This window comes from Paraglaciecola polaris LMG 21857 (genome assembly GCF_000315055.1).
In the GTDB taxonomy this organism is placed as follows: Bacteria; Pseudomonadota; Gammaproteobacteria; order Enterobacterales; family Alteromonadaceae; genus Paraglaciecola; species Paraglaciecola polaris.
Map to the genome: position 1 here is coordinate 1 of NZ_BAER01000074.1, position 89,818 is coordinate 89,818.

The window sequence follows — 89,818 nt, forward strand, 5'->3', positions numbered from 1 at the left end:
AACTAAAGGTTTGTTAACTGAAAAAGGCTTCGAGGTTGAAGGCAGTTTGTTAGAGGGACAAATCTTTGATGCTTTAATGAAGTACAAAGAAAACAGTGGTGTTGATATGCTCGTGATGGGCGCTTTTTCCCACTCTAAATTAGCGAGTGTATTTTTGGGCAGTAACACGCTTAAAATGATTGAGCATACTGCAATTCCCATGATTGTTTTGCGCTAAGTAACTCATCCCTAGCGGCCGAGCTTATTGTTTCGGCTGCTTTTTCATCTCATACATACGATTATCCGCTACATGCAAGAGAGATTTCAGTGTATCGCCATCGTCTGGGTATTTTGCCAGTCCATAACTGTAATCTAATTCTACGGGACAACCATTTTTTTCAAGCTGAAATAATAAATTCTCTCCAAGTCGCTTAAAAAAGTCGTCGCTATCGAACGACTGTTCCTGTTGTTCCAGTAATAAAACAAACTCATCACCACTAATTCTAGAGGCGGTATCTTCTTCCCTTATTGATTCATGTAGTGCTTTAGCAAACGATATCAGAGTCTTATCACCAAAAGCATGGCCATATGTATCATTTATGCTCTTAAAATTGTTCAAGTCAAAAAATAGTATGTTGAATGTGTTTTGTTGATTGTGTTTGTTGCGATTTAGCTGACGTTTTAATTGCTCAAACCTATCTTCCAAAAGCATTCTATTTGGCAGTGCAGTTAAATAGTCGTGATATGCAAGAAAGCGTACTTTCTCAATTTCATCAATGTGAGTACTGATGTCAGAGAATATGGTGATATATCCCTGTATTGTATCGTTTCGCTTAATTGCAGATGTCGAATGCCAAGTATGAATGATTTCACCTGAGGCTTTTCTAACGGCAACCTCCCCGCTCCAATGCCCTTTGTTGTTTACTTTATTAAAACCTTTTTTGATTATCGCGTCTTGGTTTAAACCATCACGAAGGAAAGATGGGTTTTTCATTAAAATATCAGATTCCGAATAGCCAAAAACAGTGTTGAAAGATGTATTTACCTTGACTATATCGTCATCCTTATCCGTAAGCATCATGGCTTCGCCACTGTGATCGAAGACGATATTGTCGATTGGAGCATCTTGGAGTGATTCAAAAACATGAACACAGAATACAACAGTCTGGGATTTATCAGTGTCTTTTATTTGGTTAAAATAAATTTTACCCTGAAGAGATTCATTCTTAAAATCGATGATTTTATTGAGTATTTTGCTATTTCTAAGAAAGTTACTAGCCAATTCCCCAAAGTGGTTTTGAGTTTCGCTGGGAAAGCTAGCAAGTAGAGCGTTCTTAAAAAGAGTTCCATCGCGAACCAAACCACATGGTAAGGGTATTTCATCAATTTTAAGTTCATTATCCTTAGTCACGTTTTTGTCCTGTTTTTCTTGTCTCTAATACTTAGTAGCATGAGTCGAGCCAGTTTTAGCGCCAATAAACTGACTTATGCGCGATATAAATAGCGATGCTAAGTAAATTTGTCTTTCTCAGACATTTCTGAGCAAATTATAACCACGTTGGAATCTGATATCACTTACTTTAAACAGTCTCCTGCTATGTATTTATCTAATGGGCATTTCAATTCGCATTAGCTACCAATATCCTTGAATTTATATATGCTTAAAACAGCCTGAAAGGGAAAAATATAATAGTATCAAGATCGTTAAGTGAACTAGCAAAAAACAAGGCGGCAAAGCTAATTTAGATGGCCTTTTAGTTGATACTTATTTATACTGATACAATAGAATTTGAGGAAATTTGTTATGTTTGTTATGAGTGCAAGAAATAACAGGGTCACAATCGACCCACCCACTCAGTGATACTAAAAATCACACGACATAATAAAATATAAGTGTTTCAGAGCCCTTTTGTGCACAACAAAAGGGCAAATTCAATTCAAAACGGCCATCTAGCATCCATGAAATACACTACCTTTAATCAAAAAAATAACGATCCTTTGCTGGAACCTATGTTCTTTGGCAATCCGGTCAACGTCGCCCGTTATGATCAACAAAAGCACAATATTTTTGAAAAATTGATCGAAAAGCAAATTAGCTTTTTTTGGCGACCTGAAGAGGTCGATGTAAGTAAGGATCGGGTTGATTTTCAAAAACTGAGTGAATCTGAAAAACACATTTTCATCTCCAATTTGAAATACCAAACCTTGTTAGATTCAATACAAGGCCGTAGTCCAAATATTGCATTTTTGCCGATTATTTCAATCCCTGAGCTTGAGACATGGACTGAGACGTGGTCATTCTTTGAAACCATTCATTCACGTTCTTACACCCATATTTTGCGTAACCTATTTGGTGATCCAAGTAGCATTTTTTCTGACATTGTAGAAAACGAGCAAATTAAAAAGCGTGCGGCAGATATCTCAAAATACTACGATGATTTGATTTTTTACACCCAACTTTGGCAGACCTTAGGGGAAGGCACACACACCATAAACGGTGAAGAACATGTGGTAACCATGCGTACCCTGAAAATTAAACTTTTCTTATGTATGAACTCAGTTAACGCATTAGAAGCCATTCGTTTTTATGTGTCATTTGCCTGTACGTTTGCGTTCGCAGAGCGAGAGTTGATGGAAGGTAATTCAAAAATAATTCGCTTAATTTCACGTGATGAAAACCTACATTTAACCTCAACCCAGCATATTCTGAATTTGTGGGCTAAAGGTAAAGATGATCCAGAAATGGCTGAAATTGCACTCGAATTTAAAGACCAAGCACGGGATATTTTCCTTGATGCCGTCGCCCAAGAAAAAGAATGGGCTGAGTATTTGTTCCAAAATGGTTCAATGATTGGCTTGAACAAAGATATCTTATGTCAGTACGTAGAGTTCATCGCTAACCATAGAATGTCTGCTATTGGTTTAGGACAACCGTTTGATATTAAAAACAACCCTCTACCTTGGATGAATAATTATTTAAATTCAGACAATGTACAGGTTGCGCCACAAGAATCTGAGATCAGCTCTTATCTTGTGGGGCAAATTGACTCTGAGGTGGGCAGCAACGACTTCGACGAGTTCGAGCTATAGTGTGCAAAAAAGTCACGGTTGTTGAACACAACTCAGACACCCCCAGTGAGCAAACGATATCGTTTGCTCACAACAATCTCCTCGATTGTCTACTGACAAATAACATCCCTAAAGAATATCACTGCAAAGAAGGTTTCTGTGGCGCGTGTCGTACCGAGCTTATTGCCGGCGATGTGGAGTATTTACTTGATCCCCTCGCCTACATCGATGACGGTGAAATTCTGGCTTGCTGCTGTAAGCCGGTAGGCGACATAAAAATAAAAGCCTAACCACGCCCGTTTTATTGGCTCTGATACCAAGATTGAAACATCAACATATTCCATAGCTGAGTGTGATATTTTTTCTTTTTATATTTAAAGTCATGCCATAAGGTAGAGACCTTTTCGCTGTCAAAAATCCCCTGTTGCTCAAGCTTGTCTTTCGCTAATAAATCTTCTGCCCAATCATTCAACGGACCATTTAACCAGTCACGTACCGGTGCACCAAAACCGTGTTTAGGATGATTCGTCAATGAGTTGGGAATATGCGCATCTAAAACCTGCCTAAGGATATGTTTTCCTTTATTGTTTTGAAATTTCATAGACATGGGTAACGACCAGGCAAACTCGGTAATACGATAATCCAATAACGGACTTCTCAATTCCAAACTGTTAGCCATACTCGCGCGATCGGTCTTAACTAAAATGTCATCACATAGATAAGTAAGGTAGTCATATAACATTAGGTATTGCTCCGGATGAGGCAAAGATAATGCACTCACCTGTTGCAGTTTATGCTGAATCGGTACATGGGGGTTAAGCATTAAGCTTTCAGGCGCGACCCATTTGCAAATACGGCTCATATACATATCGAGTACAGTCATAGCGCCAATTTCGTTCGCATATTTATTCGCCGTTAATCCGAGCTTCTGCTTGCCGGCCAACTTATACAGTTGTCTAGATACTGCCTGCTTTAGCGCAGCTGGTATTTTTTGGCTAGTCTGCCAATTTTTCACGTTTCTGAAATAGCGATTATAGCCATAAAATAATTCATCACCGCCATCTCCACTAAGGGCGACGGTTACTTTACTGCGTGCTAATTTAGACACAATAAAAGTCGGTATTTGCGACGAATCAGCAAAAGGCTCGTCGTAATATTGGGCAATATCCGGCACTAAATCCAGTGCATCTTGACCATTGACATAGAGCTCATTATGAGAGGTACCAAGGTACCCAGCGATATCTTTTGCTATATGTGCTTCATCTTTATCGCTGTTACTAAAACCGATAGAAAAGCTATTCACGGGACGTGAGGACTGCTTTTGCATCATAGCGGCGACTATACTCGAATCAACGCCCCCGGAGAGCAATACACCAAATGGCACATCCGATATCATTCGTAATCGAGTGGAGTCTTCTAATAGGCCCGTTAAATGTAACTGGGCATCGCCCAACGACCCTTCAAAGGGATGATTAAAATTATGTGCTGCCACGTCCAGTGCAGACCAATACTTCTGACACTGATCAAGCAAATCTGATTGATTATTTAGTCCATCAACCCCTAAGGTAATAAAACTACCAGGTTCCAGTTTGTATATACCCTTGTATATTGAATAAGGTGCAGGAATATAATTAAAGCGCATGTATTGACCTAACGCTTGCATATCTAATTCAGGGGTAAAATCGGGAATGGCTTTTAGGGCTTTGAGCTCAGATGAAAAACAAAAGTATCCACTATTTCGACCGAAATAAAGCGGCTTTTTACCCACACGATCACGCGCCAATGAAAGCGTCTTTTCATGCTTATCCCACAAAGCTAACGCAAACATGCCATTAAATTTACGTAGCGCTTCAGCTAAACCGAATTCAGCTATAGCGCACAGCACCACTTCAGTATCAGAGTGCCCTCTAAAACGCGTTTGCGTTAATGCTTTACGTATTTCTTCAAAGTTGTACACCTCACCATTAAACACTATGACATAACGTCCACAGGCAGAGTCCATTGGTTGATGGCCATCGTGACTTAAATCTTGTATCGCCAATCGTGTATGACCAAGTGCAATACCAGGTTCATTTGTCCACACGCCATGATCATCAGGTCCTCGATGGGTCAGAGTGGCATTCATTTTTTTGATGATGTCAGAAAGTGTAGAAGATGCATTTAAGCGAAAAAGACCGGTGATACCGCACATAGATGAAGGCTCGTTATTGTAAAAGTAAAATTCGAGATATAGATTTTGAGCGCAGAAAACTAGCACATCTGTAACAAAATGACACCCTTGTTAGACGCCATAGCTCTCTAGGAGTCAATATATCATTATGCAACTTCTAGTAGACCTATCGGACATAAAAAAGCCAGCAAGAGCGCTGGCTTTTGGAAAAGTGAATTGAGTCGAGAAAAAACTAATCAATAAGCTGGTAATGGCTGCGTAATACTTCGATCACTTCTGCTTTCGGATTATCACTGAGCACAATTTTCTGACCGGTAATTTTTTCCGCTATTTGTGTATAGGTTTTCGATATATCCATCAAAACATCCACGGGCAAGGCATTCATTTTTGCTAATGCAGTGCGTTCATCCATACGTTCTTTATTAAGCAAAATATCAGCATCAGGAAAACGATTGAGTAATAACTGTCTAAAGCCTTCTTTTGAGTTTTCGACAATTTTACCCTGTTGATACTGGGCTCCATCCCATATACGTGACGAGTCAGGTGTCCCGACTTCATCCATGTATATCAGCTTATCGTCACCGTTTGTGTCTTTTACATAACCAAATTCAAATTTAGTGTCGACAAAAATCTGACCGATATCCGCTAACGCTTTACTGATGACGCCAAAACCATCACTTAACAATTTTTCATATAAATCGATGTCGGCGATTGAATTGAAGTTAAAAGCGGCATAGTTATTTTGAATGTCATTGCGCGATACATTAACATCATCCGCTTCTGGCACACCGTCAATTCCCTTAAGTACGCCTTTGGTCGATGGCGTGATCAGTACCTTGGCTAATTTACTGTCTTTGCCTAAGCCGTCTTCTAGTCGAATACCACAGAATTCACGCTCGCCTTTTTCATAGGCGCGCCACATTGAACCCGTTATGTATTGGCGGCAGATCGCTTCAATCATTATCGGACGTGCTTTTTGCACTATCCACACCAACGGATGAGGAATATCTAAAATATGGCTATCCGCTAACCCTTGTTCTTTAAATAGGCCAAACCAGTGATTAGATATCGCATTTAACGCCGCGCCTTTACCCGGCACACCTTGCATCCCCTCTTCACCGTGCCAAATACAATCGAATGCTGAAATACGATCACTGATCAGCATAATCGCCAATGGCGTATCTTTTGGCACCGGATAGCTATGTTGCTCGATTAGGCGACGGCTGTCTTCTTCCGTTAACCAATATACAGAGCGCACTTTGCCACTGTGTACCGGTAAGTTGGTTCGAATAGGAAGGTCGTCATTCACAGCAAGCACTTTGTCAGCGAAGCTCATACAAGATTGTCCTTAAAAAAGGGTTGTCTAGAAAATGAAAGAGCACCCTTGCGGTGCTCTTACAAAACAGTCTATTTAGGTTAAATATCTAAGTTATCGTCTGCCATCACTCGGGCAAAAACATCATACAAGCCAGATAATTGTTCTTGAGTAAATGGCTTACTTTCGTTATCGAGCACCGTTAACGAGGTTTTTTCACCGACCTCTTCAACTCTAAATCGATATTCTTGTTTATCCAGTGGCAAAGCATTGACATCACTGGACCACAACGAATCCCACCAACCACTTTCTGTTCCATTGTATTTTACGAACAATAAGCCGTTGGATTTGTCGTAATCTTTCACGTCGAAACCAAGCTTACGTAAGACCAGTAAAACGCGTGGCCAAGCAGTGTCATAGTTACTATCTATGATAAACGCTGGGGCGTCTTCTTCATCTAAACCAATTGAAAGCTGCATTCCTCGGCGAATTTCGCGTAAGCGCTTAGCGTCAGCAACACGAATTTGATATTCGTAATGACCGATGACTTTATTCAGAATATCGACTTCTTTGGCGCGGGCATCAACATCGGTTTTAACCGCGACGACTTTTTGTCCCTGCTTTTCTTGATAATCCACCAGGTGCACGTTCAATGTCGCTGTGCGGCCATGGGCTTTCATTTCCAAATCGAACTCAAAACGTTGGCTAGTATCACGCTCAACACTTGTCCAACTATACCAATGGTCGTCTAATATCTCTTTCACGACAACCCAATCAGTTACAAGGCGTTGTTTGTCTTTATCAAACAACTCAATACCAATTCCCTGTTCTTCCAAGTAACTTAATAATGAATTCCAAACTGTGGTGTCCAGAGGTTGGCTGTCATCTACTTGATCAAAGAACACTTTGGCATCTTTACTGCCATCATCTACATGCGAACCCGTGACTAATGGCAACACCAAAGCGGGTGATACCACCTTAAGTTTCTTGCCAATAAAACTACGTGGCGCCTCGTCATCTAATGCAGGAAGCTTATAAGCTTGGCTAAAATTAGGGCGGTCAACATCGGTGGGTACTTGAATATCCTTACCGGGTTGCTGCTTGGTATATTCAAAATTACCGCTGGCGATTTGTCGCTCTTCTAAAGAACTACAAGCGCTTAAAACGCTAATCGCGATAGCCCCGCCAATGAAAAACTTAGTTGTCATGCAATCTCCTTTAAGATAATACGCCCGAATTGCGCATGACTTGTTCGATATGAATTTGGCTATCAAGTTCCGATTCAATTAGCGGTAATCGCAAAAATGCAGATTGAATGAGCCCCATTTTATATAAAGCCCATTTGGGCAATACTGGATTTGGTTCAATAAATAGTGCGCTATGCAGTGCCGCTATCTGTTTATCGATCTCTTTGGCTTTAGCAAAATCACCTGCCTGCGCGGCTTCACACATTTGAGCCATTTGCTTAGGCACTACGTTAGCCGTAACAGAAATAACGCCATGACCGCCAGCAGTTAAGAATTCGCACCCCGTGGCATCATCACCACTTAAGAACAAAAAGTCTTTATCTACTAGAGCTTGAGTTTGTTTTAGACGCGCAATATCCCCTGTCGCATCTTTCAAACCAACGATTTTAGGGTGGGTGGCAAGCTCAGCGACGGTATCAGGTAGCATGTCCGCTACCGTTCGACTCGGTACGTTATATAACAGCACAGGTAAATCAGTCGCGTCCGCCACGGCTTTAAAATGCGCCACCATGCCTTTTTGTTGCGGTTTGTTGTAGTAAGGCACCACGCTCAGAAAGCCGTCTATGCCTGTACTTGACATTTGTTCACTTAAGAAAATAGCTTCAGCCGTCGAGTTAGCGCCACTTCCAGCAATAACCGGAATTTTTTTATCGGCAAATTCAACCATGCGTCTTACCACTTCAATATGCTCATCAAAGGGTAAGGTGGCAGATTCACCCGTAGTACCCACTGCTATCAAGCCGTGACTACCATTAGCAATATGAAAATCGACCAATCTTTTTAACGACGGATAATCTATCTCGCCAGATTGGTTCATGGGGGTGATTAATGCAACGTAACTACCAGTAAACATGCCTACTCCAGAAAAAATTCGCGCCTAATGGTAAAGAGCCTGTGTTGTAAAAACAAGTATTGAATGCGTAGAATGCAAAACCACATGTGAAACTGGAAATCCAAGGGGGAATTCAGGTATGTTAGTCATGTCAGAATTTTCCAAATAAGCTTATTATTTTCATGAAACAACAATTAATTATTACCATTTTAGGCGCGAATAAACCCGCGATGCTCAGCACCCTCGCCGATGCGGTAAGTGAAGCAGGCTGCAATATTTTAGACAGCAGGCAAGCCGTGTATGGCCAGGATTTTTCGTTAACGATGATTGTGGAAGGTACACAAAGTGCCATTGTAAGAGTTGAAATGGCTATACCGGTTGCTTGTCAACAACTCGATTTATTGTCTATGTTGAAGCGCACTAAACGCCATGCAAAACAAAACCTTGAGCATTTAGCTGATGTGGAATTTTCAGGTGCGGATGCTGTAGGTGTCATCAAGGAAGTCACTCAATTTTTCTCAACATTCTGCGTTACCGTCAGTGCACTGCGCTTAAAAACCTTACAAACTTCGCTAGATGACGATGCCCAGGTAAAATGTAAGATGGTGGTCAGTATGCCTCACAATGTTGACCTAGTCGATTTTGAATGCCAATTTCATTCATTACTCTCTACCTTGCACTTGAATGGCGCTATCAAGCAAAAAAATTGATTTTCACCTTGATTACATACTCACTTCATTACACATAAAGGACATATATCCATGAACAGACTTGTCGCAGGTGCCAACGCACCAGCATTTTCACTGCCTAACGAAAACGGCGAGACCGTTAATTTAAGCGATTTTGCAGGTAGAAAAATATTGCTCTATTTTTATCCGAAAGCCATGACTCCAGGATGTACAGTGCAGGCACAGAATTTACGAGACAGTAAGAGCGAACTCGATAAATTGAATGTGGTCGTGTTAGGCGTTAGTCCCGATGCGGTAAAGCGATTGCCTAAGTTTATTGACAAAGAGCAGCTCAATTTTAGCCTGCTATCTGATGAGGATCATGTGGTAGCTGAACAGTTTGGTGTATGGGGTTTAAAGAAATTTATGGGCAAGGAATACGATGGTATTCACCGTATAAGTTTCTTGATAAATGAAAAGGGTGTCATTGAACATGTCTTTGATAAGTTCAAAACCAAAGATCATCATCAAGTTGTATTAGATTACCTCGCCCAGTAAATCGTATTTAACCACCTATTTGTATACTCTGCACGCAAATGCAGAGTATACAAACGGAACATTACTCAAATGACTTGTCTGGCAGTTGCTCTTGCAAGGGCGCTTTCCAAGCGGTACTCACGGCTTTTACGAGCGTGGCCAAAGGTATGGCAAAAAACACCCCCCAAAAACCCCATAAACCGCCAAAGAACAACACCGCGATGATGATATAAACGGGGTGTAAACTAACCGCTTCAGAAAAGAGTACTGGTACTAATATATTACCGTCGAGGGCTTGAATCACGCCATAAGCAATCATTAAATACCAAAAATCTGGGGTAATTCCCCACTGAAACAATGCGACCACTGCAACTGGGATCGTTACCACAGCTGCCCCAATATAAGGTATGAGGACGGAGAAACCGACCAATACCCCGAGTAATAACGCATAGCGCAAGTCCATCAAGGCAAACGTAACCGCTGAGATAGTACCGACTATCACTATTTCAATGACCTTGCCGCGGATATAATTAGCTATTTGGGTATTCATTTCACTGCCCACCTGCTTAATTAAACGACGTTGAGAAGGCAAAAGTGGTGAGAGATTCGCTAACAATTGGTCTTTGTCTTTCAACATGAAGAACACCATCAAGGGCACAAGCACTAAATAAATTAATAAAGACGCCAGACTGCCCAACGAACTGACTGAAGCAGAAAGAAGTTGCTCCCCCATGCTGACCACACGCTCATTGACGCCATCAAGCATATCTTGCACGTCCCCAAGATGCACAAAATCTGGATACTGTTCAGGAAGATGTAATAACCATACCTGAGCTTGTCCCCAAATTTGTGGCATTTCACGGATCAAATTAATACTCTGTTGAGAAACCACAGGCACAATGCCAATGAAAGTCGCAATACATAAAGTTAAAAAACCGAATATAACTAGGCTACAGGCAAAGCCTCTGCGCATGCCAAGCCGAGATAACTGACTTACCGGCCAATCCAATAAGTAAGCAATAACAGCTGCCACCAGTACTGGCATTAAAATCGTCCCCAGTACAGCCAATAAAAGGGACACGACTATAAGCATTATCAATAACATTACAGAATCGGGATCGGAGAACTTGCGCTTATACCACCTTTCAAACACACTTATCATATGACTGCTGTACCTCGTAAAACTCTATTAGTATCGTTATTAACGGATTTATTCTGGATGCATATTAATCAATAATGGGAAGAAATAGACTGTCCATTGCATCGCGCAACATATTATATTGTGCCACTAAAGAAAGATAAGATTTTAGTTAACTTAGCTGTACTTTTAACGCCTTACGCAAAATTATCCATTACATTTTGAACAAAGCACACATTTGATGTCATTAGCACGGCATAATAGAAGAATACGTCACGGATAAAACACTTGATGTCCGACGTTATCAACACAATATAATGAGATATCATCAGTTTTTCGGAACTAAATCAGGCAATTGCCTTTCTTACTAACGAAGCCGTAATTGATTACATAGGTGAAATGATTAAAACAACTCAGGTTTGTAGAAAAGCATTGATCGCCCTAGGCGTATCACTCGCAGTATTTGCCAGCGCCTCAATAGATGCTGCCAATCAAAAGAACGATTTACCTGAAATTGGTGTTGTCGCCTCGGGCGCCATCAGTTTAGATAAAGAAATGCAAATTGGTGATGTGTTGATGCGCCAATTACGCGGCCAAGCGCCGATTATTAACGATCCCTTGTTGGATGAGTATATTCAGGACTTGGGTAATCGTTTAGTCGCACAAGCTGACAATGTTAAATTTCCGTTTGAATTTTTTCTACTCAACAACCCTGCAATCAACGCATTTGCCTTTTTCGGTGGCCACGTTGGTGTTCACACCGGTCTTATTTACAATGCCAAAAACGAAAGCGAGCTGGCATCTGTACTTGCCCATGAAGTCAGTCACGTAACCCAAAGACACATTGCAAGAAGTATAGAAGCAAGGCAAAAATCATCACCACTACAATTGGCCTCAGCCTTAGGTGGTATATTACTTGCGCTTGCCAGTCCTGAGGCTGGTATTGCAGCGATTAGCGCCGGTTCAGCGGCATCCGCCCAAGCATCAATAAACTACACTCGTCAAAACGAAAAGGAAGCAGATAGCATTGGTATCCGTATTTTGGCCCAGTCCGGATTCGACCCTAACGCTGCAGGCGAGTTTTTTGGCACACTGGTAGAGAAATATCGCCTGACATCGAGACCTCCTGCATTCTTGTTGACTCATCCATTGCCCGAATCAAGGGTGGCGGATGCACGTACCCGTGCCGCCAGTTACCAACGTAATCAAGTGCCAGAAAGTCTGAGCTTTCATTTAGCAAAAAGCCGCATACTTGCACGCTATTATGCTACCCCTGAATATAACATCAATTATTTCGAAACCAGTCTTGAACGTGGTAGTTATGCATTTAAAGCGGCCTCTGAATACGGTTTGGCTCTAGCCTATTTAGCCAACGAAGAAAATCAAAAAGCGCAGAAATTGATCGACAATTTACTGGTAAATGACCCACGTAATTTATTCTATTTAGACACCTATACTGATATTGCATTGGCGACTGGGCGCACTGAAGATGCGATTGAAAAGCTCACGGCCCAAGCCACACTAACTCCGCGCAATAGGGTTATTACGTTAAATTTGGCTAATGCGCTGGTCAAAAATAAACAATATGATTTGGCTGTGCGTATTTTAAAAGACTATTTATTGATTGCACCAGACAATATGTTAGCCCATCAAATACTAACTGACGCGTACACAGAAAGTAAAAATAAGCTAGAAATGCATCAAACTAAAGCGGAAGTGTATGCATTAGCAGCATCTTATCCAAGAGCTATCGATGAACTGCACCATGCCTATAATTACGCGGGGGCACAGAACATTGAGAAACAGCGGATCAGAGCCCGTATAGAGCAATTTCGTGAATATCAGACTCGTTTAGAGAGTCTTTAATATATCAATAGCTCGGCGCAACGATGCTGCGCTTTGCTCCCCTAACAACTGTTTTTTCACTGTCCCGTCCGGGCCAATGATAAAGGTAGCGGGTAAACTATTTGGTCTTGTCATGGGCAGAGGTTGTTCAAGCTGTGCGATCAGCGGAAATTTAATAGCAAATTCTCGTTTTAATTGTGCTAATTTTTCCTCACTTACATCATCAAAACTAATGGCAAACATCGGCACTTCAGGCGTATTTTTCTGATAGAAATCATTTAGCTCAGGAATTTCTCGTAAACATGGGGCACACCATTCAGCAAAATAATTCACGACTACCCATTGGCCTTCGTATTCTCGCCATTGATGTGATGCACCGTCATCGGTTGTAAAATCAGCCCGAGTAACAGAATAACCGAACACACCAGCCAGCAGTCCTGCCACAATCAGCACCAAATACAAAAATTTACGCAACATTGTCCTACCTTCCCTTTTACCTGTGAGAGCTAAACGATAGAATATCGCTATTCACTATGGATCACAGTAGAAACTAATCATGTCACAATTGACGATATTACATAACCCGCGTTGTTCTAAGAGCCGGGAAACACTGCAACTTTTGCATGACAACCACCAACAGCCCACCGTTATCGAATATTTGAAAAATCCCCCTAGCGAGCAGGAACTACAGGCAATCTTGTTGATGTTAGGTATGGCGGATCCACGCTCATTGATGCGTAAAAAAGAAGCTGAATACAAAGCACTGAATATTGATAACGATAATATTTCCCCAGACGAATTGATTAAAGTGATGCGTTTAACCCCAAAACTAATCGAACGTCCTATCGTCATAAAAGGTTCTTTGGATAATGCTGACAGTTTGGCCGTCATCGGGCGCCCGCCAGAAAATGTATTAAAGCTGCTATGAGCAATCATATTTTAATTTTGTATTACAGCCGCAATGGGGCAACCAAAGCGATGGCTAACCGTATTGCTCAAGGAGTAGAGTCAATGGGTATGCAAGCAAAATTGCGCACCGTGCCTGAAGTGTCAACCGGCATTGACCACACTCAACCCAGTGTGCCGACAAGTGGCGATCCTTTTGTGCAAAAAAGTGATTTAAAAGCTTGTTCTGGTTTGGCTTTGGGCAGCCCGACACGCTTTGGTAACATGGCCTGCGCCCTCAAATTTTTTATTGATACTACCAGCGGAGAATGGTTAGCCGGCGCTTTAGTGAATAAACCTGCTGGTGTTTTCACCTCTACAGGCAGCATGCATGGCGGCCAAGAAAGTACCTTATTGAGCATGATGCTACCCTTATTACATCACGGGATGGTGATTGCGGGGTTACCCTATACACATCCAGAACTACACAGCACCAAGACAGGCGGTAGTCCCTACGGTGCAACGCATTACGCTCACGGCGATAAAAGTGAAAAGCTCAGCGATGACGAACGTGCATTGTGTTTTGCCCAAGGCCAACGTCTCGCCTCACTCGCACAAAAACTGGCTAACCATTAGCCATCAACTCAGGACACTTTATGAAATTTAATACTCGTTTTTACCAACGCCTCGCCCTGAGTAGCTATTTTTTACTGATCACATGGTTAGTTATTTGGCATTTTTTTCTTACGATTGATAAGAACACTTCAACCTTATTCACGGTACTGTTATGGATTATTCCCATTTTATTACCCATACGCGGCTTACTGGCAGGTAAGCCTTATACCTATGCTTGGACGAACTTCATCGTGATGTATTACTTGCTGCACGGCTTAACCGCTGTTTACGCAGTTGAAGGTGAGCGTATCTATGCTGCCATCGAAATTCTGTTATGTGTTGGTTTGTTTAGCGGTTGTAGTTTTTATGCACGTTTGAGAGGAAGGGAGCTTGGCACCGGCATTCGTAAACTCAAAGAGGAATTACTTGAAGAAAAACAAGCTTTTGAGTCTCTAAAACAAGATAAGTAAGCGATCATTTATGCGCCATGGTGCCGTTGAGCATATGATGATTGATGCACCCCATATTTGGTTGAAATACCTGTTTCAACCAATTTTCAATGCGGGACTAAAGCCCCAGCGCTTCTTTTACAAATGGGATCGTCAACTTTCTTTGTTGTTGTAACGACATCTCATCCAGTTTGTTTAACGTATTCATCAAAGACGGCATATCCCGTTGCCAATGGTTTACCAAATAAACAGCCACTTTCTCAGGCATAACTAACCCACGCTGCTTAGCACGAGTGAGCAACGCTACGCAGCGCCCTTCATCACTTAAACTGGCGAGAGTAAAACTGACGCCCCAGGCAAAACGAGAAGCGAGATCCGCAAGTTGCAACTCTAAAGACGTAGGACCGCCATTTGCACACGCCACCACGTGGCTAATTCCTAACTCTTTCACTCGATTCAATAAATCAAATACGGCAATTTGCCATGTTTGGGAGTCTTTAAGCGCATCGACGTCGTCTAAACATATAAGCTGACTATGCTCTAAACCATCGAGTACTTCAGGAGAATATTGCTGCTTATCTTTAAAACTAAAATAAACCGCACTGACGTTTGCAGATTGCGCTTTATGGCATAAGGAATAAAGTAAATGGCTCTTACCTACTCCGTATTCACCACTGACAAACGTTAGCCAGGGCTGGTTCTCTTTATTCAGGGTCTGATTTAGCAGACTTTTGAGGCGATGAACCAAGTGCGAATTTTCTCCGACAATGAAACTATCGAAGGTTTCTGTATCGCCTAGGTTTACTGCTAAAGACAATTGCTTGGTCATTATAGTTTCCAGAAATACTCCAGGTTTTGCCTATCCACTTCAAAGCGGTTCACTGGAGAAAGTCGATTATCTAATGCCATTGCATCTATTAAATTATCTACATCACCTAATAAACTTAGTTCGAACTGAGCAACTTGCCCTGTTTGACTGACCAAGTTTGCCGAATTAACTACACTCAAACCATTAAAAAATTTAACAATTTCTCCGTATTGCCGCAAATTAGTAAGGTTTTTAATACTCACCACTGTACGTTGAGCGTTAGGATCCAAGCGGCTAAAATCGATTGCATACTTAGTCGCTAGGTTATCTGCCAAACTATTAATTAGTGCGATTACGGTTTGTTCTTGGTCCTCGCCGGTCACCGTACCTGAAGTGGTATTTCCGGCCTCTAATAAGGTCCAATCAGCTTGCCACTGAAGCTCGGTACGTGTTTTTGCGTCTGGGTTTTCAACTGAGTAGACACGCGCAGACAAAACATTCTCGACTGCGTAACGGCGACTGGCCTGAGCTAATTGGTGCACAAATCCCCCCCATACATCATAAATACTGATACTTTGCATATCGTCTAGATCTAACAAAGGCTGAACGACTTCAATACCTCGGCGCGTGGCAGTCTCCTGCGCACGAATAAGTAGCCCTTGGTGACTACTTTCAGATATCAACTCTCGCCCCCCTTGGGGCTCTTTAATCGCTAACCATAAAATACTCTCTGGGCGGCGTTTATCCCAGATACGGTAACCTGAATTGCGTAATTGCTTATCGACTTTTTCCTGGTCGAAATTAACTGATAAATAAAGTTGTTCAGGTGTTTGTTCGAAACGATAAGTACGCAGGTAACTTTTTGCTTGTTTAAGTTGTTGGCTGATTTTCGGATCCCTTAATAGGGATGAACTGCCGCTGACTTTAACGAAAACGTCTTCGAGTCCTTGGCGTATCGCTTTATTCTGAGTACCCGTTGATTGATCGCTAACTTCAACTTTTGCACTGTATAATCCATCGATTACACCCGCATGAGCACTACCCGAACACCATAATGACAACCATAACATCAGGTGCAATCTAGCTAAAATAGCGACAGCTTTGATCATTTCTCAACTTAACTCCGAAATATAAAGGCCCTATTGTCATTGATTTACGTACAAATTTCACCATTTGTTTCACCCTACCTTATTTCCCTAAGAACGAAATTGAGCAGATTTTCTGTACCTTTTGCCATTCTGAACTGGTAAAATCTGCGCTCATTTTTGGACCCTCACCCTAAAATAGGTAATTACGTGACCGATAATAAACCCTCCTTAAGCTATAAAGATGCAGGTGTCGACATAGATGCGGGCAATGAACTTGTTGAAAGAATCAAATCAGTAAGCAAGAAAACACATCGCCCTGAAGTCAAAGGAGGTTTAGGTGGTTTCGGCGCACTATGCTCGCTTCCAAGCAAGTACCGTGAGCCTTTGCTTGTTTCTGGCACGGACGGTGTAGGCACCAAATTACGTTTAGCCATGGATTTAGAACAACACGACGGCATTGGTATCGATTTAGTCGCCATGTGTGTAAATGATCTGATTGTTCAAGGCGCTGAGCCGCTTTTTTTCTTGGACTACTACGCAACAGGTAAACTTGATATAGATACAGCGGCAAAAGTCGTAACCGGTATCGGCAAAGGGTGTGAACTATCTGGTTGTGCATTGATTGGCGGCGAAACCGCTGAAATGCCAGGTATGTATCATGGTAATGACTATGATGTTGCCGGATTTTGCGTAGGTGTTGTTGAAGCCGCTGACGTAATTGACGGAAGTCGTGTTAAATCAGGCGATGCTCTTATCGCACTGGGCTCATCTGGCCCACATTCAAATGGTTACTCCTTGGTACGTAAAATATTAGAAGTGTCCGGTTGTGAGGCTTCAGACGTATTTGACGGCAAACCGTTGTCTGAGCATTTACTCGAACCTACGCGCATCTACGTCAAATCTGTTCTCAACTTATTAGAAACTGTGCAGGTAAACGCGATTACTCATATTACAGGCGGTGGTTTTTGGGAAAATATTCCCCGAGTATTACCTGCAGGCACCAAAGCGGTGATCGATGAACAGAGTTGGCAATGGCCAAGCATTTTTAATTGGCTGCAAGAGCAAGGTAATGTCACCACCCACGAGATGTATCGTACATTTAACTGTGGCGTTGGCATGATCATCGCGTTAGAGGCCGACAAAGCGGACAAAGCCATTGCTATATTGCAAGAGCAAGGCGAAAACGTTTGGAAAATTGGCCATATAGAAAACAGTGACGACAGTAATCAGGTTGAGATTAAATAGTGTCATCTAATGCAAAAATCGTTGTATTGATTTCGGGTAATGGCTCAAATCTCCAAGCCTTGATTGATGACATTGTGGAGCAAAAAATAGCGGCTGAAATAGTCGCTGTTGTGTCTAATAAAGCGAATGTTTTCGGACTAGAACGCGCAGCTCAGGCTAACATCCCACACCAAGTCGTCAATCATAAAGACTTCACAACGCGGGAAGAGTATGACGCCCAGTTACACAGTGTCATTGCAGGTTTTTCTCCCGACTTAGTTGTTTTAGCTGGATTCATGCGCATATTAACTCCTTGGTTTGTTGAGCAATTTACGGGTAAGATGTTGAACATTCATCCTTCTTTGTTGCCAAAGTACAAAGGCTTAGATACGCATCAACGTGCGATAGATGCAAAGGATGAAGAGCACGGTGCTTCGGTACACTTTGTTACCCCTGAGCTCGATGGCGGGCCAGTTGTATTGCAATCTAAAGTGCCCGTTTTTGCCGATGAAACAGCCTTGCAGCTTGCCTCTAGAGTGCAAGAACAAGAGCGCCAAATGTATCCATTAGTCGTCCGTTGGTTTTGCCAGAAAAGATTACTAATGCTTAATAATAAGGCATATTTAGATGGAAACGAAATGCCGAACACGGGTTATGCAGCTGATTAGCATACGTTGGTTAGCCGGCCTTATTTTCATGGCAGGCTCAGTAGCTCAAGCCTCTGCCCTACCTTCGTTTGATGCGGAGTACACCGCATATCGTTACGGCAAGAAACTAGGGTATGCGCTACTCAGTGTAGAAAATATTGAAAATGATACCTACCGGATGGAATACCACTCCAAGGTATCATTGTTTTTCTTATCTGATAAGCGCACGGAAATTAGTGACTTTGCTTTTATTGACGACAAAATTGTACCAAAAAACTACCGTTTCAGTCGCACGGGAACAGGCAGCAATAAAAGCACTAAAATTGTTTTTGACCCTAATGAAGATAAAATTTTCGTGGATAACAAGCCAGGTATCGAATGGGACGAACAATTTGATAATCAACTTTATCGCCTAGACATGCAGCAAAAACTCGCCCTAGGGCAAACAGAGTTTAGCTATCATGTTATTAATTACCGAGGGCAAGAGCGGGATTATAACCTAAAAGTAATGGGCACAGAGCAGTTAACCCTACCCTACGGTATGCTTGAGGGAATAAAGGTTGAAATTGTACGTCATAATTCGACCCGTGAAACGTTCGCGTGGTTCTCACCCCAACTCAATTATCAATTGGTGCGTTTGCAACAATTTAAAGATGATAAAGAACAAGGTGATATACAACTTAAAACCTTTACGTTAACACAGTAAAACCCTCACTATGCAGTAGTCTCATCGGACTACTGCATATATCTTTAGAATCCCCTCTATAGCCTAATAACCCTTTTAGATAATTAACCATTAATTAAAAAATTAATGGTATACACTTAATTTTAGTAAGCTATTACTTGATATTGCTTCGGCAAAATACTACCCTGACAACCTGGTCTGACCTCTACTTAGGAGTCTTTATGCAAACGTTATTATGGACACTTATCATTATCGCGACCCTCGGGACAGCGAGTTACTTTAGAATGAAATTGATGAACGCCACCATAGCTGTGGCTATCGCCATGTTTTTAGGCAGTCTATTTGGACCTGTCGGTGGTATCGCTTGGTTGGTATTTTTAATCATCGCCATCCCGCTGAATGTTGAATCATTGCGCAAAAAGTATCTGACCGCGCCTATGTTAGACACCTACAAAAAAATTATGCCTGAAATGTCTAGCACCGAACGCGATGCAATCGATGCCGGCACGGTTTGGTGGGACGGTGAAATTTTCAGCGGCAATCCTAACTGGCAAGCCTTACATAGTATTCCGCAAGCGCGTTTAACTGCCGAAGAACGCGAATTTCTTGATGGGCCCGTGACCCAAGTATGTCAAATGGTTAACGATTGGGACATTACCCACAAAGATGCCGACCTGACACCCGAAGTTTGGCAATTTCTCAAAGACAATAAATTCTTCGCAATGATTATCAAGAAGCAATATGGCGGTCTAGAATTTTCTGCCTACGCTCAGTCTCGAGTCTTGCAAAAATTATCAGGTGTAAGTGCGGTTTTATCCACCACAGTGGGTGTGCCAAACTCATTGGGTCCGGGGGAGTTATTGCAACACTATGGTACTAAGGAACAACAAGATCACTATCTTCCGCGCTTAGCAACAGGTGAAGAAATTCCTTGTTTTGCATTAACAGGTCCTGAAGCAGGTTCCGATGCTGGCTCATTGCCGGACAGCGGGATCGTATGTAAAGGCGAATGGGAAGGTAAAAAAGTCATTGGTTTACGCTTAACGTTCGATAAACGCTACATTACATTAGCGCCTGTTGCGACAGTCGTCGGTTTAGCGTTTAAAATGTACGATCCAGACGGCTTAGTAGGTGACAAAAAAGACATAGGTATTACCTGTGCATTGTTACCTCGCGATACCAAAGGCATGGAAATTGGCAACCGTCACTTCCCACTCAACGTACCTTTTCAAAACGGCCCTATCCGTGGTACCGACATATTCGTACCCCTTGATTACATAATCGGTGGTGTGGAGATGGCCGGCCAAGGCTGGCGTATGCTAGTAGAGTGTTTGTCAGTAGGACGTTGTATTACCCTACCATCAACCTCAGCTGGCGGCGCCAAAAGTATCGCTTTGGCTACCGGGGCTTATGCACGTATTCGCCGTCAGTTCAAAATGCCTGTGGGTAAAATGGAAGGTGTCGAAGAAATGCTTGCCAGCATCGGTGGTAATGCCTACCTCATGGACGCAATTACAAGCCTCACAACAAAAGCGGTTGATTTGGGTGAGAAGCCTTCAGTCGTATCCGCTATTTGTAAATACCATTTAACCGAAAAAATGCGTGAATTGGTTAACAATGCAATGGACGTACACGGTGGTAAAGGCGTCATGCTTGGGCCAAATAACTACTTGGGTCGTGGTTATCAAGGAGCCCCTATCGCAATTACCGTAGAAGGCGCCAATATCCTCACCCGTAATATGATGATTTACGGTCAAGGCGCGATGCGTAGCCATCCATTCGTATTAAAAGAACTTTATGCGGCGAGTAATGAAGATAAAGAGCAAGGTCTAAATGATTTTGACGATGCTGTATTTGGCCACATTGGCTTCGCTATCAGTAATACGTTTAGAAGCATCTGGTTCTCGTTTACTGGCGCACGCTTAGCCGGTGCACCATTTGATGATGAAACAGCAGGTTATTATCGTTCACTGCAACGCTTTAGCAGTAACTTAGCCTTATTGTCTGATGTGTCGATGGCTGTCCTAGGCGGTGAATTGAAACGTCGTGAGCGTATCTCTGCACGCTTAGGTGATGTTTTAAGCTATATCTATTTAGCGTCTGCTGTACTGAAGCGCTATGATGATCAAGGCCGCTTAAAAGAAGACTTACCTCTGGTACATTGGGCAATGCAAGACTCGCTTTTCAAACTAGAAACCGCGTTAATTGAGTTGTTTGAAAACTTCCCATCAAGCGTATTAGGGGTGGTACTAAAAGGAATAATCATGCCTTTCGGCCGTTCATATCGTCGTCCTTCAGATAAGGTAGAGCATGAAATTGCTTCAATCTTACAAAGCCACAACGGTTCACGTAGTCGCCTTGGTGAAGGTCAACATTTTGGTGATAAAGACTGCCTAATGGGTGACTTAGAGCAAACATTGAAAGATGTGCTCGCCAGCGAGCCCGTGTTCGATAAAATCTGCAAAGCTGCGAAAGAACGTTATCCGTTCACTCAGCTTGATATTATTGCTGATAAAGGCATAGAGCTAGGGGTTATTACTGAACAAGAAGCTGAGCTACTTAAGCGCACTGAAGCAGGCCGTTTGCGTACCATCAACGTGGATGATTTCGATCCTAAAGAGCTCATTGCGAATACACAGGCTACAAAAGCGAAACGTCGCACTAAATCAACAGAGGCCGCATAGCGCCAAATATAGTTAATCAGCGTTATCGCACGTAATTCAAAACCGCTTCTTAAGTAAGCGGTTTTTTTATGTCCGTCATTCAGCTTAAAATTCAATAAACGTAAGCCGAGGCTTAATTAGCAGGCCAAAAGGCCATCATTCGATACAGGAGAGGCCAGAATGGACTAATACTCTGCGCTGACATGGGTATAGAAGCTGCAAAATAGGCATCAAGCATAGTTAGGCAAAGTGAGCAAGGCCCTTGCCTTCAAAACATGAAACTGTATCGGTTACGGGCAAAAATAGTATATTCCAGACAAAAAAAGTCCGCAGGCTAATTTTAGACAGCGGACTAGTTCTTAAAACGGACTGTATTTATTCAGTCGGTTTCGTATTTTCTACACGGCTCTTGAGCTTTTGACCAGGTCGAAACGTTACTACGCGTCTTGCCTTAATGGGGATATCTTCACCCGTTTTAGGATTACGCCCAGGTCGCTCGCTCTTCAGTCGTAAATCAAAGTTACCAAAACCAGATAGCTTAACTTGCTCACCTGATTCCAATGCCTCACGGACCTCTTCGAAAAATGCTTCAACAAGATCTTTGGCATCTCTCTTGTTCATTCCTAACTTTTCAAATAAATGTTCCGCCATTTCGGCTTTGGTTAACGCCATATCCGTCAATCCCTCAATGTAGCCCCAAATTGATCTGACAACTCAGCCAGAATACCATCGACCACAGCTTGAATTTCTGCTTCTTCAAGCGTTCTAGTCATATCTTGTAAAGTCAATGAAATCGCCAGACTCTTAAATCCTGGCTCAATGCCTTTCCCCCGATAGATGTCGAACAAGTTTAGGCCAACTAGTTGATTTACGCCAAATTTTTGGATGCAATCTAAAATTTCACCAACAACTTTATCATCGTCTACTACGATAGCAATGTCACGTCGATTTGCAGGAAATTTCGAAATTTCTTTAGCTTCAGGTAATTTTTTATCCCCAAAACCAGAGATTTCTAATTCAAAGGCAAATACACGGCCATTTAAGCCAAGCAATTTCTCAAACTTAGGGTGCACTGCGCCAAGTAAACCAATAAAGGTATCACCACGATAAATCGCCGCACTTTGTCCTGGGTGCAATGCACTATGCTCAGTTGTTTCAAAGCGGAATGTGTCTATCGGTGCTACTTGGCTCAGTAACGCCTCTACATCTGCTTTGGCATCAAAAAAGTCTACCGGCTTATCCGCCCGATCCCAGTTTGCATCATGTAGGTTTCCAGCGAGGACTCCTGAGAATACCATTTCTTGGCGTACGCCCATTTGTTGAGACGTATCTGGTATAAAACGCAAACCTGTCTCAAACAAACGAACACGACTTTGTTGACGTTTTTGGTTATAAGAAACCGCCTGCAAAAGACCTGTCCATGCACTAACTCGCATAGCTGACATATCCGCAGAAATAGGGTGTGGTAACACAATCGCATCAATTTCAGGATACAATTTACTTTGCACCTTAGGATCAACAAACGAGTACGTTATTGCTTCTTGATAATCGCGATTCACCAAGGTGAATTTCAATTCGTTCACGTCCAGAACTTGCTCTTTACGGCCCGACATACGTAATTCGGCACTAGGTGCCAGATTAGGGATATTGTTATAGCCGTACACACGAGCGATTTCTTCAATCAAGTCTTCTTCTATAGAAATATCAAAACGATAGGCAGGAACACTCACTTGCCATAGGCCGTTTGACTCTTGGGCGTTTAGCCCCAAGCGACTCAGAATATCCCCTACTACACTCGCTTCAATATCGATACCTAGAACACGTGCAAGACGTGATGCGCGAAGTACCACGCCTTTAACTGGTGGAATATGCTCGTCGTCAAACGCCTCGACAACAGGACCCGCTTCGCCGCCGACAATATCTAATAACAATGCGGTTGCACGCTCCATGGCCTGGCGTTGCATCTGCGGATCGACTCCACGTTCATAGCGGTGCGACGCATCAGTATGTAAACCATATTGACGTGCTTTGCCCATAATGGCATCAGGTGCGAAAAAGGCACTTTCCAAAAAGATATTTTTACTGTCAGTCGTGACGCCAGAAGCCAACCCGCCAAAGATACCCGCCATCGCCAAGGCGTTATCCTGATCCGCGATCACTAAGGTATTACTATTGAGTTTAACCTTAGCTTCATCTAACAAGACTAGTTCTTCATCTTGCTTTGCCATACGTATCACTATGTCACCAGACAACTTATCGTTATCAAATGCATGCATAGGATGACCCAGCTCAAGCAATACGAAGTTAGTTACATCTACCACAGCATCAATGCTGCGCACGCCGCTGCGACGTAGTTTTTCCTGCAACCACAAAGGAGACGGTGCCCTCACATTAATATTCTTAATGACGCGACCTAAATAACGCGGACAGGCTTGAGGAGCGGCTAATGATACTCCTCTCACATCGTCAATACTTGCGCTCACCTCACCATAGACTGGCAGATCAACACTGCGTTGATTCAACACACCGACTTCACGTGCTAAGCCTCGCATACCTAAACAATCAGCACGATTCGGCGTTAAGTCCACTTCAATGCTAACGTCGTCTAAATCTAAATATTCACGTAAGTCTTGACCCACAGGAGCATCAACTGGCAATTCTAATATGCCATCATGATCATCGGAAATACCCAACTCAGAAAAGCTACACAACATGCCAAATGAAGGTTGGCCACGCAATTTAGCTTTTTTAATTTTGAAATTGCCAGGTAATACTGCGCCAACTTTAGCGACCGCGACTTTCAGTCCTTGACGACAATTAGGTGCACCACAAACAATATCAATTAACTCATCGTCACCCACATTAATTTTGGTTACGCGTAGCTTATCTGCATCCGGATGTTGGGCGCATTCAACCACTTCTCCCACTACCACACCACTGAATTCGCCAGCCACGGGCTCGATACCGTCGACTTCAAGGCCGGCCATAGTGATTTGGTCTGCAAGCTGCTCAGTAGAGATTTCAGGATTCACCCATTCTCTCAGCCATTTTTCACTGAATTTCATACTATCCTGCCCTTACTTAAACTGCTTAAGAAAACGAAGATCGTTTTCGAAAAATGCGCGTAAATCATTCACGCCGTAACGCAACATAGTGAGTCGTTCAACTCCCATGCCAAACGCAAAGCCTGTGTATATTTCAGGATCGATATTCACCGCTCGCAGTACGTTAGGATGAACCATTCCACAGCCAAGAACTTCCAGCCATTTACCGTTTTTACCCATCACATCCACTTCTGCAGAGGGCTCTGTAAACGGAAAGTAAGATGGGCGAAAACGCACTTGTAAATCAGCTTCAAAGAAATTGTTTAAAAAGTCGTGAAGTATGCCTTTCAATTGAGTGAAACTAACATTTTTATCTACCATCAAACCTTCAACTTGATGAAACATAGGAGTATGTGTTTGATCGTAATCATTACGATAAACCCGCCCAGGGGAGATAATGCGTAATGGCGGCTGCTCCGTTTCCATGGTGCGAATTTGGACACCTGAAGTTTGCGTTCTCAGCATTACGTCAGGGTTAAAATAAAATGTGTCGTGGTCTGCGCGTGCTGGATGGTTCGCAGGAATATTCAACGCATCAAAGTTGTGAAAGCCATCTTCGATTTCAGGACCGGTTTTAACGCTAAAACCCAATTCCGCAAAAAAGCTTTCAATACGATTGATCGTGCGCGTGACTGGATGTAAGCCACCTAGTTCGGTTGAACGGCCTGGCAATGAAACATCGATAGATTCAGCAGCAAGTTTGCTGTTCATCTCTTGCTCACGTAACAGCTCGCCTCTTTGATGGATCATCTGCTGAATTTGCTGCTTGGCCAAATTAATTTTTTGACCTGCCGCAGGGCGTTCTTCATTAGACAGTTTACCTAAACCTTTAAGTAATTCAGTCATTCGGCCTTTCTTGCCCATGAAGTCAACGCGAACCGCATCAAGCGTGTTTGCATCTTGCGCGACGTTGATTTGCGTTTCAGCCTCTTTGATTATGGCATCAAGATCCATAGTTTCCTCGAATTGGATTAAATATTGAGTCACCCACCATAGATCTAAAAACATGGCTGGACATTTTGAAAGAACCGGTAATTCTACACGAAAGTAACAGGCTGAGGCTAGATGAAATTGCTGGAAAGTACGGATATTAAACACTTTTTCTGGATAATTTTAAAAATACCTAGACATGCTGCCCACGAAAAAGAAGATTGAACATACCTTCTGTAAGCAGATTAGTTTTTGTTAGATCCTCGTATTTAAAAAAGGTGTTTTGGGTAATGTTGGTAGCTCAAGTTCAAGCCTTCTACAGCAGCTTACATCTGTTACTTAAGAGCAAGTGACGTAATTAGCGGGATGTTAAATTGGCAGTGTCACTTGGTATTAACATACTCAGGGTGCATTAAATTTGCTAGTTTAGGTGTAAATTTTAAACAAAAAAAACGGCGAGCTTCCCGCTCGCCGTTCTTCGAAAGAACTTAAACTTAATTGTTAATTAATTAAGCTAATGCACCTTTAGCGGCATTTACTAATGCGCTAAATGCGTTTTTGTCATGCACTGCGATGTCAGCCAAAATCTTACGATCGATTTCAACAGACGCCTTCTTAAGACCGTTAATGAAACGGCTGTAAGACATACCATTTTGACGAGCCGCAGCATTGATACGGGCAATCCACAATTGGCGGAATTGACGTTTCTTCTGACGACGGTCACGATAAGCGTATTGACCAGCTTTCGTTACTGCTTGAACAGCAACGCGATAAACTCGACTACGAGCTCCGTAATAACCTTTGGCTTGCTTTAGTACCTTTTTATGTCGGGCACGTGCAACAACACCACGTTTTACTCTTGCCATATTCTAATTCCTCTCTTAAACGTAAGGTAACATGCGTTGAATCAACGCTGTGTCAGCTACATGGACCAATTTCTTGCCACGAAGGTGACGTTTACGCTTAGAGCTCTTTTTAGTCAAAATATGACGCAAGTGAGACTGCTTGCTTTTGAAACGACCTGAAGCGGTTTTTCTAAAACGCTTGGCAGCTCCACGGTTTGTTTTCATTTTAGGCATTGCTAAAACTCCGCATTGTTAATGACTAAACTGCTTTGCAGAAACAGTAAGTCGTAGTTACATATAGTGTAATAAGGTGAGCAAGGGTGCAGTGCCCTGTCTACTTGTAGACCTTAATTACTTCTTAATTGGGGCGAGCACCATGATCATCTGACGGCCTTCAACCCGATTAGGGAAGGATTCGCAGTTAGCAATGTCTTCTAAATCGCTTTTAACACGATTAAGTAGATCAATACCGATATCTTGATGAGCCATTTCACGGCCGCGGAAGCGGATCGTTACTTTAGCCTTATCACCACCTTCTAGAAAGCGACGCAGGTTGCGCAGTTTTACCTGGTAATCGCCTTCATCAGTGCCAGGGCGAAATTTAATCTCCTTGACCTGAATTTGCTTTTGTTTCTTTTTCTGCTCTTTCTGAGCTTTACTCTTTTCGAAGATGAATTTTCCGTAATCCATTACCTTACATACAGGTGGCTCTGCATTAGGGCTAATTTCAACCAAATCTAAACTATGTTGCTCAGCCATCTCGAGAGCTTCAGTGATTGATACAACGCCAATCTGCTCCCCATCCTTACCAACCAAACGAACTTCATTTAATGTAATTTCTTCGTTAATCCGAGCTTTACCCGAATCTTTAGCCTTAATGTTAGCGCCTTTAATATGTTATTCCTCCACGAAATTTACTGAATTTGTTTGCTTTTGATCTGTTCACAAGCCAATTCAATGAAAGCATCGACCGACATCTTACCTAGATCATCGCCTTTGCGTGAACGTACTGCTATTTCGCCAGCTTCTATTTCTTTATCACCGACTACAAGCAAATACGGGACACGCCTAAGCGTGTGCTCGCGGATCTTAAAGCCTATCTTCTCATTTCTCAAGTCTGACTTGGCTCTAAATCCATTTTCTTTTAGTTTTTTGACTACTTTTTGCGCATATTCACTCTGATTGTCAGTAATATTCATAACAACCGCCTGTGTCGGCGCTAACCAAAGTGGGAACGAGCCCGCATACTCTTCGGTCAAAATGCCAATGAAACGTTCAAGTGAACCTAAAATAGCTCGGTGAATCATCACCGGTACTTTACGATCACCATCTTCGGCAACATAAGTTGAGCCTAAACGCTCAGGCATCGAAAAATCGAGCTGTACAGTACCACATTGCCACGCACGATCTAAACAATCATGCAAAGTAAATTCAATTTTCGGACCGTAAAACGCGCCTTCGCCTGGTTGATAGTCAAATTCAACGTCATTCGCTTTAAGTGCTTCAGCCAGCGCAGCCTCTGATTTATCCCAAATAGCATCTGAGCCAACGCGTTTTTCAGGACGGGTTGAAAGCTTAACAACTATCTTATCAAAACCGAAAGTACGATAGGTTTCGTACACCATTTTGATACAGCCACTCACTTCTGCAAGGATTTGCTCTTCAGTACAAAAAATATGCGCATCGTCCTGGGTGAAACCACGTACCCGCATTAAACCATGCAGCGCACCTGATGGCTCATTACGGTGACAACAACCAAACTCGGCCATACGTAGCGGCAAATCACGGTAAGACTTAAGGCCTTGGTTAAAAATCTGTACATGACCAGGACAGTTCATTGGTTTGATAGCATATTCACGTTTTTCTGATTCAGTTGTGAACATATTTTCAGCATACTTTTCCCAGTGGCCGGATTTTTCCCACAACGAGCGGTCCATCATCAATGGGCCTTTTACTTCGTCATAGTCATAATCACCCAAACGTTCACGAATAAACTTTTCAAGCTGAGTGTAAATAGTCCAACCGTCGTTATGCCAAAACACCATTCCCGGTGCCTCTTCTTGCCAATGGAATAAATCCAATGATTTACCTATTTTACGGTGATCGCGCTTTTCCGCTTCTTCTAAGCGATTTAAATACGCCTTCAGTTGTTTTTTATCTGCCCAAGCTGTGCCGTAAACGCGTTGCAACATTTTATTGTCGCTATTACCACGCCAATAAGCACCCGCCACTTTCATTAATTTGAAATGCTGGCAAAAACGCATATTAGGTACATGAGGACCCCGGCACATATCCACGTATTCATCATGATGGTACAAAGCGGGTGTGGCATCTTTAGGAATATTTTCATCTAAGATCTGAAGCTTGTAACCTTCACCACGGGCTTCGAATGTATCCCGTGCTTCTTGCCAACTGCCGACTTTTTTTACCACATCGTAATTCGTTTTAGCTAATTCAAGCATGCGTTTTTCAAGCTTGATTAAATCTTCGTCATTTAGCGAATGTTCCATATCGATGTCGTAATAAAATCCGTTATCGATAGTCGGCCCAATAGCCATTTTCACATCCGGCCATAATTGCTTGATGGCGTGACCGATTAAGTGCGCACATGAGTGACGAATAATTTCGAGCCCATCGTCATCTTTCGCCGTAATAATTTGCAGCTGCGCATCTTGCTCAATAAGGTCACAGGCGTCTACGCGAACACCGTTTACCTTACCGGCGATGGTGGCTTTGGCTAAACCAGGGCCAATGTCATTCGCTACATCTAGTACTGAAACTGCGTTATCAAATTGGCGTTGACTGCCGTCAGGGAGTGTAATAATGGGCATAATAATCCTTGTGCAGTGGTGACGCCTACCAAGCGCCACATGCAAATTCTGTATTGCGATTAACTCGCAGGTATAAAATAAAAAACACCGCTAACAGGTGTGAAGTCTTGCGTTCTGCTACCATCAGAACAGCTGCACATTATAACGAAAATTGTTCAAACTATGCAATCGCCATTCAAATTCAATCTATCACCTGTTTTGGCCACTTTTATAAGTTTGTTTAGCCTAATGTGCTCCGCACAAGCGCAAACGCTCGACTTAGAGGCAAAATGGACGCTAGTGTCTAAAAATCAAAACGTCGCTGTATACCAACGACATACCCAAGATAATCACCTTGAGGTAAGAGGCGTAACCCAAATACACGCGGTACCTGATGATTTTTTACAATTATTGGACGATACCCAAAATGCCTCTAAGTGGATTGCAAACTGCCAAAATGTCACCGTTTTAAACGCTTTAGATAGCAATACACGTATCGTGCATACGAAATTCAATGCACCTTGGCCAATTGAAGACAGAGACATGGTGACCAAATCTGTGAGTTACTACACTAACGATATATTGCATATCGATATCACCGACATGGGTGATCAATACCCGCTCACTCAAGGTTATGTGCGTATCCAACACATCAGCGGACAATGGGTACTTAAACCTGTCACGCAGGGGTTGCTGTCCATTGAGTATATTGGCCGAGCAGACCCTGGTGGCAAAATCCCCACTTGGTTAGCAAACCGCACATTGATATCGTCTATGGGCGAAACGTTTGAAAACATCCATAAACAGCTAGATAATGCATCAGGTTCTGGGCAAGATTTTTAGTTTTGACTACTAGTTCATATGTTTGAAGTCACCATATAACGAAACCTAGCTAAAGCTATTTCGAACCACACAGTATCCATTCATCTCACACTATCCGGAGTAGTATGTCAGTTAAAGTCGCATTCATCACAGGCAGCGCTAAACGTATTGGAGCAACGACTGCATCATACTTACACAATGCAGGTTTCAATATTGTGCTTCATTGCCATCACTCTACCGAAACCGCACACGCATTATTAAGCACATTAAACGCTCGACGTGAAAATTCAGCTAGCTTAGTCGTGGCTGACTTGTGCGCAATTGAAGGGCTTGAATCTTTAGCAGAGCAAGTCGTCAACGCGTTTGGCCGTATTGACGTGCTGGTCAATAACGCATCATCATTTTACCCAACGCCTTTGGGCAAAATTACCCTAGCCCATTGGCAAGACCTCTTTGGTAGTAATGTACAGGCTCCATTATTTTTAGCTCAGTATTTAGCCCCCAGCCTAGCTATACACCAAGGCGTTATTATTAACATGGTAGATATTCACGCAGATAGGCCACTCAAAGACCATACAGTTTACAGTATGGCAAAAGCCGCCCTGGTCACTATGACAAAATCATTAGCTATTGAGCTAGCGCCAGAAGTACGTGTCAACGGTGTTGCTCCTGGTGCTATTTTATGGCCAGAACAAGCCTTAACAGAACAAGATAAAGAGCAAGTATTACGCCAAATACCAGCTAAATCGCTAGGCAAACCTGAGGATATTGCCCAGGCCATTCATTATCTATGTGATGCTCGCTACGTTACAGGGCAAATTATTTCGGTCGATGGTGGTCGCAGTGTTGTATCGAGTCATAAAGTCTAACCGCCCGTCATGACGCACATTACATTGTCTAATGTTAAACTGGTGGCATTATGCGTGCTTGTTCTGTTAACCAGCACGCTTTTCGGTTGCGGGAAAAACAACCTCGCTCAGGTGTTTAATGAATACCAGCAACGTATGGCAAATGTGCTCGACACTCCTTTTGAAGCGAATTCAAATGACGGTACCATTACCCTTAACTACCCATCAAAGCGCGAACTAGTCTCGGCCATTGAAATACCGCAAATAGACGTTAAGCAGTTCTTCGCCCTTAATAAATGTGAAGTGAATGTCCTCATTGCCCAGCGAAACACCCCCCTAGGACGCACACAATTACCGTCAGTTCGTTATCTATATGAACGTAACATGCTTTCAGCTTTGGCACATTGCATACAATTAATGCCAGAACAGCGCGTTAATTTAGAAAGTTGGATCACGCAAAAACGTCGAATATTGCCACTTGTATGGGCCAACCTCATACAAACCAGTGATGAAATCATCAATGCCTTAGGTAACAACAGTGATTTTATCACTTCCCTAAGTTCATCGGATATCCAGCAAACACAAAGCGCCCTAACCTATTTATTACAACTAAAGCAACATCCCCAGGTAATCCTCGTCCCCGCCGAATTGGAGCAGCATCTGCAACAATTGTCGAAACTACACTTACCCGCTAAGGCTTGGCGGACCCAAGCACTGATGACCAATGAATTAACGACTACCACCACCTGGCTCAAGCAACAAAACTTATTAACCAAATGCCCCGATGGGCAAGCAAGCCAGAATATCCTCTATTTAAAAAACGTATTCACACTGTGGTTCATAGAGAAGATACAACCTATTGCTGGGCAGTTGAATAATGTCCAATATACACTGCTTCCTTTGTACCAATCGATGAGCCAACAGCCAGAGTTAACCCCTCAGTTTCGTCAGTTTCTCGCCCAGCATAGTCAGATTAGCTTTAGCGCTTATCAACAGGCGATACAAGAGCATGTGCTGTTCTGGCAACAGCTTTTTAAGCACTGCTCTATCTCGCCAAGGGTCAGCACCAAATAGCGGACACGGGTGATGTTTCGTCAGGGTAATATGTGGAGACTTGCGCTTGCAATAACTCTGCACACGCCAATGCATCCGTCAATGCATTATGTTGACGATAATAAGGCAGATGATATCGTGCACGGCAATCGGTGAGGCGAATAGAGGGCGTTTTTTTACCAAGTAAACTGCGCATAAAAGTGCGTTTTAGCGTACGGGAAAAACGCGCTTCTAAGGCCATAGTATCAATGCAAGGAAAAACAATTTCTTCTCCTATATAGTGTTGCAAGGCCGAATTTAAAAAGCGTGTTTCAATATCCTTATGATGAGCAACCACAATTTTACCTTGCAGGTGGAGCAGTAACTCGTCTAATACTGAGTTAAAACTAGGTGCGCTGGCGACGTCAGAATGGGTAATCCCATGGATCACCACAGATTTTGTTTTAAGCTCAGTATCCGGTTTAATGATCCAGTGTTTCGCTTCAGCGCAGCGTATACGCTGCGTCGTTAACGCCACAAGCCCAATGCTGACAATACTATCCGTTTTAGGGTTAAGCCCAGTGGTTTCAAAATCCAGTGCAACCAGCGGCACGTCGCAAATAGGCGTATCTGCAGACACCGCACCTTGAGCATAATATTGTTTAAGCGCAGGGTAACGAGCATTTTTATAACGCTTGGAAAATTCGCTAGACCAATCGAATTGTCCACCTAAGGGTTTCAACGTGGGTTTATCTTGTAGCGCATTTTTATCTAAGTAAAACATCTATGCCTCTTAAAGCTGAACTACAAATGGCGACCGGGTTGATAGCGATATTTCATATATTTTTGTGCATCACTTAAAATTTGAAACGCATCCCGCAGGTTTTTTCGCTCAAAGTCTGATAAGTACTCAGGTTCAATATCGTTATCAGGCTCGCGCTGCATATCTAAATCAAATGCTTGATGACGAATGCGCACCATGGCAATAAATTCAAGTGCATCCCTTAAGTCAACCCCGCGACCGGGCGGCAGTATTTTTGCGTCAATCACATCATGCAAACGGGCAAAACTATTGCGTCCATTTGCCCCAACAGACAAAGCGTGAACACGAATTAAATCAGCGATGGGTGCCGTGCCACGTCGCTTCATGTTAATCGAATTGGTTTGACGCCCATCAGTCTCCATCACGAAGTCTTTAAAGAAACCTAATGGCGGTGTGCGTAGTAGTGCATTTCGCGCCATACAAGCTAGAAAACGTGAATTTTTATAAGCCTTTTTACGGATCAGTTGATTCAACATATCAGCCCAAACTTTCTTGCCCCACACACCATCGAGGTCAAAGAATATGGCGCTGTGTAATAATGTTTCAGGCGTGGGGTGATCAACCCACTGACTAAAATATTGCTCCCATACTTTTAAGGGCTGACGCCACTTTTTATTGGTCGCCATAATGCCCCCAGTACAATAACTGTAGCCACAACGATCGAGCCCATCACATACAAAATTCGCCAACGCGCTGAAATATTCATCGTGCACTTGGGGGTCAAAGCGATTATCCAGCACCAGTGCGTTATCCTGATCCGTCACAATCAATTGTTCATCTCTGGCCATAGAGCCAAGGGCTAAAAAGCAATAGGGTATCGGTGCAGGGCCAAACTTTTGTTCTGCCAATTCAAGTAGTCGTTGCTTAAAACTTCGCCCTATCACAGCCATAGCACTACCAATCATTTGTGAATTGGCATCTTCGTGAACCATCCTCGAGAAGCAGCCCCGCACTTCACCTGTCAGCGCAGCTAATTCATCAACATTTTGTGCGCTAAAAATACTCTTAACCACAAATAAACTATTCTGGGATTCATAACGTAAAATATCTTGGTGGCTTATCAGACCGATAGGCTGGGATTTTTTAAGCACAGGTAAATGCATAACCTTATGTTTGAGCATTAACATCATGGCCTCAAACACATATTGATGACTCTGCACACTGGTTAATTGTGACGTCATAATATCCGTCACCGGCGCAGATAAATCTAATCCTTTGGCAACCAGTCGACTACGAATATCCACGTCGGTGACAATACCGATAACAACATCATTATCTCGCTCAATATTGTCAGCGTTGTGTTCCTTGGAGATCAGAACCGAAGATACACCTTCTTCGGTCATGCGCACTGCCGCTTCTTGCACTGTGGTGGTAGGCGGAAGGATCAATGGTAATTGATCGATTAATTTTTCAACTTTCGCTGTCAGCAACGAATTATTGTCTTTTCTGTCCGCATTAGAATCACGTAGGCGACTGCGGTCTTCCACTTCAACAAAATCAGCAAATTGCTCGTCATTGTCAAAAAGATGATTGAACGTTTCAGCATCGATGAGATAAACAAGGGTGTCTTCAAGGGCCACGACTGGAAAGCGCACAGGACGATTACGCATAATGCCCAACTCTCCAAAGAAATTTCCTTCACCTAAGCGGTTATACAACTCACCATCGCGGCGGAACACTTCGACTGCACCGCTGCGAATAACAAACCATTGGTCGTTGTCTTGACCAAACGTGAGAATAGGTACGCCCGCTTTGTAATAGGCGATTTCAACCCGAGAGGCCACATGGGACAGCTCCTGGGTAGGTAAATCTGAAAACGGTTTATGCCGTTGAAAAAAATCGGTGACTTCAACTTGTTCAGTAGCCATGTAAGCTCACTTTATTGCGTAAAAATGACAAATCCAGCCAAAGGGCTGGATTTGTATAACTAAACCTATGGATTAGCGCGGTTCAGACATCAAGCCTTTTACCATGGAAAACGCGGCAATAAGCAATACAATGGTGAACGGAAATCCAGTGGATACCGCCATCGCTTGTAAAGCAATAAGTCCGCCGCCCAAAATTAGTGAAATAGCGACCAGTCCTTCAAACGCACACCAAAAAACACGTTGTGGTGTAGGTGATTCAACCTTGCCTCCAGCAGAGATAACGTCGATTACCAATGAGCCTGAGTCCGATGAGGTCACAAAGAACACCACAACCAATATTATCGCAATAAACGAGGTAATATTAGCCAAAGGTAATCCTTCTAGTACAGCGAATAATTGCAACGGCAAATCTGCATTAACTGCTGTCTCATACCCATCGACCACAACTTGTTTAATCGCTGTACTACCGAATACTGTCATCCAAAAAGCACACGCTAAAGAAGGTATCAGCAAAACCGAGATAATAAATTCACGTACTGTTCGACCACGAGAAACTCGAGCGATAAACATACCGACAAAAGGACTCCAAGAAATCCACCAAGCCCAGTAGAACGCCGTCCAGCCTGTGGCAAAGCCAGTATCTTCACGGCCTACCGGATTCGCTAACTCAGGCAAATAACGTATATAAGACACCACATTGTCGAAGAAGCCGGTAAATATGGCGATGGTCGGTCCAACAACCAATACGAAGAACACAAGCAATACCGCTAGCACCATATTAATTTGCGATAGTTTTTTCACGCCTGCATCAAGACCTGCCACAACAGAAAAGAGCGCGAGTGATGTTATGCCGACCACTAATAATATTTCCGTCGTTTCACCTAGGGGTATACCAAAGACTGAATTCAGACCTGCCGCTGCCTGTGAAGCGCCCAACCCCAATGACGTGGCTAGACCAAACAAGGTCGCTAAAATAGCAAGAATATCGATGATGTGCCCTGGCCAACCCCAAACGCGCTCCCCTAAAATGGGGTAGAAGACCGAGCGTATGGTTAAAGGTAAACCTTTGTTGAAAGAAAATAGCGCCAATCCGAGTGCCATTATGGCGTAAATAGCCCAAGGGTGAAGCGCCCAATGATATATAGATGCTGCCATGGCGAGACTTTCAGCGCCCGCGGCATCACCTAATGCACCACCTAGCGGGGCGTAATCAATACGCACACCATTTTCAAATACTGGCCCAGCGAACGCGGTACCAAAGTGACCTAATGGCTCACTAACGCCATAATACATCAAGCCGATACCCATGCCAGCGGCAAAAAGCATAGAGAACCAACCCGCATAACTATAATCGGGTTTGGCTTCTGTCCCACCTAAACGCACACGGCCCAGAGGGGATATGACTAACACCAAACACAAAATAACGAAAATATTGGCCGCGGTCATAAAGAAACCATCGAGGTTACCCGTCAACCAATTACGGATATCACCAAAAAAAGGTTCGGCTTCCGTTTGAAACATCAAGGTCAAAGCAACAAAAGCAATAACCATTAAGCCTGACACAGCAAAAACGCGGTTGTGTATATCCAAGCCAAAAGGCCCAACATTAACCACTATGTTGTCTTGCCCTACCTGATAATCAGTATCAATGGGGTTGACTTCCCCGTCCGGTATCATCGGATCTTTATTTTCTTTCATCAAAATATCCTTTTATAAAAACGTATATCAACATGCTCATTCAGCAAATTTGCTAGAAGTAATAACCAATGTTGATGTTAAAGCGTTGCTCTGTTTCATCACTATTGCCCGACGCACTGCCGCCGACAAAGGGTTGATTTTTAGCATGCACAAAATCGAAATAGGTAAATAAGCCTCCCGCAGCAACAGACATTCCCAACACATTCATCATGGTGTTTTCACTGTTGTCGGACTTGTCATAGACTAATCCAAAATTGTTATAGAATTGCAGGTCGGTCACCGGACCAAAATCGACAGCCATGTCGTATGCAATATTCAATGTGGTAGATTTAGCATCTGCTGCAATCGAGTCATAAAATGAATATGCCCCCACTGCGAGCCTATCCGCTTGGCCGATATCGTAATCATATTGACTGTGCTGAAATTGAAGATGCCAGTTACGATATTGGCTGCTGGTATGAAATGCCCAAGCTTGGTAATCCCCTGCCCGGCGCTCTCCATTATGAATCCCCCCTTGTAATGCAGATACACCTACCTCAGTCTTCACCTCACCCGTTGTAAAATAGTAGGCAAAGCGCCCTGCAAGCGTATTGTATTCTCCGAGTCCCTCCGTTGGCTCATCATAAATGCCGTCGCCGTCATTTCTAATGCCCACAATATCATATGAATAACGATCTGAGCGATTATCTACGTAACCATCAACACCACCCAGTTCATCATTTTTGAAAAAACCGAGATCAAGCTGCCAGTTATCGGCAATACTGCGCTTAAACACGACCCCTAAATCGAAGTCGTCTTCTAAACCAAGGTAATAGTTAGTACTGAAAAAATAATTCTGCGAATTATAGGCTTGATTGCCAAAAGGCACTTTGGTGATACCAGCTTGCACTTGCCAATTTTCGCTAAACTGGTACCCAGCATAAGCATATTTTATGGCCGTCATGTAATCAAAAAACCGATTTCGCTGTTTAAAGTTACGCCGCCCACTTCACCGCTCATGTTGATGCGAAAAATATCGAAGTCGAAATCACCACCACGGTTTTTATTGCCATCATCATAAGAGGTGTAGCTATAATTGGTACGAATAGCGCCACCGAATTCAATTCCGTCGCTATTTTCAGGCTCTGCTACCTCAGTCGTATTTGATTCCTGCGATTTTTTTTGCTCGGCTAGATCAACAGACTCAGTCGATTGCTGATCTGAAGAGGCAGGCTGGCCAGCAGTGTCACTATTGGCTACGGAGGATTGATTTTCGAGCTGCTCTAGTCGAGCTTGCAATGCAGAAATTTGTGCTTTAAGTGTCGCCAGTTCTTGCGCGCTTACTTCTACAGCTGATGTGCTGAAAGAGCTCGCCATTACACCTGATAACAGGGCCGGTCCGATACACTGTGTGAGTCTCATGCTATTTCCTTTGACGATATTAATTTGAATTTTGGTACCTCGTGTTAAAACTACGTCCTTGTGACAGCAATTAAACGTATCGTGGGTGTAAAGCCTCCACATATCGCTTATTGCTACTTATTATTATTTGAACGGATAGAGAAAGTGCCCCAACCTGTTCTGGGTGTTATAAAATTCGCTTTTAACGAAACCATAGGGTAAAGCAAACATTTGTCCGGTTCGCCGCTGGTAATTAGCTAGATATAGCAAAATGCACACCAGTCGTGTCTCAATAGAGAAAACAACCAAAAATACATCGAACAGAACTCATTATGCGCCAATCAACACACTATTTAGATAAATAAATACTCTATCAATAGCGCTAAAAATAACATCACAACAAGCGTGAAATCTTAACACACTTGTGTTTTTTGTTCACATAAACCAGAGAAATCCACCTCCCCAAAACCTAAATAAAACATTTTAAAAACAAAGTATTAAGAATATAACGAATGATTTCAAAACAAAATCAACAAGTTCACATTTTAAAATAAGAAATAGACAAAAAGTCAGAAAGGAATGAATAAACAAAAGGAAATTGACTGAAAGTAAAACAATTAGTATACGAATAAATAAATGAGAAATATCAAATGCTATATCTTGAATAGGCTAAATTAATACACACGAGTTAACTAAGATCAGTAAGAAAGAAACAATATTGTAAATTGTACAAACAAGCTGAAAATGAAAACTTAAGAAATGGTGCGTCCGAGATGACTCGAACATCCGACCCCTACCATGTCAAGGTAGTGCTCTAACCAACTGAGCTACGGACGCACTGTGTAGAAACTTGCTGAGGAATCCCTCGAAGCGGCGCGTATAATAACGATGCTTATGGGTGACTGCAAGCGCTTTTTAATACCAAACGTTTAGTTGCTGAAATTATACACAAAACGGTATTTATAAACGTGAGCCAGCGTTAGTTTGCGTTAAATGATTAAGTAACGTAGGTGCTATGTCGTGGATATCTTTCACTTCCATTACCGCATCTTGTTCAATGGCGACTTTTGGCATACCAAACACCACACAACTGGCCTCATCCTGAGCAACGGTAAAGCCGCCGTTGTGTTTAATGTTGCGTAAGCCTTGTGCGCCATCTTTACCCATGCCGGTCAATATTGCTGCCACAACGTTGTTAGCAAAAGGCACTAAAGATTCAAACATCACATCCACTGACGGTTTATGCCCACTCACAATGCCATCTGGTTCAAGCTTGGTGCGGTAATCAGCGCCCGATTTAACAATTTTCAGATGCATCGCCCCCGGCGCCAAATATACAGTACCGGGCAAAATGCGCTCGTCGTGCTTAGCTTCTTTACCGCTACCTTACAACAGTCATTCAAACGTTTAGCAAACGACGTGGTAAAACCAGGTGGCATATGCTGGGGTTAGCAGGCATAGACATCAGCACTTTTTTAATGGCCTCTGTGCCACCGATCGATGCCCCTATCGCAATTATTTTTTCAGTACTGAGCAGTGGCAACCGAGTTGGCGGAGACACCTTGGATGGCTGAACACGTTTCACTTTTGCCATTGCAACTAAGTGAATCTTTCAACGATCACCTTTGATAACGTTGTATCCCTCCACTGATTCAATAAAATAGCAGTGAAAATGACAAAAGTTAGTGAACACTACAAGGTTTGGTGGGGAGAACTAAACAGCCCATTTAGCCAGTTAGTACTTTACGCGTAGAATACATATATCGGTAAATAAAAAGACGTATTTGATTGGCCTTTCAACATATTTCGTTACCACTTTTGCCCGTCAAGCCCAGTGACTCCTTCGATTTTTATCAGCAGTTGCAACACTTTTTACGGTAAGATTATCCTCTGTTTTATTTACCCTTTAATTTTGTTTATGTTAGATATTTACGCAGGAAAATCAGCTTTAGTGCTGATTGAGAAAGAAGGATTTCAGCAACACGTATTCAGTTCATTTCTGGGTGCCAGCGGTGGCCCTAAATGGTTTAGTTTATTTGGTTTAGACAAACATCTATTCGGCCATTTTTTTACACAGCGTAGCCAGCCCCTCAATCTAATAGGTTCATCCGCAGGCGCGTTTCGCGCTGCATGCTTCGCGCAAAATGATCCTGTGGCGGCCATCAGTCGTTTAGCAAAGTATTATTCACAGACATCTTACGCCGACAAAGTCACTCCGCTGGAAATCAGTGATAGTGCTCGGGTGTTGCTCGATCGCGTGTTGGGCGAAAATGGCGCCCAAGAAATCATCGACAACGCTATTTTTAATGCACATTTTTTAGTAGCCAAATCAAATGGCCTCGTGGCGTCTGAACGCAAACCGCTGCAAATAGCCGGATTAGTGAAAAGCTATGCACTTAATCGGTTCAACCGTAAATTATTGACCAAGCAATATGAGCGATTTGTTTTCCAAAATGCGCGCAGTACACTGAATATAAAGGACGAAAGCGGATTCTTGACCCACAAAGTATCGCTGACTCAAGACAATATCAAAGAGTCGTTATTGGCGTCAGGTTCGATACCCATGGTGATGTTAGGAATTAAAAATATACCTGGCGCGCCAAACGGCATGTATCGAGATGGCGGTATTATTGATTACCATTTTGATATTAGCCTTAACAACTCCTCTGGCTTGACCTTGTATCCCCATTTCAATGCCCAGCCTAAAGCGGGTTGGTTTGACAAGTCTCTCAAGCGCCCAGTCAACCTGCAAAATTACGATAAAACTGTCATGTTAGTCCCGTCTAGTAAGTTTGTTGACTCCTTACCATTTGGTAAAATTCCCGATAGAGAAGATTTTACCAAAATGACCACTGACGTGCGTATAGCCTATTGGCAAAAAGTGCTCCAGGAAACGGAAGCTCTAGCAGTCAGCTTTGCTGAATTTGTTGAACAGCAAGACCTGTCAAAAATAAAATTACTCGCCTAAATTAATCAATTATTGGGATCGAATAAGATCCCCGTAAAATTGTTTAACAATCAATCGATTATTTTTAGCTAAAATAATGAATTAGTGCCTTGCAAGTTATCAACATCAATGCTCTAACGAGCAAACTGTGCAATTTACAACCAACCTGAAAATAGTGAGCCATATCAATCAATTAAGAGATAAAACCAGAGAACTCAACAAGGTTATCCACAGATTCAGTGGATAACACGCATATAAAAGCCGGTTATTGTGAATAACAGCCCACAATTTTGTGAATAAGCAACAAATAAAAAAATACCGGGATCAAGCATTGCGATCAGCAAATAAACGATCTGTGCTGCTTATATCACCATGGTCTTACCAACCACCATTACCCTGGAAAATAAACCACAAAGCCCTTGCTGGGATTAAATATTCAGCCATAAGTACTTGCGTTGTGCTCCAAAGACAGCAGAATAACACTTCACTCAACTGACAACGGATAGTTCATGCCAAAACAAACCTTAGCCCTACATCCTGAACGTTTTTGCATTCACAGCCTAGATCACGACGCACCTATTCCCAATGAAGTGCTGCAAGCACCTATTTTCTTTATAAGCAAAACTGAAGATGAGCTAAGCGTTGTGGTGCCAGATAATGTGGCAATACAAAGTGAGGCCAGTGATGGTAATTGGCGCGCAATGGAGGTTTTAGGCCCGTTAAGTTTGTCTATGGTTGGCATTATGGCCAGTATTGGTTCGGTATTTGCAAAAGCCAATGTCAGTATCTTTGTGGTTTCTACCTTTGATACGGACTACTTTTTAATTAAACATAATGATTTAGCGGCAGCAGTCGACGCCCTGCGCGGCGATGGCTACAAAGTGACCGAATAAACGTTTGTTTACCTCTATCGTTAAATCATCACCTCCTGAGACCTATAAAAAAGCGCTGGCAGTTGGCAGTCCTATCTCAGGGAAAATTGTGCCTATGCAACAGCTACCCAACGCGTTATTTACCCACGGCATGTATGGCGACGGAATCGCCATTGAGCCCTCAGGTTATCAACTTTACGCGCCATACACCGGTGTTATTACCTCTCTTCCCCATACGGGACATTGCATCACGCTCACGGCCTCTAACGGTCTACGCTTTTATATGCAATTAGGGATGAACAGTCACACTATGCTAGGGGAAGGATTTAAACGGATTGCTAAAATTGGCCAGACATATCAGGCAGGGGAAGTATTACTGGAGTTTGATTTAGTCAAAATGCGGCAGTCATTAGACAGTACATTGTGTCCATTCATGTTGCAAAACTGTCAAAAACTGTCTGCCATTCAAGGGCATTATCATCAGGTCATAGCAACACAAGATGTTGCTATGACCTTATTCATTTAATGCACCTATGCCTACTTACACCGAGTAATGTTTGCTAACCGGTAGCGCCCGAATACGAGTTGATGAGGCATGATAAATCGCATTCACCACAGAGGCAGCAACAGGTGGCACTCCAGGCTCGCCCACACCACCAGGAGCAGCGGTTGACTCAATGATATGGGTCACTATTTTAGGGCATTGATGCATGCGCAGCACGGTGTAGTCATGATAATTAGATTGCTGTACGGCCCCTTCTTTAATGGTAACTTCGCCCATTAAAGCGATGGATAAACCAAATATCATTGCCCCTTCTTGCTGAGATTTCACCCGGTCAGGGTTAACAACTCGCCCAGCATCAATAACAGAGTGCATCTCCAATACGCTGACTTTGTCGTTTTCCACTTTCACTTTAGTGGCCACTGCCACATAAGAGACAAAGCTGCGATGTACGCTTATCCCCCACCCTTCATTATCCCCAGCGGGCTGATCAGCGCCACTTTTGAGCATTAACTCATTCAGCACATGCTTTAAACGCTTCGTTTCTATAGGGAAGGTATCGTATGACTCGCCGTAGTTTTCATATTTGAAGCCCTGGGTTTTAGGATCAACAATACGGTCTTCGCCTAACAAGTTAAGCCACATTTTGGCGGTACTCACCCCAGCTTTTTCAGCAACTTCATCCACAAATGAGCCAATAGCGAAGCCGTGCTGAATATTACTCACCGAGCGCATCCAGCCGATACGCACATGGGCCGGGGCTTTATGGGTTTCGCATGAAATATTCTCTATATCGAAGGGCACATCACCAAAACCAAGTGATAACTCTCCGGTTTGCGGTTCGTCCGTTGTGCCGGTAAATGTCCAGCTGATGCTAGGAAATGCTGTACGCTGCAACCAACTTGTTACCTTTCCGTTGTCGTCTAGGCCTGCCTGAAAATGCTGGGCACTGATGGCGTGATAATAACCATGTTGAATATCATCCTCTCGACTCCAAATCACTTTCACCGGCTTACCCGTTTGTTGTGCCAATATAGCCGCTTCGACAGAGAAATCTGGTTTTGACTTACGGCCGAATCCCCCGCCCAATAAGGTGACATTAATTTTAACCTTGCTTTTGTCAATGCCCAGTGCGCCTGCCACGTTTTGTTGGGTTGATTGTGGTGTTTGGGTACATGCCCAAACTTCACAATGGCCGTCCTTAAACACGGCTGTCGCCGCTGGGGGCTCCATAGGAGCATGTACTAAATACGGTAAAGTATATGTGGCAGCGACTTTATGGCTAGCGTCGTCAAATGCTTGATATGCATCACCGGCTTGGCGAATGGGCTTGCCTTTTGTAACAATCCGCTCTTCAAGCTCGGCCAAATAGACATCAGAATCATGATTTTGATTATCCCCTAGCTCCCATTCGATATTTAATACCTTGCGACCTTGTAATGCTGACCAAGTATTGCTGGCTAATACCGCCACACCATTAAGGTTTTTAAACAATACCGGCATGCTTTGCTTCGGCATTTCGATCACGCTGATGACATTGGCGACATTAAGGGGGGCAGCCTTATCGAAGGTTTTTACACTCCCGCCAACCACGGGACAACGCTCAATACTGGCATACAACATACCGTCTAATTTGATGTCTTGGCCAAAGGTGGTGTTCCCGGTGAGCACGTCGGGCAAATCTACCGATGTCATCGGTTTACCAATAAACGTGAATTGATCCGGTGTCTTAAATGTGAGGTCTTGCACTTGAGGAGGGGTTAGCTTGCCTGCGGCACTGGCAAGTTCAGCAAAACTCAAGGTTTTACCTGTTGGTTTGTGCACTATCATGCCGTTTTCGGCAAAAACGTCGGAAACCGCTACGCCCCATTTTTGCCCTGCGGCTTGCTCAAGCATCGCCCTTGCCGTGGCCCCCATTTCACGCATGGTGCTATAAAAACGACGAATAGAGCGAGAGCCATCGGTATTTTGACTACCGTATGCTTCATCTGCTAATCCTTGCACAACATTCACTTTTGACCAATCTGCACATAACTCATCGGCCACGATTTGCGGAATACCAGTACGCACACCTTGACCCATTTCACTACGGTGACAAACAATGTTTACTGTGCCGTCATCGTCAATGCTCACAAACAAATTGAGTGAATTGGAACCAACCACCTCGCTTGAGTCTGCCCACGCAGGTGACATACTAGGTAACACAGCGCCTAAAACAAAGGCGCCGCCCGCAATACTGGTATAACGCAGGAAATCACGACGGCTAACCGATTTAATTTCGTTTTGACGACTCATGCCTGACCTCCAACGTTTTTACCCAATGTATAATTAAAACTGGTTTGGCTACTTTTAGCGGCACTTTTAATGGCAGCTTTAATACGAGGATAGGTGCCACAGCGACAAATATTGCCCTGCATATAGTTATCGATAGTTTCATCGTCCGGGTTAGGATGCTCGTTCAATAACGCCACTGCACTCATGATTTGCCCTGATTGGCAGTAACCACATTGGGGTACGTTATGCTCAAGCCAAGCCTGTTGTACAGGGTGGCTAGCATCGTCCGACAACCCTTCGATGGTGCTGACTTCTTTGTCTGCAATTGCCGCTAATGGCATGACACATGAACGAATAGGTTGGCCGTCAAGATGCACAGTACATGCACCGCACTGCGCCATGCCGCAACCAAATTTGGTGCCTGTCATCCCTAAAATGTCACGCAACGCCCACAGCAGTGGCATGTTGGGATCCACATCAATCTCTACGGGTTTATTGTTCAAACTAAAACGAATCATTTAACACTCCATTCTGGTGGTATTGTGTGATGCTCAAACGCCTGAACTTAATCGGCAGATTGTCGCCAGTTGGCGAGATCACGTTGCGTGTCTATATCGTACTTTGCATCAGGCAAATCCACTGACACAACCTCTTGTATATGCTGCTGTATTATTTTGCGTGCGCCACTGTCAGCCTGCAGTGTCATAAGTTGAGCAAAGTAACAACGGGGGAAAATAACTGGCGCCCCCAATATGCCGTTATAGCTAGCAGAAATTATTTTGTTAGGGGCACTTTCACAATGATGCAACATAGTTTCCATGTGCTCACGTCCTAATGCCACTTGATCAGCCAAAGTGACTAATAAATGGGACGACTCACGGTTCACGTTATGCACCCCAAACGCCAGTGTTGCCCCCATGCCCTTGTGCCAGTCAGAGCATAAATGTGCAGTAACATAATGTGGCAACACGGGGCTAATACGTTCGGCATTGGCGCCCAAGATAACGTTAAATTCAGATAACAAGGTACACAATGAACCGCTGCCAGTAAGCTGGTTTAATGTACGCAGCAACATGGGTTGCCCGTTTATGTCTGCCAACTGTTTTATCCCAGTAAAACGCTTGCTTTGACCACCTGCAAGCATCAATGCAGAAATTTTCATGCTGTTAATATGCCACTAATCGACTGGCCATCTTGTTGTTCAATAAAGGCATGGGCCTCAGATAACATAGATAACGCAATAGACTCTGGTAATTCACCCCCTAACCGCAGCCCCACAGGGTTAGCTAACGGCTTCACTAATTGTTCTCTCGTCATTGGCATCAACTCCAGCACCCTATCAGTGCGATGTGTTGGCCCCAACATGCCTACATATTTAGCACTACTGCTTTGCACTAATGCCAAAGACTGAGCATCTAATTTGATGTTGTGCGTCATGATAATAGCCATATCAATTTGCTGTAGCCATGGGCTCTGCGTAAGGGAGTCAATGGCGTGTCGAACAAGGCTCACACTGGCATCAAAGTGGCCGTCTCTGGCATAACTGGTTCGTGGGTCGACTAAGGTAATTTGCCATCCCAATTGCAGTGCAATCGCCACCACTGGACGAGCATCCACACCGCCACCAAATACAGCAAGATGGGGAGCCGGTTTGAGGACCTGACTAAACATGCCCGGTTTTGATATTGCTTGATGCTCAGGGTTTGCAATAGTTAAGCTGTTTTGTGGCAATTGTTCGTCGATAATCTGACAATACTCCACAGCTTGATTGTCTTCCAATAACCCGTAAAGATTATCTAGCTGTAAATAATGATTATTGTTGTCCACTGGCTGCAATAAAATACGCACCATACCGCCACAACCAATGCCCAACTTCCAGGCTAAGTCTTCTTCTTCACGCATATCATATTCAACAATACGATTACGCCCTGAATCCCAACAACGACGAGCCTGCAACATAATATCTGATTCAAGACAACCGCCGCTGAGCAAACCATAATATTGCCCTAGGTCGTTGATCATCATCATGGCACCGGCCTTTCTATATGACGAACCATCGGTTTCGATAATGGTCGCCAAAACCCATTTCTGCGTGTCTTTACTGGCACGCCACTGCTTTAATAACTGGTTTAATCGGTTTGCCACTCAGGGTTACTCTTTTTCTGATGATACATTTTCAGGAGAAACAGACGCTTGTTCAAAAGGCTCTCTGTGTTTACGTAAATCGATAACTAATGTTTCGGATATTTTATCTTGTATCGCTTGGCGGTTCGGATCCCAATAAATCTGCAAAAATCCTAATAAACCGGTGGCGAAGCCCGCACCGTAACCACCGTAACGCCCAAAGCTTTCCCACAAATTCAAGCTGCTGCCATCCAGTTTAATAACCCGAATGCCGAGCAACCGTTTACCTGGGGTTTGCCCCGTCCACCAGGCGGTAAAAATACTAAAATAAAACGCCGCCCAACCAAATCCCAAACCAAGATCAGCGGCGACTCCTTGCACCCACGCCAAAATACTCGGCGGGGAATTACCTTGAGTCTTTGGTCCTTCTATTTCAGTCAAGGTATCAAAAAAAGTCTGGGCTTTTTCTGTCTTTGTTTTTTTGTCCGTTTCCGCGTTCGGCTCATTCACTTCGTGCTTTTGCGGCTCTACCGCTTTGTCAAAGTCGATACTTTGCACAGCCGTATCCTGGGTATGAGGTAGTTCTTTTTCAACCGTTTGATAATGCCGTTCATAGACTTGTGTCATGGCGACGTCGAGTTGATTTTGCTGTTGAGGCGTTAAATCGACACTGACCGCATCGCCATATTCACTCAACACTTTTTCCGCTACGTCCTTTGTTAAGGGTAATGACGCTAAATCTCGTGCGAGTTTTTCACCCACTTGGGTCCAGCACAACAAAGGTTCAATGCACTTGCCATACGCGATATTTTTAGCGACCCTTTTGGTTTCCAGTAAATACTTAGCGGTCAATCCGATTAACGCCAAGTCGTCAGGATTGTCTAACTTAAGCTCCCGAAACTCGCCCTCTTCCACTAATTGTGCACGGACTTGTTGACTCTCATCAGGTGTGTCAATCACATCCCCAATAAACTCAATTGCTTTTGCCGCGATAAGAAACACCAAGATAGCCGTGATAAAACGCAGAGAGATACGCGCCAAATTAAAACGTTCTTTTGCTTAAGGCGATTACCCGCACGAAAAAATGTTACCGCCGCGACCAAGGCCAGAAGTACATCACTGGCTTGGCTTAACAGGCCAATTAATGCCACATCGACTAACAGAGCAATGCCACGTTTTAGTGGACGCGCTAAAGGCGTGCCAAAAAGTGATTTCGACACGTGAAAGGCATAGGGGGTAACAATATTTCGAGTTTCGTGCTGACTTAATTGAGAGGGATCAATGGGCGTATGTTCTAACGATGCTCGTGTTGGTTCGCTCACGCGCCCACCTTATTTATTTTTTGTGTAGCGCTTTTATCCCTTCTCCGAGGCCATCAATCGTCAACGGAAACATGCGCTGTTCCATAATGTCCTGCATAATACCGATAGACGCATAGTAATTCCAATATTGTTGTGGCTGAGGATTTAGCCAAATACCCTGTTTGAAGTGTTGCAAAATACGCCCCATCCATATGGCACCCGGTTCTTCATTCCAATGTTCAACACTGCCGCCAGGATAGGTTATTTCGTAAGGTCCCATAGTCGCGTCCCCCACAAAAATCACCTTATAGTCAGAGCCGTATTTATGAATAACATCAAACACCGACATGGTTTCCTTACCTCGGCGTTTATTGTCTTTCCATACACCTTCATACAAACAATTATGAAAATAAAAGTACTCTAAATGTTTGAACTCGGTATGAGCCGCTGAAAATAGCTCCTCACATTCTTTAATATGTGCATCCATAGAGCCGCCCACATCAAAAAACATCAACACTTTAATGGCATTGCGCCGGATCGGCATCATTTGAATATCAAGCAAGCCAGCATTTTTGGCTGTACCCTCAATCGTGTGGGGCATATCCAGCTCTTCACTGGTGCCGCTACGGGCAAATTTGCGCAATTTTCTAAGGGCAATTTTGATGTTACGCGTTCCCAACTCAACGTTACCAGCTAAGTCTCTAAACTCGCGCTTGTCCCACACTTTAGCCGCAGAAAAATTGCGGTTTTTATCTTGCCCTATGCGCACACCCTCAGGATTGTAACCATTGGCACCAAAAGGTGATGTGCCGCCAGTACCTACCCATTTATTGCCGCCTTCGTGGCGTTTTTCTTGCTCCGCCAGGCGTTCTTTGAGGGTTTTCATGAGCTCATCTAAGCCACCGAGCGCCTTGATTTTAGCTTTTTCTTCTTCACTAAAATGCCGCTCAATCTCTTTGCGTAACCATTCCTCGGGTATGTCTTTGCCAAACAAATCAATTTGCTGCACCCCTTCGAAATAATCGGCAAAGGCGCGGTCAAACTTGTCGTACTGACTTTCATCTTTTACCAAACACAAACGTGCCAAGTAATAAAATGCCTCAATGTCGGCAAATACCACCCCTTGCTGCAACGCGCTAAGCAAGTCCATCAATTCGCTCAAACTGACTTTGAGTTGGTGTTCTCTTAGTTTAAAAAAGAAATCAACTAACATTAGCGACGCGCCATGAATACCAACTTTTCAAAAAGATGAATGTCTTGCTCATTCTTTAACAACGCACCGTAAAGCGGTGGTATGGCTTTTTTGCTGTCTTTTTCGCGCAGGGCTTCAGGGGAGATATCTTCTGCAACCAAGAGCTTCAACCAATCGATTAGCTCAGACGTAGACGGTTTTTTCTTCAAGCCAGGAATATCACGTAAATTGAAAAACGACTCTAGCGCTTGATTCAACAAATCTTTTTTAATCTCGGGGAAATGCACATCCACGATCCGGCGCATCTCTTCTTGGTCAGGGAATTGAATATAGTGAAAGAAACAACGGCGTAAAAACGCATCAGGCAGCTCTTTTTCATTATTAGAAGTGATGATCACGATAGGACGCTGCACCGCTTTAACGGTTTCCCGAGTCTCGTAAACAAAAAATTCCATTTTATCCAATTCTTGCAGCAAATCGTTTGGAAATTCAATATCCGCTTTATCAATTTCATCAATCAATAAAACCGGGCGACCAGTGTTTTCAAAGGCGTGCCACAGCTTACCTTTGACAATGTAGTTTTTAATATCGTGAACTTTGTCGTCACCCAACTGAGAATCTCGTAAGCGAGATACAGCATCATATTCGTATAATCCTTGCTGCGCTTTGGTGGTCGATTTTATATGCCATTGAATTAATTCGGTCCCTAAGCTGGCGGCTAACTCTTCAGCTAACATGGTTTTACCCGTGCCTGGCTCCCCTTTAATCAATAAAGGACGTTCTAGGGTAATTGCAGCATTGACCGCAAGTCGTAGTTCATCGCTGGCGATATAATTACTCGTTCCATTAAAAGACATCAATACCTCGTACATATATTTAAGTGAGAGAAGACAACCTTGGCCGTCTAGACATTATTTGTTACGTTCAATAGCACCGTTAACTGAACTGGCACTACTTACGACTGTCGTTAATTATGCAATAGTTAACCGTGAGCCACGGTCAAATACCAATGAATAATTCTTAGTGTTAACTATTTCCATAAGATATAGCGAAAAAGCACTTTGAATTTACTCACTTCGCCTTAATCTTAGTAACCTGCCCCTTTGGTTTAAACAGACCTAAGGTATTTGACAGACCCGAGATATAAAACAAAAGTGCCGTTAACTAAAATGTACAAATCTACGTTATTGTTTTAAAGACGTAACCATTAGGCACCATCAAGACTTCAGAAAGGAAAATTTATGCAAGTTTATGACGACAATTCCCTCGCTATCGGTAAAACCCCGCTGGTTAAATTAAACCGTGTTACTGGCGGCAACGTCTATGCAAAAATCGAATCCCGTAACCCGAGCTTCAGCGTAAAATGTCGCATCGGCGCCAACATGATTTGGGACGCAGAAAAACGTGGTGTACTAACCAAAGACAAAGAATTAATCGAAGCGACCAGTGGTAACACTGGTATCGCATTGGCATTTGTTGCCGCTGCTCGTGGTTACAAAATCACCTTGACCATGCCAAGTTCAATGAGCTTAGAACGTCGTAAATTGCTCAAAGCGTTAGGTGCGAATCTAGTGTTAACCGAAGCAGCAAAAGGCATGAAAGGCGCTATCGCAGCCACTGAAGAGTTGATTGCCTCAGCGCCTGGTAAATACGTTCCACTAGAGCAATTCGAAAACCCAGCTAACCCTGAAATTCATGAAAAAACCACAGGCCCAGAGATCTGGAATGACACTGACGGTAAAGTGGATATCTTCGTTGCGGGTGTAGGCACAGGCGGTACGATCACAGGTGTGACCCGTTACTTGAAGAATACCCAAGGTAAAGCCATTACGTCAGTTGCCGTTGAACCCACTGATTCACCAGTGATCACCCAAGCTAAAGCAGGTTTGCCGCTGACGCCTGGCCCGCACAAAATCCAAGGTATTGGCGCTGGCTTTATTCCAGGTAACCTAGACTTAGACATCATTGATGCCGTTGAGCAGGTTACTAACGATGAAAGTATGGAGATGGCGCATCGACTGATGAAAGAAGAAGGGATCTTGGTGGGAATTTCCTCTGGCGCCGCGGTAGTAGCAGCCAAGCGCTGGGCAGAAAAACCAGAAAACGCCGACAAAGTTATCGTTGTATTACTCGCAAGCGCCGCTGAACGCTATTTGAGTAGCCCATTGTTTGCGGGTGAATTTGGTGACACTGAAGAAGTCCAATAAGCGATCTGAGCTTTAGGTTTAAGTAATTGTAAAGGGAGGCATTTTTGCCTCCCTTTTACTTTGTGGATAACGCAGGTACACTCTACCTTGTGATTCATTAAAAAGTAGCTCGCTCTATGTCGTTCCGTCGTCCTTTTCCATTGTTCTCGCTGTTATTTGCCCTGTTTATGCTGACTGCATGTGATGATCCCAAAAGCACCGGGGCCGGCAAATATGGCATGATGGACACTAATATTCCTGAATACGCCGCAGTTCAATTTTTCACTCATGTATATGGCGATAAAAATTTAGACGGCGCACTGCAGTTTGCCAGCCCAAAGCTTGCTCGTTTAATGAAATCGTACCGCATCAATCGTAGTGTCCAGCGACACGTATTAAATATGGCGTTCGATAAAGTCGAAATTAAACCCGGTGCATCCAATGCCGGGCGAAATGAGTTTGCCAAAGAAGCCAGTGTGTCATTGTTTTTTGAAGGCACCCTGAATGGCGAAGTAATCAAAGATTTGCGCACAGTAAAATTAGTGCGCATGAATAAAGGCTGGAAAGTCGACGAGGTTAGCGTTAACTAAGCCTGTCTTGCGGCGCCCCTCTTATTTGGCCTGAATGCTCAGTACCAATATTTCACTCGCAACCCTAAGACTTCACCCATGCCCGAAACACTCTCTCCACAACAAGCACGTAAACTTATTCTACATGCCCAGAGGCTTCCCGCAGGTAAGCAAACCACAAAGCCCATTTCCGCCACGCTAGCGGCAATTGAGGCCCTGGGATACGTGCAAATCGATACAATCAGTGCAATCGAGCGCGCCCATCACCACACCCTTTGGAATCGCACGTCAACCTATCAACCCCAGCACCTTGAGCAACTCGTTGAGCAAAAACAGGTATTTGAATACTGGGCCCACGCCGCCGCGTACTTACCCATGTCAGACTATCGCTATACACTGGTGCGCAAAGCCGCTCTGCAATCAGGAGAATTAGCCCATTGGTATCCGCGCAATAACAAATTGATGGCTGACGTACTGGCGCGTATAACGGCAGAAGGCCCTTTGATGGCCAAGGATTTTGACAAAGACGAAGCCGTCATCAAACGAAAACCGGCTGATTGGGCAAGTAAACCTGCCAAGCGCGCATTAGAATTTCTGTTTATGCAAGGGGATTTAATGATTGCTAAGCGGGCAAATTTTCACAAGGTGTATGACCTTACCGAGCGTGTATTACCTTGCTCAGTCAACACCTCGATACCAAGTGACGATGCGTATTTTCGTTTTTTAATTACCCGCTTTCTCAGCGCCAATGGCCTGGGCAAAGCCAGCGAAATAGCGTATTTACGTAAGAACAGTAAACGCGCGATACAAAAAAAATTAAACGCCATGCTTGAGGAAAAATCCCTTATCGAGGTAACGGTCGCGGGCGAGTCTTATGTCACGTTAACAGAGCAACTCGAAACACTCGAGCGCCCGATCAAACGCAATAAGTTACATATTTTGTCGCCCTTTGACAACTTACTGATTCAACGTAAACGTATACAAGCCCTATTCAACTTTGATTACTTGCTCGAGTGTTACGTGCCCCAAGCAAAGCGCCAATATGGTTACTTTTCATTGCCAATACTGTGGGACACGAACCTAGTGGCCAGAATGGATTGCCGGGTCGACCGAAAAACGAAAATACTGCATATTCATCATCTAGTGCTCGAAGCCAATTTACAAAAAACTGCCGCATTTCACCTTGCCTTACAACAAAGTTTAACGGCTTTTCTGATCTTCAATCAGTGTGATGAATATGTGTTGCATAAAACAACGCATTTGTCTTAACCTCGTATTTATTCATTTAATCTAGGGGCCAATGATGAGCGCTCGATATCAGCAAAAAATCCGTTTTGTGCTATTAAAAGAATTTATTTTAGCCAAAAAAGCGCGTGGCGCGGGGCATTACCAACAAGAGTTCAGCCATCTAGAAAATGCCCATGTATTGGGCCAACACTCGACCTATTGGCATAGCAAAGCACATTGTTTAATGTTGTTATGGGCAGTGCGCAGATCCGCAAAAAAAGAATTTGCCGGGCAACTGCTGCGTATTTTTGGCGCCTTAACCAAAACCGCTATCGGCTTAGTTCCTGCTGGCAATACGGGTGGCAGCAACATAAGCCCATTTAAAAGCCTGCCGTTAAGCACCCAACACGCCAAAGCGATTGCCAGGGCGCAGTCATGATTTATAAACCTTGGCTCGCCCTACCTCGTTAGCGGCAAATTACCTTCATGACATGACCAATACATCTAGGTAAGATGGCGTCCCTTCACGTATTGTCATTTTATCCTTAGCTGAGAGCCCTTTACATGTTACGACTGCCCTATTCATGGACCCACTCACTGGGGCCAATATTGGTCTGCGTTATAGCCATTATGTTATTTATCGCTGAGCCAACCAGCAGCATGTGGCTTGCCTATGATCGCAGTGCAATTGAGCAAGGCGAATGGTGGCGCATATTGAGCGGCAATTTTCTGCACACCAACCTCAATCACCTTTTGCTTAACCTCGCGGCGGTAGCCTTACTGTGGACGTTGCATGGCCAGTACTACCACACAGGTCAATATTTATGCATGCTTGTTATCTTTTCTGTGGGCGTTAGCATCGGCATTTATACCTTTGATCCCCAATTACAATGGTATGTGGGGCTTTCAGGCATTTTGCACGGGGCATTTGTCTGGGGGGCATATCAAGATATCAAATACGGCATTTTCAGTGGCTGGATATTGATGGTCGGTGCTTGGGCAAAAATAGCCAACGAGCAAATAGCCGGACCAAGCGGCAGCATCGCCCAATTAATTGATGCCAACGTCGCCATTGATGCCCATTTATTTGGTGCATTTTGCGGTTTATTAATGATTATTTGTGCACTGATCTGGCAGCAAAATAAAGGTTAATAGAAATAAACGAATATTAGTGCCTTAGTAGGTTGTTTCATTTAACCACTTACATCTCAGTAAGCGGATAGGAGCCTGACATAACCCAACAAGTCGAGCTAACAGGAACTTGCCTTTGCTAAGCAGTCAAAATAGCGGTCAAGATCGTTAACCCTACAATGGATGCCTGCCACTGTGCATCATGCCGAAAATGGAGTGGCGGCCCACTGCTTGCCATTGATTGCGGTACCGATGTGAGCATATCGCCAACGGATAATATCACTGTTTACGACTCATCCCAGTGGGCACAAAGAGGATTTTGTCGCCACTACGGCACGGACCTGTTTTACCGCCTGGGGTAAAACTAGCAAGACATTGTATCTGTGGGTCTATTTGATATCCCGAACGAGATTAAAGTCGCTTTTCACACGCAAATTTTTACCGAAGAAAAACCTGACTATTATGATTTACCAATCAAACCAAGATGATGACAGGTGAAGAAGTCTTTGCAGCGTTTGCCCAAAAAAATAGCCCTTAAACCCATTTATAACTGATGTTTAAGGCATTTAACCCTTGGATATATACAAGCTAGCAGTGGAAAAGGTGAAATGTAGGAAGCGCCAAAAGCTTTAATTAACTATTGACGCCGTTGTCTCCTGTTAGAGAGCAATTCATCGACAATGCTAGCTTTTCAATACCATGAGATGGCGTCCACTTTTTAAACTCAACAAAACCATTCTTCTTGTATAAGTTTATTGCAGGTAAATTACCAACAGCTGTTTCTACAATTGCTTTAGAAAAATTAAAAGACGCTAGAACATGGTTAATTAATTTATTTGCGATACCTCTTTGAAAAAAATCAGGGTCAACAGTCAAGCTGTCTATTTCTAGCTCTTTCCCCTTAAGTGCTACTTCTATCACTCCAGCAAGACAATTATTTTCAATAAAGCCATAAAACTGTGTTTTTGAATTTTCTATATCTTTAGCACTCCGGAATAGAGGGGGGAAGTCAAGAGTTCCAATAAGTTGAGCCTCAATTTTATAAGAATTTTGAAAAACTGTAAAAATCTTAGTGGCAACGTCTTCATGCGAATTATTAAGTTCTGTTATCATGTTATGCCTAAACCCACAATTTGCTCTGCTCTTTAACGCCGCATTTAAGTAGTGAGCAACGCAACCACTTAACCTAAACCATTGTGCCGTAAAAACTTAAGCAGATTCAAACCAATAATGCTGAGCGTTGCGAATCTGACTTGAACGCCCTGTTATATTTGATTTTCTATGTAGCTTGGGACATCCACTTTTTGCCCACCTAGTGAAAAGTGATGATCAAATGCATAAGCGATTTTCTCTAACGGTGCTCCACGGTAACCGACACTTTGAACTTCAGATATGTAGCGTCGCAAAAAGCCAATAGCACCAAGAGATTTCCATTGGGCAACATGCACCAACTCATGAAAATGCAAACGTAAGTTTTGTGCGACACTCGGTACTACGTAATAAGTGTTTTTATATGTAATACCCTGGACCTCCATATCAAGAAATTCGCCTAGACCAACTTGACGTAATTCTGGAAAGTCTGGCTTTAGGATGCTATCAACGATTACAAAATATGAGTTGGATAGAAACTCTTCAGAGTAAAAGCCAGCAAAATTATCGGCAAATAAAGCACAGCTTTGACGTTGATTCGAAAATCTATCGTTAGTTGAGTCAATCCATTCTTCGATTTGATTTAACACGATGAATTCCAATAAAATATAACGCTTATTATCGAGCAAGTCGTATATGTAACTACTCGTTTTTTTTTGGTTTTCGTGATCTTCATACGCTTACCCTATGATTTCACTCAGGGTATATCCCTACTATTTTGGGGGTTACAGCGCTTTAATAGGATCATCCTGAGGCTAACGCGACCTTTATGCGATTGAAAAACCTCCGTGTAACTCTTTTTTTGCCACCGCGTATGCAAAAAGACCCTCAGTCATTGGAAAGTTCAACTATTGGGGGTCACTTCGTATGGCGCAGTGTGCTTTTAGAGCTTGTAGCGGTATCACGAGTTTACATAAGCGGCTTATTTATCTGCGCGGCTGACAAACTTGTGCTCGCTGGTGCTGACTTTAATGCGCTCACCGCTGGAAATATATTCCGGCACTTGTACGGTTAAGCCTGTGCTTAAGGTAGCCGGTTTGGTGCGGGCACTGGCTGACGCGCCTTTAATAGATGGGTCGGTTTCTGTGATAACCAGTTCCACATTAGGTGGTAATTCGATACCCACTGCTGAACCGTTCACGATCATCACTTGCAGGCCTGTTGTGTCTTCAGCAATGAACAGTAGCTCTTCTTCAATGGTTTCTTTATTGATGTTGTATGGCGTGTAGTCTTCTGAGTTCATGAACACGTATTCGTCACCGTCGATATAAGAGAATGTTACGGGCTGGCGTACAAAATCAGCGGTTTTAATTATTTCATCGGCTTTAAAGCTTTCGTCAGCTTTTGCACCTGTGGTCACTTCGTATAAGCGCATACGGTATAGGCTGGCACCAGCACGGCCACTTGGGGTGAGTTTATTGATTTCTTTAACCACATACACTTTATCGTTATGTTCAATGGCAGCGTTCTTTTTTACTTCACTTGCTTTTGGCATTGTATTTCGTCTCTGACGTTATTCTCTTACGAGCTTTCAAAATAAATTTTGCAATGAAATTACCAGAAACGGGATTTAAGGCAAGCAGATTCATCCTTGCACCCGGCATATTACGCGCATAAAAAAGCCCAGCATGATGAGCTGGGCTTGGTGTTGATGTTATTAGCGCTTAATTGCACCGTGCAATATCATTGCGCCTTATAAGGTGGTTTCAAACAACTTATAAATGCGGCGGTATTCGTCAAGCCAAGAGCTCGGCTGCACAAAACCGTGGGACTCCACTGGGTAAATAGCAGTTTCAAAGTTTTCTTTCTCAAGCTCGATTAAGCGTTGAACCAGACGTACTGTGTCTTGAAAAAATACATTCGAGTCCACCATGGGCGCATTGATTAATAATGGTTTTTCTAAGCCTTCTGCAAAATACAGCGGTGAGCTGCGCTCGTAGGCAATAGGGTCAACATCCGGCATATTTAAAATGTTAGCGGTATAACCACGGTTGTAATGCGCCCAGTCCGTGACTGGACGCAGTGCGGCTCCAGACTGGAATAAATCTGGCTGGGTAAACAGGGCCATAAAGGTCATAAAGCCCCCATATGATCCGCCGTAGGTACCGATGCGCTGGCGATCAACATTGGCATTTTCGACCAACCAATTGACTCCATCACGCAAATCATCAATTTCCGGTTTCCCCATATGACGATATATTGCGGTACGCCAATCCCGCCCATAACCCGCTGATGCACGGTAATCCATGTCCATCACCACATACCCTTGCTGGGCCAACATGCTGTGAAACATAAACTCACGAAAATAACCCGACCAACCTAAATGGGAATTCTGTAAATACCCTGCCCCATGATTAAATATCACCGCCCGGCGTTTTTGGCCGTTGTCGGTCTTATTGTCGGTTGGCATGTATACCCGAGAAAAAATAGGTTGCAGCGTATTGCTCGATTTCACTGGCACTATGTCCGGTGCCACTAACGGCATCGCTAAGAATTCAGCGCTGATGGTATGGGTCAAACGTGTGACCTGTGCACCTGGCGTGGCATCTTGAAGATATAACTCAGGCGGCATGGTGACACTAGAGTGCGTCAGCAATAACTTGCTTTCATCGGGACTGAGCGCGTAATCAGTCATACCGTTTAGGTCAGTCAAGGCTTCAATTTCGCCATTGCTCACGTTCACACGATAAATTTCATAAATACCCGGGTGTTTTTGATTTGCTTTGAAATACAGGTAGTCATCGTTTTGCGTGAGGGTTAAGTCGTCTACTTCAAATTGACCTGAGGTTAACGCACTGGCTTTTCCGCTTAACGGTTTTTTGTATAACTGGGCATAACCTGACTCTTCAGATAAGTAATAAAGTTGCTCGCTATGATTAAACCAACCAAAACTATTAAATTGATAATTGACCCAAGCATCGTCATGTAAACGGTGTTGATTAACTAATGTGTGCTGCTGTAAATCTACCGTGGCTAACCAGCGATCTTTGTTGTCCCAAGCTTCTAACATCACGGCTACCTGTCCAGCATCGCTGTGCCACTGTATCGCGCCTTGCGACCAATACCAGTCACTCATCAAGGTAATATCTCGTGGTAAACGGTTGCTTTGATAGGTTTTGCCTTTCGCTTTGGCATTTTCGCGTTTTACTGTAGCCAATACGTCTTCGTTATATCCGGGTAAGGATTGGTAACTCAGGGGATATTTTTTATGTTCGGTCAAATCGAGCAACCATAAATCATGATTAACCGGTTTGGCATCGGCCACACGTTGGCGCACGTCTTTGCGCTCAATACGGCCATCATCACCTATGTAGGCCGGCATCAAGTCTTCGTCGCTTCGATCTTTTTGACTTTTAGTGGTGGCAATCAGTAACCATTTACCATCTGGCGATAAGCTACTTTCGACCTTCTCATCGTTTTTATTAAAGTAAAAGGGTGACGGGGCAACACTAGCGTTTTGTTTTTGTAATGCCTGTTGCTGCTCAAAACGCAGTTTTTGATCATGGCGTTTTTTCGCCACATAATCGATTAAGGCAATTTGCTGCTCGGCGATATAGTCAGCTGGCTCATCAACACCTTTGGGTGCTTCGGCAAATTGCCAGGAAACCAACTTCTGTGAGAAACCGGTTTGCAAATCAATACTGAACAGGCCGTCGCCCTGTTGATAGGCTAAACGACCATCCTGTAAAAACTGCAATTGACGGGGAGATGCCCCATCTTGCGTGAGCTGACGAACGTGCTGCTGGGCATCACCGGTCAAGGTTTTAACAAAAATATTTCCTTCGAACACCCAAGCCGTTTTGGTCTGTTCCGGGTTGCTCACCCGGCGATCGTAACTAACACGTTGCAGCTGATTTAACGCCACCTGACTTGCTTCATCTATTGCCGAAGGGGCTTTTGGCTGGGCCGTATCTAGTTGCCACAAGTGCGTAAGTGGCGAGCCTTGCTCTTTACGCTGGTAAAACACGGTTTGGCTATCGTCGCCCCAATAACTGCTCAAGGGTTGTCGGCCAATCCAATCGGGATCGGCCATAATTTGTTCAAGGGTGAGGGTTGTGGCCTGCGCTGGTGAGATTTGATCCCCGGTGATAGTCGATATAGGCGCTTGTTTACTATCGACCTTGGCGCTGGTTGATGTTCCGGTGTTGGTGTTGGTGTTGGTGTTGGTGTTGGCACTGTGCGGTAAATCCGCTGTGTGCGTTGCACTACATGCAAACAGGCTGCTGGCAATCAGCATCACAAGTAGCTTTTTAGAATAGTTATACATTGTTGTTTTCCCTGAAAATTTTGTAATTTTTTTGAATAACAATTTACTTTAAACGTAAAATCAATCAGATTAAACCTATACACAAACACACTTACAAAATTCTCCACACTATAATTAGTATTCCACGAGAGAATGTATAGCAAAGAAAACAGAGGCTATTATGAAGAAGTTACTCGCCATCGTCTGCTTGATGTTTATCAGCAATATGGCCTACAGCGCCGAATGCCCCGATTTATTGAAGTTTGTAAAACGTAAACTCAATTCTCAAGAAACCGTCAACATGTGTGAAGCATACGCAGGTAAAACCGTCCTGTTCGTTAACACCGCCAGTTACTGTGGATTTACCCCTCAATTCAAGGGCCTAGAATCTCTGTACCGTAAATATAAAGATCAAGGTTTAGTGGTACTTGGGTTTCCTTCTCACGATTTTAACCAAGAAGACAAAGATGAAGGTAAAACAGCAGAGCTGTGTGAATTAACTTACGGGGTAGAGTTTCCGATGTTTGAAGCCATGCCCGTGCGCGGCCGTGATGCAGATCAGCTATATAAGATGTTGGCAAAAAAATCTGGCACTACGGTTAAATGGAACTTCTATAAGTACCTGATGGATAAAAACGGCAATTTGGTTCACACCTTTGCATCATCAACTAAGCCGTCTGATCCATTATTGGTTGAAACACTTGAGCGCACACTGAAACTTTAATGTAATCGCTATCAGGTTTTCACCAACAGCCATCAAGCAAAAAGCCCGAGATTAATCGGGCTTTTTTGTGACGTGAATAAGACAATAATGCTTAGGCGAATTCTGGTAATAGCTCAGTCATTTTCTCCCGAGCATCCTGCCATGATTTCTGCGCTGAGTCTTCGCCCATATTTAGGCCTTCAAGATAAATGAAGTTCACATCCGTAATCCCAATCAATCCAAAAACCAAGCGCAAATATGGCGTTTGCGTATCACTGTCTGTGCCTTGATAAATACCGCCACGTGCGGCCATTACATACACGGTTTTGCCGGTTAAATGGCCTTTAGGACCTTCAGAGGTATAACTAAAGGTACGCCCTGCCCGGGCAATACGGTCAATCCATGCCTTAAACGTACTTGGCATAGTAAAATTGTACATAGGCATACCTATGACGATAGCATCACTGTTTTCTAACTGGGTTAATAAATCGTCAGAATAGGCTGCTAACTTCGACTGCTCTGGTGTCATGTTGTCGCTGATCATGCTCCACGTTTGCATCTCTTGGGCGCTAAGGTGCGGTAGGTTCAGTTGAGACAAATCTACTGTGTGCACTGCGAGCGCTTCGCGCTCTTGCCAATTCGCCACAAACTCTTTTGTTAGCTTGCTTGAATGGCCATTTTCTTGTTGCAAACTGGCGTTTAACACTAATACATTTTTCATCTTGATTCCTCGTGATATGGCTTAATTGCGTTTAGTATATATAAATTTTACCGAACGAAAATCGCATTAAATCGAGGAGTTCATTCTATTTATTAGAATTAAAAGCAGAGGGTAATCAGCCAGATCGACGGTAAAATTGCACCCCTTTATCTTCTATGAGTAAACGCATCTTTTGGTAAATATCGGGCCTGAATACCTTGCCAATCAAATCAAGGGGAATCGTCACATTAGGCGGTATTTGCCCAGCACTGACCATATGCTTAATTAACCATTCGCCACGAACCAACTCAGGTTGATTAATACAACCATTGTTACTCACCGAAAACTGATTATAGGAGGGTATGCTACGCGGTGGCATCGATTTATGCGTTAAACAGCTGCCCAGTAAAGATGGCGCAATTACATCTAACTCAGCGTCTAAATATTCTGACTGACTCAATAATCTCGCCGCTTCAAAACGATTCGGAACCGACTCTAACCAAGAGCAGGCTTGCTTGAGCGCAGCACACAAAGCTAACACTGAATTAGGGTTTTTCTGATGCCAGCTATCTAATAAACCGAGTACTTTTTCCGGAGAATCTTGCCAAATATCGAATGACGTTAGGGCTGTCATGCCAATGCCAGCGCGCACAGCCTTAGCATTCCATGGTCCACCTACGCAGAATCCATCGATATCACCGTTTTCTAGGCATTCCACCATGTTAATAGGCGGTATAACCAGCAAGTCTACGTCGTCTAAATTGACCTTAGCCGCTTTTAGCCAATCGCGTAATTGGTAATAATGGCAGCTATAGGGAAATACCGTCGCGAACTTCAGTTTTGCTAAACCTCGGTGTTTACGTTTCTCGACAACTTTTTGCAGCAAGTACCCTGCCATCGGCAAGGTAACGTTAGTGATCTCGTTTTCCTTTAGTACTTCTTGTAATAACCCTTCTGACAAGGTGATGGCGTTACCGTTTAAGCTCAGTACTAATGGCGTGATCACATTGGCAGATGGCGCACCAAGACCCAGTGCACTAGCGATTGGCATCGGGGCTAACATTTGCGCGGCGTCTAAAACACCTGCGTGTAATTTGTCGCGTAACGTTGACCATGAGTTTTGTTTTTGCAAGGTAACATTCAAACCCCATCGCTCGAAGAAACCCAATTCTTTGGCAACGATAAGCGGGGCGGAATCAGTCAGGGGAATAAACCCAAGGGTAATGTCGGGTTGTTCTAATTTAATCATGATCATTTCCTTTTTCAAAAGAGCGCAGCATGGAAACGATGGTTTTCGCGACATTTTCAAGCTTCTGTCCTGTGTCCATAGCGGTTTTGCGCATACTGTGAAAAGCTTGTTCTTCACTCATTTTATTGCTTCTCATTAACAAGCGTTTCGCTAAATCGATGGTTTTTCGCGACTCAAGTTGCTGCTTGGTATCGTTTAACTCATCTTTTAATTTATGGAATTCTTTGAATCTTGCCACTGCGGCATCGAGTATGGGTTTCACCCGTTCAGGATCGATATCCCCGACGACATAAGCACTCACCCCAGATTGCACTGACAAATTAATCGTTTCCGTGTCTTGTTGAGATGAAAACATCACCACTGGCTTGGGGTTATAGTGGGAAATAGTGTGCAGGCTCTCTAACATATCCCGATTAGGTGATTCAATATCAATGACGATGATATCCGGCTGAATTTCATCGACTTGTTTCAATAATCCGGCTTGGGTGCAGGCTAAATGACTGACTTTATAACGAGAATTATCTAAGGCAGTCACTATGGACTCTGCACGCTGAACATTTTCATCAATGAGCAAAATATTCAGCTGCGACTGAGCGGCTAAATGGGATTGGCTTTTCGCTGTGGATATCAACAGATGTTCCTGGATTAATAACGCTATGTGTCTTGACCACAACAGGTGCAAAGCTCAAGCCAACAAATTATGTCATTAAAAACATAACGTTAGCGATAAAAATAAAAGTGAAATTACGTTTAACCGTACACAAATGTGCAAACGCACCATGAAAGTGCAGAGGATTGCACAAAAATTAACCGCGAAATTTATTAACCACAATAAAAGAAAGCGAAAATTGCTCTACGCCAATTTGTCCACCACAGTAAAATGAGAAGGTAAAGGGTGATCAGTGCGCTTGATGCTGACCCAAGGTGTCATATGCTGGAGCATCATTTTGCACAGGTTCCGAAAACGGCCATTTTGTATCGCGTTCTTGCCAGCAGTGCTGTGCTTGCACTTGAGCATCTGCCAACGATAGTTTATCGGTTAATATATACATTAAACTCAGACTGCCAATAATGGCCTGGGTCGCATAATCATTAACCTCTTCCCCTTGCCACACATTACGCAATTGCTTGCTATCTAAGCTTTTGGGTTTCACTACCCAATGGCCAAGCGATGCAGGTACATCCACTGTGGTCTCTTTGTCACTTTGACAAAGATGCAAGGTGACATCGCGCTCTGGGTTATATTCCACCTCACCACCTTCACCACGAAAACACAAAATAGTGGTGTGACTGTCAGAGACTTGTCTGTTGACCAAAGCGGCACAGCGACTATGTTTACGGTCGACATCACGATGAAATACCCCTTGCAGGCTATTCGGTGCATGACTGGCATTGAGCATACGGGCCAGCGTATTAGCACAGGAGCGTAAACCAAACTGACTCCGTAGCTGGATCATGGCGTCCAACTTAGGGTTAATGTTCGCCAAGTCCATATAACAAAATCCATATTGCTCGAGCTGAGCAGCCGCTTGTATGGCATCTTTTGCCACATCAATACCTAAGTGCGCTAAGACATCTTTAAGGTACAAGCGATTTGAATCGGGCTCATGGGTACCGTGTAAAAAGACCTTTTTTCCGTCTTGCGCGAATGCCATCACGGCGAGTAAAAACCAAGGTAGGTGACGACGTTTTCCGGCATAGCAGCCTAAATCTATATCGATAGGCAGTCCCGCTAATTGTGGCTGATTGACCTCGCGAAATGCCTGAATAAAACCCGCTAATTCCTCAGCGGTTTCTTCTCGCACCCTGAGTAACATTAAAAACGCCCCTTTCTGCTCAGGGGTGATTTCATCGTTAATTAACATCTGCATGGCTTGATAGGCTTGGGTTTGCGTGAGCGTACCACCAGCCCTTTGTCCGCGACCTATAATGCGAATAAATTCTTTAAATTCAGGCTGGGTATTCGATGTACTGTTTGCTGTCATGTATGTTGAAACGCCTACAGGCTGTAATTGCCGTCAGTAATGCAGCGCAAATGAAGCAAGCCAATCTTATACAAAAGATTGTACTATGCAGTGCGCGCTGCCCAATAAGGTGCTGAGCATTGTAAACTGTCTTGCTGGTGATACGAAACCACCTGTTGTCGCTTACTTACCACTTCACCAACAATAATCAGTGCAGGTCCGGTAAATTGTCTACATGCTAGGCGCTGGGCAATGTTTTTGACTTGGCCGATACACACTTGCTGCTGAGTACTCGTGGCTTTGTCAATAATGGCCACTGGCATGTCCATCGGCAAACCGTGCTGTAGCAATTGCTGCATGATCGATTCAATACGTCTCAGTCCCATATAAAACACCAACGTCTCGGCATTTTTTCCTAGGGCATCGGGCATAGCACCGCTAACCAAGCTTTGCCAATCGGGTTGCAAAGTGGCGTCTTTTAAGTGCGCGGTAATAAAGCGTACAGACTGAGCACAATCTCTATGGGTTAGCGGTATCCCTGCGTAGGCAGAGGCACCAGAAGCGGCGGTGATCCCTGGAACAATACTAAAAGGTATTTGGTGCTTAGTCAGCATTTCACATTCTTCGGCGGCTCTGGCAAAAATGGCCGGATCCCCTCCCTTTAAGCGCCCAATCGATTTACCTTCTTTGGCCACACTGACCAACAATTCACTTATCTCTATTTGACTCATACTATGCTCACCGCATTTTTTACCCACAAAACGGCGCTCAACATGGGGAGGGATCATGTCGAGTATTTCCGGATTGACTAACCAGTCATACATCACTACGTCAACGCTTTGCAGTAAACGGTAGGCTTTTAACGTCAGTAACTCCGCATCACCTGGTCCTGAGCCAATTAAATGCACATGACCGTGTTTTGCGCCTTTAAAAACGCTGGAATGTGCGTCGTTATGCCGTTGTCTGGAATGAAGCTGGTTTAACCGATTTGCTTCACCGGGATTAAAACGATTGCCCTTAGCGCTGAATTTGACGACTTGGCTAACAAATTGAATCAACCCTTGGGGTATTAATAAATTCATCTGGGAAAAAACATTTAATGGCGAGTTCATAATAAGGTCTCCACGGCGATACGTTCGCCGCTATGTTTGCTGGGTTGATTTGCTTGATTTTGCACGCTAGCATTAGGGGTGTCTGAACTGACAACTGCACTATCGATGAAAGTGGAAGAGCGCGTGTGGCCATGCAGTTTAATCAATTGCTGCAATTCACTTTTACATGAGCCACAATTGGTTCCGCATTTTAGCGTTTCGCCTAAACCATCAACACTGCTGCAGCCCTGCTCTATTTCACTCACTATGGCGTTAATCCCCACCTTGAAACAGCTGCATATTAGGCGTCCTTGCTTAAATTCAGCCTCCGGCTCCGAGCGTAGTAAGGCGCTTTTTTGCTCAATATTTAGGGATCCTTCTGCTAGTAAGGCACTGAGCCACAGCGTATTAATATCTATTGGCTGTAAGGCGCTGAAGGCGGCAAATTGCAGCTTTTCATCCTGCACAGCATACAAGCTCTGTTGTGCACCAGCCTGATACACAGCCCAGCTATACGGCCCTTGACTGGCCTGCTGCATCAGGTCTTTTAAAACTAAAACGGGAATGGCATCTTCGGCTACACCGACTTTATGTTCACCTGTTGTGTAATCCGGTAATTCACACAGACTGATACGCCCACTGGCGAACGTTAACATGTCCCCCCCAGCGATTTTGCTTAGGCGCCAATAATCCAATTGTGCGCACATCATGCGTAAAACCGATTCACGCTGATGCACATCATCAGCAATAAATATTTGCCCGTGGTGTAAAAAGCGTACTTTAGTGACGCTAATTGCAGCATGTTTTAATTCCGGTTGCCCAGAAATACGGTCGTTGGCATCCGTGTACAAATGACTGATATTTGCCGAGGAAGCATTTTGCTCACTCCAATGGATAGGGGCGAAAAACTCTCCTAGGCGCTGACCATCGTCAATTTGCACAGGCAAGATGACTTGACTATCACTAGGACTAACCGTCGACGAAAGCGCCAACAAATCACCACTTTTAACCGCTAGTTGGGCGGCGTCTCGTGAGTGCATACTCAATGTTGCATAAGGAATATGACGGGTTAAGTCAGCACTGGTGCCAGTGCGTGTCATGGTGTGCCACTGATCCCGTACCCGGCCGCTGTTCAGTACAAACGGAAAATCGCTGCTTGTTAATTGCTCAGGGGTTCGAACTTCAAGTGCAATGAATTGCGCTTTTTTACTTGGGGTGAAATAACGACCATCGCTAAACATGCGCTTAACTCCCTGAGGATTCGCCTGATTAACGGGCCATTGAATTGGCATAAGATTGTCGTATTGCCCCTGAGTTAGCCCGCACAATCCAGATAAATCGAGATCCCGGTTGCCGTTATTTTTTTCCGCGGTTAAACCACAATATTCAGCGAAAATTTCGCTGGCAGTTGAAAAGTTAAAACCAGCAGAAAAACCCATCGCCTTTGCCACATCACAGATGATTTGCCAGTCGTGGCGAGTTTGTCCTGGTGGCGGTAAAAACCCTCGTTGACGGGATATTCTGCGTTCAGAGTTGGTAACCGTGCCATTTTTCTCTGACCAGCCAGTAGCAGGTAACACCACATCAGCCATGTTAACGGTGTCATTGTTTGCCACACAGTCAGACACCACCACCATTTCACATTTCTCTAGTGCCGCTTTAATTTTATGCCTATTTGGCATACTGACCATGGGGTTGGTCGCCATGATCCACACCGCTTTTACGCTGCCCTGCTCGATGGCATCAAACAAGTCCACTGCTTTCAATCCGGGCTGCGTCGCAATACGTGGAGATTGCCAATAGTCCTGCACGATTGAACGATGTTCTGAGTTGTCTATATCCATATGACAAGCCAACATGTTGGCTAACCCACCTACTTCACGACCGCCCATGGCATTCGGTTGACCGGTAATCGAAAACGGTCCACATCCTTGGCGACCCATTTTACCGGTTGCCAAATGACAATTGATGATAGCGTTAGCTTTATCTACGCCGCTGGTTGATTGATTCACCCCCATAGAGTAAAAACTCAGCGCAGAGTCACTGCTAGCAAACATGGTGTAAAACTGTTCAACCTGGGTGACGCTTAAGTCACAGTGCTGAGCGACTGCATCGAGTGTCCAAGGCTCACACGCCCCGAGGGTGTCAGTAAAACCTTGGGTAAAGGCATGAATATATTCTTGCTCTACGACATCATTCTTGGCTAAGTAGTGCAGCAAACCGTTAAACAGCGCCACATCGCTGCCCGGCTTTAGCGGTAAGTGTAAATCACCTGCTTCACAACTGGCCGTGCGACGGGGATCAATAAAGACCAAGCGCATATTGGGATTAATTTTTTTAGCGCGCTCGATACGTTGAAACAATACAGGATGAGTCCACGCTGCATTTGAGCCTACCAGCACCAATAACTCAGTTTGCTCTAAATCTTCATAACAACAAGGTACGGTATCTGCGCCAAATGCACGTTTATAAGCCGCTACGGCAGAAGACATACACAAGCGCGAGTTGGTATCTATGTTCGCGCTACCGATATAACCTTTCATTAATTTATTGGCGACGTAGTAATCTTCAGTCAGTAACTGCCCTGAAACATAAAACGCCACGGCATCAGGGCCATGTTGCTTGATCACATCGGAAAATTTGTCGGCAATGGTAGCAATCGCTTCAGACCATTGGACGGTTTCACCGTTGACCAGAGGTGCTAATAGGCGCCCTTGAGTAGAATTGGTTTCCGCTAGTTTACTTCCCTTAACACACAAGCGCCCAAAATTGGCTGGGTGATCAGCTGTGCCTTTTACACTCAGTAGTTGCCCAGTATTACCCTGTAATTCGCTGGTCACGTCTACCCCACAACCCACACCACAATATGGACAAGTCGTGGTACTTAGCTGGGAGCAGCTTGGCTGCTTAACCGCTACATTAGAGGCTTGGTGAGGCAGCTGAGATTGGGGCGTGATATCAGTCATCGAAATGGCCTTATACATAAATGAAGTAACAAACGAGCTGTGTTAGCTAAAACTGATTTTGCTTAAATTATGATTAATCTAAGCAAAATAGCGTTTAACCTGTCACGTGATGAAGATGGGCTTGATAACCTAAGCAGTAACCTAAAATGCGGTGACAACCTCGTCTTATCAGCCCGGCGTAAATGACCGTTAAGACGCAAGGGCCAGTTGTACCTTGTTACCTTCAACACGAACACCAAACACATTCACTTGACGTTGTTCATCATCAAGACATTCTCCGCTTGCCAAGCAATAGCGCTGCTTAAACAAAGGGGATATGACCACCGTTTTGTCCGCAACAGAGCCGATTAAACCACGATAGAGTACATTCGCTTTACCGATGGGATCCCAATTGCTAATGGCGTAATAATAGGTTTCATCTCGTTGTTTTATTTTGAATATAGCGACTTGTTCGCCGTTAACTAGCGCACAAACGCCGGAGTTATCTACAAGATCACCTAGGTTACAAATATCAGTCCAATTTTTAACTGTGCTCATAAATTACTCCTTACACCAACTCAACATCGATAATTTGTTCAGCACTTTTGGCTGACCGTTTCAGTTCGTCAAGCTCAGACTCTGTGGCAGGGCGGATTTGCTCACGCTCTTGCACAAAGACAATTTGCTTGTCACTTTCATCACTGTTTACGAACTGACGGAAACGCTTGCGTGACTCTTCACTTTCAATCGCTGTTTTCCACTCACATTGATAGGTATCTGCGATATGTTGCATTTGCCGCTCTAACTCTTCTCCTAGGCCCAACGAGTCGTTGATCACCACGTCTTGCAGGTAAGCCAAACCTCCTTCGAGATTGTCCATCCACACAGAAGTACGTTGTAAACGGTCCGCAGTAGCCACATAAAACATCAATACTCTGTCGATATATTTAACTAACGTTGCATCGTCTAAATCCGTCGCAAATAAATCGCCATGGCGTGGCTTCATGCCGCCGTTACCACAAACGTATAAATTCCAGCCGTTTTCAGTGGCAATAATTCCAATGTCTTTACTTTGCGCTTCGGCGCATTCTCGGGTACAGCCAGATACACCGAATTTGATTTTATGGGGAGCGCGTAAACCTTTGTAACGGTTTTCTAAATCGATCGCTTGGCCTACTGAGTCTTGCACGCCATAACGACACCAAGTACTGCCCACACAGGATTTCACCGTACGTAAAGACTTAGCGTAGGCGTGGCCGGTTTCAAAACCCGCCGCAATAAGCGCTTCCCAGATAGGAGGCAATTGCTCAACTCGGGCACCGAATAAATCGATACGCTGGCCACCGGTAACCTTGGTATACAGGTTGTATTTTTTCGCCACTTGGCCAAGTACAATTAATTTGTCTGGGGTAATTTCGCCACCAGCGATACGCGGTACGACAGAGTAAGTGCCATTTTTTTGCATATTACCCAAATAGGTATCATTGGTGTCTTGCAAGGCCACATGTGGCTTTTCTAATACAAAGTCATTCCACACAGATGCCATGATAGAACCCACAGCAGGTTTACAAATTTCGCAACCTAAGCCATGGCCGTGCTTTTCAACCAGCGCATCGAAGGATTTTATTTTGCCTACTTTCACCATGTGATAAAGCTCTTGGCGTGAATAAGCAAAGTGTTCGCAAATGTCTTTTTTCACTTCAACGCCACGTTTACCCAACTCGCTATCTACCACGGTTTTGAGCAATGCCGAACAACCACCACACCCTGTGCTCGCTTTGGTGCATGATTTCACCGCTGATAGGTCGCATGCCCCGCCGTCAAAGGCAGCAATAATGTCGCCCTTTGATACGTTGTGGCACGAACAGATCGTCGCCGTGTCAGGTAAGGCGTCAGCGCCTAATCCTGCAGGTGCATCACCAGATGCTGGCAGAATGAGACTTTCAGGGTGCTCAGGTAAATCAATGCCGTTAAGGGCATATTGTAAAAGGGTATCGTAATCACTGGTGTCACCAACGAGCACAGCGCCGAGCAATACACTCTGTTCTCTATTGACTACAATTTTCTTATACACACCGTCAGGCTGGTTCTCATAGATATAGGTTTGCGCGCCAGGAATGCGTGCATGGGCATCGCCAATAGAGCCCACCTCTACTCCCATCAATTTGAGTTTGGTGCTCATGTCTGCACCAAGGAATTCAACGTCTCCGCCGGTTATGTGACTCGCCGCAGCCCGGGCCATAGTGTAACCAGGTGCGACCAAGCCAAAGATAAAGTTATTCCACAAAGCACATTCGCCGATGGCATAAATGTCTGGGTCCGAGGTCAAACAATGATTGTTGACTATGATGCCGCCGCGCTCACCAATGTTGAGATCATATTGACGGGCTAAAGTGTCTTGGGGGCGAATACCCGCAGAGAACAAGATCATATCGGTTTCAAGAAAATCGCCATCCGCGAAACACATGCGATAACGACTGGTTTCACCGGCTTCAATGCGCTGGGTTGCCTTTTGGGTATGCACTTGCACACCCAGGGATTCAATTTTGTCCCGCAATAAACGGCCACCACCGGTATCAACCTGCACGGCCATTAACTGAGGGGCAAATTCCACAACGTGAGTTTCAAGTCCAGCTTCACGTAACGCATTTGCCGCTTCAAGACCGAGTAAACCACCGCCAACAACCACACCGGTTTTGCTTACCTTAGACGAAGCACTGATATCTTCAAGATCTTCAATGGTGCGGTAGACCAAACAATGGGGTTGATCATTGCCTTCAATTGGCGGCACAAATGGATACGAACCCGTGGCCATAATAAGCTTGTCATAAGCGAATGTTTGCCCTGACTTGGTTTTCACCGATTTGGCTTGTTTATCAATATCAACAACAGCAGCATCAAGATGGAAATCCACCCCCAAAGCTGAATATTGTTCCGGAGTTGTCAACGCGAGATCGTCTGCGGTCTTGCCGGAAAAATACTCAGATAGGTGCACCCTGTCATAGGCTAAGCGTGGCTCTGCCGATAGCACAGTCACGTTATAGTGCACCGAGTCGTCGGTTTTTCCATGGTTGGTGATTTGCTCAACAAAATGGTGGCCCACCATTCCATTTCCCACCACCACTATATTTACTGTGTTTGCTGACATGTTGATCCCCTGGTCGATGTGTTTGTTCAACGAAATTTGCCCATAAAAAAAGCCCACAAGACTGCTTATTCTCAGTCTTAGTGGGCTTCTTTGCCTGTTCTGCGCCGCACGCTATTGCCGGCTAAGTACATATAATGATTATTGTGTGTGTAAGCTTGTCGACTGCGTAACACGGGTATTGCTTTACTGTGAACAAACTAATGCAGGATCATTGCCAACAATTTAATCCTTATTAATCATATGGTTATATAATTTTTTTTTTGAACAATAAATTTAAGTGCGTTAATGTGGTGCAAAATATCAAAAATAGAGCAAAGCCGACTTTTATAGATAACGCTAAAAAAGCGTACGTAAAAACGGAAATGGAATAGCGGCTACGGCAGTCGATGGTATTTAACCACCGCTCACTGGAGTCGGGTCACGGATAAACGCTTATTGTTTGCACAAACACCCTAGCTAAGGCTATTTTTATTTCCTTTGTGCTAGCAAAAACGGCACACTTACCGATTAGCTTATTGACTTTAATTACCTTGCCCTTGCTTGCGTTCATGGGCGGATAACCACACAACCTGTAAAGGATGACTCATACCATGTCGCTAATTCGTTCACTTTCATTGCCGTTAATTGCAGCGGCCGCTCTTTTAGCAGCCACAGCCGATGCTGCATCGGTATGGAAAGTCACCTCAGGTGACAACAGCCTGTATATAGGCGGCACCATTCATATACTTGCGCCAGACGATTACCCGTTACCAAGGGAATACGATAAAGCGTATCAACAAGCTTCAACGTTAGTATTCGAAACCGATATGGCGGCACTGAAAGGCAGCGAGTTTCAGCAAAAAATGCTTAGCATGATGACCTACACAGACGGTCGCTCATTAAAAGACGACTTGTCCCCTGAAAGTTATGCCAAAGTGGAAGCTCATCTAACCCAGCGCGGTATTCCCATCGCACAAATGGCCGCAATGAAGCCCAGTTTGATCAGCATTACCTTGAGTATTATTGAACTCCAGGGCCTTGGTTTCACCAGTGAAGGTGTCGATCAGTTTTACGCTGATAAAGGTGCTCAAGAACAAAAAGCCATAAGCTGGTTAGAGACGCCCGATGAGCAATTGAATTTTATCGCTAATTTAGGCGGTGACGATAACGATGCGCTAATTGAATATACCCTGCGGGATATTAAAAAAATGCCGAGCTTAATTGGTGACATGCGCTCCAGTTGGCGCGAAGGTGATATGCAAACAATGGCCAATATCAGCATAGTGCCCTTTAAAGCCGATTATCAGGAAATATACCAAGACTTGATCGTCAAGCGTAATGGAAATTGGATGCCACAAATCGAAGATATGCTAAAAACCTCAGACGTTGAATTTATTCTGGTTGGTGCGATGCATTTGGCCGGTGAAGACAGTGTACTGACCAAGCTCAAAGCGCAAGGTTATAACGTCGAAAAACTTTAAACCACAGACACGATTAGCGATAAAAACGAACAGGATTTTATGCCCCCTACTATCACCAAAGAACTCGCCCTGCGTTATGCCCGGCAAATATTGCTGCCCGGGATCGACTTAGAAGGCCAAGAAGCCCTAATGGCGGCGAAAGTGTTGATTATAGGGGCCGGCGGCTTGGGCTGCGCGGCTGCGCAATATATTGTCAGTGCCGGCATTGGTGAAGTCACATTAGTAGACGACGATGTTGTTGAACTGTCCAATCTACACCGGCAAATACTGCATCACGAACAGGATGTCGGTACGAAAAAAGTCGCATCCGCTAAAACAACGCTATTGGCCAACAATAGCCAGTGCATCATCAACACCTTTGATGAGCGTCTTGATGATGACATATTAAGCGAACAAATTTCTCGCCATCAGGTCGTGCTTGATTGCACCGATAACTTGGCCACTCGTCAACAAATTAATGCCTTGTGTTTTACCCATAGTGTCCCCCTTATCAGTGGCGCAGCAATTCGCTTTGAAGGCCAGGTCAGTACCTATTTGATGGATCAACAAGGCCCGTGTTACCAATGCTTGAGCCAGCTGTTTCCCGAACAGCAACTAAGCTGCGTGGAAGCAGGCGTTATCCCACCCTTGGTGGGGGTTATTGGCAATCTGCAAGCGCTAGAAGCAATCAAATTACTAACCGGCACGGGTGAGCTACTTAACGGTATTTTGCAACTTTTTGATGCCAAATCGACTCAGTTTCATCGTTTTTCAATTCCTAAAAACCCCACTTGCACCGTGTGTTCTCACTCACGCTGAACTGCTCCCAGAGGGCGACTGTAACTCACGGTTTTAAGACATTTTTTAACACAAAAAACTGCCAATTTATTTTACATTTAGACTTTCGTTGCATGCCCCTTGTCAGTAACATTGGGCAGCTAAGGAATTCTTCGATTAAGTAGTCTAATTTTATGATAGTAAGTTGCGACACCCCGGGTTTGTTACCGATATCACAAGCGCTGAACGCCATGCGCGCAGCGATTTCTGCCGTTCAAGAACAAGAACTGTGCAGCCTTATGCAGGCTCGTGGGCGCATCTTAGCCGAAGATGTTATTTCCCAAGTGAATGTCCCCCCGAGTGACAATTCTGCTATGGACGGTTACGCCATGGTCGCAGCCGATTTGCAAGACACCGACAGCTTAAAATTAATCGGCGCTGCTTATGCAGGCATCCCTTTTGCTGGCTCTGTCAGCAAAGGCCAATGTGTGCGCATCATGACTGGCGCAATTATCCCTGCTGGGGCCGACGCTGTTGTGATGCAAGAGAACACCAGCGAACTTGCTTCACCATCGAAGACCAGCACAGCTGACGAGCATCAACACAAAATAATTCAATTTACCCAGCGCCCCAAATTGGGTAACAGTGTGCGTAAAGCAGGTGAAGATATCACCCAAGGTGCGGTCGTCCTTAACAAAGGCACACGCTTACTCCCCTCCCATTTGTCCTTGTTGGCATCAGTTGGGATCGCCAATGTATCAGTGGTACGTAAACTCAACGTGGGTTTGATTGCCACAGGCGACGAATTGGTTTCCCCTGGTGAGGCACTTAAAGCCGGACAAATATACGAAAGTAACCGCTATGCTCTACATGCAATGTTGCAAGAGTTTGGGGCCAATATTATCGATTTTGGTATCGTTGAAGATAAACTTGACAGTTTACAACGCACTTTCGCCGATGCCGACCGTCAGTGCGATATGGTGCTGTCATGTGGCGGTGTTTCAGTGGGCGATGCTGACTACGTCAAAGAAGTATTACAAACGCTGGGCAGTGTTAATTTTTGGAAGGTCGCCATCAAACCGGGCAAACCGTTTGCTTTTGGCAAGTTAAGTCAAGCCTGGTTTTGTGGGCTACCAGGCAACCCTGTCTCGTCGTACGTCACGTTCGAGCAATTAGTCAAACCCGTTCTGGAAACCCTAAGTGGGCAAACGCGCCGCCCGGCTCTATTACTCAATGCCACAGCCGACTGCGACATTCGTAAAGCCCCTGGCCGTGCAGACTATCAGCGCGGCATTTACCGTCTTGATAGCAATGGCGAACTGTTTGTCAGCCCCAATGGTAAACAAGGCTCAGGTGTGATGAGCAGTATCGCCCACGCAAATTGTTATATCGTTCTTCCCCAAGACACTGGCAGCATTGAACAAGGCAGCACAGTGCAAATACAACCCTTTACCTCGTTGGCATATTAAGTGACCTTAAAAATAGAATTTAAAGCTTTGGCTCATTTGGCCTGGCCTTTATTAATCGCCCAAGTAACGCAAACATTAATGGGCGTATCTGACACCATTATGGCCGGGCGTTTTTCCGCCACCGACATGGCAGCCGTTGCCATTGGCTTTAGTTTTACCATGCCTATGTTGTTCTTTATTCAAGGCCTGACGCTGGCGCTGCCGCCAATAATTTCTCGTTTTAATGGCGCCAAACAAATAGATAAAGTTGCTAATGCCAGTTATCAAGTGATGTGGTTGGCGCTATTTTTTGCTGTGCTTGCACTTGTGCTTAGTACCTTTTTAGGCTTCTTATTTTCGTTAATTGAAATGGAACCCGAACTGCGCATCATTACCATCGACTACGTACGCTATGTGCTGTATTCGATGCCTGCTTTTGCCTTGTATCAAGTCCTTCGAAATGTCTGTGAAGGTTTGTCTATCACGAAACCGAGTATGATTATCATGATCATTGGTTTGTTGGTGAATATACCCGCGAATTACGTCTTTATTTACGGAAAACTCGGTATCCCTGCTTTTGGTGGCGCAGGTTGCGGTATCGCCACAGGCTTAGTATTTGTGGCCATGATGTTCGCCACTTGGATATACACCCTCAATTCGAAAAAACTGCAAAAGTACGCTTTGTACACCCGCATTTTTGCACCTAATTTGCATGACATATGGGCCAGCTTGAAGCTTGGTTTGCCCATCGCTTTGACTATTTTGTTTGAAGTGACCCTGTTCACGGTAGTGGCTGTGCTACTTGCACCCTTTGGTTCTACCATAGTGGCCGCGCATCAAGTGGCCCTTAACTTCTCATCTCTGATGTTTATGTTGCCCCTTAGCCTTGGTATGGCTACCAGTATTCGCGTTAGTCATTTATTGGGTGAAAGTAAGCCGCTGCAAGCGAAAATGGCCACCCGAGCCGCCCTATTAATGGGTTTAACCACCGCCACCTTGACTGCTACCATGACCTATCTTGCCCGGGTACACATAGGCGAGCTGTACAGCAATAATGCAGAGGTCATTAATATGGCCGCCAGTTTGATGCTGTTAGCGGCACTATTTCAATTTTCAGATGCTATTCAAGTGGTATCGGCTACCGCGCTTCGTGGTTATAAAGACACCGCCGCCATGTTCTATTTAAGCTTTATTTCTTATTGGGTGATTGGCATGACCATAGGCTGCGTTCTGGCATTGACCGACTGGATTGTACCGCGCATGGCAGCAGCAGGATTCTGGATCGGCTTTATCTGCGGATTAACCTCAGCCGCTATTTTACTCGGCTTACGCTTACGCCATATTCAGCGCAAGCAAGAAAACATGCCGGTGGAGATGAGTATTTAACACTGCATACCCTAGTTTACCGAAAGCGCCGTTATTGACTGCCTACTATCCAGTCAATGACAGGCGTTTTGTCTAAGATTCGAGTTACAGCTATTAATCAATCGTTTTGCTACTAAGTGATAGCATTGATTTACAGTCATTATGCCAAGAATGAACGCAGTGTCCAATTTCAGCTTGGATGAGATAAAATCAATAAAGACAGATAGGCGCTTAGCAGCAGTGGAAGGTTTATAGAATAAGGCGTTAGTTAGCCACTAGATTGGCTAGGCTTAATGTCTTTCGCAGCGGTTATTGATGAAGATAGGCAATCAGTGTGAGTCACGTTGCGACGCATAGTGCTCACGACGAATAGTGGCAAATTCATGATTGGCGATAGCATCTCTAACAGCGGACTCAAACAGGTGTTTTTTTCCAATAAGCGGCGAATTTTGACTTATCGTCACATAATAATTATTCACTTCTATTGGTTGATATTCCGCTAAAACAATATCATTTTGCAAACCCATCTCAATAATCAGTGGCAGCGCACTTTCTTGAAAATGAATAAAAGTATTAATTCTTCCTTTCTTTAATAACTCTATCTTTTGCCGTAAAGTCGATACAGGAACCATTATCAAGTCTGACTCTTGGTTAAACCGCTCAAAATATTTTGCATTGCGAGTAACGCCAATACTCAACGTCTTTAAATCTGTAAAATTCTGTAACTTATCGATATTCTCTTTACGAACAAAAAAGGTATGTCTCAACGTTTCATAACTTGGGGTGATATAAATCACTTCGTCTTGTTTCTCACTCTCACGTTGCAGCCCAACCATCAGATCTAGATTGCCATGGCGAAACTCTCTTAATCGTCTGGCAAAGGGCATTGGAATAATTTCAATTTCCATGTTCATATGTTTGGCAATATTTTTAAGATATTTGACTTGCAAACCATGGATAAATTCTTTGGATACAGAGCTTCGTATAACCTCTTGCCCAGAAGAAAATGTTGAGAAAAAACCTAAGACTACTGTGAAAATCAGAACGTGAAATCGCATTACTAAACCAACAAAAAACAATCCATTATTATCCCCCACAGCAGAACGTAAGCCAATAGTGAAATACCGATTTCTGACAACTCAACCGCTACTTAGTATCCAAATATGTGACTAAGCAACTTACCTAAACCCAACATGGCCATCCGCATATTTTCTCTCGTCTTTGACGTTCAGCCGAAAGTGGTTTAGTTCTAACATGTCATAACACCCACACAAGCTTAGTACCTCTTACCCAACGGATTAGCGGCCGATCGGAATAACGTAAACTGTCTATATTATGGATTGTTCTGGGTATTCCACAAAGCATGCCCTAGCATGATTTACCAAGCACTACAGTTATCACACTGAGGTTATTAACCTTGCTACCCAGCCTCGACCATGCTCGTGACATTGGCCTGAATAGTGAGTAATTCCACATTAAGAGAAAGAAACCCAGCGATGCTTGGCTGCTAGCCCAGCATCATCACAAGAGGTTTACTTGCTTTGATCTGCGCTTTTTCTGGCTTTAATAGACTCTGCAATCGCCTTAAATTCATAGGTTGGGTAGATATCAGTGTCGAAAATACCCCAAGCTGACTTTTCAACGGCTAGATTAAGCGTGCGCAAATCTTTTGGTAGAATTTTAACCGTGATCACCTGCCCTAACCCCATCATCACGTACCATGAATCGACTTCCACACCTTTAGGCGGAAAAGACTGCCAAAATTGGTTCTCATCCATCTTTGCTTGCAGTTCAGTTAGGCTTTTATCTTGTTGATGCTTAAGCACTACCGTCACTAATATTTTATCGCTATCGATCGTGTAATCTTCAGCGGCAACCGCAGCTTGAACGAAACCAATAAAACATAAAGCAGGTATTAACACAGTCTTAATATATTTATTCATAACGTTTCTTGATAAGTTAAATGAATGATCATCCTCTCATGTAGATGAGAGATAAAATAGTGTTTTAAGGGCATCATGTTGGAGATTTTCATCATAACTTATATGCAGTTATGTTTTTGCTGCAAGGCTTATCTTGTATAAGTAATAAAAAAACACCATGGAATAACTAAGAACCTTTTCCTCATTTAACACTTAGATAAACCAATCGAATAAAGGATGTCATGCGCACCAAGCGACTAAAAAGATCCACATAATCTACTATTGCTTATGTCGCCGATGTACTCATTTTTGTCTGTGAACTACAGTGACAAGTAGACGGTAAAAGCAGCTCGATTAACGTAAACCTGAACGACCTACCTCGTAACAGGCCAACCGGAGAACCTGACTGGCGGTTTGTGCGAATACCAGCTCTTTGCAATAACGAATGGTTAAACTTGTTATTGCTGACATTGTACAGAGTCGAAATACCTTTTATTCTTTCTATGTTTTAATTACCTGTGCTATCGATAATATTAGAGCGTATGAATTGTTGAGGAGGAATAATGAATGTCAGGCACGATCAGTAAAATAGCAAAACAAATCGGGATCAATACCGAAACCGTTCGTTTTTATGAACGTAAAGGATTAATCAAACAACCTGTCAAACCTGTACAAGGCTATAGAATATATCCAGTAGAAACTGTGAATAGAATTCGCTTCATAAAACGTTCTCAAGAATTGGGGTTTACCCTACATGAAATTGAGGGCCTTTTATCACTTAACGATAACCCTTGCCATCAAGTCGAGGCGCTAGCTAAAAAAAAGCTAATGGCGGTTCAGACTAAACAAGCAGATTTACAACTTTTGGAAACAGCACTGCTGAATCATATAGCGCAATGTCAACACAATGAAGACGAGTCGTGTTGCCCCATCATAGATTCTTTGCAACCTTAACTAAGCCTGCATAACTACCCCTGAGTAAATATTCGTTAACGAAGAGCTGTCTACTTTCAGCTTTCTTCATTCTTTTGCAAAAAAACTCATTGACTCCGTACCTAGGTACATAACTTACAGTTGTGACATAAGTTAATGAGGTACTCACATGAATCAAAAAGAATCAAATCTTCCCATGGTCGGCGCGATCATTGCGGCAATTGGTGCAGGCGTGTGTTGCGTTGGCCCTTTGTTGTTATTGCTATTAGGCATTAGCGGCTCATGGATAAGCAACTTGAGTGCATTTGAAGCCTATCGTCCTCTATTCATTCTGGCTGTGATGTTATTACTCAGTTACACAGGGTGGAAGATTTATCGCCCAATAGAGCAATGTGAATCAGGCCGCGCCTGTGCAATCCCCGCGACCAGAAGTCGTCGCAAGGTCATTTTTTGGCTTGTTACCGTAACTGCAATTGTTTTGCTCACCAGCAACGACTGGATCCTTTGCTTTGTTTAACTTTTCATCCCCCTATGGTGTCAATACACCTATTAAAATTTGGAGTCTACTATGAAAAAACTATTCGTTTTAACCGCTTTACTTTCTAGCACCAGCGCATTGGCGGCAATGCAAACAATCACGCTTAGCGTACCCAGCATGAACTGTGTGACTTGTCCTATTACTGTCAAAAAATCACTAGTTAATGTTGATGGTGTTGAAAAAGCGGATGTGACGTATGCAACTAAGTTAGCGATTGTTACTTATGACGATGACAAGACCAATGTTGAAGGACTGGTAAATGCAACAAGTAATGCTGGTTATCCCTCTATTTTGAAAGATTAAAATGAGGCGTTAAATAATGGATCGTTTATTAAAATATCTTACTCAATTTGGTGACAAAGCAGGCTCACTTGGTGCATTAGTTTCTGCCATGGGATGCGCGATGTGTTTTCCCGCTATTGCGAGTTTAGGCGCAGCACTTGGATTGGGTTTTCTCAGCCAATGGGAAGGCGTATTTATTAATACGCTTTTACCTCTGTTTGCATGGCTTGCCTTAATACTTAACGCACTAGGATGGTTAAGCCATCGACAATGGCACAGAAGTGTACTTGGCATGTTAGGTCCTGTTTTCTTGTTATTCTCACTTTACCCTTGGTTCCAGTATGCGTGGAGTACATACGTAACGTATTCCGCGTTGGGATTTATGGTTATCATTTCAACATGGGATATATTTTCCCCCGCAAATCATCGTTGTGACGATGATTCCTGCGCAAAATAAGGTTTTAAATAATGCCTAGTAATAATAACGATACTTTCAGCTCAGTTGAATCAGGCCAGCTACATGTTGCGATTATAGGCAGTGGCTCTGGTGCATTCGCATGTGCTATTAAGGCGGCTGAAAATGGCGCAAGCGTCACTATGATCGAAGGTGCAGATATCATAGGTGGCTGTTGCGTGAATATTGGTTGTGTTCCGTCCAAGATACTGATCCGTGCAGCACAATTGGCTCACCAGCAACGTGCCAACCCATTTGACGGAATTGCCGATAATCAACCAAAAATTAACCGCTCCCTACTAGCGGCGCAACAAACTGCTCTCGTGGAAGAGTTGCGCAGTGCCAAGTACCAACGCATTATCGATAACAATCCAGCTATAACCTTATTGAAGGGTTATGCGCGTTTCAAAAATCAAAATACTTTGCTTGTCAGGGATTCAGACGGAGCAGACGTAGAGGTTCACACTGACCGCACATTAATTGCGACAGGTGCTACCCCGACTATCCCACCAATTAATGGTCTAATAGGTACGCCCTACTGGACATCAACAGACGCATTATTGGTAGAAGAATTGCCAGACAGTTTAATTGTGATTGGCTCTTCTGTTGTCGCTATTGAAATTGCTCAAGCTTATGTTCGTTTAGGTTGCGAGGTAACTATATTGGCACGTCATACGTTATTGTACGCTGAAGACCCATTACTGGGCGAGAAGCTGACTGAATGCTTTGAAAAGGAAGGTATTCGCGTGCTAAAGAACACCCAAGCAAACGATATTAGCTATGACGGACGTTCATTCACATTAGACACTAATACAGGGATATTAAAAGCGGACAAATTACTTGTCTCTACAGGTCGTCATGCAAATACGGCTCAGCTTGGTTTAGAAAATGTTGCTGTTGAAACGGATAATAGTGGTGCCATTCTTGTTAATAATAAAATGCAAACATCGACCGCAAATATTTATGCTGCGGGTGACTGCGCTGACATGCCACAATTTGTTTATGTAGCCGCCGCCGCGGGCAGTAGAGCAGCCATTAATATGACAGGGGGTGATGCGAAACTCGATTTATCGACAATGCCCGCTGTTATCTTCACAGACCCACAGGTTGCCACGGTGGGCTTAACCGAGGAGCAAGCTACAACACAGGGGTATGAGATCATTAGTCGCGTGTTAGACATGGACAATGTACCACGAGCATTAGCTAATTTTGAGACCGACGGTTTCATTAAGCTGGTTGCTGACAAAGCAACAGGTAAAATTATTGGCGCACAAATACTCGCCCATGAAGGCGGAGAAATAATCCAAAGTGCAGCTCTGGCAATGCATAATAATATGACGGTAAATGGCCTCGCGGGGCAACTATTTCCCTATTTGACCATGGTTGAAGGTTTAAAGCTCTGTGCTCAGACCTTTAGCAAGGATGTTAAAGAACTATCCTGCTGCGCAGGTTAATCGCCAAGTAAATTACGTTTTTATTTAACCTATGGAACGCCTAATATTCGGATTCAAATAGCAAAAACCTTAAGCGTTCCATTTTAAATTCGACTATGAAAGTTAGCTTTCATTCTATTTGATGGTTTTTCAAAAGACCGCAAGTGGCACATAATTCACCGTCAGATTTAATAAAAGTCTAATCGTAATCAGGTTGAGCCGTGGCAATTCCCGCTATATATGGATTTTAAATTAAAAGATGCTTATCCTTGCGCTTTAAGCTTTAACGTTATTCGGCTGTTAGCATGTTAATTATTGGCGTGAATTTGCTTGTTTCGGTACCTGAGTCAATTTACGACTTAAGTATATGCTAACAATAAGCTGACATTATTCTAATATTAACCTCAATTAATAGACTTAAGTGATTGTCCCTTTTGAATCGACAAAAATTTGCAATAAAACAGACTCGTGAAATGACCGGCCTACTTAAGCCCGTAGCTTATTTCTTCGCTTTTCTCTATTTTTTACTGACCTTAGCGCATTTTTTTGTTCTGCAAGAATCATTTAAGTGGCTCCTGTGTGCCATGACCTTATTGACGGCGATTATAAATTTAGCCGTAGGCGTTAGCACAGCTAAGATTTCACCTGAACGGCAAAGCTTGATTATTCTATTGTTATTGTTGTTGGCAAGCTCAAACAGCTTTCTACATTTATGGTTGTCACAAGCCCCTGAACATTCCACCAACATATTCGTGACGATCATCGCATCAGGTATAGTGCTGTCAAATCGTAGTCATTGGCTTGCTTCGATTTTATTCAATTGGATAGGATGGATAACCATCAGCGTCGTGCTCGAAATGGCCTTAATCCAACATTTTTTCTTTGCCATGGCAATGAGTACCTTACTTAGTTGGTTTGCCCATCTGGCGCGCAAAAAACTAGTCGAAAAACAACTAGAGCTTGAGCAAGAGAGAGATCTTGCGATACAACATGAGCAGGAAGCGAAAGCCGCAACTGAGGCGAAAAGCGCGTTTTTGGCCAACATGAGTCACGAAATTCGAACACCGATGAATGGTGTCATTGGTATGATCGAGCTTATATCCCAAACAAAACTGGTTAATGAGCAAAAAAATTATATTGCCACAGCCAAGCGTAGCGCCGAGTCACTCATGATTATTATCAACGACGTTCTAGATTTCTCAAAGATAGAAGTCGGCGAGTTGACGATCGAATTGGTGGAGTTTGATTTAGAAAAGTTTTTTACCGAGTTAATCCACGACCAACATTTTCACGCGCAGAATAAGGGTTTAAAACTGGAACTTGTGAAAAATGAGTCCGCAAAAACGAACGTGCTAGGTGACCCTTACCGAATTACCCAAGTGATGAATAATCTGTTGTCGAATGCCATTAAATTTACCGAATCGGGCAATATTGTGGTCCAGTATGATTTGGTTACGCTCAAGGAAGATCTGCGCTTAACTGTGGTCATAACCGACACGGGTATTGGCGTGTCTGAAGCGGCATTACCTTTTCTTTTCGACTCATTCTCCCAAGCTGATACGTCAACCACTAGAAAATTTGGTGGCACCGGTCTTGGTCTGTCAATCACTAAGCAGCTTTGTGAACTAATGGACGGGGACATAAGCGTAAAAAGTGAATTAGGTAAAGGTTCTACCTTCGAGTTCTCAATTAGGCTTGCGCGCCCCATTTCGACGCTCGTTACAAAAGAAAAACCTCATACTACCCAATCTTTTAGCAATCTACGTGTACTCTTAGTTGAGGATAATTTCATTAATCAAGAGGTCATGCTTGCTATTCTCAAAGGGTTGGAAGTTGAAGTCTTTGTTGCGAATGACGGGCTTGAAGCGCTTTCAATGCTTTCGTATTCCCAAGCCACGCCATTTGATCTGATACTGATGGATTGCCAAATGCCAAACATGCATGGCTACGAAGCAACACAGCGCATACGAAAAGGCGATGCGGGCGAGCTATTTATTAATATTCCCATCGCGGCACTTACGGCAAACGTGATGAATAGTGAACGCGAAAAATGTCTTGACGCAGGCATGAACGAATACCTTACAAAACCAATAGACATCGACGACTTAAAGACGGTGTTGCTGAAATATCAGCCTACGATCTAGCGACTATGCCTTTTTCGCGTTTACTAATGCTATTGATGGGAATGTAACCCAAACATATTGCCTTCGGTATCTAGCGCTAAGGTACAAAAACCGTACTCCCCAATAGACATCTTACTGCGTTCAATGCATCCACCTGCTTGCTCGACACGGGCCTCTTCATGGGCGCAGTCATCACATGCAAAGTAAACTAGGGTACTGTTTCGCCCTGGGGTGAAACCGGCCATTTTTACTAACGCGCCAGATGCACCGTAGGTGTCCATGTCAGAGGAAAATGCCCACATCTGCGCTTGATCCTCTGTTGGATCAGTCAATGGCGTTAATGTTTCATCTAATACCGCTTCATAAAATTTTTTCGCCCGAGGCATGTCATCTACATAAATTTCGAACCAACCCACTGGATTACCCATTATTTATCTCTCGTCATATTATCGTAATGAGTAATAAGTTTTGTCGGTATAAAGAGGTTAATCAAGTTCGCACGGCAGAAATCTTTCTAATTAGAGGCTCTTGAGTCAGTAATTCTCCTAATCCACCTTGTAAGGTATAAACCTCAACGTAGCCTGCCAAACGCAACGTATCACCGGCCTTTATACTGCGTATTCCAGATTGGCAATACACAAATATAGGACGATTAACCTCGGCACATAATTCGCTGACCGCTTTAATAAAATCAGCGTCAAGGCCGATACAACGCCCGCCAATATTAAAGCCTTGGTGTTCCGACTCGCTTCTCACATCAAGCAATAACGCATTATCGGTATCGGTTAGGTGTTGCACGAATACATCTGGGCGCAATTCGCCGTCCTTAGAACTCAGGTCAATCGCGTTTAGGTTGAGCGAACCTATCGCTTCAGCAACTATCTGAGAAGAAGCCTGTTGTGGCTGATAATGTGACAATCTTTTCAGACGAGCCTTACCTTCTGGAGGCGGCGAACGGGAGGCGCAACAAGCACATTGTTTGTTTTTCGTCAAAGCAATGGAGCGGAATTGATTACGCGTACCGTCATACAGCTGTAAATTACCTTCATACGCTTCTCCTGCGCCGAGTAAAAAGTGCAAACAGGTGTTCGCCTGTAGCGTGCCTAATAACCCCGGCACGGTACTGAGCACACCTGCGGCATTACAATCAGGCACGTCTACGGGTATTTCGGGAAATACACAGCGAAAACAGGCCGTTTTAGGTGTAAAAAGAGCAACTTGGCCACTAAAACCCAACACACTGGCATACACCCAAGGTCTTTTTTGGTGCACACAAGCGTCATTGATTAACAAGCGAGTCGCGAAATTATCGCTGCAATCGAGCACGATATCCGCACCCGCCACTAACTCAGCTACCTTGTGTGCACTCAAATGATCTATCGTTGCTTGCACCTCGATAAACGGATTATTCGCCATCAAACGATTAGCCGCGACTTGGGCTTTGGCTTGGCCAATATCGTTATACCCAAACAACACTTGGCGGTGCAAATTTGATTGGGTAATAAGGTCATTATCCATCAAAGTGATATGCCCCACGCCTGCCGCCCCTAAGTATTGTGCCACGGGACACCCTAAGCCGCCTGCGCCGACAATCAAAACCCTCGCATTTTTTAAGCGTTGCTGACCGGTAACGCCCACGCCGTGCAATTGCACATGACGCTGATATTGTTGCCATTCTCCTGAGCTAAATATACTCACGAGCGGGTAATCGCCAGCAGTGCATTTGTGACGGCAATAGGATCTTGAGCTTGGGTAATTTGGCTTATCATCCCGATGCCTGACACGCCCAGTGCATGAATGTCCTTAGCGCTTTCCAGGTCAATGCCACCAATGGCAACCAGTGGGTAATCGAGCAATTTTTGCCAATAGGCTAACCCCTTTACACCTTGTGGCACCCAAGGCATGTCTTTACTCTTGGTGGGAAATACTGGCCCGTACGCTATGTATGACGGTCGGTAAGCATGCGCCTTCGCCACCTCAAAATGACAATGGGTGCTAATGCCCAGTCGCAACCCAGCGCGGCGGATTTGCTGTATTTGCGCCTCGGCTAAATCCTCTTGGCCTAGGTGCACGCCATAGGCCCCATGCTGAATGGCTAATTGCCAATAATCATTAATAAACAGTCGGCATTGGTAGCGTGTGGCAATGGCAATGGCTAAACAGATTTCATCCTCAAGCGCCTGACCGATTAAGTCTTTTACCCTCAATTGAATGGTGCTCACGCCTAAAGGTAATAATTGTTCAAGCCAAGCTGCACGTTCGACAATCGGATATAACCCCAGCGGTGTATCGCCAATATCCGGAAATGGCATATTTTCCTGGGTTTGCGTTTGCGCACAAATTAAGCGCGGTAAACTGACTTGGGTATCAGGGACGCGATTAATCTGCACAGCGCCTTTTTCACCATCGACTCCCTGAGCATTTAATAGACCTTGCGTAATGGCCATTTTACCCATAACCACGGCATCTTTCAGGCAATAACCTAATGCGATACCACTGGCGATCGCCGAGGCTAACGCGCAGCCTGTACCACGGGTATGCAGTGTGTTTATGCTGTCGCTCTGTAACCAAAACTGGTTCTGGACACTGTGAAAGTAATCCTGGCTGTAGGTCGATGGGTTATCTTTAATAATCCCTTCGTCATTCAATCTGTGACCACCTTTTATCAAGACTGCTTGGGCACCCATTTTAAGTAAGGCTTTGGCTGCTTTGATAATATGAAAACTGTCTTTGATCGCGAAACCCACCAGCTTTTCTGCTTCTGGAATATTAGGGGTAAATAAAGTGCTGTGCGCCAGCAATAAATTTTGAACACTTTTGTTGCTGTTGCCTTCCCCGTCAAGTTCGGCTTCATTATTCAAGGCACCACCATTGGTTGCATGGCTGACGGGATCACAAATCAGCGCTATTCCGAGTTTTTTTTGCGTATCAATGATTAATTGTGCCTGTTGAACGTTGGCAACCAATCCGCATTTCATCGCTTTTGGGGTGAATACTGCGACCGCTTTTAGTTGCGCCGCAAACATCTGTGGCCCAACAGCTTGTACTAAAAAAGTGTGTTGGTTATTTTGCGCGGTGACGGCGGTGAGCACACTTAAACAATGAACACCAAAGGCATGTTGCACTTTACTGTCCATTTGCATGCCGGCCAGTCCAGCGCTGTCACTGCCAGAAAAGGTTAATACCGACACTTTATTTGTTAACGACACTTTATTTGTTAACGACACTTTATTTGTTAACGCAACTGGATTGCTCACTGAATTCACTACATTCATGACTCAGGGCTCCTGATGCCAAAATGGCGTACCGAGCACAGGCGTACTGGGTTTAGCCAAATCACGTTGTTGTATCACCCCTGCCTCAAACCCTGACCTGCCAGCCATAATGGCATCTCGAAATGCACTGGCCATAAGCACAGGATCCCCTGCCTCTGCGACGGCCGTATTTAACAGCACACCATCAAAACCCATCTCCATCGCTTGGGCTGCATGGGACGGCGCCCCCACACCTGCATCAACAATGAGTGTGGTATCGGGCAATCTTGCTCTCAGCGTTTTAAGGGCATACGGGTTTATTAGCCCTCTTCCAGTGCCAATAGGCGCACCCCAAGGCATCACAATTTTGCACCCAGCAGTCACTAATCGCTCAGCTAATACCAGGTCATCGGTAGCATAAGGAAATACTTCAAACCCTTGTGAAATAAGCTCTTTGGTGGCCTCAAGCAAGGCGAAAGGATCAGGTTGTAAATTGTATTCGTCCCCTAACACTTCGAGCTTTATCCAGTGAGTGGCAAACACCTCTCTGGCCATGTTGGCAGTGTCTATCGCTTGCTTTGCGCTATAGCAGCCAGCGGTATTGGGCAACACATGACAGTTTAACCGTTGAATATGCTGCCAGAATGCATTGCCGCCTTTATGCTCAGGTGATTGACGGCGCAATGATACGGTAACGACCTCTGCAGCCGACGCCTCAATAGACTGACGCATAATATGCGGTGAAGGGTACAAAGACGAACCAATTAAAAAGCGGCTTTGCAGTGTCGTATCAGCCAGTTGCCAGCTCATCGTTAACCCCCTTGCATAGGCGTAAACGCATCAATTGTATCTTTGTCGTTAAGCGTTACGTTCTCATGCTCGATTTTGGGGACAAATTGGCCATTAACCGCCACGGCACATACCCCAGACACTTTTAATTCATCTAACACCAGTAACAGTGCTGCATGCCTGACCTGATAGGGCTCACCGTTGAAAAGTATCGTTAACATCTAACCTCCTGTATGAGTTGGGTAAAAGGCGATGCAAAGTCTGGGTTAAATACCCTTTCGCACGCTTGTTGCGCCAAGATAGGCGCCAATAAGTAACCGTGTCGAAACAGGCCATTAATATGCATCACGCGCTGATCGCAGGTTATTTTTGGTAAGTTATCGCTATACGCTGGGCGGCAATTGGCTGACATATTAATAATCTGTCCTTCAGCGAAACCAGCATCAATTGAATAGGCAGCCGAAAGGAGTTCAAGGGCCGAACGCACAGTGACTGGGCCATTATCTTCGCTTTCAATCTGACTGGCGCCAATAACAAAATGCTGATGACTGCGCGGGGCGATATACAGTTTGTATCTTGGGTGCATCAACCTAACAGCATGCTGTAGCTTAACTTGTGGAGCATGCACCGTGATAACTTCACCGCGTACCCCGCGCAGGCTCTGAGCATCCAGCGTAGAGAGATCTTGTTTCGCCCCCAGGCCCCGACAATCGATAACATAATCAAAGGTCTGTTTAGCCGATGACAAATACACAGCTGCACCGGGAGGCATCAAAGCAAGGGAGGCATTTTCAATATGATTCACAAGGCTGTTTGGCTGCCAATCGACACCGGCTTTTAACAAATATTCGCCCAATACCGCCATCACTTGATGATTGTCTACCCATGCCTCACGCGGTAAATACAGCGCATGAGCAAAGCGTGTTGCAAGCTCTGGGGCGAGCTTATTAACCTGTGACTGATTTAAAGACTGCACATGCAGACCCATGTCATCACTCATGCAATGGGGTAATTTCGACGTAAGCTGAGTAGTAAAACGCTGAAAATCCACTTGGTCTTGTTGATGCGCCACCACCATAGTGCCCCGGTTGAAAAAGTCGAGAGCACTGGGGTTGCTTTGCCGCAGACTGGCAATCACATCAGGCCAGCGTTGTAATGATGCCAGCCCCATGTGAAACACAGCAAGCTCTGTACTTTCGAGTTCACTGTATGGCGATAACATACCTGCAGCAGTATACGCGGCAGCACGACCAGTATGGATCGGGTCTTGATCGAACAAGGTTAGGGCCACAGGCTCACGGCGATTCAATAACTGCCAAGCCAATGTGCGCCCCATGATCCCCGCCCCGACTATAGCGATACGCATATTAGGCCGTTGATTGCGGCTCATCGTTATTAATCCGTTTGAGCAACGTAAATTTGTGCGCCTGAAGCGGTAAACTCCGCGGACTTTTGCTGCATGCCGGCTTCAATCTCGGCACTTTTCAGATCCGCTGAGTACTCGCGTACTTCTTGAG

83 protein-coding genes, 1 tRNA gene and 2 pseudogenes are annotated in these 89,818 nt (G+C 44.0%); 36 read left to right on the plus strand and 50 right to left on the minus strand.

The window, feature by feature from the left end; genetic code table 11:
• Positions 1-217 (plus strand): universal stress protein (locus GPLA_RS13810; RefSeq protein WP_040514847.1); only part of this gene is annotated, 217 nt, incomplete at its 5' end.
• 24 nt (positions 218-241) lie between these two features.
• Here GPLA_RS13810 and GPLA_RS13815 read toward each other — a convergent pair.
• Positions 242-1,390 (minus strand): sensor domain-containing diguanylate cyclase, encoded by a 1,149-nt coding sequence (locus tag GPLA_RS13815; RefSeq protein WP_007105546.1) that lies wholly within the window; start codon positions 1,388-1,390, stop codon positions 242-244.
• Positions 1,391-1,938: 548 nt separating this feature from the next.
• Here GPLA_RS13815 and nrdB point away from each other — a divergent pair.
• Together nrdB and yfaE are read left to right on the plus strand one after the other, a co-directional pair.
• The gene (nrdB, locus tag GPLA_RS13820) at positions 1,939-3,069 is read left to right on the plus strand and encodes a class Ia ribonucleoside-diphosphate reductase subunit beta (protein ID WP_007105547.1); all 1,131 of its coding nucleotides are present in this window, start codon (positions 1,939-1,941) and stop codon (positions 3,067-3,069) included.
• Complete coding sequence (yfaE, locus tag GPLA_RS13825; RefSeq protein ID WP_007105548.1) at positions 3,069-3,338, plus strand: class I ribonucleotide reductase maintenance protein YfaE; 270 nt, start codon at positions 3,069-3,071, stop codon at positions 3,336-3,338. Before nrdB ends, yfaE begins: the two co-directional genes overlap by 1 nt.
• An 11-nt stretch (positions 3,339-3,349) precedes the next feature.
• Here the strand turns inward: yfaE and asnB are convergent, their stop codons facing one another.
• The 4 genes from asnB to dapA form a co-directional block, all read right to left on the minus strand.
• On the minus strand, positions 3,350-5,239 hold the full coding sequence (gene asnB, locus GPLA_RS13830) for an asparagine synthase (glutamine-hydrolyzing) (protein WP_007105549.1): 1,890 nt from the start codon (positions 5,237-5,239) through the stop codon (positions 3,350-3,352).
• A 211-nt stretch (positions 5,240-5,450) separates the two neighbouring features.
• Complete coding sequence (locus GPLA_RS13835; RefSeq protein WP_007105550.1) at positions 5,451-6,554, minus strand: phosphoribosylaminoimidazolesuccinocarboxamide synthase; 1,104 nt, start codon at positions 6,552-6,554, stop codon at positions 5,451-5,453.
• Between the two features lie 80 nt (positions 6,555-6,634).
• On the minus strand, positions 6,635-7,741 hold the full coding sequence (gene bamC / locus GPLA_RS13840; RefSeq protein ID WP_007105551.1) for an outer membrane protein assembly factor BamC: 1,107 nt from the start codon (positions 7,739-7,741) through the stop codon (positions 6,635-6,637).
• A gap of 10 nt (positions 7,742-7,751) precedes the next feature.
• Positions 7,752-8,633, minus strand: a complete 882-nt coding sequence (gene dapA / locus GPLA_RS13845) for a 4-hydroxy-tetrahydrodipicolinate synthase (RefSeq protein ID WP_007105552.1) — start codon at positions 8,631-8,633, stop codon at positions 7,752-7,754.
• Positions 8,634-8,794: 161 nt separating this feature from the next.
• Here dapA and GPLA_RS13850 point away from each other — a divergent pair, with 161 nt between their 5' ends.
• Both GPLA_RS13850 and bcp read left to right on the plus strand, forming a co-directional pair.
• On the plus strand, positions 8,795-9,322 hold the full coding sequence (locus GPLA_RS13850; RefSeq protein WP_007105553.1) for a glycine cleavage system protein R: 528 nt from the start codon (positions 8,795-8,797) through the stop codon (positions 9,320-9,322).
• A gap of 51 nt (positions 9,323-9,373) precedes the next feature.
• Complete coding sequence (bcp, locus tag GPLA_RS13855; protein WP_007105554.1) at positions 9,374-9,838, plus strand: thioredoxin-dependent thiol peroxidase; 465 nt, start codon at positions 9,374-9,376, stop codon at positions 9,836-9,838.
• 61 nt (positions 9,839-9,899) lie between these two features.
• Here bcp and GPLA_RS13860 read toward each other — a convergent pair whose 3' ends face one another.
• Positions 9,900-10,979 (minus strand): AI-2E family transporter, encoded by a 1,080-nt coding sequence (locus tag GPLA_RS13860; RefSeq protein ID WP_040514849.1) that lies wholly within the window; start codon positions 10,977-10,979, stop codon positions 9,900-9,902.
• Positions 10,980-11,354: 375 nt separating this feature from the next.
• On the opposite strand from GPLA_RS13860, the gene bepA reads away from it, so the two are divergent.
• The gene (gene bepA, locus GPLA_RS13865; protein ID WP_007105556.1) at positions 11,355-12,821 is read left to right on the plus strand and encodes a beta-barrel assembly-enhancing protease; all 1,467 of its coding nucleotides are present in this window, start codon (positions 11,355-11,357) and stop codon (positions 12,819-12,821) included.
• Here bepA and GPLA_RS13870 read toward each other — a convergent pair.
• Complete coding sequence (locus GPLA_RS13870) at positions 12,807-13,277, minus strand: TlpA family protein disulfide reductase (RefSeq protein WP_007105557.1); 471 nt, start codon at positions 13,275-13,277, stop codon at positions 12,807-12,809. The genes bepA and GPLA_RS13870 overlap by 15 nt on opposite strands.
• 79 nt (positions 13,278-13,356) lie before the next feature.
• On the opposite strand from GPLA_RS13870, the gene arsC reads away from it, so the two are divergent.
• The 3 genes from arsC to GPLA_RS13885 are packed head-to-tail and all read left to right on the plus strand — an operon-like array spanning position 13,357 to position 14,770.
• Entirely contained in the window at positions 13,357-13,728 is a 372-nt protein-coding gene (arsC, locus tag GPLA_RS13875; RefSeq protein ID WP_040514851.1) for an arsenate reductase (glutaredoxin), read from the plus strand.
• Entirely contained in the window at positions 13,725-14,321 is a 597-nt protein-coding gene (gene wrbA, locus GPLA_RS13880; protein WP_007105559.1) for an NAD(P)H:quinone oxidoreductase, read from the plus strand. Before arsC ends, wrbA begins: the two co-directional genes overlap by 4 nt.
• 20 nt (positions 14,322-14,341) lie before the next feature.
• Positions 14,342-14,770, plus strand: coding sequence for a DUF2069 domain-containing protein (locus GPLA_RS13885; protein WP_007105560.1), 429 nt, complete (start codon positions 14,342-14,344; stop codon positions 14,768-14,770).
• A 97-nt stretch (positions 14,771-14,867) separates the two neighbouring features.
• Here GPLA_RS13885 and hda read toward each other — a convergent pair whose 3' ends face one another.
• Complete coding sequence (gene hda / locus GPLA_RS13890) at positions 14,868-15,578, minus strand: DnaA regulatory inactivator Hda (RefSeq protein ID WP_007105561.1); 711 nt, start codon at positions 15,576-15,578, stop codon at positions 14,868-14,870.
• Positions 15,578-16,666 (minus strand): DUF2066 domain-containing protein, encoded by a 1,089-nt coding sequence (locus tag GPLA_RS13895; RefSeq protein WP_007105562.1) that lies wholly within the window; start codon positions 16,664-16,666, stop codon positions 15,578-15,580. Before GPLA_RS13895 ends, hda begins: the two co-directional genes overlap by 1 nt.
• Positions 16,667-16,852: 186 nt before the next feature.
• Here GPLA_RS13895 and purM point away from each other — a divergent pair, with 186 nt between their 5' ends.
• From purM to fadE, 4 genes are all read left to right on the plus strand, one after another.
• Entirely contained in the window at positions 16,853-17,890 is a 1,038-nt protein-coding gene (purM, locus tag GPLA_RS13900; protein WP_007105563.1) for a phosphoribosylformylglycinamidine cyclo-ligase, read from the plus strand.
• The gene (gene purN / locus GPLA_RS13905; protein ID WP_085948384.1) at positions 17,887-18,537 is read left to right on the plus strand and encodes a phosphoribosylglycinamide formyltransferase; all 651 of its coding nucleotides are present in this window, start codon (positions 17,887-17,889) and stop codon (positions 18,535-18,537) included. The genes purM and purN overlap by 4 nt, the downstream gene beginning before the upstream one ends.
• On the plus strand, positions 18,497-19,222 hold the full coding sequence (locus GPLA_RS13910; protein ID WP_040514853.1) for a DUF3108 domain-containing protein: 726 nt from the start codon (positions 18,497-18,499) through the stop codon (positions 19,220-19,222). Before purN ends, GPLA_RS13910 begins: the two co-directional genes overlap by 41 nt.
• Positions 19,223-19,422: 200 nt before the next feature.
• Positions 19,423-21,885 carry an acyl-CoA dehydrogenase FadE gene (gene fadE / locus GPLA_RS13915; protein WP_007105566.1) on the plus strand — a complete coding sequence of 821 codons (2,463 nt, stop codon included), beginning with the start codon at positions 19,423-19,425 and terminating at the stop codon, positions 21,883-21,885.
• A gap of 354 nt (positions 21,886-22,239) precedes the next feature.
• Here the strand turns inward: fadE and GPLA_RS13920 are convergent, their stop codons facing one another.
• The 7 genes from GPLA_RS13920 to thrS all read right to left on the minus strand — a co-directional run bounded on the left by GPLA_RS13920 (position 22,240) and on the right by thrS (position 29,574).
• On the minus strand, positions 22,240-22,536 hold the full coding sequence (locus GPLA_RS13920; protein ID WP_007105567.1) for an integration host factor subunit alpha: 297 nt from the start codon (positions 22,534-22,536) through the stop codon (positions 22,240-22,242).
• 5 nt (positions 22,537-22,541) lie between these two features.
• Positions 22,542-24,929, minus strand: a complete 2,388-nt coding sequence (gene pheT, locus GPLA_RS13925; protein ID WP_007105568.1) for a phenylalanine--tRNA ligase subunit beta — start codon at positions 24,927-24,929, stop codon at positions 22,542-22,544.
• A 12-nt stretch (positions 24,930-24,941) separates the two neighbouring features.
• Complete coding sequence (gene pheS / locus GPLA_RS13930; RefSeq protein ID WP_007105569.1) at positions 24,942-25,922, minus strand: phenylalanine--tRNA ligase subunit alpha; 981 nt, start codon at positions 25,920-25,922, stop codon at positions 24,942-24,944.
• A gap of 485 nt (positions 25,923-26,407) precedes the next feature.
• A complete protein-coding gene (rplT, locus tag GPLA_RS13935) occupies positions 26,408-26,764 on the minus strand; it encodes a 50S ribosomal protein L20 (protein WP_007105570.1) in 357 nt (118 codons plus the stop codon).
• A 15-nt stretch (positions 26,765-26,779) separates the two neighbouring features.
• Complete coding sequence (gene rpmI, locus GPLA_RS13940; RefSeq protein WP_007105571.1) at positions 26,780-26,977, minus strand: 50S ribosomal protein L35; 198 nt, start codon at positions 26,975-26,977, stop codon at positions 26,780-26,782.
• A 117-nt stretch (positions 26,978-27,094) separates the two neighbouring features.
• On the minus strand, positions 27,095-27,622 hold the full coding sequence (gene infC, locus GPLA_RS13945) for a translation initiation factor IF-3 (RefSeq protein ID WP_083882069.1): 528 nt from the start codon (positions 27,620-27,622) through the stop codon (positions 27,095-27,097).
• A 35-nt stretch (positions 27,623-27,657) separates the two neighbouring features.
• A complete protein-coding gene (thrS, locus tag GPLA_RS13950; protein WP_007105573.1) occupies positions 27,658-29,574 on the minus strand; it encodes a threonine--tRNA ligase in 1,917 nt (638 codons plus the stop codon).
• A 162-nt stretch (positions 29,575-29,736) separates the two neighbouring features.
• On the opposite strand from thrS, the gene GPLA_RS13955 reads away from it, so the two are divergent.
• From GPLA_RS13955 to GPLA_RS13965, 3 genes are all read left to right on the plus strand, one after another.
• A complete protein-coding gene (locus GPLA_RS13955; protein ID WP_007105574.1) occupies positions 29,737-30,396 on the plus strand; it encodes an START domain-containing protein in 660 nt (219 codons plus the stop codon).
• A 104-nt stretch (positions 30,397-30,500) separates the two neighbouring features.
• Positions 30,501-31,244 carry a pteridine reductase gene (locus tag GPLA_RS13960; protein ID WP_007105575.1) on the plus strand — a complete coding sequence of 248 codons (744 nt, stop codon included), beginning with the start codon at positions 30,501-30,503 and terminating at the stop codon, positions 31,242-31,244.
• A gap of 9 nt (positions 31,245-31,253) precedes the next feature.
• Positions 31,254-32,297, plus strand: a complete 1,044-nt coding sequence (locus tag GPLA_RS13965) for a DUF3080 family protein (RefSeq protein ID WP_007105576.1) — start codon at positions 31,254-31,256, stop codon at positions 32,295-32,297.
• On the opposite strand, the gene GPLA_RS13970 is transcribed toward GPLA_RS13965, so the two are convergent.
• The 6 genes and pseudogenes from GPLA_RS13970 to GPLA_RS13995 form a co-directional block, all read right to left on the minus strand.
• On the minus strand, positions 32,284-33,039 hold the full coding sequence (locus tag GPLA_RS13970; RefSeq protein WP_007105577.1) for a 3'-5' exonuclease: 756 nt from the start codon (positions 33,037-33,039) through the stop codon (positions 32,284-32,286). The genes GPLA_RS13965 and GPLA_RS13970 overlap by 14 nt on opposite strands.
• Positions 33,040-33,059: 20 nt before the next feature.
• Positions 33,060-34,946: a DUF294 nucleotidyltransferase-like domain-containing protein gene (locus GPLA_RS13975; protein ID WP_007105578.1), complete on the minus strand. Its 1,887-nt coding sequence runs from the start codon at positions 34,944-34,946 to the stop codon at positions 33,060-33,062.
• Between the two features lie 72 nt (positions 34,947-35,018).
• On the minus strand, positions 35,019-36,644 hold the full coding sequence (locus GPLA_RS13980; RefSeq protein ID WP_007105579.1) for a BCCT family transporter: 1,626 nt from the start codon (positions 36,642-36,644) through the stop codon (positions 35,019-35,021).
• Between the two features lie 52 nt (positions 36,645-36,696).
• A pseudogene (locus tag GPLA_RS13985) lies at positions 36,697-38,045 on the minus strand (porin).
• 739 nt (positions 38,046-38,784) lie between these two features.
• A tRNA-Val gene (locus tag GPLA_RS13990) sits at positions 38,785-38,861 on the minus strand.
• A 123-nt stretch (positions 38,862-38,984) separates the two neighbouring features.
• Positions 38,985-39,463, minus strand: a pseudogene (locus GPLA_RS13995) (CheB methylesterase domain-containing protein).
• Here GPLA_RS13995 and GPLA_RS24220 point away from each other — a divergent pair.
• The 4 genes from GPLA_RS24220 (at position 39,464) to GPLA_RS14010 (ending at position 42,369) form a co-directional block, all read left to right on the plus strand.
• The gene (locus GPLA_RS24220) at positions 39,464-39,598 is read left to right on the plus strand and encodes a hypothetical protein (protein ID WP_007105582.1); all 135 of its coding nucleotides are present in this window, start codon (positions 39,464-39,466) and stop codon (positions 39,596-39,598) included.
• Positions 39,599-39,942: 344 nt separating this feature from the next.
• Positions 39,943-40,992, plus strand: coding sequence for a patatin-like phospholipase family protein (locus tag GPLA_RS14000; protein ID WP_007105583.1), 1,050 nt, complete (start codon positions 39,943-39,945; stop codon positions 40,990-40,992).
• Positions 40,993-41,480: 488 nt separating this feature from the next.
• Positions 41,481-41,864, plus strand: coding sequence for an ACT domain-containing protein (locus tag GPLA_RS14005; RefSeq protein ID WP_007105584.1), 384 nt, complete (start codon positions 41,481-41,483; stop codon positions 41,862-41,864).
• Positions 41,865-41,868: 4 nt separating this feature from the next.
• Positions 41,869-42,369, plus strand: coding sequence for a PTS sugar transporter subunit IIA (locus tag GPLA_RS14010; protein WP_040514862.1), 501 nt, complete (start codon positions 41,869-41,871; stop codon positions 42,367-42,369).
• A 15-nt stretch (positions 42,370-42,384) separates the two neighbouring features.
• On the opposite strand, the gene GPLA_RS14015 is transcribed toward GPLA_RS14010, so the two are convergent.
• Genes GPLA_RS14015 through GPLA_RS14045 form a run of 8 tightly spaced genes read right to left on the minus strand, consistent with a single transcriptional unit; the run spans position 42,385 to position 50,093 of the window.
• Entirely contained in the window at positions 42,385-44,640 is a 2,256-nt protein-coding gene (locus GPLA_RS14015) for a molybdopterin cofactor-binding domain-containing protein (protein WP_007105586.1), read from the minus strand.
• Positions 44,637-45,137, minus strand: a complete 501-nt coding sequence (locus GPLA_RS14020; protein ID WP_007105587.1) for a (2Fe-2S)-binding protein — start codon at positions 45,135-45,137, stop codon at positions 44,637-44,639. The genes GPLA_RS14015 and GPLA_RS14020 overlap by 4 nt, the downstream gene beginning before the upstream one ends.
• A 47-nt stretch (positions 45,138-45,184) precedes the next feature.
• A complete protein-coding gene (locus tag GPLA_RS14025) occupies positions 45,185-45,781 on the minus strand; it encodes a nucleotidyltransferase family protein (protein ID WP_007105588.1) in 597 nt (198 codons plus the stop codon).
• The gene (locus GPLA_RS14030) at positions 45,778-46,764 is read right to left on the minus strand and encodes an XdhC family protein (RefSeq protein ID WP_007105589.1); all 987 of its coding nucleotides are present in this window, start codon (positions 46,762-46,764) and stop codon (positions 45,778-45,780) included. Before GPLA_RS14030 ends, GPLA_RS14025 begins: the two co-directional genes overlap by 4 nt.
• 6 nt (positions 46,765-46,770) lie before the next feature.
• Positions 46,771-47,784, minus strand: a complete 1,014-nt coding sequence (locus GPLA_RS24045) for an RDD family protein (protein WP_226993113.1) — start codon at positions 47,782-47,784, stop codon at positions 46,771-46,773.
• A complete protein-coding gene (locus GPLA_RS23505) occupies positions 47,700-48,065 on the minus strand; it encodes a hypothetical protein (protein WP_153810569.1) in 366 nt (121 codons plus the stop codon). Before GPLA_RS23505 ends, GPLA_RS24045 begins: the two co-directional genes overlap by 85 nt.
• A gap of 13 nt (positions 48,066-48,078) precedes the next feature.
• Positions 48,079-49,257, minus strand: coding sequence for a vWA domain-containing protein (locus GPLA_RS14040; RefSeq protein ID WP_007105590.1), 1,179 nt, complete (start codon positions 49,255-49,257; stop codon positions 48,079-48,081).
• Positions 49,257-50,093 (minus strand): AAA family ATPase, encoded by an 837-nt coding sequence (locus tag GPLA_RS14045; protein WP_007105591.1) that lies wholly within the window; start codon positions 50,091-50,093, stop codon positions 49,257-49,259. Before GPLA_RS14045 ends, GPLA_RS14040 begins: the two co-directional genes overlap by 1 nt.
• A gap of 384 nt (positions 50,094-50,477) precedes the next feature.
• On the opposite strand from GPLA_RS14045, the gene cysK reads away from it, so the two are divergent.
• The 5 genes from cysK (at position 50,478) to rrtA (ending at position 54,370) form a co-directional block, all read left to right on the plus strand.
• Positions 50,478-51,443, plus strand: coding sequence for a cysteine synthase A (gene cysK / locus GPLA_RS14050; RefSeq protein WP_007105592.1), 966 nt, complete (start codon positions 50,478-50,480; stop codon positions 51,441-51,443).
• A gap of 116 nt (positions 51,444-51,559) precedes the next feature.
• Positions 51,560-52,012, plus strand: coding sequence for a hypothetical protein (locus GPLA_RS14055; RefSeq protein ID WP_007105593.1), 453 nt, complete (start codon positions 51,560-51,562; stop codon positions 52,010-52,012).
• 78 nt (positions 52,013-52,090) lie between these two features.
• Entirely contained in the window at positions 52,091-53,260 is a 1,170-nt protein-coding gene (locus GPLA_RS14060) for a winged helix-turn-helix domain-containing protein (protein ID WP_007105594.1), read from the plus strand.
• A gap of 34 nt (positions 53,261-53,294) precedes the next feature.
• Positions 53,295-53,657, plus strand: coding sequence for a DUF3703 domain-containing protein (locus tag GPLA_RS14065; protein WP_007105595.1), 363 nt, complete (start codon positions 53,295-53,297; stop codon positions 53,655-53,657).
• A 125-nt stretch (positions 53,658-53,782) separates the two neighbouring features.
• Positions 53,783-54,370 (plus strand): rhombosortase, encoded by a 588-nt coding sequence (gene rrtA / locus GPLA_RS14070; RefSeq protein ID WP_040514864.1) that lies wholly within the window; start codon positions 53,783-53,785, stop codon positions 54,368-54,370.
• Between the two features lie 612 nt (positions 54,371-54,982).
• Here the strand turns inward: rrtA and GPLA_RS14075 are convergent.
• From GPLA_RS14075 to GPLA_RS14090, 4 genes are all read right to left on the minus strand, one after another.
• The gene (locus GPLA_RS14075) at positions 54,983-55,462 is read right to left on the minus strand and encodes a GNAT family N-acetyltransferase (protein WP_007105598.1); all 480 of its coding nucleotides are present in this window, start codon (positions 55,460-55,462) and stop codon (positions 54,983-54,985) included.
• Between the two features lie 152 nt (positions 55,463-55,614).
• Entirely contained in the window at positions 55,615-56,088 is a 474-nt protein-coding gene (locus GPLA_RS14080) for a hypothetical protein (protein WP_007105599.1), read from the minus strand.
• A 332-nt stretch (positions 56,089-56,420) separates the two neighbouring features.
• Positions 56,421-56,993, minus strand: a complete 573-nt coding sequence (gene efpL, locus GPLA_RS14085) for an elongation factor P-like protein EfpL (protein ID WP_007105600.1) — start codon at positions 56,991-56,993, stop codon at positions 56,421-56,423.
• 198 nt (positions 56,994-57,191) lie between these two features.
• On the minus strand, positions 57,192-59,765 hold the full coding sequence (locus GPLA_RS14090) for a S9 family peptidase (RefSeq protein ID WP_007105601.1): 2,574 nt from the start codon (positions 59,763-59,765) through the stop codon (positions 57,192-57,194).
• A gap of 160 nt (positions 59,766-59,925) precedes the next feature.
• Here GPLA_RS14090 and GPLA_RS14095 point away from each other — a divergent pair, with 160 nt between their 5' ends.
• Positions 59,926-60,468 carry a glutathione peroxidase gene (locus GPLA_RS14095; RefSeq protein ID WP_007105602.1) on the plus strand — a complete coding sequence of 181 codons (543 nt, stop codon included), beginning with the start codon at positions 59,926-59,928 and terminating at the stop codon, positions 60,466-60,468.
• Between the two features lie 91 nt (positions 60,469-60,559).
• On the opposite strand, the gene GPLA_RS14100 is transcribed toward GPLA_RS14095, so the two are convergent.
• The 8 genes from GPLA_RS14100 to nirB form a co-directional block, all read right to left on the minus strand.
• On the minus strand, positions 60,560-61,168 hold the full coding sequence (locus GPLA_RS14100) for an FMN-dependent NADH-azoreductase (protein ID WP_007105603.1): 609 nt from the start codon (positions 61,166-61,168) through the stop codon (positions 60,560-60,562).
• Positions 61,169-61,283: 115 nt separating this feature from the next.
• The gene (locus GPLA_RS14105) at positions 61,284-62,396 is read right to left on the minus strand and encodes a CmpA/NrtA family ABC transporter substrate-binding protein (RefSeq protein ID WP_007105604.1); all 1,113 of its coding nucleotides are present in this window, start codon (positions 62,394-62,396) and stop codon (positions 61,284-61,286) included.
• Entirely contained in the window at positions 62,389-63,027 is a 639-nt protein-coding gene (locus GPLA_RS14110; protein WP_007105605.1) for an ANTAR domain-containing response regulator, read from the minus strand. Before GPLA_RS14110 ends, GPLA_RS14105 begins: the two co-directional genes overlap by 8 nt.
• A 268-nt stretch (positions 63,028-63,295) precedes the next feature.
• The gene (locus GPLA_RS14115; RefSeq protein WP_007105608.1) at positions 63,296-64,381 is read right to left on the minus strand and encodes a glycosyl transferase family protein; all 1,086 of its coding nucleotides are present in this window, start codon (positions 64,379-64,381) and stop codon (positions 63,296-63,298) included.
• Positions 64,382-64,464: 83 nt separating this feature from the next.
• Positions 64,465-65,472: a uroporphyrinogen-III C-methyltransferase gene (gene cobA / locus GPLA_RS14120; protein ID WP_007105609.1), complete on the minus strand. Its 1,008-nt coding sequence runs from the start codon at positions 65,470-65,472 to the stop codon at positions 64,465-64,467.
• Entirely contained in the window at positions 65,469-68,417 is a 2,949-nt protein-coding gene (locus GPLA_RS14125) for a nitrate reductase (protein WP_007105610.1), read from the minus strand. Before GPLA_RS14125 ends, cobA begins: the two co-directional genes overlap by 4 nt.
• Before the next feature lie 189 nt (positions 68,418-68,606).
• A complete protein-coding gene (gene nirD, locus GPLA_RS14130; protein WP_007105612.1) occupies positions 68,607-68,954 on the minus strand; it encodes a nitrite reductase small subunit NirD in 348 nt (115 codons plus the stop codon).
• Positions 68,955-68,964: 10 nt separating this feature from the next.
• Positions 68,965-71,544 (minus strand): nitrite reductase large subunit NirB, encoded by a 2,580-nt coding sequence (nirB, locus tag GPLA_RS14135; RefSeq protein WP_040514875.1) that lies wholly within the window; start codon positions 71,542-71,544, stop codon positions 68,965-68,967.
• Between the two features lie 590 nt (positions 71,545-72,134).
• Between nirB and GPLA_RS14140 the strand changes: the two genes are divergently transcribed.
• The 4 genes from GPLA_RS14140 (at position 72,135) to GPLA_RS14155 (ending at position 76,594) form a co-directional block, all read left to right on the plus strand.
• Positions 72,135-73,004, plus strand: a complete 870-nt coding sequence (locus GPLA_RS14140) for a TraB/GumN family protein (protein WP_007105615.1) — start codon at positions 72,135-72,137, stop codon at positions 73,002-73,004.
• A 39-nt stretch (positions 73,005-73,043) separates the two neighbouring features.
• Complete coding sequence (moeB, locus tag GPLA_RS14145) at positions 73,044-73,802, plus strand: molybdopterin-synthase adenylyltransferase MoeB (RefSeq protein WP_007105616.1); 759 nt, start codon at positions 73,044-73,046, stop codon at positions 73,800-73,802.
• A 152-nt stretch (positions 73,803-73,954) separates the two neighbouring features.
• A complete protein-coding gene (moeA, locus tag GPLA_RS14150) occupies positions 73,955-75,229 on the plus strand; it encodes a molybdopterin molybdotransferase MoeA (protein WP_007105617.1) in 1,275 nt (424 codons plus the stop codon).
• Positions 75,230-76,594 (plus strand): MATE family efflux transporter, encoded by a 1,365-nt coding sequence (locus tag GPLA_RS14155; RefSeq protein ID WP_007105618.1) that lies wholly within the window; start codon positions 75,230-75,232, stop codon positions 76,592-76,594.
• 308 nt (positions 76,595-76,902) lie between these two features.
• On the opposite strand, the gene GPLA_RS14160 is transcribed toward GPLA_RS14155, so the two are convergent.
• Both GPLA_RS14160 and GPLA_RS14165 read right to left on the minus strand, forming a co-directional pair.
• Positions 76,903-77,532, minus strand: a complete 630-nt coding sequence (locus GPLA_RS14160) for a substrate-binding periplasmic protein (RefSeq protein ID WP_040514877.1) — start codon at positions 77,530-77,532, stop codon at positions 76,903-76,905.
• A gap of 573 nt (positions 77,533-78,105) precedes the next feature.
• Positions 78,106-78,516, minus strand: coding sequence for a hypothetical protein (locus tag GPLA_RS14165; protein ID WP_007105620.1), 411 nt, complete (start codon positions 78,514-78,516; stop codon positions 78,106-78,108).
• Positions 78,517-79,062: 546 nt separating this feature from the next.
• Here GPLA_RS14165 and merR point away from each other — a divergent pair.
• The 6 genes from merR to GPLA_RS14195 all read left to right on the plus strand — a co-directional run bounded on the left by merR (position 79,063) and on the right by GPLA_RS14195 (position 84,279).
• On the plus strand, positions 79,063-79,449 hold the full coding sequence (merR, locus tag GPLA_RS14170) for an Hg(II)-responsive transcriptional regulator (RefSeq protein ID WP_007105622.1): 387 nt from the start codon (positions 79,063-79,065) through the stop codon (positions 79,447-79,449).
• 148 nt (positions 79,450-79,597) lie between these two features.
• Complete coding sequence (locus GPLA_RS14175; RefSeq protein WP_007105623.1) at positions 79,598-79,945, plus strand: mercuric transporter MerT family protein; 348 nt, start codon at positions 79,598-79,600, stop codon at positions 79,943-79,945.
• Positions 79,946-79,996: 51 nt separating this feature from the next.
• Positions 79,997-80,269 carry a mercury resistance system periplasmic binding protein MerP gene (gene merP / locus GPLA_RS14180; RefSeq protein WP_007105624.1) on the plus strand — a complete coding sequence of 91 codons (273 nt, stop codon included), beginning with the start codon at positions 79,997-79,999 and terminating at the stop codon, positions 80,267-80,269.
• 16 nt (positions 80,270-80,285) lie between these two features.
• The gene (gene merC, locus GPLA_RS14185; RefSeq protein WP_007105625.1) at positions 80,286-80,705 is read left to right on the plus strand and encodes an organomercurial transporter MerC; all 420 of its coding nucleotides are present in this window, start codon (positions 80,286-80,288) and stop codon (positions 80,703-80,705) included.
• Positions 80,706-80,716: 11 nt separating this feature from the next.
• Positions 80,717-82,156 carry a mercury(II) reductase gene (gene merA / locus GPLA_RS14190; RefSeq protein ID WP_007105626.1) on the plus strand — a complete coding sequence of 480 codons (1,440 nt, stop codon included), beginning with the start codon at positions 80,717-80,719 and terminating at the stop codon, positions 82,154-82,156.
• A 452-nt stretch (positions 82,157-82,608) separates the two neighbouring features.
• On the plus strand, positions 82,609-84,279 hold the full coding sequence (locus GPLA_RS14195) for an ATP-binding protein (protein WP_193362949.1): 1,671 nt from the start codon (positions 82,609-82,611) through the stop codon (positions 84,277-84,279).
• Between the two features lie 29 nt (positions 84,280-84,308).
• Here GPLA_RS14195 and GPLA_RS14200 read toward each other — a convergent pair whose 3' ends face one another.
• The 6 genes from GPLA_RS14200 to thiO all read right to left on the minus strand — a co-directional run bounded on the left by GPLA_RS14200 (position 84,309) and on the right by thiO (position 89,691).
• Positions 84,309-84,686: a VOC family protein gene (locus tag GPLA_RS14200; RefSeq protein ID WP_007105628.1), complete on the minus strand. Its 378-nt coding sequence runs from the start codon at positions 84,684-84,686 to the stop codon at positions 84,309-84,311.
• Between the two features lie 61 nt (positions 84,687-84,747).
• Positions 84,748-85,956 carry a HesA/MoeB/ThiF family protein gene (locus tag GPLA_RS14205; RefSeq protein ID WP_007105629.1) on the minus strand — a complete coding sequence of 403 codons (1,209 nt, stop codon included), beginning with the start codon at positions 85,954-85,956 and terminating at the stop codon, positions 84,748-84,750.
• Positions 85,953-87,533, minus strand: coding sequence for a thiamine phosphate synthase (thiE, locus tag GPLA_RS14210; RefSeq protein WP_007105630.1), 1,581 nt, complete (start codon positions 87,531-87,533; stop codon positions 85,953-85,955). Before thiE ends, GPLA_RS14205 begins: the two co-directional genes overlap by 4 nt.
• A 3-nt stretch (positions 87,534-87,536) precedes the next feature.
• Entirely contained in the window at positions 87,537-88,322 is a 786-nt protein-coding gene (locus GPLA_RS14215; RefSeq protein WP_007105631.1) for a thiazole synthase, read from the minus strand.
• Between the two features lie 2 nt (positions 88,323-88,324).
• A complete protein-coding gene (gene thiS, locus GPLA_RS14220; RefSeq protein ID WP_007105632.1) occupies positions 88,325-88,522 on the minus strand; it encodes a sulfur carrier protein ThiS in 198 nt (65 codons plus the stop codon).
• Positions 88,516-89,691 carry a glycine oxidase ThiO gene (thiO, locus tag GPLA_RS14225; RefSeq protein ID WP_007105633.1) on the minus strand — a complete coding sequence of 392 codons (1,176 nt, stop codon included), beginning with the start codon at positions 89,689-89,691 and terminating at the stop codon, positions 88,516-88,518. The genes thiS and thiO overlap by 7 nt, the downstream gene beginning before the upstream one ends.
• Positions 89,692-89,818 lie beyond the last annotated feature (127 nt).

Coding starts and splice junctions, on each gene's coding strand:
- merR (WP_007105622.1), top strand. CDS start 79,063: ATGTCAGGCACGATCAGTAAAATAGCAAAACAAATCGGGATCAATACC.
- merC (WP_007105625.1), top strand. CDS start 80,286: ATGGATCGTTTATTAAAATATCTTACTCAATTTGGTGACAAAGCAGGC.
- hda (WP_007105561.1), bottom strand. CDS start 15,578: ATGACCAAGCAATTGTCTTTAGCAGTAAACCTAGGCGATACAGAAACC.
- GPLA_RS14090 (WP_007105601.1), bottom strand. CDS start 59,765: ATGTATAACTATTCTAAAAAGCTACTTGTGATGCTGATTGCCAGCAGC.
- cobA (WP_007105609.1), bottom strand. CDS start 65,472: ATGAACTCGCCATTAAATGTTTTTTCCCAGATGAATTTATTAATACCC.
- GPLA_RS13965 (WP_007105576.1), top strand. CDS start 31,254: ATGACGCACATTACATTGTCTAATGTTAAACTGGTGGCATTATGCGTG.
- thrS (WP_007105573.1), bottom strand. CDS start 29,574: ATGCCCATTATTACACTCCCTGACGGCAGTCAACGCCAATTTGATAAC.
- GPLA_RS13870 (WP_007105557.1), bottom strand. CDS start 13,277: ATGTTGCGTAAATTTTTGTATTTGGTGCTGATTGTGGCAGGACTGCTG.
- GPLA_RS13920 (WP_007105567.1), bottom strand. CDS start 22,536: ATGGCGTTAACCAAAGCCGAAATGGCGGAACATTTATTTGAAAAGTTA.
- GPLA_RS14040 (WP_007105590.1), bottom strand. CDS start 49,257: ATGTTAGTTGATTTCTTTTTTAAACTAAGAGAACACCAACTCAAAGTC.
- GPLA_RS14015 (WP_007105586.1), bottom strand. CDS start 44,640: ATGAGTCGTCAAAACGAAATTAAATCGGTTAGCCGTCGTGATTTCCTG.
- GPLA_RS13980 (WP_007105579.1), bottom strand. CDS start 36,644: ATGAAAGAAAATAAAGATCCGATGATACCGGACGGGGAAGTCAACCCC.
- cysK (WP_007105592.1), top strand. CDS start 50,478: ATGCAAGTTTATGACGACAATTCCCTCGCTATCGGTAAAACCCCGCTG.
- GPLA_RS14125 (WP_007105610.1), bottom strand. CDS start 68,417: ATGACTGATATCACGCCCCAATCTCAGCTGCCTCACCAAGCCTCTAAT.
- GPLA_RS13885 (WP_007105560.1), top strand. CDS start 14,342: ATGAAATTTAATACTCGTTTTTACCAACGCCTCGCCCTGAGTAGCTAT.
- GPLA_RS13970 (WP_007105577.1), bottom strand. CDS start 33,039: ATGTTTTACTTAGATAAAAATGCGCTACAAGATAAACCCACGTTGAAA.
- GPLA_RS14195 (WP_193362949.1), top strand. CDS start 82,609: ATGACCGGCCTACTTAAGCCCGTAGCTTATTTCTTCGCTTTTCTCTAT.
- GPLA_RS14100 (WP_007105603.1), bottom strand. CDS start 61,168: ATGAAAAATGTATTAGTGTTAAACGCCAGTTTGCAACAAGAAAATGGC.
- GPLA_RS14020 (WP_007105587.1), bottom strand. CDS start 45,137: ATGATTCGTTTTAGTTTGAACAATAAACCCGTAGAGATTGATGTGGAT.
- GPLA_RS13910 (WP_040514853.1), top strand. CDS start 18,497: ATGGAAACGAAATGCCGAACACGGGTTATGCAGCTGATTAGCATACGT.
- GPLA_RS14140 (WP_007105615.1), top strand. CDS start 72,135: ATGTCGCTAATTCGTTCACTTTCATTGCCGTTAATTGCAGCGGCCGCT.
- GPLA_RS13975 (WP_007105578.1), bottom strand. CDS start 34,946: ATGGCTACTGAACAAGTTGAAGTCACCGATTTTTTTCAACGGCATAAA.
- thiO (WP_007105633.1), bottom strand. CDS start 89,691: ATGAGCCGCAATCAACGGCCTAATATGCGTATCGCTATAGTCGGGGCG.
- GPLA_RS14060 (WP_007105594.1), top strand. CDS start 52,091: ATGCCCGAAACACTCTCTCCACAACAAGCACGTAAACTTATTCTACAT.
- moeB (WP_007105616.1), top strand. CDS start 73,044: ATGCCCCCTACTATCACCAAAGAACTCGCCCTGCGTTATGCCCGGCAA.
- thiS (WP_007105632.1), bottom strand. CDS start 88,522: ATGTTAACGATACTTTTCAACGGTGAGCCCTATCAGGTCAGGCATGCA.
- GPLA_RS14200 (WP_007105628.1), bottom strand. CDS start 84,686: ATGGGTAATCCAGTGGGTTGGTTCGAAATTTATGTAGATGACATGCCT.
- GPLA_RS13960 (WP_007105575.1), top strand. CDS start 30,501: ATGTCAGTTAAAGTCGCATTCATCACAGGCAGCGCTAAACGTATTGGA.
- GPLA_RS24220 (WP_007105582.1), top strand. CDS start 39,464: ATGCTGGGGTTAGCAGGCATAGACATCAGCACTTTTTTAATGGCCTCT.
- GPLA_RS14215 (WP_007105631.1), bottom strand. CDS start 88,322: ATGAGCTGGCAACTGGCTGATACGACACTGCAAAGCCGCTTTTTAATT.
- wrbA (WP_007105559.1), top strand. CDS start 13,725: ATGAGCAATCATATTTTAATTTTGTATTACAGCCGCAATGGGGCAACC.
- bepA (WP_007105556.1), top strand. CDS start 11,355: ATGATTAAAACAACTCAGGTTTGTAGAAAAGCATTGATCGCCCTAGGC.
- GPLA_RS14055 (WP_007105593.1), top strand. CDS start 51,560: ATGTCGTTCCGTCGTCCTTTTCCATTGTTCTCGCTGTTATTTGCCCTG.
- GPLA_RS13850 (WP_007105553.1), top strand. CDS start 8,795: ATGAAACAACAATTAATTATTACCATTTTAGGCGCGAATAAACCCGCG.
- GPLA_RS14075 (WP_007105598.1), bottom strand. CDS start 55,462: ATGATAACAGAACTTAATAATTCGCATGAAGACGTTGCCACTAAGATT.
- GPLA_RS14025 (WP_007105588.1), bottom strand. CDS start 45,781: ATGAAAATTTCTGCATTGATGCTTGCAGGTGGTCAAAGCAAGCGTTTT.
- merA (WP_007105626.1), top strand. CDS start 80,717: ATGCCTAGTAATAATAACGATACTTTCAGCTCAGTTGAATCAGGCCAG.
- fadE (WP_007105566.1), top strand. CDS start 19,423: ATGCAAACGTTATTATGGACACTTATCATTATCGCGACCCTCGGGACA.
- GPLA_RS14165 (WP_007105620.1), bottom strand. CDS start 78,516: ATGAATAAATATATTAAGACTGTGTTAATACCTGCTTTATGTTTTATT.
- nirD (WP_007105612.1), bottom strand. CDS start 68,954: ATGAGCACAGTTAAAAATTGGACTGATATTTGTAACCTAGGTGATCTT.
- arsC (WP_040514851.1), top strand. CDS start 13,357: ATGTCACAATTGACGATATTACATAACCCGCGTTGTTCTAAGAGCCGG.
- asnB (WP_007105549.1), bottom strand. CDS start 5,239: ATGTGCGGTATCACCGGTCTTTTTCGCTTAAATGCATCTTCTACACTT.
- GPLA_RS14000 (WP_007105583.1), top strand. CDS start 39,943: ATGTTAGATATTTACGCAGGAAAATCAGCTTTAGTGCTGATTGAGAAA.
- merP (WP_007105624.1), top strand. CDS start 79,997: ATGAAAAAACTATTCGTTTTAACCGCTTTACTTTCTAGCACCAGCGCA.
- GPLA_RS14005 (WP_007105584.1), top strand. CDS start 41,481: ATGCCAAAACAAACCTTAGCCCTACATCCTGAACGTTTTTGCATTCAC.
- GPLA_RS13860 (WP_040514849.1), bottom strand. CDS start 10,979: ATGATAAGTGTGTTTGAAAGGTGGTATAAGCGCAAGTTCTCCGATCCC.
- GPLA_RS14095 (WP_007105602.1), top strand. CDS start 59,926: ATGAAGAAGTTACTCGCCATCGTCTGCTTGATGTTTATCAGCAATATG.
- nirB (WP_040514875.1), bottom strand. CDS start 71,544: ATGTCAGCAAACACAGTAAATATAGTGGTGGTGGGAAATGGAATGGTG.
- bcp (WP_007105554.1), top strand. CDS start 9,374: ATGAACAGACTTGTCGCAGGTGCCAACGCACCAGCATTTTCACTGCCT.
- bamC (WP_007105551.1), bottom strand. CDS start 7,741: ATGACAACTAAGTTTTTCATTGGCGGGGCTATCGCGATTAGCGTTTTA.
- GPLA_RS14045 (WP_007105591.1), bottom strand. CDS start 50,093: ATGTCTTTTAATGGAACGAGTAATTATATCGCCAGCGATGAACTACGA.
- GPLA_RS13955 (WP_007105574.1), top strand. CDS start 29,737: ATGCAATCGCCATTCAAATTCAATCTATCACCTGTTTTGGCCACTTTT.
- dapA (WP_007105552.1), bottom strand. CDS start 8,633: ATGTTTACTGGTAGTTACGTTGCATTAATCACCCCCATGAACCAATCT.
- pheT (WP_007105568.1), bottom strand. CDS start 24,929: ATGAAATTCAGTGAAAAATGGCTGAGAGAATGGGTGAATCCTGAAATC.
- rpmI (WP_007105571.1), bottom strand. CDS start 26,977: ATGCCTAAAATGAAAACAAACCGTGGAGCTGCCAAGCGTTTTAGAAAA.
- efpL (WP_007105600.1), bottom strand. CDS start 56,993: ATGCCAAAAGCAAGTGAAGTAAAAAAGAACGCTGCCATTGAACATAAC.
- GPLA_RS13835 (WP_007105550.1), bottom strand. CDS start 6,554: ATGAGCTTCGCTGACAAAGTGCTTGCTGTGAATGACGACCTTCCTATT.
- GPLA_RS13895 (WP_007105562.1), bottom strand. CDS start 16,666: ATGATCAAAGCTGTCGCTATTTTAGCTAGATTGCACCTGATGTTATGG.
- GPLA_RS14115 (WP_007105608.1), bottom strand. CDS start 64,381: ATGACAGCAAACAGTACATCGAATACCCAGCCTGAATTTAAAGAATTT.
- nrdB (WP_007105547.1), top strand. CDS start 1,939: ATGAAATACACTACCTTTAATCAAAAAAATAACGATCCTTTGCTGGAA.
- GPLA_RS14065 (WP_007105595.1), top strand. CDS start 53,295: ATGAGCGCTCGATATCAGCAAAAAATCCGTTTTGTGCTATTAAAAGAA.
- moeA (WP_007105617.1), top strand. CDS start 73,955: ATGATAGTAAGTTGCGACACCCCGGGTTTGTTACCGATATCACAAGCG.
- rplT (WP_007105570.1), bottom strand. CDS start 26,764: ATGGCAAGAGTAAAACGTGGTGTTGTTGCACGTGCCCGACATAAAAAG.
- thiE (WP_007105630.1), bottom strand. CDS start 87,533: ATGAATGTAGTGAATTCAGTGAGCAATCCAGTTGCGTTAACAAATAAA.
- pheS (WP_007105569.1), bottom strand. CDS start 25,922: ATGGATCTTGATGCCATAATCAAAGAGGCTGAAACGCAAATCAACGTC.
- GPLA_RS14175 (WP_007105623.1), top strand. CDS start 79,598: ATGAATCAAAAAGAATCAAATCTTCCCATGGTCGGCGCGATCATTGCG.
- rrtA (WP_040514864.1), top strand. CDS start 53,783: ATGTTACGACTGCCCTATTCATGGACCCACTCACTGGGGCCAATATTG.
- GPLA_RS14105 (WP_007105604.1), bottom strand. CDS start 62,396: ATGATTAAATTAGAACAACCCGACATTACCCTTGGGTTTATTCCCCTG.